General features: G+C 71.2%; 89 protein-coding genes and 4 pseudogenes. 44 read left to right on the forward strand and 49 right to left on the reverse strand.

The window, feature by feature from the left end:
• Window positions 1-128: 128 nt before the first annotated feature.
• Window positions 129-368 (forward strand): annotated as a pseudogene (locus tag ACTWPV_RS45870) (IS256 family transposase); the annotation flags it as partial.
• On the opposite strand, the gene ACTWPV_RS45875 reads toward ACTWPV_RS45870, so the two are convergent.
• From ACTWPV_RS45875 to ACTWPV_RS45935, 13 genes are all read right to left on the reverse strand, one after another.
• Complete coding sequence (locus tag ACTWPV_RS45875; RefSeq protein ID WP_443156647.1) at window positions 365-502, reverse strand: hypothetical protein; 138 nt, start codon at window positions 500-502, stop codon at window positions 365-367. The pseudogene ACTWPV_RS45870 and the gene ACTWPV_RS45875 sit on opposite strands and share 4 nt — an antisense overlap.
• Window positions 502-1,446, reverse strand: coding sequence for a hypothetical protein (locus ACTWPV_RS45880; RefSeq protein WP_443156648.1), 945 nt, complete (start codon window positions 1,444-1,446; stop codon window positions 502-504). Before ACTWPV_RS45880 ends, ACTWPV_RS45875 begins: the two co-directional genes overlap by 1 nt.
• A gap of 1 nt (window position 1,447) precedes the next feature.
• Window positions 1,448-2,464: a hypothetical protein gene (locus ACTWPV_RS45885; protein WP_443156649.1), complete on the reverse strand. Its 1,017-nt coding sequence runs from the start codon at window positions 2,462-2,464 to the stop codon at window positions 1,448-1,450.
• Window positions 2,461-3,510 carry a hypothetical protein gene (locus tag ACTWPV_RS45890; RefSeq protein ID WP_443156650.1) on the reverse strand — a complete coding sequence of 350 codons (1,050 nt, stop codon included), beginning with the start codon at window positions 3,508-3,510 and terminating at the stop codon, window positions 2,461-2,463. Before ACTWPV_RS45890 ends, ACTWPV_RS45885 begins: the two co-directional genes overlap by 4 nt.
• Complete coding sequence (locus ACTWPV_RS45895; RefSeq protein ID WP_347649652.1) at window positions 3,507-4,724, reverse strand: MFS transporter; 1,218 nt, start codon at window positions 4,722-4,724, stop codon at window positions 3,507-3,509. The genes ACTWPV_RS45890 and ACTWPV_RS45895 overlap by 4 nt, the downstream gene beginning before the upstream one ends.
• On the reverse strand, window positions 4,714-6,171 hold the full coding sequence (locus tag ACTWPV_RS45900) for a DUF885 family protein (protein ID WP_347649653.1): 1,458 nt from the start codon (window positions 6,169-6,171) through the stop codon (window positions 4,714-4,716). The genes ACTWPV_RS45895 and ACTWPV_RS45900 overlap by 11 nt, the downstream gene beginning before the upstream one ends.
• Entirely contained in the window at window positions 6,168-7,685 is a 1,518-nt protein-coding gene (locus ACTWPV_RS45905) for an amino acid--tRNA ligase-related protein (RefSeq protein ID WP_347649654.1), read from the reverse strand. The genes ACTWPV_RS45900 and ACTWPV_RS45905 overlap by 4 nt, the downstream gene beginning before the upstream one ends.
• Window positions 7,682-9,031 (reverse strand): radical SAM protein, encoded by a 1,350-nt coding sequence (locus ACTWPV_RS45910; RefSeq protein WP_443156651.1) that lies wholly within the window; start codon window positions 9,029-9,031, stop codon window positions 7,682-7,684. Before ACTWPV_RS45910 ends, ACTWPV_RS45905 begins: the two co-directional genes overlap by 4 nt.
• Window position 9,032: 1 nt before the next feature.
• The gene (locus ACTWPV_RS45915) at window positions 9,033-9,833 is read right to left on the reverse strand and encodes a class I SAM-dependent methyltransferase (RefSeq protein WP_443156652.1); all 801 of its coding nucleotides are present in this window, start codon (window positions 9,831-9,833) and stop codon (window positions 9,033-9,035) included.
• Window positions 9,826-11,142 (reverse strand): coproporphyrinogen-III oxidase family protein, encoded by a 1,317-nt coding sequence (locus ACTWPV_RS45920; protein ID WP_443156653.1) that lies wholly within the window; start codon window positions 11,140-11,142, stop codon window positions 9,826-9,828. The genes ACTWPV_RS45915 and ACTWPV_RS45920 overlap by 8 nt, the downstream gene beginning before the upstream one ends.
• A 100-nt stretch (window positions 11,143-11,242) precedes the next feature.
• Window positions 11,243-11,395: a hypothetical protein gene (locus tag ACTWPV_RS45925; protein ID WP_443156654.1), complete on the reverse strand. Its 153-nt coding sequence runs from the start codon at window positions 11,393-11,395 to the stop codon at window positions 11,243-11,245.
• A 96-nt stretch (window positions 11,396-11,491) separates the two neighbouring features.
• Window positions 11,492-12,484: a threonine ammonia-lyase gene (locus tag ACTWPV_RS45930; RefSeq protein ID WP_347649659.1), complete on the reverse strand. Its 993-nt coding sequence runs from the start codon at window positions 12,482-12,484 to the stop codon at window positions 11,492-11,494.
• On the reverse strand, window positions 12,481-13,827 hold the full coding sequence (locus tag ACTWPV_RS45935) for a helix-turn-helix domain-containing protein (RefSeq protein ID WP_443156710.1): 1,347 nt from the start codon (window positions 13,825-13,827) through the stop codon (window positions 12,481-12,483). The genes ACTWPV_RS45930 and ACTWPV_RS45935 overlap by 4 nt, the downstream gene beginning before the upstream one ends.
• A 161-nt stretch (window positions 13,828-13,988) precedes the next feature.
• Between ACTWPV_RS45935 and ACTWPV_RS45940 the strand changes: the two genes are divergently transcribed.
• Complete coding sequence (locus ACTWPV_RS45940; RefSeq protein WP_347649294.1) at window positions 13,989-14,990, forward strand: helix-turn-helix transcriptional regulator; 1,002 nt, start codon at window positions 13,989-13,991, stop codon at window positions 14,988-14,990.
• Window positions 14,991-14,998: 8 nt separating this feature from the next.
• On the opposite strand, the gene ACTWPV_RS45945 is transcribed toward ACTWPV_RS45940, so the two are convergent.
• Entirely contained in the window at window positions 14,999-15,307 is a 309-nt protein-coding gene (locus ACTWPV_RS45945; protein WP_347649295.1) for a hypothetical protein, read from the reverse strand.
• A gap of 267 nt (window positions 15,308-15,574) precedes the next feature.
• Here ACTWPV_RS45945 and ACTWPV_RS45950 point away from each other — a divergent pair, with 267 nt between their 5' ends.
• Window positions 15,575-16,753: a DUF455 family protein gene (locus ACTWPV_RS45950; protein ID WP_443156655.1), complete on the forward strand. Its 1,179-nt coding sequence runs from the start codon at window positions 15,575-15,577 to the stop codon at window positions 16,751-16,753.
• Window positions 16,754-17,057: 304 nt separating this feature from the next.
• Here the strand turns inward: ACTWPV_RS45950 and ACTWPV_RS45955 are convergent, their stop codons facing one another.
• From ACTWPV_RS45955 to ACTWPV_RS45965, 3 genes are read right to left on the reverse strand one after another with little or no spacing between them, the layout of a single operon-like run.
• On the reverse strand, window positions 17,058-17,684 hold the full coding sequence (locus ACTWPV_RS45955) for a TetR/AcrR family transcriptional regulator (RefSeq protein WP_347649297.1): 627 nt from the start codon (window positions 17,682-17,684) through the stop codon (window positions 17,058-17,060).
• Window positions 17,681-18,361: a DUF4166 domain-containing protein gene (locus ACTWPV_RS45960; protein WP_347649298.1), complete on the reverse strand. Its 681-nt coding sequence runs from the start codon at window positions 18,359-18,361 to the stop codon at window positions 17,681-17,683. The genes ACTWPV_RS45955 and ACTWPV_RS45960 overlap by 4 nt, the downstream gene beginning before the upstream one ends.
• Window positions 18,358-19,053, reverse strand: coding sequence for a hypothetical protein (locus ACTWPV_RS45965; RefSeq protein ID WP_443156656.1), 696 nt, complete (start codon window positions 19,051-19,053; stop codon window positions 18,358-18,360). The genes ACTWPV_RS45960 and ACTWPV_RS45965 overlap by 4 nt, the downstream gene beginning before the upstream one ends.
• Before the next feature lie 204 nt (window positions 19,054-19,257).
• Between ACTWPV_RS45965 and ACTWPV_RS45970 the strand changes: the two genes are divergently transcribed.
• Entirely contained in the window at window positions 19,258-19,761 is a 504-nt protein-coding gene (locus tag ACTWPV_RS45970; RefSeq protein ID WP_347649300.1) for a hypothetical protein, read from the forward strand.
• Window positions 19,762-19,787: 26 nt separating this feature from the next.
• Here the strand turns inward: ACTWPV_RS45970 and ACTWPV_RS45975 are convergent, their stop codons facing one another.
• From ACTWPV_RS45975 to ACTWPV_RS45985, 3 genes are all read right to left on the reverse strand, one after another.
• On the reverse strand, window positions 19,788-20,474 hold the full coding sequence (locus tag ACTWPV_RS45975; protein ID WP_347649301.1) for a response regulator transcription factor: 687 nt from the start codon (window positions 20,472-20,474) through the stop codon (window positions 19,788-19,790).
• Window positions 20,471-21,655, reverse strand: coding sequence for a sensor histidine kinase (locus tag ACTWPV_RS45980; RefSeq protein ID WP_443156657.1), 1,185 nt, complete (start codon window positions 21,653-21,655; stop codon window positions 20,471-20,473). Before ACTWPV_RS45980 ends, ACTWPV_RS45975 begins: the two co-directional genes overlap by 4 nt.
• A gap of 95 nt (window positions 21,656-21,750) precedes the next feature.
• Window positions 21,751-22,305 carry a TetR/AcrR family transcriptional regulator gene (locus ACTWPV_RS45985; protein WP_443156658.1) on the reverse strand — a complete coding sequence of 185 codons (555 nt, stop codon included), beginning with the start codon at window positions 22,303-22,305 and terminating at the stop codon, window positions 21,751-21,753.
• A gap of 74 nt (window positions 22,306-22,379) precedes the next feature.
• Between ACTWPV_RS45985 and ACTWPV_RS45990 the strand changes: the two genes are divergently transcribed.
• The 8 genes from ACTWPV_RS45990 (at window position 22,380) to ACTWPV_RS46025 (ending at window position 29,206) form a co-directional block, all read left to right on the forward strand.
• Window positions 22,380-23,006: an FMN-dependent NADH-azoreductase gene (locus ACTWPV_RS45990; RefSeq protein ID WP_443156659.1), complete on the forward strand. Its 627-nt coding sequence runs from the start codon at window positions 22,380-22,382 to the stop codon at window positions 23,004-23,006.
• A complete protein-coding gene (locus ACTWPV_RS45995; protein ID WP_347649305.1) occupies window positions 23,003-23,317 on the forward strand; it encodes a DMT family transporter in 315 nt (104 codons plus the stop codon). The genes ACTWPV_RS45990 and ACTWPV_RS45995 overlap by 4 nt, the downstream gene beginning before the upstream one ends.
• A 64-nt stretch (window positions 23,318-23,381) precedes the next feature.
• Window positions 23,382-24,164 carry an FAD-dependent thymidylate synthase gene (gene thyX, locus ACTWPV_RS46000; RefSeq protein WP_132331865.1) on the forward strand — a complete coding sequence of 261 codons (783 nt, stop codon included), beginning with the start codon at window positions 23,382-23,384 and terminating at the stop codon, window positions 24,162-24,164.
• A gap of 158 nt (window positions 24,165-24,322) precedes the next feature.
• Window positions 24,323-25,027 (forward strand): response regulator transcription factor, encoded by a 705-nt coding sequence (locus tag ACTWPV_RS46005; protein ID WP_347649306.1) that lies wholly within the window; start codon window positions 24,323-24,325, stop codon window positions 25,025-25,027.
• The gene (locus ACTWPV_RS46010; protein WP_443156660.1) at window positions 25,024-26,202 is read left to right on the forward strand and encodes a sensor histidine kinase; all 1,179 of its coding nucleotides are present in this window, start codon (window positions 25,024-25,026) and stop codon (window positions 26,200-26,202) included. The genes ACTWPV_RS46005 and ACTWPV_RS46010 overlap by 4 nt, the downstream gene beginning before the upstream one ends.
• A 114-nt stretch (window positions 26,203-26,316) precedes the next feature.
• Window positions 26,317-27,657 (forward strand): hypothetical protein, encoded by a 1,341-nt coding sequence (locus ACTWPV_RS46015; RefSeq protein WP_443156661.1) that lies wholly within the window; start codon window positions 26,317-26,319, stop codon window positions 27,655-27,657.
• The gene (locus ACTWPV_RS46020) at window positions 27,654-28,070 is read left to right on the forward strand and encodes a FixH family protein (protein WP_443156662.1); all 417 of its coding nucleotides are present in this window, start codon (window positions 27,654-27,656) and stop codon (window positions 28,068-28,070) included. The genes ACTWPV_RS46015 and ACTWPV_RS46020 overlap by 4 nt, the downstream gene beginning before the upstream one ends.
• A gap of 23 nt (window positions 28,071-28,093) precedes the next feature.
• Window positions 28,094-29,206 carry a hypothetical protein gene (locus tag ACTWPV_RS46025; RefSeq protein WP_443156663.1) on the forward strand — a complete coding sequence of 371 codons (1,113 nt, stop codon included), beginning with the start codon at window positions 28,094-28,096 and terminating at the stop codon, window positions 29,204-29,206.
• 522 nt (window positions 29,207-29,728) lie between these two features.
• On the opposite strand, the gene ACTWPV_RS46030 is transcribed toward ACTWPV_RS46025, so the two are convergent.
• Both ACTWPV_RS46030 and ACTWPV_RS46035 read right to left on the reverse strand, forming a co-directional pair.
• Window positions 29,729-30,574 (reverse strand): alpha/beta fold hydrolase, encoded by an 846-nt coding sequence (locus tag ACTWPV_RS46030; protein WP_443156664.1) that lies wholly within the window; start codon window positions 30,572-30,574, stop codon window positions 29,729-29,731.
• Between the two features lie 64 nt (window positions 30,575-30,638).
• A complete protein-coding gene (locus tag ACTWPV_RS46035; RefSeq protein WP_443156665.1) occupies window positions 30,639-31,862 on the reverse strand; it encodes a cytochrome P450 family protein in 1,224 nt (407 codons plus the stop codon).
• A gap of 380 nt (window positions 31,863-32,242) precedes the next feature.
• On the opposite strand from ACTWPV_RS46035, the gene ACTWPV_RS46040 reads away from it, so the two are divergent.
• Window positions 32,243-32,956: a DJ-1/PfpI family protein gene (locus tag ACTWPV_RS46040; protein ID WP_443156666.1), complete on the forward strand. Its 714-nt coding sequence runs from the start codon at window positions 32,243-32,245 to the stop codon at window positions 32,954-32,956.
• 53 nt (window positions 32,957-33,009) lie between these two features.
• On the opposite strand, the gene ACTWPV_RS46045 is transcribed toward ACTWPV_RS46040, so the two are convergent.
• The 3 genes and pseudogenes from ACTWPV_RS46045 to ACTWPV_RS46055 form a co-directional block, all read right to left on the reverse strand.
• On the reverse strand, window positions 33,010-34,308 hold the full coding sequence (locus ACTWPV_RS46045; RefSeq protein ID WP_443156667.1) for a hypothetical protein: 1,299 nt from the start codon (window positions 34,306-34,308) through the stop codon (window positions 33,010-33,012).
• 261 nt (window positions 34,309-34,569) lie between these two features.
• Window positions 34,570-35,762: pseudogene (locus ACTWPV_RS46050) on the reverse strand (RNA-guided endonuclease InsQ/TnpB family protein); the annotation flags it as partial.
• A gap of 156 nt (window positions 35,763-35,918) precedes the next feature.
• On the reverse strand, window positions 35,919-36,779 hold the full coding sequence (locus ACTWPV_RS46055) for an SDR family oxidoreductase (protein ID WP_443156668.1): 861 nt from the start codon (window positions 36,777-36,779) through the stop codon (window positions 35,919-35,921).
• A 132-nt stretch (window positions 36,780-36,911) separates the two neighbouring features.
• Here ACTWPV_RS46055 and ACTWPV_RS46060 point away from each other — a divergent pair, with 132 nt between their 5' ends.
• Both ACTWPV_RS46060 and ACTWPV_RS46065 read left to right on the forward strand, forming a co-directional pair.
• A complete protein-coding gene (locus ACTWPV_RS46060; RefSeq protein ID WP_443156669.1) occupies window positions 36,912-37,523 on the forward strand; it encodes a TetR/AcrR family transcriptional regulator in 612 nt (203 codons plus the stop codon).
• 129 nt (window positions 37,524-37,652) lie between these two features.
• On the forward strand, window positions 37,653-39,062 hold the full coding sequence (locus tag ACTWPV_RS46065; protein WP_443156670.1) for an MFS transporter: 1,410 nt from the start codon (window positions 37,653-37,655) through the stop codon (window positions 39,060-39,062).
• On the opposite strand, the gene ACTWPV_RS46070 is transcribed toward ACTWPV_RS46065, so the two are convergent.
• Window positions 39,030-39,413 carry an ArsR/SmtB family transcription factor gene (locus tag ACTWPV_RS46070; RefSeq protein WP_443156671.1) on the reverse strand — a complete coding sequence of 128 codons (384 nt, stop codon included), beginning with the start codon at window positions 39,411-39,413 and terminating at the stop codon, window positions 39,030-39,032. The two genes, ACTWPV_RS46065 and ACTWPV_RS46070, sit on opposite strands and share 33 nt — an antisense overlap.
• A gap of 90 nt (window positions 39,414-39,503) precedes the next feature.
• Here ACTWPV_RS46070 and ACTWPV_RS46075 point away from each other — a divergent pair, with 90 nt between their 5' ends.
• Together ACTWPV_RS46075 and ACTWPV_RS46080 are read left to right on the forward strand one after the other, a co-directional pair.
• Window positions 39,504-40,505 (forward strand): zinc-dependent alcohol dehydrogenase family protein, encoded by a 1,002-nt coding sequence (locus ACTWPV_RS46075; protein WP_443156672.1) that lies wholly within the window; start codon window positions 39,504-39,506, stop codon window positions 40,503-40,505.
• Entirely contained in the window at window positions 40,502-40,777 is a 276-nt protein-coding gene (locus ACTWPV_RS46080) for a Clp protease N-terminal domain-containing protein (RefSeq protein WP_443156711.1), read from the forward strand. Before ACTWPV_RS46075 ends, ACTWPV_RS46080 begins: the two co-directional genes overlap by 4 nt.
• 21 nt (window positions 40,778-40,798) lie before the next feature.
• Here ACTWPV_RS46080 and ACTWPV_RS46085 read toward each other — a convergent pair whose 3' ends face one another.
• Window positions 40,799-41,677: a helix-turn-helix domain-containing protein gene (locus tag ACTWPV_RS46085; RefSeq protein WP_443156673.1), complete on the reverse strand. Its 879-nt coding sequence runs from the start codon at window positions 41,675-41,677 to the stop codon at window positions 40,799-40,801.
• A 103-nt stretch (window positions 41,678-41,780) separates the two neighbouring features.
• On the opposite strand from ACTWPV_RS46085, the gene ACTWPV_RS46090 reads away from it, so the two are divergent.
• Complete coding sequence (locus tag ACTWPV_RS46090) at window positions 41,781-42,476, forward strand: SDR family NAD(P)-dependent oxidoreductase (RefSeq protein ID WP_443156674.1); 696 nt, start codon at window positions 41,781-41,783, stop codon at window positions 42,474-42,476.
• A gap of 51 nt (window positions 42,477-42,527) precedes the next feature.
• Here the strand turns inward: ACTWPV_RS46090 and ACTWPV_RS46095 are convergent, their stop codons facing one another.
• Window positions 42,528-43,241, reverse strand: coding sequence for a TetR/AcrR family transcriptional regulator (locus ACTWPV_RS46095; protein WP_443156675.1), 714 nt, complete (start codon window positions 43,239-43,241; stop codon window positions 42,528-42,530).
• A gap of 118 nt (window positions 43,242-43,359) precedes the next feature.
• Here ACTWPV_RS46095 and ACTWPV_RS46100 point away from each other — a divergent pair, with 118 nt between their 5' ends.
• From ACTWPV_RS46100 to ACTWPV_RS46120, 5 genes are all read left to right on the forward strand, one after another.
• On the forward strand, window positions 43,360-44,094 hold the full coding sequence (locus ACTWPV_RS46100; RefSeq protein WP_443156676.1) for an SDR family oxidoreductase: 735 nt from the start codon (window positions 43,360-43,362) through the stop codon (window positions 44,092-44,094).
• A 34-nt stretch (window positions 44,095-44,128) separates the two neighbouring features.
• Window positions 44,129-44,641: a DUF1097 domain-containing protein gene (locus ACTWPV_RS46105; RefSeq protein WP_347649326.1), complete on the forward strand. Its 513-nt coding sequence runs from the start codon at window positions 44,129-44,131 to the stop codon at window positions 44,639-44,641.
• 130 nt (window positions 44,642-44,771) lie between these two features.
• Window positions 44,772-45,902: a PQQ-dependent sugar dehydrogenase gene (locus tag ACTWPV_RS46110; RefSeq protein WP_443156677.1), complete on the forward strand. Its 1,131-nt coding sequence runs from the start codon at window positions 44,772-44,774 to the stop codon at window positions 45,900-45,902.
• 27 nt (window positions 45,903-45,929) lie between these two features.
• Window positions 45,930-46,844: an SDR family NAD(P)-dependent oxidoreductase gene (locus tag ACTWPV_RS46115; protein WP_443156678.1), complete on the forward strand. Its 915-nt coding sequence runs from the start codon at window positions 45,930-45,932 to the stop codon at window positions 46,842-46,844.
• Between the two features lie 139 nt (window positions 46,845-46,983).
• On the forward strand, window positions 46,984-48,438 hold the full coding sequence (locus tag ACTWPV_RS46120; protein WP_443156679.1) for a S41 family peptidase: 1,455 nt from the start codon (window positions 46,984-46,986) through the stop codon (window positions 48,436-48,438).
• A gap of 48 nt (window positions 48,439-48,486) precedes the next feature.
• Here ACTWPV_RS46120 and ACTWPV_RS46125 read toward each other — a convergent pair whose 3' ends face one another.
• Both ACTWPV_RS46125 and ACTWPV_RS46130 read right to left on the reverse strand, forming a co-directional pair.
• Window positions 48,487-49,092: a cysteine hydrolase gene (locus ACTWPV_RS46125; RefSeq protein ID WP_443156680.1), complete on the reverse strand. Its 606-nt coding sequence runs from the start codon at window positions 49,090-49,092 to the stop codon at window positions 48,487-48,489.
• A 57-nt stretch (window positions 49,093-49,149) separates the two neighbouring features.
• Complete coding sequence (locus ACTWPV_RS46130) at window positions 49,150-50,154, reverse strand: LacI family DNA-binding transcriptional regulator (RefSeq protein ID WP_443156681.1); 1,005 nt, start codon at window positions 50,152-50,154, stop codon at window positions 49,150-49,152.
• Between the two features lie 226 nt (window positions 50,155-50,380).
• Between ACTWPV_RS46130 and ACTWPV_RS46135 the strand changes: the two genes are divergently transcribed.
• Genes ACTWPV_RS46135 through ACTWPV_RS46150 form a run of 4 tightly spaced genes read left to right on the forward strand, consistent with a single transcriptional unit; the run spans window position 50,381 to window position 55,127 of the window.
• On the forward strand, window positions 50,381-51,868 hold the full coding sequence (locus ACTWPV_RS46135) for an ABC transporter substrate-binding protein (protein ID WP_443156682.1): 1,488 nt from the start codon (window positions 50,381-50,383) through the stop codon (window positions 51,866-51,868).
• Between the two features lie 5 nt (window positions 51,869-51,873).
• Window positions 51,874-52,809 (forward strand): carbohydrate ABC transporter permease, encoded by a 936-nt coding sequence (locus ACTWPV_RS46140; protein WP_347649333.1) that lies wholly within the window; start codon window positions 51,874-51,876, stop codon window positions 52,807-52,809.
• Window positions 52,806-53,660 (forward strand): carbohydrate ABC transporter permease, encoded by an 855-nt coding sequence (locus ACTWPV_RS46145; protein ID WP_443156683.1) that lies wholly within the window; start codon window positions 52,806-52,808, stop codon window positions 53,658-53,660. Before ACTWPV_RS46140 ends, ACTWPV_RS46145 begins: the two co-directional genes overlap by 4 nt.
• Window positions 53,661-53,684: 24 nt before the next feature.
• On the forward strand, window positions 53,685-55,127 hold the full coding sequence (locus ACTWPV_RS46150; protein ID WP_443156684.1) for a sulfatase family protein: 1,443 nt from the start codon (window positions 53,685-53,687) through the stop codon (window positions 55,125-55,127).
• A 28-nt stretch (window positions 55,128-55,155) separates the two neighbouring features.
• Here the strand turns inward: ACTWPV_RS46150 and ACTWPV_RS46155 are convergent, their stop codons facing one another.
• Window positions 55,156-56,049, reverse strand: a complete 894-nt coding sequence (locus tag ACTWPV_RS46155) for an alpha/beta fold hydrolase (protein ID WP_443156685.1) — start codon at window positions 56,047-56,049, stop codon at window positions 55,156-55,158.
• A 370-nt stretch (window positions 56,050-56,419) separates the two neighbouring features.
• Here ACTWPV_RS46155 and ACTWPV_RS46160 point away from each other — a divergent pair, with 370 nt between their 5' ends.
• Together ACTWPV_RS46160 and ACTWPV_RS46165 are read left to right on the forward strand one after the other, a co-directional pair.
• The gene (locus ACTWPV_RS46160) at window positions 56,420-57,574 is read left to right on the forward strand and encodes a sensor histidine kinase (protein ID WP_347649337.1); all 1,155 of its coding nucleotides are present in this window, start codon (window positions 56,420-56,422) and stop codon (window positions 57,572-57,574) included.
• Window positions 57,571-58,230, forward strand: a complete 660-nt coding sequence (locus ACTWPV_RS46165; RefSeq protein ID WP_443156686.1) for a response regulator — start codon at window positions 57,571-57,573, stop codon at window positions 58,228-58,230. Before ACTWPV_RS46160 ends, ACTWPV_RS46165 begins: the two co-directional genes overlap by 4 nt.
• Before the next feature lie 97 nt (window positions 58,231-58,327).
• Here the strand turns inward: ACTWPV_RS46165 and ACTWPV_RS46170 are convergent, their stop codons facing one another.
• On the reverse strand, window positions 58,328-59,146 hold the full coding sequence (locus ACTWPV_RS46170; protein WP_443156687.1) for an alpha/beta fold hydrolase: 819 nt from the start codon (window positions 59,144-59,146) through the stop codon (window positions 58,328-58,330).
• Window positions 59,147-59,236: 90 nt separating this feature from the next.
• Here ACTWPV_RS46170 and ACTWPV_RS46175 point away from each other — a divergent pair.
• A pseudogene (locus ACTWPV_RS46175) lies at window positions 59,237-59,506 on the forward strand (DUF2188 domain-containing protein); the annotation flags it as partial.
• On the opposite strand, the gene ACTWPV_RS46180 reads toward ACTWPV_RS46175, so the two are convergent.
• Together ACTWPV_RS46180 and ACTWPV_RS46185 are read right to left on the reverse strand one after the other, a co-directional pair.
• A complete protein-coding gene (locus ACTWPV_RS46180; RefSeq protein ID WP_443156688.1) occupies window positions 59,443-59,835 on the reverse strand; it encodes a type II toxin-antitoxin system VapC family toxin in 393 nt (130 codons plus the stop codon). The pseudogene ACTWPV_RS46175 and the gene ACTWPV_RS46180 overlap by 64 nt on opposite strands.
• A complete protein-coding gene (locus ACTWPV_RS46185) occupies window positions 59,835-60,068 on the reverse strand; it encodes a hypothetical protein (RefSeq protein WP_443156689.1) in 234 nt (77 codons plus the stop codon). Before ACTWPV_RS46185 ends, ACTWPV_RS46180 begins: the two co-directional genes overlap by 1 nt.
• A 235-nt stretch (window positions 60,069-60,303) precedes the next feature.
• On the opposite strand from ACTWPV_RS46185, the gene ACTWPV_RS46190 reads away from it, so the two are divergent.
• Together ACTWPV_RS46190 and ACTWPV_RS46195 are read left to right on the forward strand one after the other, a co-directional pair.
• Window positions 60,304-60,495: a hypothetical protein gene (locus ACTWPV_RS46190; RefSeq protein ID WP_443156690.1), complete on the forward strand. Its 192-nt coding sequence runs from the start codon at window positions 60,304-60,306 to the stop codon at window positions 60,493-60,495.
• A 51-nt stretch (window positions 60,496-60,546) separates the two neighbouring features.
• Window positions 60,547-61,368, forward strand: coding sequence for an NmrA family NAD(P)-binding protein (locus ACTWPV_RS46195; protein ID WP_443156691.1), 822 nt, complete (start codon window positions 60,547-60,549; stop codon window positions 61,366-61,368).
• A gap of 51 nt (window positions 61,369-61,419) precedes the next feature.
• Here ACTWPV_RS46195 and ACTWPV_RS46200 read toward each other — a convergent pair whose 3' ends face one another.
• Window positions 61,420-62,100, reverse strand: coding sequence for a TetR/AcrR family transcriptional regulator (locus ACTWPV_RS46200; protein ID WP_443156692.1), 681 nt, complete (start codon window positions 62,098-62,100; stop codon window positions 61,420-61,422).
• A gap of 88 nt (window positions 62,101-62,188) precedes the next feature.
• Between ACTWPV_RS46200 and ACTWPV_RS46205 the strand changes: the two genes are divergently transcribed.
• The 3 genes from ACTWPV_RS46205 (at window position 62,189) to ACTWPV_RS46215 (ending at window position 67,294) form a co-directional block, all read left to right on the forward strand.
• Window positions 62,189-63,583 (forward strand): MFS transporter, encoded by a 1,395-nt coding sequence (locus ACTWPV_RS46205; RefSeq protein ID WP_443156693.1) that lies wholly within the window; start codon window positions 62,189-62,191, stop codon window positions 63,581-63,583.
• A gap of 182 nt (window positions 63,584-63,765) precedes the next feature.
• Window positions 63,766-64,575 carry an SAM-dependent methyltransferase gene (locus ACTWPV_RS46210; protein WP_347649346.1) on the forward strand — a complete coding sequence of 270 codons (810 nt, stop codon included), beginning with the start codon at window positions 63,766-63,768 and terminating at the stop codon, window positions 64,573-64,575.
• A 469-nt stretch (window positions 64,576-65,044) separates the two neighbouring features.
• On the forward strand, window positions 65,045-67,294 hold the full coding sequence (locus tag ACTWPV_RS46215) for a heparinase II/III family protein (RefSeq protein ID WP_443156712.1): 2,250 nt from the start codon (window positions 65,045-65,047) through the stop codon (window positions 67,292-67,294).
• A gap of 88 nt (window positions 67,295-67,382) precedes the next feature.
• Here the strand turns inward: ACTWPV_RS46215 and ACTWPV_RS46220 are convergent, their stop codons facing one another.
• The gene (locus ACTWPV_RS46220) at window positions 67,383-68,309 is read right to left on the reverse strand and encodes an RNA polymerase sigma-70 factor (RefSeq protein ID WP_347649348.1); all 927 of its coding nucleotides are present in this window, start codon (window positions 68,307-68,309) and stop codon (window positions 67,383-67,385) included.
• A gap of 131 nt (window positions 68,310-68,440) precedes the next feature.
• Between ACTWPV_RS46220 and ACTWPV_RS46225 the strand changes: the two genes are divergently transcribed.
• The 4 genes from ACTWPV_RS46225 (at window position 68,441) to ACTWPV_RS46240 (ending at window position 71,490) form a co-directional block, all read left to right on the forward strand.
• Window positions 68,441-69,184 carry an SDR family oxidoreductase gene (locus ACTWPV_RS46225; protein ID WP_347649349.1) on the forward strand — a complete coding sequence of 248 codons (744 nt, stop codon included), beginning with the start codon at window positions 68,441-68,443 and terminating at the stop codon, window positions 69,182-69,184.
• A 111-nt stretch (window positions 69,185-69,295) separates the two neighbouring features.
• Entirely contained in the window at window positions 69,296-69,766 is a 471-nt protein-coding gene (locus tag ACTWPV_RS46230) for a MarR family winged helix-turn-helix transcriptional regulator (RefSeq protein WP_443156694.1), read from the forward strand.
• 85 nt (window positions 69,767-69,851) lie between these two features.
• Window positions 69,852-70,730, forward strand: a complete 879-nt coding sequence (locus tag ACTWPV_RS46235; RefSeq protein WP_443156695.1) for a nitroreductase — start codon at window positions 69,852-69,854, stop codon at window positions 70,728-70,730.
• The gene (locus ACTWPV_RS46240; RefSeq protein WP_443156696.1) at window positions 70,642-71,490 is read left to right on the forward strand and encodes an oxidoreductase; all 849 of its coding nucleotides are present in this window, start codon (window positions 70,642-70,644) and stop codon (window positions 71,488-71,490) included. Before ACTWPV_RS46235 ends, ACTWPV_RS46240 begins: the two co-directional genes overlap by 89 nt.
• On the opposite strand, the gene ACTWPV_RS46245 is transcribed toward ACTWPV_RS46240, so the two are convergent.
• Entirely contained in the window at window positions 71,483-72,424 is a 942-nt protein-coding gene (locus tag ACTWPV_RS46245; RefSeq protein WP_443156697.1) for an FAD-dependent monooxygenase, read from the reverse strand. The two genes, ACTWPV_RS46240 and ACTWPV_RS46245, sit on opposite strands and share 8 nt — an antisense overlap.
• Before the next feature lie 205 nt (window positions 72,425-72,629).
• Here ACTWPV_RS46245 and ACTWPV_RS46250 point away from each other — a divergent pair, with 205 nt between their 5' ends.
• Window positions 72,630-72,851: a hypothetical protein gene (locus tag ACTWPV_RS46250; protein WP_443156698.1), complete on the forward strand. Its 222-nt coding sequence runs from the start codon at window positions 72,630-72,632 to the stop codon at window positions 72,849-72,851.
• 67 nt (window positions 72,852-72,918) lie between these two features.
• Here the strand turns inward: ACTWPV_RS46250 and ACTWPV_RS46255 are convergent, their stop codons facing one another.
• The 11 genes from ACTWPV_RS46255 to ACTWPV_RS46305 all read right to left on the reverse strand — a co-directional run bounded on the left by ACTWPV_RS46255 (window position 72,919) and on the right by ACTWPV_RS46305 (window position 85,238).
• On the reverse strand, window positions 72,919-73,923 hold the full coding sequence (locus tag ACTWPV_RS46255) for an MBL fold metallo-hydrolase (protein ID WP_347649356.1): 1,005 nt from the start codon (window positions 73,921-73,923) through the stop codon (window positions 72,919-72,921).
• A 153-nt stretch (window positions 73,924-74,076) separates the two neighbouring features.
• Window positions 74,077-75,657 carry a dipeptide ABC transporter ATP-binding protein gene (locus tag ACTWPV_RS46260; RefSeq protein ID WP_443156699.1) on the reverse strand — a complete coding sequence of 527 codons (1,581 nt, stop codon included), beginning with the start codon at window positions 75,655-75,657 and terminating at the stop codon, window positions 74,077-74,079.
• On the reverse strand, window positions 75,654-76,526 hold the full coding sequence (locus ACTWPV_RS46265; protein WP_443156700.1) for an ABC transporter permease: 873 nt from the start codon (window positions 76,524-76,526) through the stop codon (window positions 75,654-75,656). The genes ACTWPV_RS46260 and ACTWPV_RS46265 overlap by 4 nt, the downstream gene beginning before the upstream one ends.
• 7 nt (window positions 76,527-76,533) lie before the next feature.
• On the reverse strand, window positions 76,534-77,439 hold the full coding sequence (locus ACTWPV_RS46270) for an ABC transporter permease (RefSeq protein WP_443156701.1): 906 nt from the start codon (window positions 77,437-77,439) through the stop codon (window positions 76,534-76,536).
• On the reverse strand, window positions 77,436-79,031 hold the full coding sequence (locus ACTWPV_RS46275; RefSeq protein ID WP_443156702.1) for an ABC transporter substrate-binding protein: 1,596 nt from the start codon (window positions 79,029-79,031) through the stop codon (window positions 77,436-77,438). Before ACTWPV_RS46275 ends, ACTWPV_RS46270 begins: the two co-directional genes overlap by 4 nt.
• Window positions 79,028-80,149 (reverse strand): LLM class flavin-dependent oxidoreductase, encoded by a 1,122-nt coding sequence (locus ACTWPV_RS46280; RefSeq protein ID WP_443156703.1) that lies wholly within the window; start codon window positions 80,147-80,149, stop codon window positions 79,028-79,030. The genes ACTWPV_RS46275 and ACTWPV_RS46280 overlap by 4 nt, the downstream gene beginning before the upstream one ends.
• Window positions 80,146-81,180, reverse strand: a complete 1,035-nt coding sequence (locus ACTWPV_RS46285; protein ID WP_443156704.1) for an LLM class flavin-dependent oxidoreductase — start codon at window positions 81,178-81,180, stop codon at window positions 80,146-80,148. The genes ACTWPV_RS46280 and ACTWPV_RS46285 overlap by 4 nt, the downstream gene beginning before the upstream one ends.
• Complete coding sequence (locus ACTWPV_RS46290; RefSeq protein ID WP_443156705.1) at window positions 81,177-82,343, reverse strand: LLM class flavin-dependent oxidoreductase; 1,167 nt, start codon at window positions 82,341-82,343, stop codon at window positions 81,177-81,179. The genes ACTWPV_RS46285 and ACTWPV_RS46290 overlap by 4 nt, the downstream gene beginning before the upstream one ends.
• The gene (locus ACTWPV_RS46295; protein ID WP_443156706.1) at window positions 82,340-83,659 is read right to left on the reverse strand and encodes an NtaA/DmoA family FMN-dependent monooxygenase; all 1,320 of its coding nucleotides are present in this window, start codon (window positions 83,657-83,659) and stop codon (window positions 82,340-82,342) included. Before ACTWPV_RS46295 ends, ACTWPV_RS46290 begins: the two co-directional genes overlap by 4 nt.
• Before the next feature lie 106 nt (window positions 83,660-83,765).
• Window positions 83,766-84,278, reverse strand: coding sequence for a flavin reductase family protein (locus ACTWPV_RS46300; RefSeq protein ID WP_443156707.1), 513 nt, complete (start codon window positions 84,276-84,278; stop codon window positions 83,766-83,768).
• Between the two features lie 372 nt (window positions 84,279-84,650).
• A complete protein-coding gene (locus ACTWPV_RS46305; protein WP_347649358.1) occupies window positions 84,651-85,238 on the reverse strand; it encodes a TetR/AcrR family transcriptional regulator in 588 nt (195 codons plus the stop codon).
• A 59-nt stretch (window positions 85,239-85,297) separates the two neighbouring features.
• On the opposite strand from ACTWPV_RS46305, the gene ACTWPV_RS46310 reads away from it, so the two are divergent.
• The 4 genes and pseudogenes from ACTWPV_RS46310 to ACTWPV_RS46325 all read left to right on the forward strand — a co-directional run bounded on the left by ACTWPV_RS46310 (window position 85,298) and on the right by ACTWPV_RS46325 (window position 87,688).
• Window positions 85,298-86,680 (forward strand): amidohydrolase family protein, encoded by a 1,383-nt coding sequence (locus tag ACTWPV_RS46310; protein WP_347649359.1) that lies wholly within the window; start codon window positions 85,298-85,300, stop codon window positions 86,678-86,680.
• Window positions 86,677-86,865: pseudogene (locus tag ACTWPV_RS46315) on the forward strand (FAD-dependent oxidoreductase); the annotation flags it as partial. The gene ACTWPV_RS46310 and the pseudogene ACTWPV_RS46315, both read left to right, overlap by 4 nt.
• A 17-nt stretch (window positions 86,866-86,882) precedes the next feature.
• Complete coding sequence (locus tag ACTWPV_RS46320; protein ID WP_443156713.1) at window positions 86,883-87,152, forward strand: hypothetical protein; 270 nt, start codon at window positions 86,883-86,885, stop codon at window positions 87,150-87,152.
• A complete protein-coding gene (locus tag ACTWPV_RS46325) occupies window positions 87,092-87,688 on the forward strand; it encodes an FAD-dependent oxidoreductase (RefSeq protein WP_443156708.1) in 597 nt (198 codons plus the stop codon). The genes ACTWPV_RS46320 and ACTWPV_RS46325 overlap by 61 nt, the downstream gene beginning before the upstream one ends.
• A gap of 6 nt (window positions 87,689-87,694) precedes the next feature.
• Here the strand turns inward: ACTWPV_RS46325 and ACTWPV_RS46330 are convergent, their stop codons facing one another.
• Window positions 87,695-88,477, reverse strand: coding sequence for an FAD-dependent oxidoreductase (locus ACTWPV_RS46330; protein WP_443156709.1), 783 nt, complete (start codon window positions 88,475-88,477; stop codon window positions 87,695-87,697).
• Window positions 88,478-88,629 lie beyond the last annotated feature (152 nt).

The following is an 88,629-nucleotide window of genomic DNA, read 5'->3' on the forward strand; positions in this document are numbered from 1 at the left end:
CAGCACCGCTCCTCCAGCCCCTCTGTGTTGTGGACGGCGGTAGATAACCACATCCACGACACCCGGAACCGGCTCTCACTCGACCATGCTGGACATGACAGACACATTGAGGAGCGCTCAAGATAACCATCGAGTCGACCTTCGCCACCGTCCGGCACCGGACCAAGGTCACCAAGGGGCCGGGCTCGCGAGCAGCCGGGTTGGCGATGGCCTTCAAGCTCATCGAGTCGGCGCAAAAGCGCTGGCGCGCGGTCAACGCACCTCATCTCGTCGCCCTGGTCCGTGCCGGGGCGACGTTCATCAACGGCAAGCTGGTCGAGCGGCCCGAGGAATCACCCGTCACCGAGGACCAGTCGAGAGCCGCCTAAAAAATCTTGATCCACAGGTCTTGACGATTGCTCAGCCGGCTGGGCGTGTAGCTGTACTCCCCTGTCTCGAAATAGCAGTAGGTGCAGGTCAGGTTGCACTGGTCGGCCACCATCCACATCTGATGGGTGAGCATCACCACTCCTTGTCGAGGGAGGAGTCACGGGAGAGCGGCAGGTCGAAGTGGAGCCGTTCGCGGCGGCGGCCGCCGATCAGCCCGCTGTCGCCGAAACCCACGTGCAACCGCCCATGGCTCTTTTCGAACAACGTGACGGGCGGGAGCCACCGGGCTGCCTTGTTGATGCCTATGCCGAGCTCCACCATCGGAGCGTCGAACGCGGGCAACGCCCCGGCGCCCTCCTCCGGGGAGAGCCGTCCGCGACGAACCCGGGCGCGTACGTGCCCGCCGCGGCCCACGGACAGTTCGACGGCTCCGTCGAACGACTCCGGCGGAGCCACGACCCACACCTCTCCGTACGGCAGTTGCAGCACGGGAACGTCGAGGAGCGCGGAGGTGAAATCGTCCCTCACCTCGAACGGCCGGCTGACCTCCAGAACCTCCGCGTTCCCCGATCGCACCCTGAGCCGTGTGCTGTCCTGGAGTACGGCACGCAACTCCGCGCCGGCCGCGACCACGGTCTCCACGTCGGCCGACAGCGCGCTCAGGTAGGCGTTCCGCAGCGGATCGGCGGCCACGGCAGAGGTCATTCCGTGCGGGAAGTCGACGAAGACCACTTTGATCCCGCAGTCCAGCAGGCGGTAGAGGGCTCGGAGGTCAGCGCCGGCACCCCCGGGGCCGAAGGGGTCGTGATAGATGAGCACGTCAGCGGCGTAGGCGCGGCCGCCCGCGATCAGGCGTCCGCGACCGTCCGGAGCGGGAGGCGCCCAGCAGCGGTCCCGCGCGGGCAGCCGGACATCGCCGACCTCCATGCCCAGCTCCCGTAGCGCTGCCGGCAGGCCGGTCCAGAGCGGATCGTCACCGCGCCGCACGAGCAGGACCGTCGCCGTGCGCCGGTCCAGTCGCGTGACCGCGTCCGCGATCGCGGCGATCGCCTGCCTCTCCGGCGGCAGCACGGACATCTCAGCCCTGCCGCGCCGGGAGGAGCCGGGCGTCGGCCGGGCTGCGCAGGCCGCACAGGACGGTGATGAGCCGTTCCCAGAACACGTGGAGGACGGCCCCGTCGCACTCGGCCACCCGGTATCCGCCGAGATGCAGCCAGTCCCGGCTCGTGCCGTCCCCGGGGGACACCCAGGTCGGACACCACTGGCGGGCCGGGCCGTGGTCCTCCCGCAGCGCGGTGCTGTCTGCGAGGTCGATGAGCCTGGCCACCGCCACAGGGTCACCGCCGCGCACCGCCAGCCGGGTCCCGCCGCTGCGCAGCGGGATCTCGACCGGCTGTGCCCCTACGGCGTGCAGCCGTCCGGTCAGCACGGCATGGGCTCGGGCGGGCCAGGCAGGAGGGGGATCGAAGAACGCCGGCGACCGTTCCGGCGTGGTGAAGCGGCCGAACGCCGCAACCGGCACACCATCACCCGCCGTCTCCGCCAGCCGGCAGATCAGCCCGGCGCCGAGGTCGGCCAGCTGGTCCTGCTCGGCGGTCGCATCCGCCACCACGAGCCGTTCCTCCCGTCCGCCGTCCTCTCCGGCCTCGTCGCCGGCGGAGCCGTCAGGGAAGGGCGGGAGGAAGGCGAAGAAACGCTCCAGACCGCCGCCGACGGCCTCCCCGACGGCCGCGTCGCCCGCCGCGACGGGCAGACTGACCTCGGGGAACTCCCGCCTTCTGAGCTCGACGTGGCAGGCCATCCTGAGGTCGCTGGCCGCCTCGAGATGCGGGACGGGGTCGGCGATGAAGCGGGGACGCACCGGGCGGCCGAGCCGGCGCCCGCCGCGCCCTTCGATCCTGGCCACCCGCAGGGTGTTCCGCGGGCCCGCACAGCCCCGGACCAGAACGGGTGACTCCGGCCGGAGCCCGAGGTCGCGCAGCAGGCCGGAGTCGACTCCGAGCAGGCGCAGCCAGCCGGTGGCCGTCGCGAGATAGAACGAACCCTTGTCCCTGACGAGCCAACCGGCATGGGTACGTGCCGCCCCCGCGTTCACGGCAGCACCACCGCCTCCCCGACCATCGCGGCCACCTGTGCCCCCGTGAACTCGGCCGGCTCGGCGGCGAGGGCACGAACGACGTCGTGCAGAGCGCGGGAGCCGGCCTGGAAGGCGGACAACCACCGCCTGGTGCCGACCGCGAGCAGGTCGTGATAGCGGTCCAGGGACAGGCGCGCGCGTTCGGCGGGCCCGACGCTGAACAGCTGCTGCAGCAGGCGTTCATCGTGCTGCCTGAGGTAGGACCGCGTGATCACGTCGTAGGCCGCGCCTCCCCAGCGTTCCCTGACGTACAACGCCTGCAGCGCCTCCGGCAGGCACTCCTGCGGCCAGAGGAACCCCGGGCCGGTGAAACGGACCCGGTTGCCGAACCATTGATGGGACAGCTCGTGCGGCAGGTACTGGCCGAACAGCGTGGCGGGGAAGTCGAGCAGGCCGGGGTGGACGGCGACGACGCCCGGGTAGCTGTAGGCGTACGCGCCGGGCACCGCCACGGCGACGACACTGACGTCGTCGATCGGCCCCAGCCAGCCGGTGAGCGTCCGAAGAATACGCGTGACCTCGCTGCCCGCGCGCCGGTCGGTCGCGACGACCTCTCCCTGCCGCACCTCGACACGGAGGCGGGGTTCGTCGCCTGGTGGCCAGGCCACAATGAACGGGGCTCCGTGGTGCGGATCCCTGCCGGAGATGAGTCCGCCCTCGCCGATCACCCGGGTCGTGACCCCGGCGACGTGGAAGTCACGCCCGGCCGGGCGGGCCAGCCACGGCTGCTCCGGCACCAGGCCGACTCGTGCGCCGAGGGGGATGGTGTAGGCGATGCGTACGCTGCTCGTGCCGTGCGAGCCGGCCAGGGTCAGCCGGTCCTCCTCGTGCCGCCAGGACATCGGCGAGCCGTCCCCTCCGCGGCATTCCAGCACCTGGCAGCCGGGGCTCAGCGACACCACGAGCACGTCACCGGGGTCGCGCTCGATCCGCGTCTCGACGTGGAGGACGTCGCGGCCGGCACGCAGGCTCGCCGACACGAGCGCGCGGTTCCTGGTTCTCACGACAGGCTCTCCTCAAGCTTCGCCGGCACGGCGACGCGCCGGCGAAGGGCGAGGAGCGGCAGCAGGGCGAGCGCCGTGATGGCCGTCGCCGCGAGCCAGACCTCGCGGAAACCGAACACCGAGATCAGCCCGCCGGCGCCGAGCGTGCCGACGACGCCGACCAGGGTCTGGATGCTCGACCTCGCGGACGTCCAGCTCGTCCGCTTCTCCGCGGGGACCAGGTCGTGCAGCCAGCTGCTGAAGGCCATCAGGTCAAGTCCCAGCCCGATCTCGTAGCAGACCAGGCCGACCGCCCACAGCGGCCAGTGGGGGGCGAGACTCATCATCAGGTATCCGGCGACGCACGCCAGCACGCCCGCCGCGGACAGTGCCGCCAGGCCCCACCGGCGGTCGAGCAACCCGGCGAGCCAGGTCCCCACCGCCATCGCCGCGATCGAACCGGCCAGCACCACGCCGATGCCGCTTTCCGGCAGTCCGAGCTCCTGGGTGGCGAACAGCTGGTAGCTGAGCAGGAAGCTGGTGAAGCCGATATGGACCAGTGCACTCTTGTACAGGACGAGCCTCATCGTGGGATCGCGGACGACCAGCCGGGCGTTGGTCCACACCGTGGCGGGGAGGTTCACGAGCCTGCCCTGCGGATCACGGTTGTCGGTGCCCCCCAGCAAAACCGCCGCCGTGACGAACGCCAGCGCGGCGGCGGTGAAGAGCACCAGGTGCGCGCCGTGGCTGAGCAGCGGAGTTCCCACGAGGAGCGCCGCCAGCGCGCCGGCGATCATGGAAATGGTGGCGGCCCGCGACAGGACCGTCGTGCGCCGTGCCCCCGCACCGGCGCTCTCCAGCCGGTCGACGAGCCAGGCGGTGGGAGCTCCGGTGATCAGTGCCATGCCCGCGGCCCACACCACCATGGCCACGACGAAGCCGGGCGTGTCGGTGGCGAAGCCGTACATCAGCAGGCCGCTGCCCACGAGCACCGCTCCGGCCGCCGCGGTGCGCTTGCGGCCCCATTGGTCGGCGAGGTTGCCGGCCGGGAAGTCCACCACGGCGAGCACCACGGACCCGAGGGTCAGGACGAAGGCTATTTCCGCCGGCCCGAGCCCCTGCTCGTTCATGCGCAGGATGTAGCCCGTTCCGAACAGCTTGTCCACGACGCTGATCAGTACGCTGAAAAGGCCGAATGACAGGGCCAGCCGGCGCACCGACGGGTCATTCCTCACTGAGACCCCTTCCGACCAGGTCGACGGCGCCGTGCTGGGCCACCGTGGCCTCCATCTCTCCTTCGCCGCGCTCGGCGGCGACCTTGCGCAGCGCCAGATATCCGACGATCGGCGCCGTTGCCCGCCAGGGATCGAAGTAGGCACTCAGCACGAGGGAGGGGGCGTCGGCCGAGCCGCACACCTCCATCGCGGTCAGGTGCTCCGCCACTTCTCGGAACGGCCTGTCGCGTGCGTGGACGAGCAGGGCGGCGAGCGCCTGGCCGCAGTACTTCGCCATCCTCGCGTGGAACCGGGCGGTCACCGAGGGGTCATGGGCGGCAGCGGCGTACAGCTCCTCGCACCAGCGTCCCCATCCCTCGACGAACGCCCGGTTGCCGTGCCGGAGGCAGAGCAGGTGATCGTGGTGACCACGGGCCTGCGCGGTGTGCTGCCAGTGATGGCCGGGGAAACACTCGTGGGCCAGATCCAGTTCGAGGTCGGCCCGATACGCGTAAACGGCCGGCCGGACGAAGACGACCGCCGATCCGCCGCCACGTGATCCGGCGTTCTGGTAGCTCGCCGAGGTGACTCCGGGCACGGCGTCGTCGGACACGTCCAGGCGCAACGTGTCGAGGCATTCGCCGCCGCCGAACCTCGGTGCGAAGATGTCCGGGAGCCGTGCGATCAGCTTGCCGATCTCGTCCGCGGACCCCGGGACCAAGCCGGAGACCGGCGCCCGTGTGAGAGCGATCTCCCGCCTAGACCGGTCGAGCCGGCGCCGCAGGGCATGTTCGAGTTCGTCGGGACCGCAGGCGATGCCGGTACGAGCCCGCAGGCCCGTCTCCCAGACCTGCGCTCCCATGGGACGCATTGCACGGCCTGGCCCGATGGCCCGGGACAACCATGCCGAGAACCCGTCGATGGCCGCATCCGCCCGGGCCGTCTCGTCCGCGCATCCCCCGCCGGCGGCATCGCCCACCTGCCGCACCAGGCGACGGCCGGCGGCCAGATGGTGTACGGCGCGCCGGACGTCGGCCTGGCCGCACTCCTCGCGGTCGAGGTTCCGCATCGCCGAGCCGAAGAGGCCGGGCAGATTCGCCAGGAAGGCACGGACCCACGACGGCGGCAGCGGCCGATCGCGGAGGTTGCCCGCGGCCATCTGGGCAAGGACCCCGTAACACTGGCGATCCACCCAGAACTGCGGATCGCGCCGCCAGCTCAGCGCGGTGTCCAGTTCGAAGCGGCGGCCGTCCAGGCACCAGCGCAGGAGGCGCACCTGGTGATCGTCCGCCGAGCCGGACATCTGATCCACCTGGTCGCTGATCGATCGGTACGCCTCGCTCAGCGTGGCGGGGGCGACGGGCGTGGGCTCGATGGCGAACTCGTCCCATGCGAGCGCGTATCCCGGATGGTGCGTGACCGCGACCGTGAAGTACCGCTGTACGAGGCCGGCCCAGGTCGTGGTCATCCCTGGACCGGCAGCCCGGTGACCGCGCACTGCCCCGATCCCGTCTTCGGCATGATCATCACGTCTCGCATGGGGACGCCGAGCAGCAGGGCCATGAGCCGTTCCCACCCGATCGAGGTGTTGTGCAGCGGCGGCGCGCCGAACCGTAGGGCATCGAGGTAGTACCCGTACGTCTCCTCCGGGTCCGCCACCCCCGCGTCGGAGAAGTTCTTCAGCGCCTGCTCGTGATCCACTTCGTTCTGGCTGCCGCTCAGCACCTCGACACCGTTGACGACCAGGTCGTACGAATCGGAGAGTTCTCCCTCGGGGCCCACTCGTCGGCCGAAGAGGCACCTGCTGTGGTGCGAGTGCTCCTCCTGCTTCTCGTCGGACAGGAACGGCTGGCGCCGGATCCACACCGGGCCGAACGCGGGCGGCTGCTCGTTCGTGACGAGCGGGTGGAGGGCCTGCGCGAGCATGCGGACGAAGGCCTCGGCTCGCGCTCCGTCCGCGCACCCCACCAGAGCCACCGGTCCGGACGGGACCAGGTCGGGGATCAGGGCGCCGAGCGTGCCCGACCCGTCGGAGTCGTGCTGGAAGACCGCTTCCGCGCCCAGGTGCCGTTCGGCCATGCTCCGCAGCGCACGAGCGACGTCCGCGCCGCACTCGGGGACGATGAGCGCCCGAATCCGCTGGCCGGGCCGGCCGAAAGCATCCCCGTCCAGCACGGGCGTGGGGAAGGCGGCGTAGCGGTAGTCGGGGGTGTCCGAGCCGAACCTGCGCATGCAGGCGTCGTAGTCGATGACGGGAAACGGCGCCTTCCTCCACGAGGGGAGGCCCAGGGCGCTGCTCACCCTCTCGAACAGACCCTCAAGGAGGCGGAACTGCTCCTCCACCGAGGTGAACGTGACCGCGAGGTTGAGCTGGGTGAACTCGTGCGCCTTCAGCGGTGACGCGCTCCGTTCCGTGCGGAAGCACCGGCTGAACTGGAAGGCGCGGTCTATGCCGCCGATCGCGCACAACATCGCCGGCACGGTGGGCGACTGCAGCAGCCAGCTGCCCGATTCCGGGTCGGCGGGGCCGGTCACCCGCAGTTCGGACTCGCCGTACTCCCTGGTGGCCCGCCATAGTTGCGGCGTGTTGGCTTCGACGAAGTAGTGCTCCGCCAGATGGCTCCTGGCGGCCGTGACCGCCCGATCGGCGGCTCTGAGCAGGTCGACCGCCTCGCCGCTCCTGAACCTGAGATAGGAGTAGGGGGAATCGCTCCCGCTCACGTCCTCCGGCAGGGCGGCCGTCGCGGGCCAGACACGTGCCGACGCTCCGACGTACCCCGTGGCCGACCTGGTCGCCCGCACCTCGACGGCGTCGCCGGTCCGGACGCCGGCGAGCTCGGCGCACGGCACGATGGCTATGGACCCGGTCGAGTCGGCCACCTGTACGGTGTCCGCGGTCCGGCCGGTCACCCAGCCGCACACGCGGATCCTGCTGCCCGGCGGCACCGCCGCCGCCTCGGCGGCCATGGTCCGGGGGGTCATCGTCGCGTACCGATCGAAGGCCGGGTGAGCACGAAGGGCACCATGGTCTTGAAGAACTTGCAGCGGTCGGGGTTGAGACCGCCGCCGTTGAAGAGGCGCTCGAGCGTGCAGGGTCCGCCGCACACCATGCCGGCGACGCAGCCGTCGCAGTCGTCCACGGTCGTGGCGTCGTAGTGCCAGTCGGCCACGCGCTTCTGCGAGATCTGGTGCACGCTCGGGGTGGTGACCCGTTCGTCCTGGTGCCACACGATGCAGAACGACAGCGACCCGTCCGCTGCGACGTATCCGCCCCAGTGCGCTTCCTTGCCCGTCGGGTTGCCGTCGAAACAGCGGTCGGGCTGCGGCATGCGCTTGTTGATGAGCTCCACCAGGAAGGCGCCCAGCGAGTGGAACTCCACCCCGCGGCTGTTGCAGAACAGCCATGACTCCTGTACGGACCGGGAGAGCAACAGTCCGTCCACCTCCCAGCCGTCCGCCGTCGGCTGTGGGGCGTTCACCGCCACGCTCTGCGCGCCGAGCTCCTCGACCACGAACCGGACGATCTTCGGCAGGATCTCCACGGTCTCGGGCAACAAGGTGATGAGGAAGCGCGGCTCACCGCCGGCGGCCCGTATCTCCTTCACCGCCTTGATCACCAGGTCGTAGCTGCCGCGGCCGTTGTGGAACACACGATGGCGGTCGTTGATCTCCTTCCAGCCGTCCAGGCTGATGGTGAGGCTGATGTCGTGTTCGGCCAGCCACCGGGCGCGTTCGCCGGTCATCAACGTGCCGTTCGTGGTCATCTCGTGGGTGAATCCCGCGATGCGCCCGGCCGCGACGGCCTCTTCGAGCGCTCGGGTGGTGTCCTGGATCAGATCCCACCTCAGCATCGGCTCCCCGCCGAAATACTGCACGGTCGGCCACCCGCCGAGGTTCTGCTGGATGAGCCATTCGACATGCTCGAGAAAGCGCTCGGCCGGGGCCGGCTGCTTGGGCAGATCCTTGTAGATGACCTCTTCGACGAAGCAGTAGTCACATTTCAGGTTGCACCGCTCCGTCAGTGACATGCGGAGAAAGCTGAACTTGCCGTCGCGGGTCTTGCGCTGCGCCAGGCGAATGTCGGTGAGCTTGTCGAGCAGGCGGCGCTCTTCGACCCGGTCCACGGGAACCAGCAGGCCAGAGTCCACGAGCACCTGCTCCGTCGCCGCTGACGCGGCTTCGATCGGGCGCGGCCGCTCGAACGAGCGCCACACGTCCGCGTCGTCCTGATCGCCCTCGAGCACCTCGAGCGTGAGGCTGTTGAAGAACGTGACACCCGCTTCCTGAGGCAGCACGTGCCCGTATTTCGACTGCTTGTAGATGGTCAAGTCACTCACCTCGCCTTGCCACGACCACTTGCGGGCCGTCATACGTCGACTTCCGTTGTCCGGTGGCGTAGTCGCCCACCAGTTCGCACAGGCGCAACCCGGCGGCCTTGAGCAGCAGCAACATTTCCGCCGGATACACGTAACGCATGGTCAGTTCCGTGAACAGCGCAGGGCCGAGCACCCCGTCGGGCCCTATCCGCCGGTGCGTCATGCGGAGTTTCTCCCGCTGGCTGAGCGGCTCCACCAGCACGGTCTGCTCCGCCAGGTATTCCGCGCCGTCGTGGGTCTGGAATCGGTGGGACTGCGCGGCGGCCGACCCGTCGGCCAGGAGGCGGAGATCCGGCGTGAAGATGTCGATGACCACGACCCCGTCGTCGGTGAGGTGGCGGCGCATGGTCGCCAGCGTCGCCAGCTGGTCGCGCTGCGTCAGGTTGTAGAGGAAGACGTTCCCCGGCATCGTGATGAGCGGGAAGCGTCGGCCGAGGTCGAGGTCGCGCATGTCGCCCGTGTGCAACGACAGCCGCTGCCGCACGTCGGCGGGCTCTGCCGCCATCCGGCGGCGTACGACGCCGAGCATGCTCTCCGAGAGGTCGATCCCGACGACTTCGTGACCGTCCCTGGCGAGCGGGAGGGCGAACCGGCCGGTCGCCACCCCGATCTGGAGCACCGGGCCGCCGTACTTGGCCGCGAGCGAACGCAGGTGGTCGATCGCCGGGTTGCCCTCCCCGTCGGCCAGCAGCGGGGAGTGGTCGTAGAGTGCGGCCAGCTCGTCCCCATACCAGTTTCCCGTGTCGTCAGCCACAACACGCCCCCGCTTCCGCCACGAAGGGGTCGGCGGGCGCCAGAACCTCTTCGATGTCGCCCAGCCGCAGAACTCCCTGCAAGGTGAGCTCCAGATGATCGGGAGTCGCCTCGACCAGTTCCTCGGCGGCCATCCACTCGATCTCGGGTCCGAAGACGTCGTGCGGCGATGCGCCGAACCGGGCCTCGAACGCGTGGAGTGAATACCGCCGTTCGCGAATGCCGTAGGAGAGGTGCCGGACCATCCGCGCCCGATGGTCCAGGTGATCGGCCGTCACGGCGGTCTCGGCGCGGGTGCCGGCCAGTGCCACATAACTGTTGATGTTGCGATCGTTCTCGTAGACCACGTCGTTCAGCTGGCTGGCGGCCGCCTGCCCCACGCCCAGCCAGTCCTGTCCCCTCATTTGCCACAACCCGTACTGGTGGTGGTGCTCGGGGCCGCGGCTGTAGTGGAAGCTCGTGTATCTCTCGTATCCGGCGGCCCGCAACATCGAGTCCGCGACCAGGAGTTGCTCCTGCCGCTCCATGAACTCCGTGCTGGACCGCCTGCCGGTCGCGATGAGCGAGTTGAGGCGCGTCTGCGGATAGACCCACAACGGGTACAGCGCGATGTGGTCGACCTCGAAGTCGAGGGCCGTCCGTACGTCGGCCGCGATCACCTCGGTTCCGCCACCGGGCAGGCCGTAGATCAGGTCGATGCCGACGGAGGGCAGGCCGGCCTGTTTCGACTGGGTGATGGCGCGCATCGCGTCGTCACGCTCGTGCCGGCGTCCGACGGCCTCCAGCACCTCGTCGTCGAAGGTCTGCACGCCCATGTTGAACTTGATGTTGCCGGCGGTCCTGAGGACCTCCAGCTTGTCCGGGGTCACGGACGTGGGGAATCCCTCGACCAGTATTTCCGCATCCGGGCTGCCCCTGAGGTAGTGCCGCATCCGAGCCAGCAGGTCGTCCAGCTGGCGGGGGCTCAACATGGTGGGTGTCCCGCCGCCGAGTTGGGCGGTCTCGAACGAGGCGTCGCGGAAGGCGCTGTCCTCGGCGTAGAAATCCAGCTCCGTGTTCAGCGCTCCGGCGTACCGGTCGATCAGTTCGGGAGTCACGCTCTTCCCGACGACGGTCACAAAATCGCAGAAATAGCATCGCGTTACACAGAACGGCACATGGACGTACAGTGCCAGCGGGTCGGATCCGAGGCGAATCTTGCGCACCTGGTCGACCTGCTGTTCAGTGCTCGGCATTTTCGGCTGGAATCTGACAGGAAAGGGCAGGGAAGTCTTACTCGCTCCCCTGCTCGTGCTCAGGTCGTCGGTCATGGGCGCAGATCCTCGAGAATCGTCACACGCGGGTCAGGCGGCGCCCACCGATCTGTTGGGCCGGGGAGCGCCGCCCCTTGCTGCATCGACGACTATGCGACTAGTCGTTTTCCTGCCGGCCGTCAGCGATGGCGCTGATCAGCTCCTGCTCGAAATCTCCGAAATCGGCGAAGTCGGAAGTGATGATGTGCCCGGACCGGGAACACGGGTTGCCCTCGGGGGCGGACATCTCGATAACCTTTGACTTCAGCATTTTGACACCTCCTCTGTTTTTCCTGCTGTTTCGAGCATAGGATTCACTGCAGCTGGCAACCGGCAATTACTTCGGCAAGATGCGGCATTTCCGGCACTATCGCGGATCCAGCAGGGACCGATGCCAGGCGGGGCTGACGTTGCCGCCCGACATCACGGCCGCGACCGGTCCGCGGTCCCTGCTACGCCCCCGGAGCATCGCCGCGCAGGCGACGGCCCCGCTGGGCTCCGCGACGATGCCCTCGGACTCGGCGAGCAGGCGCGCCGCCCGGGCGATCTCCGTCTCCGAGACGGTCTCCATGGCATCGGCGAGCCTGCGCACCAATGGCCACGCGTGGTGGCCCAGGCTGGGCACCCGCAACCCGTCCGCGACGGTTCTGTAGGTGTCGGCGACAGGCCAGGCGGTCAGCTCCCCCCGCCGGAAACTCTCGCAGGCGTCCGCCGCCAGTTCCGGCTCGACCCCGATGACCCTGGTCGTCCCCAGCCCTTTGAGGGCGACCGCCGTGCCCGCCAGCAGGCTTCCCGTGCCCGTGGGCAGGTAGACCGTGCCCAGTTCCCGGCACTGCGCCGCCAGTTCCAGGCCCACGGTGCCCTGCCCGGCGATGACCTCGGGCAGGTCGCAGCCGATCAGCGCGAGACCGCGTCGATCGCGGATGTCCGCCGCGACGGCGTCCAGGGAGTCGGGATCGGTGACGACGACGTCGGCACCGAGCGATCTGAGCGCGTCGACCTTCACCTGCGGCGCGCTGTGCGGGACCACGACGGTCGCCGCGACCTTCAGGAGCGCGGCGGAATGGGCGACCGCACGTCCGTGATTGCCCGACGACGTCGCGACCGCACCTGGCAGCGCCCTCGCGTCGTGGAGCTTCAACATCGCGAAGAGGGCTCCGCGGATCTTGAAGGAGCCCGTGGGCTGCCCGTGTTCCGTCTTGAGCCAGACCGGCCAGTTCCCGGCCGTCCCCAGCCGGCGCAACGGGGTACGGGGAAGGTGCGGCTCCAGCCGTTCAGCCGCCTCGATGACATCGTCGAGGACCACGGCGCCGGCGGCGGCCAGGGGCGGTTCCATGAGGCTCTCGCCATCTCCGGTCACGGTATGGAGGCCAGCAGGACGCGACGCACCAGGTTCAGCAGGACGATCTCCGGTGACGTACCTCGGTTCTCCACGCGTACGAGTCCGGCCGCGGCCATCGCGTCGACCAGGGCGATGGCCGCGGAGACGGAGAGCTCCAGCTCGGCCGCGACGTCCTCGATGGACCACCGCTCAGTGCTTCGCGCCAGCCGGCGCGCGTGCTCGCGCTGGTGGCCCGTCAGGACGTCGCAGCTGTTCGCGACCGCCTCCCAGACGGGACCGAACTCGCCGGGCAACGCCCGGTCCGGCGTACCATCCGCGGCCGTGATCAGGTCGTGGAGCAGCACCTCCACGCTGAGCTCCGCGCTGCGGGCGGCCGCGATCTCCAGGGCGAGCGGGATGCCGTCCAGGTTCCGGCACACCTCGGCAACGGTCGCCGGGTCGGCATCGGGAAGGCCCGAACCGGTCCGCCCCTGGTGCATGCGATCGAAGAACAGCCGGACGGAGTCCGTCTCCGCAAGCTGGGCGGGAGCGTTCCTCCTCGGCGGAACGGGGAGCGGCGCCAGCCGGAGCGACAGCGCTCCCCTGGCGCGCCACGGAGCGGCCGTGGTCGCCAGCACCCGCAGCCGCGGACAGGCGCGGAGGAGGGCGAAGGCGAAGCCCTCGACGGAGGAGCCGCCGGGCAGCCCGTCCAGAACGATCAACGCGTCGTTGCCGCCGATCAACCGGGCCAGCCTGGCGCTCGATCCGGCATCACCGCGGATCGCGTCCAGGGCGACGACCACGGCGGGTGCCTGGGGCAGCCCGCCGTCCGTACCCTCCCCCAAAGGGACCCAGAGGACGGGCCAGCCGTTCTGTTCACGCAGGCGCAGCGCCACCTCCATGGCCAGCCGGCTCTTCCCCACGCCGCCGAGGCCGCTGATCACCGCGAGCCGGCTGTCTCCGGCGGTCAGCGTACGGCTGAGGGCGTCCCGGTCACCGAGGCGGCCGACGAACGAACTGAAAGGGTGCGGCGGGCGGGGATCAAGGCCGCCGTCGGCGGGCTCGGCTCGTGCGGCGGCATCGTTCAGCAGGGCGCACGAGATCCTGTCCAGCTTGAGCGTGCCGGCGAGCAGGTCGAGGGTCTGCCGCCGCGGCTTTCTGATGCACCCGGATTCGATATTGCGAACGGTGCGAACGCTCACGGTGGACAGATCCGCCAGGTGCTGCTGGCTCAGTCCACGTTGCTCCCTGTGCTCTCTCAAGAGGTCGCCGAGCCCCAGAGGCCTCACCACAGGCTCGGCGAACATGTTGTCGAATGGTGCAGAAGAAGGCACGGAATCCCTCCCGTGGCAAACATCAGCGGTGTTGCCGGCGGCCTCCATCGTTGGACGCTCGCGTTCGCCCGCGTAAGTGGTCAAATGCTGCCTATGGCATGAAGCGGCCACCCGCGTTGCCGCCCGACGTATAGCGACTTCATAGCCGCCTCATATCGCCTCTCGCTAGACAGGGCGGAACGGAGGAGTCCAGAGCGCAGGGAGGGCTCATGTTCGAGGCGTTGGGCATCAACGATGTCGCCGAAACGGTGTACCTCGCGATGCTCGAACATCCCCAGGCCGGAGTCGAAGACCTGATGCGGAACCTCGGCATGGAGGAACACCAGGTCCGTCAGGCCCTGGACGACCTGGCACGCATGTCCTTGTTGCGCATCTCCGGATCCGCCGGCGAGGTTCTCGTGCCCGTCAACCCCAAGACCGGGCTCGCTGCCCTGCTCGCCCGGCAGCAGACTGAGATCGCCAAGCGGCAGCAGGAGCTCGAGGAGAGCAGGGCCTCGCTCACGGCGCTGCTGGACGTGTACGCGGAGAGCCGAGTGCACACGTCCGCAACCGGGATCGACCGGCTCGAGGGCGTCGACACCGTCAGGGCAAGGCTCCGCGAGCTGTCCGAGACCTGCACATGGGAGGTCGCTTCCTTCATGTACGGCGGCGCCCAGCCGGAAGCGAGCATGGCCGCCAGCAGACCCCTGGACAGGGACGCGATCGACCGTGGGGTCCGGCTTCGCACCATCTATCTGGACAGCGTCCGTAACGACCCGGCGACCTGCGCCTACGCCCAGTGGCTCTGCGACATGGGAAGCGAGGTCCGCACGACCTCCGTGCTCCCCATGCGCATGCTCATCGTGGACCGGCGGATCGCGGTGGTGCCCGTCGACATGGAGAGGCCCTGCGCCGCTGCCGTGGAGGTCGCCAATCCTGGCCTGCTCACGGGGCTGGTCGCGCTGTTCAACTTCGCGTGGAAGAACGCGGTGCCGTTCGGCACACGGCGGCGGCGGCACGACGACGGGCGGACCGCACAGGAGAAGCAGGTCCTGAGACTCCTCGGCCTGGGCCACACGGACGAGATGGTCTCCAGGCGGCTCGGCGTGTCGGTCCGCACGGTCAGGCGCACCGTGTCCGCGCTGCAGGAAAGGCTCGACGCGAAGAGCAGATTCCAGGTCGGCGCGCGAGCCGTCGCCCTGGGCTGGATCGACCAGGACGACCTGGAGTAGGTCACCTGTCAGAGGACGATCGCCGACCGGATCACCCAGAGGACGTCCGGCGGCATGGCGACGGCCATCGTACGACGGCACAGTTGCTCGGCCGTGAAGCGGGCCGCGTACGGGTCCGCGGCGCGGAGATACACGACCAGGACGAGCAGGCCGTCCCGCGCCTCCATGAAGATGTGCTCCGTGCAGTCGTTACCGGCGGCTGAATCGGTGAGGGCGGCACGCAGGCCGGTTTCCGATGCTCGCCGGCCGGGCGTGTCCACCACGATGAGAACGCGGTACATGGTCAGGCTCTCAGAGCCGGTGGGCAACCGCGTCACGCCCTCAAAGAGAACATTCCCCCACCGCCTTCGGCAGTGGTCAATTCCTGCCACAGGCGAATCCTGTCCATGGCCGACCGGCTTGACGAGAAATGGACGGTTGCTGCCAGGCAGACACCTGCCAGTCACAGCACGCTGATTCGGGGGCGAGCTCTGGTAATAGTCAGAATGCGCCAGGAAACGCACGCAACGCCGGGACGACCGGTGAACGTGGTCAGCACGAATGATGCGGCTCGTATGGTGACCGCCCGGCAAAGGAGGTTCTGAATGACGGAGAAAGCTCCCCCTGATGTGGCGGAGAGCCGCCGGTCACTGCAAATTCTCCGGTACGCGTGCGTCCGCCTGCTGGAAATCTCGGCCGGCGCGCTGGTGAGGGTCGCCGACTCCCGGACCAAGGTGGCCCTCTCGCGCGATGTGTGGAGCCTCGCGCAGGCGGCCGACCACCTCGGCCGGCGGTTGCCCGGCCTTCGTTCCTCCGCTGAGGCGATGACGCCTGTCGCCGGATACGCCGAGTTCACCAACGGCTTGATCCGGATCGGCGATCCGGCGGAGCAGTACGACCTCCTGGTGTCGCAGGCGTTTCCCGAGCTGCGCGACGTCGTCTGCCTCTGTCAGGCCCGGCACGACCAGTTGGCGGACGAGGCTTCGGTGTCGTGTCTGAAGAGCGTGGCGGAGCAGTTGGACAAGCTCACCCCGCCGACCGGCGGCGCCACGTCCGGTGGGAGGGGAGAACTGGCGCGCGGCATCGAGGGCCTGGACCGGGACGAGCAGATCCCTCCGCCGCTGTCCGCACTGGAGTCGATTCCCCGCCGGCCGGGCCGGGAGGCCGGACTCGCCGAAGGCGCTTCCTCTGCTTCCGGACTCGTCCGGCACCTGCACGACATGATCTTCGGCATCGAGATCTGCGCTGCCGAGATCTGCGCGGCCCTCATCGCCCATCACCCCGAGGCTCCATGGGGCCTGCGGTACGACCTGGCCAAACAAGTTCGGGACGAAGGGCGTCATTTCGAGCTGATAGCCAACCGCATTTCCGAGCTCGGCGGCCAGATCGGCGACCATCCCATCAAATTCGACGTGTGGGACAAGTTCACCCTCGGCCGTACGCTGCCCGAACGCATCAACATCGAACAGCGCATGGGCGAGGGCATCGGCCTGGACGGCGGCATGGTGATCTACCGCGCCCTCAAGAAGATGGGCGACGAACGCACCGCCCTGCTCTTCGACTACATCAACGCGGACGAGGTCACCCATGTCGGCAACGGCAACCGCTGGCTCCGCGAACTGCTCGGCAGCGACGAAGCCGTCGCCGCCCTCGACGCGGAGACCCGCCGGCTCCTGGCCGCCGCGAACTGGCCCACCGTCAGCCCGATGCCGCTCAACGTCGAGGATCGTATCCTGGCCGGCTTCACCGAAGCCGAACTGGCCGAGCTACGCCCCGGCACCTGAGTCGTGCGAAACTCCTTGCCCGTCGGTCGTCCGCCGTTCCGGCGGGGCGCCGGTCCGGTTCGCCGCCCGGTTCGAACGGCCAGGCCCACGTGACCTCGGCCAGCAGCCCGCCACGCGCGGCCACGATCGTCGCGCCGGCACCCGAGTCGCCGTGCTCCGTCCAGTAATCGGAGGTGACCAGGGCCTGCACGCCGTGCCACCCCCAGCGGTCGAAATCCGTCTCCCGGGCGACTTCCCCGGTCTTTGCCGGGTCGCTGTCGATGCCGGCTGTGCTCGTTCGTCGGGTGGTGACTCCTCCGTCCCGCTAGCCGGCGGTCGGTGGAGCGTCGCGGGCGGGCGGCCGCGTGAGCCGCCCGAGTTCTTCGAGCGCGGTGACCAGGTCGGCGATCTGGTCGAGTGCGGCGAAGGCATGGCCGGCGCCGGCCGGGTCGACGCCTTCGAACAGTTCCAGCCCGACGAACGCGGCGGAGACCGCCCTGGCCAGCCCGGCGACGTCGACGAGTTCCGCGAGCAGGCTCCCGGCCAGCACCCGTACGAGCACCTGCTCGATCTCCTCGGTCCACAGCGCGAGCCCGGCGGCGGTGGCGGGGGCCAGCCGTGGCTGCGTCTGCGCGCCGGCCAGCAGTTGGGCCAGGACGGCGACGTGGCCGCCGTCGCGCTCCGCGGCGTGCAGGTCCCGGCCCAGCGCCAGGAGCTCGCCGAGGGTGCGCACGTCGTTCAGGCGGTCGCGGTGGGCGGCGACCCGCTGCTCGGCGCCGTGGCGGCAGGCGGCGGCCAGCAACTCGTCGACGCTGCCGAAATGGTAGAAGACCAGCGCCTGGTTGACCCCCGCCGCGGCGGCGACGGCACGCGCGGAGGTCTTGGCGATGCCCTGCTCGGTGAGCGTCGCGAGCGCGCCTTCGAGCAGTTTCGTCCGCGTGTCGTTGCTCATGCTCGCGCTTCCTCGCGGACCGGCCGCAGATCGGTGCGTACGCCATGGGCGGCCACGTCGATGTGCTCGGCCGTGAAGGAGCCCTCGTAGCCGAAGAGCGGCCCGAAGTAGCGGTTGGAGACGGTGACCTGGATGCGGAAGCGCCCCGCCTCGTCGTCGTACGATTCCCTGACCACGGCGTCGCCCCTGATCAGGGCCGGCACGCGGGCGTCGACCGGGCCCTCGCGGAAACGCTGCTCGCCGGAGCGGATGACCAGGGCGCCGCTCGGGTCCGCCCGGACGTGCAGGTCGGTGGCGAGGTGCTGGTGCGTGCCGAGGTAGTCGACGACGCAGCCGCGCTCGGGGCTGAAGATCATCGTGGCGTCGAAGCGTTGCGGCCGGCCGGGGAAGGCGAAGGTTCTGACGAAGGTGACCGTCTCGCGACCGAAGGAGTCGCGGTAGGGGACGTTCTCGATGGTGAAGGGGATGTCGCGGCCGCTGCGCGGCACCAGGATGTGCCGTGTGCCGCCCAGCGCCAGGAAGGGCCGCAGCCAGGCGCCTCCGTGCCAGACGCGATCCATCACGCCGCGGCCGACGCAGGCCTCGCCACTGCCGAGGCCGGCGGAGAAGCGCCGCTGGATGCGCGGGTGCAGCCGGTCGAAGCCGGCGCCCAGGGCCTGCTGGAAGATCGAGATCATGACCACCTCAAGGAGTTCAGGAGGGCGGGCGGGGTGGCGGCTCCGCTTCCGGGCGGGCGGCGCAGGCAGCGCCGGGCCGCCGGAGCGTCACGCGACGGCGGCAGCCAGAGCGCGGCGATCGCCACCGGCACGGCGGCCGGCGGCGCCACCGCCGCGGCGACTCCGATGGCCAGCGCGCGTGCCGCCACGCCGGCGAGCGCGTGCCGCAGCGACCGTTCGGGCGTGATGCCGCGCTCGCACCACAACCGCAGCCGGTCGAACGACCAGGCCGTGGCCCACCCCATGAGCGGGCGCAGGACGAGGCGGTCGGCGATCCGGCCGGGGCGCCCCCAGCGCGGCTCGTAGTCGTAGCCGGTGACGAAGCAGATGCCGTCCCCGCCGGGGAGGTAGCGCCAGTAGCCGCGGCCTCGCGCGATCGGTGAGAGGGGGTGCGGGGAGGCGAAGCGGAGAGCCGAGGTGCGGGTGCCGTCGGGGCGTCGCTTCTCTCCCGACGCGATGCCCGTTCCCGAGACGAGCAGGCCCGGCAGGAGGCGGACTCCGTACCTGAACCGCTGCGGCTCCCCCTCCGCGCGGGCCAGGTGGTCGATGTGGGTGAAGCGCAGGTCCCAGCGCTGGTGGTGTGCCGGATCCTGGGTGCGGTGCCAGAGCAGGTCCAGGTCGGCGCGTATGCGTGCCTCGACGTACAGCTGCATGGCCGCCTCCCCCTGTTTGAGCGATCGCTCAAAACCGAAGTGTACGATTTGAGCGCCCGCTCGAACAGGGGCGCGTCGCAAGCGCATGACCTTATCCGCTCGGTATGTGTCCCGATATGACCGAGTATTTCCACTAGTTACCGATCTAACGTGGAGGCCGGTTCCAGGGGGGACCGAACGAATCGGCACATCGAGGAGCAGGTCATGTTCGCAATCTCACGCCGCCCACTGCGGCGGTTCGCCGGCACAGGGGCAGCCGCTTTCCTGCTCTCAGCGGCAGTGGTCGGCTTGGCGCCCGCACCGGCCTCGGCACATTCCCTGTCCGACATCGTGCGCTCGTCGGAGGGATGCGGCTGGTCATCCGGGTCCTACACCAACCAGGACTCCCGCTCCGCCGTCAACCGCAACGGCTCCAGGTACGGCACGGTGTACCTGCTGTGGAGCGGCACGTACGGGGAGAACTGCGTGGTGACCCGCAAGGAGAGCTGGCACGGCACCCTCACCTGGACCAACGCCGAGCTCCACTACCGCAGCTCGGGCAGCGGCGCCGAGGGCGTCGTGCAGGACGAGGGCCAGTACGGCCACTACGCCGCGATCACCCAGAAGACCTCAGGGCACTGCGTGCGGTTCCTCGGCTCGATCAGCAGCGGCGGCCACGGCGGCCCACTCGCCACGGGCAGCCGCGACGAGTGGGGCAACTGCGGCTGACGGCGCCGCGCGAACCGGGTCGTGGCTCAGCCGGCGGCGGGGACGAGCCCGACCCGGTAGGCGAGGACGACCGCCTGCACGCGGTCGCGCAGGTCGAGTTTCATCAGGATCCGTGACACGTAGGTTTTCACGGTCTCGACGGTGATGGACAGCTCCGCGGCGATCTCCGCGTTCGACAGGCCGCCGGCGATCTGTACGAGCACCTCGAGCTCGCGGGGGGTCAGCGCGCGTACGACCTCCTGCCTGGCCGGGTTGGCGGTGTCGGCGGGGCGCAGGCGGGCCGCGTAGTGGCCGATGAGGGTGCGGGTGACCGCGGGGGCCAGCAGGGACTCGCCGCGGACGATCATACGCACGCCGTTGACCAGCTCCGCCGGTCTGGCGTCCTTGAGCAGGAAGCCGGCGGCCCCGGCCCTGAGCGCTTCGTAGACGTACTCGTCGACGTTGAACGTGGTGACGACCAGCACCTTCACCGGAGCGGCGATGCCGGGCCCGGCCAGCTGCCTGGTGGCCTCGATGCCGTCGAGGACGGGCATCCGGATGTCCATCACGACGATGTCCGGGCGCAGCCGCCGCGCGGCCTCCACCGCGGCGCGGCCGTCGGCGGCCTCACCGACCACCTCCATGTCGGGCTGGGCGGAGAAGACGGTGACGTAGCCTGCCCGCACGAGCTCCTGGTCCTCGCAGATGAGCACCTTGATCGGGGTGTCGGTCATGCCTGGCTCCTGGTGGGGATGGAGGCGCGGACACGGAAAGCGCCGTCGGGGCCGCCTGCGGCGACCAGATCGCCATCGAGCGTGCGCAACCTCCGGCGCAGCCCGTCGAGACCGCGCCCGCCCGAGGGCAGCGCGGGGGCCGCGCCGGCGGGCCCGTCGCTGGTCACCTCGATCGCGATGCGGTCGGGATCGTGGTGCACCGTGACCCGGGTGGGCCGCCCTGTCGCGTGTTTCATCGCGTTGGTGAGCGCCTCCTGCACCACCCGGTAGGCGGCCAGCTCCACGTCCACGGCCCGGGGGCGCGGCTCGCCGTACTGGAACAGCTCGACGGGCTGGCCGGACGCGCGGGCCCGCTCGACGAGGTCGCCGATCCTGTCCAGCGCCGCCGCGCGGTCGTCCGCGGCGCCCGACTCGCCGGTCGCCTCCAGCACGCCGAGCAGGTGCCGCAGCTCCGTGAGAGCCCGCCGCCCGGTGTCGCCGATGGAGGCGAGCCCGGCCTCGGCCCGGTCGGGCGCCGCTCCGACCACCAGCTGTGCCGCGTCGGCCTGGACCACCATGGCGGTCACATGATGCGTGACCACGTCGTGCAGCTCACGGGCGATGCGTGCCCGCTCGGCGGCCTTGGCCACGTCCGCGGCGAGCCGCCGGCGTTCGGCCTCCTCCGCCTGCCGGCGGCGCATCCCCACGCCGGCCATCCAGATCACCACCAGCGTCAGGTAGAACGCGAGGAAATCCTGGACGCGAGTGGGCGACCCGAGGCTGCTCAGGACGACCGCCAGCGTGGCATAGCTGGCGCTCGCCGCCGCGGCGAGGCCGGGACGGAACCGCTCTTGGTGGGCTCCGGCCGCGTACACCGCCAGATAGAGCCCGATGCTGGCGAACGTCGGCGGGTAGGACAGCGCCTGGTGCGCGGCGAAGGCGGCGCCGATGACCGCCAGGCAGGCCGCGGGCCAGCGACGGCGCACGGCCAGCGGCGCGGACTGGGCCAGGACCAGCGCCACGGCCGGCGCGTCCGCCGGGCGTCGTGGCAGGTCGCCGAGCTGCGCCGCGATAGCGGACAGCGTGGGTACGAACGCCAGCAGCGTGAGCAGCACAGCCAGCGTGCCGTCCTTGGCGAACGTGGAGCGAGCACGCCAGAAGCCCGGCCAGGAGCGGACGGCGCTCGGGACGTTCGCGAACACCCGGCAAGACTAGCTGCGCCCACCGCCACCGGGCGCCAGAGTGCCGCGCCGGCCGTGGCGCCGGGCTCGCCCCGCGGCTCCGGCCCCGCACGCCTTCACGGCGGGTCGAGGGTCTTCGTGAGCCTGGTCAGCGCCTCGGTGATCCGCTCCGGCGTGAGACCGAGCACCGTGCGCTGGTAGCCGTACACCTCGGGGGCGAGGGGGGCGAGCAGGACGTCGGCCAGCGCGTCCATGCAGGGCGTGCCGGCGGCGGCCAGGAGGGCGCGCACGTGGGCGCGCCAGAAGCCGTATGCGCCCGTCTCGAAGCGGGAGCGGCCCACCTCTGAGCCGAGCACCAGGTGAGAGTGGTCCTCCAGCAGGTCCACCATGGCAGCGTAGAAGGCGGCCAGCCGCTCGGCGGGCGGCGCGCCCGGGCCCAGCGGCGGCTCGCCGCGCAGCAGGCGTTCCTGCAGGTCCCGCTCGTGCGCGTCGAGCAGGGCGACGGCGATCGAGGCCCTGTCGGGGTAGCGGCGATAGAGCGTGCCCCGGCCCACCCCGGCCTTCCTGGCGATGTCGTCCATCGTCACGTCCTCCGGGGACCGCTGCGAGAACAGCTGCGCGGCCGCCTCAAGGATCCGCGCCCGGTTTCGCGCGGCGTCGGCTCTCTCCATGCGTTCGATTGTATGTGGACACATCGTCCACTTATACTCAATCGGACACTGTGTCCAGTTCATGAGGAGAGATCATGCTGCTGCACCTGGACTCCAGCGCCCGCCGGGCGTCGTTCTCACGCGAGCTTTCCCGCCGGTACGCCGAGACCTGGCGCGCGGCGCACCCCCAGGCCGCGTACGTCCACCGCGACCTGGCCGCACACCCCGTGCCGCACATCGGCGAGGCGTGGACAGAGCTGTGCGACCACATCCTGAGGCACGAGATCACCGACATCACGCGCTATCGGGAGGCCGTCCGCACACCCGCCCAGCGCCAGGCGTGGGCCGTCGTGGAGCCGCTGCTCCACGAGGTGGTCGCGGCCGACGTCATCCTCATCGGCACGCCGATGTACAACTACTCGATCCCCTCGACGCTCAAAGCCTGGCTCGACCAGATCACCTTTCCCCGGATGTCACTCGAAGGCCGTTCCTTCGTGGTGACGAGCGCGCGCGGCGGCGCGTACGGCCCCGGCACGCCCCGCGAGCCGTACGACCATCAGGAGCGTTACCTGCGCGACTTCTTCAAAGGCCACTTCCAGGTGGAGAACGCGACCTTCATCCACGCCGAACTGGTCAACGCCCGCCTCGACCCGGCGCTGGCGCACCTGCGCGAGCAGCACGAGAAGTCACTGGCCGCGGCACTCGAGGAGGCTGCCCGATGAACTGGCTGATCCTGATGCTGGCCGGGCTGATCGAAGTGGCCTGGTCACAGAGCATCAAGCCGACGCACAACTTCACCCGGCCACTGCCCACACTCATCTGCCTGGTCCTCATGGCCGCCGCCGTCTGGCTGCTGTCCCAGGCCATGAACACGCTGCCGGTCGGCACCGCGTACGCCGTCTTCACCGGTATCGGCGCCGTGGGGGCGATCACCCTGGGCATCGTCGTCAACGACGACCCCGTGTCGGCGGGAAGGATGGTGGCGCTCGCCCTGATAGTCGGCGGGATAGTGTTGGCCAGGGTCACCACGTGAAGCCGAGCAGGGACCTGGTTGACTGGGGCCGTCACCACGCGGTCGCTCCATACGGGGGATTTCCATGCGCACTGTCGAACCCCAGGTCTTCGTCGTCGCCCGTCCGTCGCTCGACTACGACGAGCTGGCCCGCTATCTCGCGGAGGTCGGCGGGGAGAGCTGGCTGGAGCGGCTCGACCGCGGCGACCTCGACGCACAGAACCTCGCCGAGTTCGCCGGCCGGCTCTGCTACCGCTCCTTCGAGCCAGGGCTCAATCCCAACGTGGTCCGGATCAGGAAAGACCAGGACGACTACCTGCGTAACATCCTGGCCAGCGCGCACGGCTCGGTCCTCGAGCACATCAGCTTCAGCTTCGTGCTGCACAACGTGAGCCGCGTCCTCACCCATGAGCTGGTCAGGCACCGTCCCGGCGTGGCGATCTCCCAGGAGTCGCTGCGGTTCGTACGCCTGGACGAGCTGCCGTTCTGGTTCCCCGAATGGGCGCAGGAGGACGACGAGCTGATGAAGCGGGCCACAGCCGTCCTGGAGCAGCTGGAGCAGTTCCAGCGGTGGATGGCCGGCCACTTCGGGCTCGACGAGGAAGGCGTGCCGTTCTCGGAGAAGAAGCACCGCACGTCGTTCATGCGCAGGTTCGCCCCCGAGGGCCTGGCGACCGGGCTGGTGTGGACCGCCAACGTGCGCACGCTGCGGCACACGATCGAGGCTCGCACCGCCGTCGGCGCGGAGGAGGAGATCCGCCTGCTGTTCCAGCGGATCGGTGAGCTCATGCGCGAGGAGGCGCCCGCCCTCTTCGGCGACTACGTGGTGGAGGACGGAGCCTGGGTGCCGGGCTGGCGCAAGGTCTGACCCGGCGGACGCTCCCCGGCTTCACCGAAGCTTCACGGTCCGGCGGGTACGCGCCACATGATGCTCCGGTTGGCTGTCCGGGTATGGACAACACCGGTGTGGTGCCTGCGGCTCCCCCTAAGGCGCAGATCCGTCCGCTGACCGATGGCAGAGGCAGCATGAGTACACAGCGCATTCTGGTCGTCGACGACGAGCCCAAGATCCGGATGACGCTCCGCGGCTACCTGGAGGCGGACGGCTTCGAAGTCCTGGAGGCTCCGGACGGGCCGCTCGGCCTCGCCTCCGTCGCACGCGAACAGCCCGACCTGGTCGTGCTGGACGTGATGCTGCCCGGCCTCGACGGGTTCGAGGTCCTGCGCCGGATCCGGGCGACCAGCCAGGTGCCGGTGATCCTGCTCACCGCCCGGACGGAGGAGGTCGACCGGATCATCGGCTTCACCGCAGGCAGCGACGACTACGTCACCAAGCCGTTCAGCGCCCGCGAGCTCGCGCTGCGGGCGCGGGCCATCCTGCGCCGCGCCGAGATCCCCGATCAGGCCGCCGAGGACCGGGCCCTGCGCTTCGACGGCCTGGTCATCGACCCCGACGCCCGTACGGTCACCGTCGACGCCGGTCACACGCCGGAGCTGTCCGCGCTCGACTTCGACCTGCTGGTGGCGCTGGCCCGAGCCCCGGGCCGGGTGTTCACCCGCCGCGGGCTCATCGAGCACGTGTGGGGCCACGACTTCTTCGGCGACGAGCGCGTGGTGGACGTCCACATCCGCACGCTGCGGCGCGCGCTCGGCGACGACGCGAGCACCCCGCGGTTCGTGGGCACGGTGCGCGCCATCGGCTACCGCTTCCTGGCCCGCCCCGCCGGATGACTCCAGGAGAACCCGCGAGCGCGGGGGCGACACGCTGGGCGGCCCGCCTGGTGCGCCGGCTGCCGCTGACCGTCCGCCTGGTGCTGTCCCACCTGGCGGTCCTGGTCGTGGCGCTCACGGCGATGAACGTCGCCGCCAGCGTCGTCGACGGCACCGGTGGTCAGACCTCCCCCGCCGCCGGGCGTACGGACTTCGAAAGGCTGCTCGCCGCGCTGGCCGCGCGGCGCGAGGGCGAGGTGGACCTCGAACTGCTCTGGCCCGCGCTGGCCGTCGGCATGGCCGCGGCACTCCTGCTGTCCCTCGTCTTCTCCCGGTTCCTGCTCCGGCCGCTGCGCCAGGTCAGGGCCGCGACCCACCGCCTGGCCGGCGGCGACTACGACGGCGTCCTCGACGTCCCCCGCGAGCCGGGGCTCGCCGCGCTGGTCGAGGACGTCAACCGGCTGGCGGCGGCGCTGGCCGACGTCGAACGGCGCCGCGCCCGCCTGGTCTCGGAGATCGCCCACGAGATGCGTACGCCCATCACCATCCTCAGCGGCCAGATCGAGGGCATGGCGGACGGCATCTTCACCCGCGACGACGCCATGTTCGCCTCCCTCACCGACGACCTGGCCCGGTTGCGGCGTCTCGCGGACGACCTGTCCACCCTGTCCAGGGCCGAGGAGGGGGCGTTCGCCCTCCAGGTCGCGCCCACGGACGTGGTCGCCCTGACCGGGCGGACCGCCGAACGGCTGCGCCCGCAGTTCGACGACGGCGGGGTCACGCTCGCCGTCGTGCCCCGTCCGCCGGTCACGGCCGTGCTCGACCCTGGCCGCATCGCCCAGATCCTGGTCAACCTGATGGGCAACGCCCTGCGTGCCTGCGATGCCGGCGACCGGGTGTCGGTCAGCGTGCGCACCGGACAGGCGCCGGCGCCGTACGTCGAGATCGCCGTCGAGGACGGCGGCATCGGCATCGACGAGCACGACCTCACGCGCATCTTCAACCGTTTCGAGCGGGTGGAGCACCCCGACCGCCCGGCCCCCGCGGGCGGCAGCGGCATCGGCCTGACCATCGCCCGCGGGATCGCCCGCGCCCACGGCGGCGACCTCACCGCCGCCTCCGGGGGACCGGGCCACGGGGCGACCTTCACCGTCCGTCTTCCCCTGCGGCAGGACGGGCCGGCCGGCCGCGGTTGATCTTCACGGTGGCTTCACGGTCCGCGTCGTACGGGCCACACGGCCCTCCGGTTGCATGCCGGACATGGATGGTCATCACCTCACCAGAGAACACCGTGCAGAAGCGGGGCCGTCGTGAAGGCGGTGGCGGCGCTCCTGTGCTCCCTCGCCGTCGCCTGGGTCATGGCGGCCCCCGCGTTCGCCGACGGAGCGGCCGACGGCGGGGACATCCACGTCGCGCAGTCCCTCGGCGACCGCGAGCTGACGGTGGTGATCCGCCGGATGGAGCCGGTGCCGGGTCCGCTCCACGTCGACGTGGTCGCACACGCGGGCAGCCCGCCCGGCTCACTGGCGCTGCGGCTCGGTAAGGACGGCCGGCAGACGGGCGCGACCTCCGTACGGCTGGGCGCGCGGCCGGGCTTCTACCGCGCCGGCGCGCTCTCGGTGTCGGGCGCCGGCCTGTGGGAGCTGACGATCGACGACGGCACGCGGATCGCGACGATCCCGTTCGTCGTGCCCGCACAGGTGCTGTCGCCGCTGGAGCAGGCGACGAACGCGGGATTCGTCGGGGCGGGTCTGCTGATGATCGCGACGCTGGTGGTCGCGGTCCGCCGGCCGGGTATGACCGCGCTGGTGCCCGCCTCGGGCGCGGTGGCGGCGCTGGCCGTGGCGGTGACGGCTGTGATCCTGTCGTGGAGCGCACCGCCGCTCCCGCCGCCGGGCTCGCGGCTGGACCCGAACGCCGACAGCATCGCCGACCCGTACGGCGCCGCGCGCCTGGCCCCGGTGGACGGCTCGCGCCCGCCGGTGAACCTGGTCACGGACATGCGTGACGGGGCCCTGCGGCTGGCGCTGACCGACGGCTCGACCGGGCACCCCGTCGACGACCTGCTGCTGCACGACAGCGCGCTGATCCATTTGGTCGTCGTGCCCCCCGCGGGCGGGCTCTGGCATCTTCACCCGGTCCGTGTGGCGCCCGGTGACTACCGGGTGACGTTCGCCGCGCCGGAGAAGGGCCGCTACGCGGTCATAGCCGAGCTCGCCCGGCGCGGGGGCGGCAGGCAACAGCTCCGCACCACGATCACCCTCGATGCGGCGGGCGGCACGGCGCCGGCCACGGAGAACTTCCGCGTGGACCGCCGCATCGCCCCCGCGGGCTCGCCCAGCACCTTCAACGCGAGGTTCGGCACGCGCGACCTGCAGCCGTGGCTGGGGATGGCCGGCCACATGATCGTCGCCGGGCCCGTCGGCCACGGGATCGCGGACGCGCCCATCTGGGCTCACGTGCACGCGATGATTCCGAACCGGCCGGATCAGCCGGACGAGAGCGTCGCCGCGTTCGGGCCCGACGTGCCGTTCACCTACACCTTTCCGCTGCCCGGCCGCTACCTCGTGTGGGTGCAGGCCGAGCGCGGCTACGCGGTGCGGACCGCGCCCATGACCGTGGAGGTACCCGAGCCAGGAAGGCCGGCATGATGCGCACGAAGACCAAGTTCGCCCTGGTGGCGGCGGCCGTGGCGCTGATCGCGGCAGGCCTGCTGGTGGTCCCGCCCTGGCTGGCCGGCGCCGGTGGCACGACGATGACGGCCGCCACCGCCGCGTACACCGTGCGGTTGTCCACCGACGGGCCACGTGAGGGCCCCAACACGTTCGACCTCGATGTCACGACCAGGGACGGCGCATCCGCCGACCTGGACGACGTCACCCTCCAGCCCGTGATGCCCCAGATGGGCCACGCGTACCCGCCTGTCACGGCCGTACGGACCGGTCCTGGCCGCTACCGCGCGAAGGACACCGTGTTGGCGATGACCGGCTACTGGCGGCTCAACGTCACGCTGCGCAGCGCGAACGACGTTCAGCACGCCGCCTTCACCCTCCTGGTCCCATGAAAGGACGACATATGGACATCAGCATGACCAGCACTCCAACGACCCGCAGGCCGGAAGCCGGCTCGAAAGGGCTGCCCGCGGCGGCCTTCGTCCTCGGCGGTGCGATGTTGTCGCTGACCGGGATGGTCTGGGACATCCAATGGCACTACGACGTCGGGCCCGACACCTTCTTCACCGCGCCACATCTCGTGCTGTATTCCGGCAGCGCGATCGCCGGCATCGCCAGCCTGGTCGTGGTGCTGGCGACCACCATGGCCGAACGGCGTGGACGCCCGGTGGACCCCGCCGTCGGCGGCGCCGCGATCGGCGTGTTCGGCCGTACGTTCGCCGCTCCGATCGGCTACCTGGTCTCGGGCGTCGGCGCCGCGCTGTTCCTGGTCTACGGCCTTCTCGACGAGTGGTGGCATGGCCTGTACGGCTTCGACGCGGTGATCGAATCCCCTCCGCACATCGGGTTCCTGCTGGCCATCACGTTGACCATGGCCGGAGCGGTGATGGTGTCCGCCGCCGCCATCGGCCGGAGGTGGGGGGCGATCACCGCGGTCATCGGGCTGGCGCTGCTCCTCGGGTTCGGCTCGATCGTGGTCGAAGGGCTGAGCGCCTTCGGCGTGAGCGTGGTCGACCTCCGTACGGCCGGGATGGCCTTCATGTCCGTGCTGATTCTCGTGGTGGGCGCCCGCCTGGTCCGACGGGCGGCCGGCGCGATCGGCATCGCTTCGATCCTGGTCGCGATCCAGGCGGCCTTCTGGTGGTTCTGCCCGTGGGCCACCCGGGTGTACGCGGACGCGATCGCCCAGCCCTTCCGCGACGACCCGAGCGGCGTGCCGGTGGGGCCCGCCCTGATACCGGTGATCCTCCTGCCGGTCGCGGCCGTGGTGGGGCCGGTGCTGGCCCGTACCGACGACGGGCGTGCCGTGGGCTCCGCCATGGTTGCGGGTGGCGTGGGAGGGCTGGTCGTCACCGTCGCGGTGGCCGGGCAGTCCGCGCTGCTCCTGGGTGGCGGCACGCTCGACGAGCTCCCCGTGTTGCTGGCGACGGCTGCCGCCGGCACGGCGCTCGGCGTGGCCGCCGGTTTCCTCGGTGTCCGCTTCGCCGAGATCCTGCGGTTCCTCGCCCCGGCCAGGGAAGGGCGGTAGCGCCATGCGGAAGATCGTCATCGTGGTGCTCGGCGTCATCGGGCTCATGCTCACCTTGACAGCAACGGCACAGGCCGAAGAGCCGGTGAAGGCCGTACACACCGAACAGGTTCAGGCCGGGCCCTACCGGGTCACCGTCGGATTCAGCGTGTGGCCGCTGAAAGCCATGCAGTCGCTCGACTTCACGTTCATGCCCGACGGCGGCATCGACGGCAAGAGCGGCACGCTCACCGTGACCGGCCCCGACGGCGTCGGCCACGAGATGCCGCTCGTCCGCCATCCCGGCCGACGCGACGTGTGGGGCCTGGACGTCCAGTCGCTCGACGAGCAAGGCCAGTGGTCGTTCCGGTTCGCCGTCGACGGCCCGAAAGGACGGGGAGCCGGCGAGCTGACGCTCGACCTGCTGGAGCAGCCCGGCCCACCACTGGGCATCAGCTGGACCATCAGCACCGGACCGCTGCTCGGCCTGGTCGCCCTGATCGTCGTCGGATGGCGGCGCGTCCGCCCGCGCGCCTCCGGCTGTCAGCCGAGGGAGGTGACGATGCCGGCCAGCACCTCGGGCATGGAGAGGAACGGCGAATGGGAGGCGTCGAGCGTGACGACGGAGGTCGGGTTGCCGGGGAAGGCCGCGTCGGCCTCGGCGACGAACTTCGCCTGCAGGGCTGGAGTGATCGCCCTGTCCCTGGTGCACGTGACGTACGTGCGCCGCACCGAACCCCAGCCGTCGCGGGTCAGGGTGGTCGTGCCGAGCATGATGCCGGCCGGACCATCGGGCGTCAGCAGGCCGGTGGCGGCGTCGGCGAGGGCACGGTCCACGTCACCGTAGAACGCCTCGTAGAGCCGCTGGCGGTAGACCGGGTCGTCCGTGGCGAAGTCCAGCCGGATCGCCCCTGTCCGGGCGGGGTCGCCCTGCACCAACGGCACGGCCAAGCCGTCTGCGGCCTCCGGCATCTGCGAGTACGCCGCCGCCGGCACGCCGGACGCCGGCATGTACGCGGCCACGTACACCGCGTGCGCGACCAGCTCGGGCCGCTGCTCGGCCACGCGCGTCAGCACGGGGCCGGCCGCGCTGTGGGCCACCACCGTGACCGGCTCGCCGCCGCCGATCTGCGTGAGCTGCGACGTCAGCAACCCGGCCGCGTCGTCGAGGGTCACGTTTGCCACGGGCGAGACCTCCGTGCCGACGGCCTCTGGATCGTAGGGCTGCTCGGTGAACCAGCGGGGCCGGCGGGCGTACAGCCCGTGCCCCGCCATGTCCACTGCGACGGCCAGGCGGCCGGCGGCCACCACGTGGGGGACGACTTCGCTCCAGCACCAGGATCCGTGCCAGAAACCGTGAACGAACAGCAGCGTGGAGGTGGCGGGCATGGATGCTCCCTGGTGGTAGGGCGACGGATACCAGATGCCGGGTGGCCGAGACGCGTGCACCGGATCAGGGCGCGAGCCTGACGGGCAGGGCGCGGTACCCGTTCGAGACGAACGACTCCAGCGGCGGCAACGCGCCGGGCTCGGCGGCCAGGGCGAGATCGGGATAACGCTCGAACAGGGCGGGCAACGCGATCCCGGCCTCCAGCCTGGCCAGCGGCGAGCCGAGGCAGCGATGCACGCCGTAGCCGAAGGCCAGGTGGTCCTTGACCGGGCGGGTGACGTCGAACCGGCCGGCGTCCGGCCCGTGCACGAGCGGGTCACGCCCGGCGGCGCCGTAGCAGGCGAGGACGGCCTCGCCCGCCCGCAGCGTGACGCCGTCGCCGACGTCGATGTCCTCGACGGCGAAGCGCAGCGGCATGTTCGGCACGGGCGCCTGGTGGCGCAGCGTCTCCTCGATCACGTCGTCCCAGGTGGCCCCCCCGCCGCGGACGAGGGCGAGCTGGCCCGGGTCGGTGAGCAGCGCGACGACGGTGTTGCCGAGCAGGTTGGCGGTGGTCTCGTGGCCCGCGCTCACGAACAACGCCAGCGTGTCCACCAGCTCTTCCTCCGACAGCGGCGAGGTGTCGTCGCGGGCGGCGATCAGGGCCGAGGAGAGATCGTCACCGGGTCGTTCGCGCTTCTCCGCCACCAGGTCCCTGAGAATCTGCTGCAGGCGCGGAAAGGCCGCGGCGCTCTCCTGCGGGGCCTTCCCCACGTTGAACAGCAGGTCCACGCAGCGGGACACCTCCACGCGGGTGGCCTCGTCGGCGATGCCGAACAGCTCGCAGATCACCTTGATCGGCAGCTGGTGGGTGTAGCGGTCGCGTAAGTCAACGGGACCGTCCGCAGGCAGGCCGGCCAGGTCGTCCAGCAGGTCGCCGGTGATCGCCTCGATGCGTGGCCGCAGCGCGGTGACGCGGCGCGCGGTGAAGGCGCCGGCGATCAGCCCGCGCAACCGGCGATGGTCGGGCCCGTACGCCGTGAGCATGTTACGCACGGCCACCCATGGAAACAGCGGCCAGTCCGTGGGGATCTCGCCCTTGATCCAGGCCGGCCAGTGCTGGTAGGCGTCCTTGGACACGCGCGGATCGACGAGCAGGCGCCTGAGAAGCCCTTGGTCGCTCACCGCCCAGGCCCGCACACCGCCGGGCATCTCGACGCGGGTGACCGGGCCGAGCGCGCGAATGCGTTCGGCCTCGCCGAGGACGTCGCTACCGCTGGGATCGATGACGAAGGGATCGTTGTCCATGCTTTCCTCCGGAGATTTCGGAAGCGGGCCGCACGGCCACGCAGGAAGCCGGCCACGCCCAGCCGGCTAGAACGACATTCTGATAAGCGTGCCGTTTCATTTCGGCCAGACGCTGGTTCGAGTAAACCCTGCGAATGGCGGCTTCCTCCCGCGCGTGTGACGTAGAACACTCATGCCCTCGCCATGAAATGCGAGAATCATGTGGCGCATGCGACCGGGACCGTGAAGTTTTCGTGAAGCGGTCAGGCGCTGAGGCTGCATGTTCTTTCGCGAGAAGAGACGCTTCACGAAAGCTTCACGGCGCGCCCCGCATATGACGCACGACCCTTTAGTTCCATTTCGAAGCGTAGGCCGGGAATTCGACTTCGAAAGGCTGGCGAATGGAACGCAGGAGTTTTCTCAGGACATCGGCCGCCGCGACGGGCGCCGCCGCGCTCGGATCGCTGGCGACGCCCGCGGCGTGGGCCGCGTCCCGACCGAAGCGCGAAGGGCCGCTGCGGGTCCAGATCCTGATGTTCGAGGGGGTGGAGGTTCAGGACTTCGCGGGCCCGCTCGAAGTGCTGGGTCTCGTGCAGTCCGGCGGCGGGCCGATGCGGGTCACCCTGGTGAAGCCGGGCGCGCCCGGTCAGGTGACCGCGGCTCTCGGCCTCAAGGTCGACGTCGCGACGGCGTGGAACCCGACGGCCGCCGACGTGCTCGTCGTGCCCGGTGGCGGCGGCATTGGCAACCGTCCCGGCATCAACACTTTGATCAAGGACAGGCAGGTCCTCGCGAACGTCGTACGGGCGCACAAGGCAGGGGTGATCATGACCGGTGTCTGCAGCGGAGTCATGCTGCTCTCGGCCGCCGGCCTGACCCGGGGCCGCCCGTGCACGACCCACAGCGCCTCCAAGGCCGAACTCGCCGCCCAGGGCGGAAAGGTCATCAACGCCCGCGTGGTCGACGACGGCGACCTCATCACCTCCGGCGGGATCACCTCCGGTCTCGACCTGGGGCTCTGGCTGGTCACCCGCGAACTGGGAGCCGACATCAGCATCCAGGTCGAAGCCGCGATGGAGTACGAACAGCGCGGCGTGGTCTGGCGACGCTCCTGACGGTGCGGCGGGCCAGCGGCACGGCGCTCGCCGAGGGAGCGGTCCGAGCCGGCTCAGCCGCCGCCGGGCAGGCGGTCGAGCGTGTGGGTGAGGGCGACGCGGCCGGCGCGCAGAGCGGCGGCGGGGTCGGTCCCGGCCTGGCCTTGCCAGCGGAGGTGGACCATGGTGGTGCCATGGCGCACGCCCACGGCGACGTGCGCGACCCCGTCGAGCGGGGTGGGACGGCCCAGCAGGTCGGTGCGGCGCTGCAGGTGGGGGCCGCTGATGGCGAAGGTTCTCATTTCACCCTTCCACGGCCCCCGGTTGAACGGCTGCAGGGCGGGTTCGATGCTGAACAGCATCCCGCTGCCGCCATGGCAGGGTACGATCTCGCCGTCGTCGGACGGGAAGCCTCCTCCTTCCCAGCTGAGCGGCTGGGCGCGCGCCTGTTCGGCGGCCTGCTCGTCGGGCAGGAACAGCACGTCCTCGCGGACGGAGACCTCGCCGATCAGGCGGCGGGTGACGGCGGGCGCGCCATCGTAGGCGATCTGCTCGTGGGAGCTGTCCCCGCAGGCCAGTTCGTGCGAGTGGAGCGAGTTCTCCGGACTGGTCCACGTCGTCATGGTCCTGCCGTACGCCGACGGCGGGGGCAGGGCCGCAGCGATCTCGGCGGCAGCCGACCGCGTCGTGGCAGCGGCGGGTGCCGGCCCGGCGCGGTCGCCGCCCACGGCGGCCAGCACCGACGCCGCCGTCACGGTGCCCCGGAGCAGCGGGCGCCGGTCCGGTTCGCCGCCCGGTTCGAACGGCCAGGCCCACGTGACCTCGGCCAGCAGCCCGCCACGCGCGGCCACGATCGTCGCGCCGGCACCCGAGTCGCCGTGCTCCGTCCAGTAATCGGAGGTGACCAGGGCCTGCACGCCGTGCCACCCCCAGCGGTCGAAGTCCGTCACGTCCCTGAGCCTGTCGTCGTCGGAGTGGCCGCACTCCTCGGTGCCGCGGCGGGCCGCGGCCACCCCGCGGGCCGCCTCCTCCGGCGAGGTGATCCAGAATCTCGCCGCCAGCGGCTCGTCCATCTCCGGGAGGAGCAACCTGCCGCTGTAGGCGGGCACGCCTTCGGGCGGCAGCCGCGCCTCGATGCTCTCCGGCCAGCACCACGGCAGGAGAGGGATGCCCGGGGCCATGACATAGGGGGCGTAGGTGACGTCGCCGTCCACGTAGTGGCGCAGGCGCGCGGCGATCTCCTCGACCGAGGCCACCGCCCGCTGGGGCATCGGCAGGACGGGCGTCCTCAGCTGGTCGAAGGCGCCGAGGGCGAATAAAAGGGTGACGGCCGCGACCGCGATACGCAGCCCCCGGCGCCTGGCAAGATCCACACCTGGTACGACGCCGCGCACCCGGCAGTGGTTGGCCTGGGCGTCCTCCTTCGCGATCGCCGGGAAGGTTCGCGGTCGCGATGAGAGCCGTCACCGGCGCGGGGCTCACCCGGCGGCGGGCGCCACCGGTTGCCTGAGCATCGTCCTGGGCCGATGATCGGTGAAATCGCTCAGGTAGATCTCGTGGTGCAGCCCGTGGGGCGGCACCAGACCATGCTCAGCCTTGACATCCTCCCCCTCCTGAAGGAGAGGGATTCCCACGGTCGCCCGTGAGGGTTCCTGCTTCATCGCCGGTTGCCCGTCCGAGAGGACTCTCGTTGGGGTCTTACACCAGCTCCACAGGCGTTTCAGCTCTCCGCCAGCCCGGCGGCGAGCACGTTCTGGGCCGCGTTGACGTCCCGGTCATGGGCCGCGCCGCAGGCGCACTGCCATGCGCGGGTGTGCAACGGCATCGTGTCCTGCAAGGCTCCGCACGCCGAGCACAGCTTGCTGGAGGGGAACCAGCGGTCCACCGCCACGAGCGTGCGCCCGTACCAGGCGGCCTTGTACTCCAGCATGGAGCGCATCTGGCGCCAGGAGGCGTCGGAGATGGCGCGGGCCAGACGATGGTTTTTGACCATGTTGCGGACGGTCAGGTCTTCCACGGCGATCACTTGGTTATCGCGAACAAGCCGTGTCGTGACCTTGTGCAGGTGATCCCTTCTACGGTCGGTGATGCGGGCGTGGACGCGGGCCACCTTCAGGCGGGCCTTGGCCCGGTTGGCCGACCCCTTCTCCTTGCGGGCCAGCGCCCGCTGCGCCTTGGCCAGCTTGCGCCGGTCGCGGCGCTCGTGACGAGGGTTGACGATCTTCTCGCCGGTGGACAGCGTGGCCAGCGCCGTGATCCCCGCGTCGATCCCCACGTTTCCCGCAGCGGGCGGCAGCGGGCTGATCTCCTCCTCGACCAGCAGGGACACGAACCAGCGCCCCGCAGCGTCCTTCGAGACGGTCACCGTGGACGGCTCCGCACCCTCAGGAAGGGGACGCGACCATACGATCGCCAGCGGGGCGTCCATCTTCGCCAGCGTCAATCGGCCCTCGCGCCAACGGAACGCCGACCGGGTGTACTCGGCCGACGCCCGCGACTTCTTGCGGGACTTGAAGGCCGGGTACTTGGCGCGCTTGGCGAAGAAGTTCGCGAACGCGGCCTGGAGATGGCGAAGCGCCTGCTGAAGAGGGACCGACGACACCTCGGACAGGAAGTCATAGTCGCCGCTGCGCTTCCACGCCGTGAGGGCGGCCGAGGACTCCACATAGGAGACGCGACGGCCTTCCAGCGTGTAGGCGCGGGTCCGTTCTTCCAAAGCTTTGTTGTAGACCAGGCGGACGCAGCCGAACGTCCGGGCAAGCTCGGAGGCTTGCTCGGGGGTCGGGTAGAAGCGGTACTTGTAGGCCCGCTTCACGATCCGCGCCATGCCTCACATCCTACCGCACGATCAGCTAATAATCGTGTGTGTGTTCTATACAGCGGTCCGCCTGGCGGCGAATCGCCTTCCCCTGCCCTGCTCCGCAGGAAACCGATTCCTCTGCCGCCTGAAGGCGGGTCGGCGCAGGAGCGGCCGGACCGGTGGTCAGCCGGCGCTTCCTGGGGCGGGTACGGCGTGTTCGGCGGCGCGGCTGACCTGCTCCCAGCCGGCCCAGGTCTCCATCCGCCGGCGGGAGATGTCGAAGGCCAGGTCGTAGACCATGCTGCCGAGCAGCAGCCGCAGCGGCGGGTCCGCGCTGTCGACCAGCTTCATCAGCGCTTCGGCGGCCAGCCGCGGCTCGCTGTCGATCGACCCCTCGGCCCACTGTTTCTCCAGCTCGGCGCGCAACGGGCCGTACTCGGGCGCGGGCGACGTCATCGTCATGCTGGTGTAGAGGCCGGTCCAGTAGCCGCCGGGCTGGACGATGCTGAGCTTGACGCCGAACGGCGCGGCCTCCATCGCCAGCGCCTCGCTCATGCCCTCCAGCGCGAACTTGCTCGCGCTGTACATCCCCGTGCTGGGGAAGCCGCCCAGGGCGCCGATGCTGGAGATCTGCACGATGTGGCCCGAGGCCTGGGCACGCAGGTGGGGCAGGACGGCCTGGCAGACCCACATCGCCCCGAAGAGATTGACCTCCAGCTGGGCGCGCGCCTCGGCCTCGGTGAACTCCTCGATCATGCCCGAGGACATGGTCCCGGCGTTGTTCACCACGATGTCGAGCCGGCCGAAGTGCCCGACGGCGGTGTCGACGGCGGCGAACACCTCGTCGCGATCGGTCACGTCGAGGGGCAGGGTGAGGAGCCGGTCTCCGTAGCGTTCGTCGAAGTCGTGGCGCGCGATGGTCCGGGCGGCGGCGGCCACGCGGTCGCCGCGCTCCAGCGCCGCGAGGGTGAACGCCCGGCCCAGGCCGCGGCTGGCTCCCGTGATGAACCAGGTGCGGGTGGTGACGGTTTCCGGGGTGGGCATGGGCGGAACTCCGATCGGGTTGTGTGCTCCGTGCGATACGAGACGATCCGTCTCGTCTTGCGAGGACAGTACAGGCTCACCTCTCGCCGAGTCAATACGGACCGTCTCGTCTCTATTTGTTAGGTTGACGGCATGACGACGCAGCGCAAGTCGCCACCTCCTGCGCCCCGACGGAACGAGGCCTCCCGGCGGGCCATCCTCGCCGCCGCCTTCGAGCTGGTGCAGGAGGTGGGATACGCCAAGCTGAGCATCGAGGGCATCGCGGCGCGGGCCGGTGTCGGCAAGCAGACGATCTACCGCTGGTGGCCTTCCAAAGGGGCGGTCCTCTTCGACGCCTTCCTCATGCTCAGCGAGCAGCCGGACGGCGAAGCGAGCGCCCTGCCCGACACCGGCGATCTCGAGGCGGACCTGAAGGCGGTGCTCAGAGCCACGATCGAAGAGCTCAACGATCCGCGCTACGACGAGCCGATGCGCGCCCTCAACACGGAGATCACCCACGATCCCGCGCTCGCCGCCCTCTACGCCGAACGGCTGGACGGCCCGATGAGAGAGCTGAAGAAGGGGCGGCTGCGCAGCGCCCAGCGGGCCGGGCAACTGGCCGAGGACCTCGACCTCGACGTGGCCGTCGACATGATCTGGGGGCCGCTGCTCAACCGCTGGCTCCAGCGCGCCGGAGGGCTGACCCCCGGCTATGCCGACAGCGTCGTCGAGACCGCCCTCAACGGGCTGCGCCCGCGTCGCTGAGTCGTACGCCGTCCGGGACGGGCTCGGTGAGCGGATGGAAGCCGCCGACAGGGTAAGGTCGTCGGCGCGCCAACGTCCGGAGCGAGACGTGAGGTCGGCGGCGCGTCGACGACACGACCGAGGCGGCCGATGACCAGCACCGCACACGAGTCCCTGCCGGGGGCCGAGGGCCGGTTACTGGTGCCCTCATTGATGTTCATCGCCCTGGTCGTCGCAGTGGTGGGCAGCCTGGGGGCACCGCTGATCACCGAGGTGGCGGGTGAGTTCGATGTCCCGCTTGCCGCCGCGCAGTGGACGCTCACCGCCCCGCTCCTGGTGGGGGCGGTCGCCACCCCCGTGCTCGGGCGTCTTGGCGCCGGGCCGCGCAGGCGCCGGGTCGTCCTTTTCACTCTCGCCGTGGTGGTGGCCGGCAGCCTGCTGACCGTGGTGCCGCCCTCGTTCGGCTGGCTGCTGGCCGGGCGGGTCGCCCAGGGCGCCGGCCTGGGCCTGCCCGCGTTGATGATGGGCGTGGCCCGCGACCACCTGCCGGGGCAACGCTCCGGCGCGGCGATCGCGCTGCTGTCGGTGGCGTCCACCGCCGGCATCGGCATCGGCTACCCGCTGGCCGGGCTCCTCACCTCCGTCGCCGGGCTGCGGGTGGCGTACGGGCTCGGCCTGCTGATCACCGCGACCGCGCTGGCCACCGCCTGGTGGGCGGTGCCGCAGCCGCCTCCTGGCCGGTCGGCGGCCGTCGACGTGCCCGCGGCCGCGCTCCTCAGCGCCGGTCTCGTCGCCCTGTCCCTGGCGATCAGCCAGACCACCCTGTGGACCGGGTACCCGGCGCTCGCCGCCGCGCTGCCGGTCGCCGCGGCCGTGCTGCTCACCGCCTGGGTGCTGCGCGAACGCCGGTGCGCCGCCCCGCTGGTGGACCTGTCCCTCCTGCGGCACCCCGCCGTAGCCGGCGCCAACGTGATCATGCTTTTCGGCGGGGTCGGCATGTATCTACTGCTCTCCCTGGTCACCCGCTACGTGCAGACACCCGAGCCGGCCGGGTACGGCTTCGGCGTGGACGTCTTCGTCGCCGGCCTGGTGCTCGTGCCGTTCTCGGTGCTGGGCTTCGCGGGCGGCAAGCTGGTGCCCCGGCTGCGCGGGCGGGTCCAGGTCATGACGGTCCTGGCCGGCGGTGGCGGCGTGGTCCTGGCGGCGCTCGTGGTGTTCGCGCTGGCCCGCGGCCAGCTGTGGCTGGCGTTCGCCGTGATGGGCCTGCTCGGGGTGGGCGTCGGCGTCTTCTCCGCCGCGATGGCGGCCACGATCCTGGCCGCCGTCCCGCCGGAGGAGACCTCCAGCGCGATGAGCGTCAACCAGGTCGTGCGCAGCGTCGGCTTCTCCATCGGCAGCGCGCTCGCCGGGCTGGTGCTCGCCGCCCACACCGGCGCCGGCGCCACCTTCCCCGCCGAGACCGGCTACACCACCGCCGCCTGGGCGGGGACGGCCGCGATGGCGTCGGCGATCCTGATCAGCCTGGTGCTACGGCGTGCGGCCAGGACCCGCCCAACCTGACGACGGCCGGCCGGCGACCAGATGATCATCGGCGGCGACGAGGGCCAGCAGGCCGGGGAACGCCTTCTCGACCTCGTCGCGGCGTAGCGCGTTCATGCGGGAGGTGCCGACGTAGTACTGGCGGATGAGGCCCGCCTCGCGCAGCACGTTGAAGTGGTGGGTGGCGGTGGACTTGCTGACCGGCAGGTCGATCACGCCGCACCTGAGGGCCTCGTCGGCCGCGTGCAGCTCGCGCACGATCTGGCGGCGCACCGGGTCGACCAGGGCCTCGAGCACCTGCTGCAGGTTGATCCCGGCGATGTCGGGATGTGGCGGCACGCGGTCCTGCCCGCCGTGTCGTGCTGTGACCATGGCTCTATAGTACGATGCTCATCGAAGTTTGACAGATATCGAACTTCAGGCTCGTGTGTGAGCCTCCACGAGACGAGGGGATGGCGCGGGATGGCCAGGACGGTGCGGTTTCACGAGCTCGGCGGCCCAGAGGTGCTGCGGCTCGAAGACCTGGAGGTCGGCGCGCCCGGCCCTGACGAACTGCTGGTCCGGGTGGAGGCGATCGGCCTCAACCGGGCCGAGGCGCTGTTCCGCGACGGCACCTACATCGAGCCGGTACGGCAGTTCCCCGCGCGACTCGGCACCGAAGCCGCCGGGGTGGTCGAGGGCATCGGCGCCGAAGTGACCGGCTTCGCGGCCGGTGACGCGATCAGCGTGCTGCCGGCGTTCTCGATGAACGACTACGGCGTGTACGCCGAACGCGCGGTGGTCCCCGCGTCGGCGGTGCTGCACCGTCCCGAAGGGCTCGATCCGGTCAAGGGAGCGGCGGTCTGGATGCCGTACCTGACCGCCTACGGAGCGTTGGTGGACGTCAGCGGGCTGCGTGCCGGGGACACGGTGTTGATCACCGCCGCCTCCAGCAGCGTGGGGCTGGCCGCGATCCAGATCGCCAACCGCGTGGGGGCGACGCCGATCGCCGCCACCCGCACAGGCGCCAAGAAGGATGCGCTGCTCGAGGCCGGCGCGAGCGAGGTCATCGTGACCGGCGAGGAAGATGTGGTCGAGCGCGTGCGCGACCTGACGGCGGGCCAAGGCGTCGAGGTCGCCTTCGACGCCGTCGCCGGTCCGGGGGTTGCGGACCTGGCCAGGATCGTCGTGCCCGGCGGCACGCTGCTGTTGTACGGGCTCCTGAGCGGCGAGCCGACGCCCTACCCGGCGTTCGAGCTCGGCATGCCCGCCCTGAACATGCGCACCTACGTCGTGGTCCGGGAGACGACCGCCGACCCCGAGACCCTGCGCCGGGCCGCGGCGTTCATCACCTCGGGCCTGCGCACCGGCGCGTTCGAACCCGTCGTGGACCGGGTGTTCGGCTTGGAGGAGATCGTCGAGGCACACCGCTACATGGAGGCGGGAAACCAGATCGGCAAGATCGTCGTCACGGTCGGCCGCTGAAAGCGGGATCACGTCAGCGCCGCCATACTGAACCCCGGTGCCCGCTCGCACGGAGGCGACCTCGGCGGCACGCGTTCCTTGACCGCGAGCGCGGACATCGCCCGCATCAGGAGCAGGCCCGCCGCGAGGCGGCCGAACTCGGGCACCGGTACGTCGGCACCGAGCATCTCCTGCTCGGTCTCCTCCACGAGGACGGGGCTGAGGCTCCGGGCGTCGGCCTGCGCCAGACCCGCGACCGGGTCGTCAGGGTCCTCCACGGCGACGACCTCTGATCGCGCTCGGGGCCGGGGGCGTCAGGGTGTGGAGGACGGGCCGGGCACCGGAGGCGGGGAGCCGGCGGCGGGCACTCCGTTCGTGACCCGCAGGAACTCCAGTTTCTCCGCGTCGGCGGAGCCCGCGGCCACCGTGTAGACGACGAGCCGGACGTCGCAGCCCGGGACGGTGAGCACGTCGCAGTCGCACGTCACCTCCCCGACCTGCGGGTGGACGATGGTCTTGCGGGCCGAGACGTGCCGTCCGACCGCTCCCTCGTCCCACAGCCGGGCGAACTCCGCGCTGGTGGAACGAAGGTCCGCGACGAGGTCGATCAGTCCGCGGTCGCGGGGGTGGTCGACGAGCGCCGTACGCAGGTCGGCGACGAAGGCGCGGTTGAGGGCGTCGCCGTCGTGGAGCACGGGCCAGGCGGCGAGCCCGCTGTGGCCGGTAGTGAAGACCGCCCGCAGCAGGTTCCGCTCGGCCCGCGTCCGCGCGCTGGGGTCGCCGAGCAGCGCCGCCCACGCGGAGGTCCAGGACAGCAGGGTCCAGTCGGCGCTGAACACCGCCACGGGGAACTCCTCGAGACGGGCCAGCATCCGTTGCACGCCCGCCGGGACGTGCGTGGAGATCGTCCCCTCGCGTGGCGGGAGCAGCCCGGCCAGCCGGTACGCGTGATCGCGCTCCGCGGGATCCAGTTGCAGTGCCCTGGCCAGGCCGGCGACGACCTGCGCGGAAGGGCTCGTGGCTCGCCCTTGCTCCAGCCGTACGACGTAGTCGACCGACAGCCCCGCGAGCTCGGCCAGTTCCTCGCGGCGCAGCCCCGCAGCGCGTCGCCCGCGCACCGCCGTCCGCCCGACATCGACGGGAGAGAGCCGGTCGCGCCAGCGGCGCAGTGCCTTTCCGAGAGTCTCGTCCACTCGACCATCATGCCCGCCGATGTCCCGTTCTGCCTGGTACTGGCCGTCCCACCGTCGCGGCGGGCACTGGTTGCGCTGCGGGCACCGGGCAGAGAGTGAGGACATGACCACAACGTTCATCACAGGGGCCAACAGATCCCTCGGGTACGAGACCGCGCGCCGGTTGGTTGAGGCCGGCCACACCGTCCTCGTCGGCGCTCGCGATCCGGAGCTCGGCCAGGCGGCGGCCGACGCACTCGGTGCCCGTTTCGTCCAGATCGACGTGACCGACGACGCGTCGGTGGAAGCGGCCGCGGCCGAGGTCGAAGCTCGCGAGGGGAGCATCGACGTCCTCGTCAACAACGCGGGGATCCACGGGACGCACAATCCCGCCGACCTGATCACGGCCGCCGACGCCAGGGAGGTGTTCGAGGTCAACGTCGTGGGGATCGTCCGGGTGACGCACGCGTTCCTGCCCCTGCTGCGCAGGTCCGCGAACCCGGTCATCGTCAACGTGTCGAGCGGCATGGGGTCGTTCGCCGTGACGCATGACGCCGGGCGCGTCGAGTCGACGATCGTCACGCCGCTCTACACGTCGTCGAAGGCGGCCGTGACCATGCTGACCACGCAGTTCGCGAAGTCCTGGCCGGACGTGAGGGTGAACGCGGCCGATCCGGGCTATACGGCGACCGACTTCAACGGGCACAGCGGCCCGCAGACCGTGACCGAGGGGACCGACGCGATCGTCGAACTCGCCACCATCGGAGCGGACGGGCCGACCGGGGCCTTCCGCGACCGTCACGGTGCCGTGGCCTGGTGACGTGCCGCCGGCCTCAGGGCCGCGCTCGCCCTGCCCCGGAGCCGGCGGCGCCTAACCCTCGATGATCCGGTCGAGCCAGTCGCCCAGCAGCTGACTCTCGGAAGGGCTGAGGACCTTCAGGTCTCCGAGGGCGGCCTTCAGGGTGATGGCGCCGGCCACGACATCGCCCCCGGCCCGCGCGGAGCCGGCCCGCGCGGAACCGGGGGCCGGGGCGGGCTCGGTGATCGCGTGGATGATGGCTTCGCGGACGATGCGGGCGGCCTCCATGTCGCGGTCGGCCTCAGGCGTGGCGATCAGGGCCAGCGCGGTGCCACGGCCGGCCGCGTGGATCACGCGTGCCGCCCGCTCCTCCGGGACGCGGAGCCGGCCGGCCAGGGCGACGCGGTGCACCAGCCCGGCGAGGATCTCCGCGGCCTGCTTGGCCCCCTCCGGCTCGGCGCCCGGTCGCGAGCTGCCGTAGATCAGGGAGTAGAGGGCGGGCTCGGCGAGACCGAATCCGATGTGCGCGTCCCAACCGCGCCGCAGGTCGTCCACGGGATCTCCGCTGGGCGTGATGCGGCGCTTCTCCGCGATGTACGACGTGAGCCCTCGGCTGGCCACGGCGTCCAGCAGGCCCTGCTTGTCGCCGAACAGCCGGTAGAGGATGGGCGCCTGCACGCCGGCGGCCTTGCAGACAGCCCTGGTCGAGACGGCGTCCCTGCCTTCACGCGCCAGCAGGTCCGCTGCGGCGTCGAGGATCGTGTCCCGCTTGCTCGAGCTAGCCATGTAGCGATGCTAACAGGCGTTCACCCTTACCGATAAAACAAGTGCTAACAGCATCTTGTTATCGACTTCGAGACAGTGCTAACTTGATTCTGTTAGCAGTTGAGCAAGGGGAATGTTCATGGACACCGCATCACGTACCGCCATCGTCACCGGAGGCTCGCGGGGGATCGGCCGCGCCGTGGCCGCCAGGCTCGCCGCGGCGGGCCAGGACGTCGCCGTCCTCTACGCCTCCGACGCCAAAGAGGCGGACGCCGCCGTCGGCGAGATCGAGGCGGCCGGCGCCCGCGGGATCGCGCTCCAGGCCGACGTGGCCGACGAGGACGCGATCGCCGGCGCCTTCGACACCGTCGAGCAGCGCCTCGGCCCCATCGACGTCGTCGTCAACGCAGCGGGGATCATGGCGCTGCAACCGATCCGGGAGCTGGACCTGGCCCAGCTGGACCGGCAATTGCGCACCAACGTGCGGGGCACGTTCGTCACGGCCAAGGAGGCCGCCCGCCGGATCCGTCCCGGCGGCGCCTTCGTCGCCTTCTCCACCAGCGTCACCCGCCTGCACCTGCCGGCCTACGGCGCGTACGCCGCGACCAAGGGCGCGGTGGAGGCGCTCATCCCGATCCTCGCCAGGGAAATGGGCGACCGCGACGTCACGGTCAACGCGGTCGCGCCCGGCCCCACGGCCACGGAGCTGTTCTTCGAAGGCAAGTCCCAGCAGATCATCGACCGGATCGCCGGCCTGAGCCCGATGAACCGGCTCGGCACCCCGGACGACATCGCGGAGCTCGTCGCCTTCCTCGCCGGGCCCGGCCGCTGGATCAACGGCCAGATCGTGTTCGCCAACGGCGGCGCCGCCTGACGTCGCACGCAGCCATCGAGAAGGGACCACCACCGTGGAGACGCACATCAGGACCGCAGCGCAGCACGCCGTGGACCGGCAGGACACCGGCCGGTTCGTCACCTACACCGCCATCGCGGCCGTGGTGGCCGCGGTAGCCGCCTACACCAGCACCGCCCTGGGCCTGGAGGCCTGGGTCATGTTCGCGGGCTGGGTGGCGTGGTTCACCCGGCCGACCTCGGTCCGCCTCGGCATCCACGCCGTCATCTGCCTGTGGCTCGGCATGGCGCTCGCCGTGCTGGGGCACACGATCGTGGGGCTGGCCACGCCTTTCGCCGGCGCCCTGGCGCTGCCGCTCGGGGTCTTCGTCCTGGCCTCCGTCGCGGTCGGCCTGCGTACGACACCCGTCGTCAACAACATGCTCGCGTGGTTCGTGGGCCTGGTCACCTTCTTCGCCGCGGAGCCCGAGCACGTGCTCCCCGGGCTGCTCACCCTGGTCGCGGGCACCGCTCTGGGGGCCGTCGCCGGCTTCACCTGCCAGCGGCTGCAGCACCGGTTCGCCACGTAGCGGCCGCAGCCGGGGGCGGCGTACCGTCCCCGGCTCGCCGTGCCTGACCGACATGAAGGACGGATCAGCCATGCTCCTCATCCCACGTACCGGCGGGCGCCTCAGAGCCGCCACCGCTCTCCTCTGCGTCATGACCACGCTGCCCGGCTGCGCCCCACCGGAGCCCGGCACCGCGCAGCACAGCACCTCGCGGAACGGGGCCTCACAGAACAGCGCCTCGCGGAACGGGGCCACTCAGGACACCACGGCTCGGGTCACGCGCGGGCTCGTCCCCGGCGAGGTCACCGAGATCGCCCGCGGCCTGGCCATGCCCTGGGGCCTGGCGTTCCTGCCGGACGGCTCCGCCCTGGTGTCCGAACGGGCCTCGGCCCGGATCCTGCACCTCCGGCAGGGCCGCAACCCCACGCCAATCGGCACGGTGCCCGGCGTCGAGATGACCTCCGAGGGCGGCCTCCTCGGACTGGCCGTCTCGCCGTCGTTCGAGCGGGACCGCACCGTGTACGCGTACGCGTCCGCCTCGCCCACCAACCGCGTCGTCGCCCTGCGCCTGGCCCCTGACCTGCGCTCCCTGCGCCAGGAACGGGTGATCCTCGAAGGCATCGAGACCGCCGACCGCCATCACGGCGGGCGCCTGCGCTTCGGGCCCGACGGCAACCTCTGGATCGGCACCGGAGACGCCTTCTCCCCCGAGAACGCGGCCGACGACGAGTCGCTGAACGGCAAGATCCTGCGGATCCGCCCCGACGGGTCCATACCGCCGGACAACCCCTCGGGCACCGCTATCTACTCCAGCGGCCACCGCAACGTCCAGGGCATCGCGTTCGGCCCCGACGGCACCGCGTACGCGTCCGAACTCGGTCACCGGACCTGGGACGAGCTGAACGTGCTGCGCCCGGGACGCGACTACGGATGGCCCGAGTCGGAAGGGCGGGAGGGCTCTCACGGCGAACGCCCGATCTTCACCGTTCATCCCGACGACGCCTCGCCGTCCGGCATCGCCATCGCGGGCGGAGCGGTGTGGATGGGCGCGCTCGGCGGGCAGCGGCTCTGGCGCCTGCCCGTGGACGGACCCCGAGCGGCCGGCGACCCGGTCGCCTACTTCGCCCAGCGTTACGGCCGGATCCGCACGGTGGAGGCGGCACCCGACGGCTCCCTGTGGATCACGACCTCGAACACCGACGAAGCGACGTGGGGCGGCACCGATCCCCGGCCGGGCGACGATCGCATCCTGCGCGTCGAGCTCGTCCGCCCCGCCTCCTGACCCTTGACCAAGAACGGAGAACAAGCCATGTCCACCGTCCTCATCACCGGCGCCGCCACCGGCATCGGCAACCTCACCGCCCAGGCGCTCACCCGGGCCGGGCACACCGTGTGGGCCAGCATGCTCGATCCGTACGGGCGGAACGACGTCCACCGCCGTGAACTGCTCGACGTCACCGCCGAGTACGACGGCGCCCTGCGCGTCATCGAGCTGGACGTCACCTCGCAGGAGTCGGCCGACGCGGCGGTGGCCACCGTGCTGCGCGGCGGCGGCGACTTCGACGTCGTGATCCAGAACGCGGGCCACCTGTACGTCGGATACACCGAGGCGTTCACCGCCGACGACGTCACCCGGCTCCTCGACGTCAACGTCATCGGCGCCCACCGGGTGAACCGGGCGGCCCTGCCCCATCTGCGCGGCCGCGGCGGCGGCACCCTGCTGTACGTCGGCAGCACCATCATCGTCACCACGCCGCCCTTCCTCGGCCCGTACGCGGCGTCCAAGGCGGCGTTCGACACCCTGGCGGTGGCCACGTCGTACGAGGCGAACCCGTTCGGCATCGAGACCTGCATCGTCATGCCCGGCGCGATCACCAAGGGCACCCAGCACTTCCCCAACGCCACCCGAGCCGGCGACACGACGGTCGCGGCCGCCTACGCCGAGCTCGACCCGATGGTGGCGCGCAACGAGGAGGTGACCTCCGCGCTCTTCGTGCCCGGGGTCGACCCGAGCCCGGTCGGGGTCGCCGAGGAGATCACCCGGATCCTGGCCCTGCCGCACGGCGCCAAGCCGTTCCGCAGCGTCGTCGACTACACCGAGTCCGGCGTGGACGCGGTCAACGAGGTCGCTCGCGGCACGCGCGAGGGTTTCGTGCACCGCATGGGGTTCGGCGAGCTGCTGACCCCGCGGCCACAGCGGAGCGCCGACACCGCATCCGAGTGACAACCCGCATCGCTCGGCAGGGTCGATGAGTCCACCCATGCTGGGCGGCGGACGTCCTCTGGCGAGTGCTCACGCGGCAGGGGCCGCTGCCGAACAGCGGAAACGTCTGGGAAACACGCCCGCCGCGACGATACCGGCCATGAGAGAAACGCTAAGACACCGGGGAAGGTCCGCGACGCGGCGGGCCGCCGTGGCGTCGGCCGGCGTGGCGAGCGCTCTGCTGCTCTCGGGCTGGGCCTTGCCGATGCAGGGCCCCGCCGCGCCCCAGCCGGCCCAGGCGCCCGCCGTCCGAGCCGCCGCGTCCCTGGCGGACGCCTGCACCCCCGGGCAGCCGCCGGAGTCGCCGGACCTCAAGCCCACCACGCCCGAGACGCTGGAGCAGGTCTACCAGTGCATTCTCACCAACTCCTACGCGGGCCCGGCGATGGACCACCGGGACCTGCTGGCCGCCGCCTTCGCCGCCTTCACCCAGGAGCTTCACCGGCGCGGCATGGACCAGGCGGACGTCACCACTCTTCCCATGAGCGGCGACCGTGACCGCGACTGGCAGGCGTTCATCGACGTCTACAAGCGGGTGAAGGCGGACGGCGACGTGCAGCAGGCGCTCGCCGCGGCGGTGGTGAACGGCATGGTCGCCAGCCTCGACGACAACCACGCCAAGTGGTCGCGCCCAGAGCCGGGCGAGGAAGGGCCGCACGGGCTGGGCCTCTCGGTGTCGGGAGCGCGCCGGACGAATCTCGACCCAGCCGCCACCGAGCCGCTGTTCGTGACCGAGGTGATCGAGGACAGCCCGGCCGCCAAGAGCGGCGTGCGTCCGGGCGACGTGATCGTGTCGGTCGACGGCGCGCCGCCCTTCCTCGGCGGAACGCTGTCCGAGGGCGTCATCAACCGGCTGGCCGCAACCGACGGCGAGCCGGTGCGGCTCACGCTGCGGGACCCGGCCAGTGGGCGCAAGCGTACGGTGTCGGTCGAGTTCGGCCCTCTCGACCCGCCGCCGCTGAAGGCGTCGGGCAAGCTGGTGGACGGAGACGTCGCCTACGTCGAACTCCCCGGGTTCTACCGGGGCTCGGCCGACGACACGCTGGCGGAGGTGGAGCGGCTGCGTGCGGACAAGGAGCTCCGCGGGCTGGTCCTGGACCTGCGCGGGAACACCGGCGGAGAACCGGACGAGGTCACCCGGCTGCTCGGGGGCTTCGCCCACGGCAAGGTCACCAGCTACCAGTGCGACGTCCACGACAAGTGCACCGCCAGCCGCACCGACGACAGCGTGCCGCTGCTGGGCCTTCCCCTCGTCGTGCTGGTCGACCGCGCCTGCGTCTCCGCCTGCGACGACTTCAGCGCCGCGGTCAAGGGGCTGGACGTCGCCCCGCTGGTCGGCACCCGCACCGCAGGGTTCGTGGCCGGCGCGAAGGTGACGTACCCGCTGAACGACGGCAGTGTGCTGGCGATTCCGTCGCTTCACCATCGCGGACCGCACCGGGAACTGATCAACGCCATCGGCGTCCCCGCCGACCACCAGGCCCCGATGACTCCCCGCGATCTGTCCACAGGCCGCGATCCCGCGCTCGCCAAGGCGCTCGCTCTGCTGAAATGAGGCCGCTGCTCAGCAAGGGCAGGTGTCGAGTACTGGCTTCTTCCGGGGTCAGGTGAGCCGGGCGAGGGCCTCTTCTGCGGTCAGGCCGCCCGCGGTGGCCAGGGCCAGGTTGGCCAGGGAGGCACGGTGGGCGTCGTCGTCGGCCGCGGCGACGCAGTCGGAGATCACGTGCACGGTGAAGCCGAGGTCGGTGCCGTGCCGGGCGGTCTGCTCGACGGTGAGGTTGGTCGCCACCCCGGTGATCAGGAGCGTGGTGACGCCGCGTGCGGTCAGCCTCTCGGGCAGGCCGTTGCCCGCCAGCCCGGAGAGCCGCTGGTTGTCCACGACGGCGCCCTGACCGGCCTGCGCGGTCATTTCCTGGATGATCCGCGTTCCGGCGGCGTCGGGCCGGAACGCGGCCTGCGCGTCGCCGACCGACCGCATGAACGGGGTGTTGCGGACGAGGGCGCCTTCGTCGTCGGGCACCGTGAAGCGGGTGAAGACGATGGGCACGCCGCGCGCCATGGCCGCCTCGTGGAACGCCGCGGCCCGGCCGACGACGCCGCTGCGCTCGACGGGCTCGGCGAGCATCCCGCCGAAGAACCCGTCCGGTTTGATCACGTTGACCTGCCAGTGCAGGGCCAGGACCGCGGTGGCGCCGAGCGAGAGAGACATGATCAGATTCTGCCCCGTCACCGGCCGGACCGGGCGGTTTCCGTTGGAATCAGTGCTTCATGCTCCGGCGGGTGCGGTGGCGGTGGACGCGCGGTAGACCATGGACACGGGCAGGACGACGTCCTCCGGCGACGTGGACGCGATGCGTTCGAGGAGCAACCGGACGGCGGCCGCCCCGGCGTCGGAGAACGGCATGTGGACGGTCGTCAGCGGCGGGATTGTCCTGGCGGCCACCGGATGGTCGTCACAGCCGACGACCGAGCAGTCATCGGGGACGGAGAGCCCGCGCTCGTGCAGCGCGTTGAGCACGCCGACCGCCATGAGGTCGTTCTGGACGTAGATCGCGGTGATGCCGCGCGCCCGGTCGAGCAGCCGGTGGGTGGCGGCGTAACCGCCCTCGACCTCCCATGCGCCGTCCTCGACGAGGAGAGGGTCGTAGGGCAGGCCGTGCTCGGCCAGCACCTCGCGGTAGACGGCGGTGCGCTGCCGCGCGCTGTGCCGCTGCTGGAAGCCGGTCACCATGGCTATCCGGCGGTGGCCGAGCGAGAGCAGGTGGCGGATCGGCAGCGCCGCGGTGCCCGCGGACTCGGGGGTGACGGTCGGGACGCCGCCGCCGGCGATGTCGTGCAGGCTGACGGCGGGAGGCCCGGCACGCAGCAGCCGCCCGACCTCCTCGTCCTCCTCGGTGGCCGGCGCGTTCATGATGATGCCGTCGACCCGGCGCTCCATCAGCACGCGCAGGTAACGCACGCAGTCGGAGCCGTCCGGCTCGAGGCTGCTGAGGATCACGCTGAGGCCGTGCCTGCGTGCTTCGCGCTCGACGCCGACGAGGGACAGCGCCGGGGTCGCGTTGCTGAAGTCGACGGTGATCACGCCGAGGGTCAGGGAGCTGCGTGACTGCAGGCTGCGGGCCAGCGCGTTGGGGACGTAGCCGATCTCCTCGGCGGCCTCGATGATGCGTTGCCGGGTGGCGGGGGCGACGGCGCCCTTGCCGTTGAGCACCTTGCTCACCGTCTGGAAGCTCACGTTGGCACGCGCGGCGACGTCCCTGAGCGAGGCCACGAGGGGTCACCTCCCGAAGGCGAACGTTCGCATGTTGTGGCGAGGCACCACTGCCGGACAGCGACATTCTGCCACATCGCCAGGTCCGGGCGGCTGGTGTTGTGGGGGTTGACGGAGGCAGGTGGGGTGACACAGCATAGGCGAACGTTCGCCTAACGATGTGAACGCGCTTGCCCCGTTTGTTCATCGCTCCCGCATCGGTCCCGGCGGGAAGGAGAGGACCTCCATGACGACGTTCGGCCGTCGGCGATTCCTCGGGCTGTCCGGTGCCGCTCTCGCGGGCGCCTTCGGCGTCGTCGGGTGCACCCGCAGCTCGGAGCAGGAGGCCGCCACGGCGGCCGGAGGCGGCGTGCTGCGCTGGTGGGATCACTTCCAGCCGCTGAAACCGCTGCACGAACGCATCTTCGCCGAGTACGGCAAGGCCAACCCGGGCGTCCGGGTGGAGCACGAGGTCTACAACCCGAACGAGATGGGCCAGGCGCTGCAACTGGCGTTCAAGAGCGACCAGATCGCCGACGTGCACACGATCGCCGGCCTCGGATCGTCCGAGGCGTCCCTCGTCGCGAGCGGCTGGTTCGCACCGCTGGCGGGACAGGAGGCGATCCGCGCGAAGCTTCCCGCCGACACCCTGCTCGAAGGGCTGCACGTCTTCGACGGCAAGCTCTACACCTTCCCCTTCTTCACCGCCCGGCAGTACGCCACGCTCAACTGGTTCAACCGCGAGCTGGTCGAGAAGGCCGGCGGCGACCCCGACAACGGCCCGGCGACCTGGGACGAGTTCCGCTCCCTCGCCGCGCGGATCACCAAGGACGGCGGCGGGCAGGCGTACGGCTGGATCCAGGGCCTGCAGTTCCACGAACGGCTGCAGAGCCACGTGATCGAGCTGGCGATGTCCGCCGGCGCCCCGCTCGCCATGACCCCGGGGGCGAACGAGATGGGCCTGGTGGACCCGCGGACCGGCGACTACGCCTACGCGGGCGACCCGTTCGTCCAGACGCTGGAGTTCCTGCTGTCCCTGGTCCGCGACAAGGTCGTGTTCCCCGCGTCGACCTCGCTGGACGCCAGAACCGCCCGGGCCAGGTGGGCCACCGGGGTGGCGGGCATGTTCTTCGACGGGTCATGGAACATCGGCGTCGTCAACGGGCAGTTCAAGCAGTTCCTCGGCAAGGTCGGCGTCGGTCCCGTCCCGTCGCCGGACGGCAGGCCGGTCCTCTACGGCGCGCCAGCCCCCGGCCAGCTGTTCGTGTCCAGCCAGTCCGAGCACGTGGAGGCGGCCTCCGAACTGCTCGCGCGCTTCACCGGCCCCGAGTTCTACAAGGCGCTGGCCACGTACATGGACCAGGTGCCCCTCGACCTGGAGGCCGTGGCGACGGCGGACGTGCACCCCACCTACAAGCGGGCGGTCGAGCTGTTCGGCCAGGCCGTGCGGCTCGCGCCCAGCCCCATCGTCCGCAACCCCGCCGTCGCGCAGGTGCTGACCGAGATGAAGGAGCCGCGGCCCACGCTCGGCGAGATCACCCAGGGCATCCTCAGCGGCGAGCTCACCGACATCCGCAAGACCCTGCGCGAGCACACCGGCAAGCTCGCCGCCGAGCGGGAGCGCGCCACGCGGGCCGTCGCCAAGAAGGGCGTGAAGGTGAGCCTGGACGACTGGAAGTTCCCGAACTGGCGGGCGGGCCAGGACTACACGGCGGAGATGTACCGGACGTCATGAGCAGCGTGACACGACAGGCCCCGGCCCGCCGCCGGAGGCTCGCCGCCAGGATCTGGTCGGAGCGGTGGGCCTACGCCTTCCTGCTGCCCACCCTGCTGTTGTTCGGCGCGTACACGGTCTGGCCGATCATCTCCAGCCTGTACTACTCGATGCTCGACTGGAACGGGCTGGGCGCCGAGCGGCCGTTCGTCGGCCTGGACAACTACCGTGAGGCGTTCGGTGACCCGCTGTTCTGGAAGTCGCTCGGCATCACCCTGACGATCATCGGGGTGACCGTGCCGCTGCGGGTCGGGCTGAGCCTGCTGATCGCGCTCGTCCTCAACAACCCGAGGCTGCCGCTCGCCAAGCTGTTCAGGACGGCCCTGTTCGTGCCCGCGGTGACGACCACGGCGATCATCGGGGTCGTGATGGGGTTCATCTTCGACCCCGCCGGAGGCCCGGTGAACCAGCTGCTGCTCGACCTCGGGATCGTCGACCAGCCGGTCGACTTCCTCGGCGACCCCGCGTCCTCCCTGTGGACGGTGATGGGCGTCCACATGTGGAAGTGGTTCGGCATCACGCTCGTCTACTGGCTCGCCGCGCTCCAGACGATCCCCACCACGGTCCATGAGGCCGCCAGGACGGACGGCGCAGGGAGCTGGGCGGCGCTGCGCCACGTGACGCTGCCGCTGCTCAGGCCCTTCCTCATCATCATCCTGCTCCTCACCGCCATCGAGACCATGCAGATCTTCGACCTGGTGCTGACGATGACCAACGGCGGGCCGTTCTTCTCCACCCTCGCCACGGAGGTCTACATCTACCAGCAGGCCTTCGCCACCTCCACGCCCCGGCTCGGCTACGGGGCGGCGCTCGGCGTGCTGTTCGGGCTCGTCACGCTCGCCTTCGCCGCGCTCCAGGCCGCCGGCATCCGCTACGCCAACCGCGTCAGGAGCAGCCAGTGAGCGCCCCCCGTGGCCGCCGGGCCACCCGCCGCCGTCTCGGGATCTGGGCACAGGTGGTCGTGCTCGCCGTCATCTGCGCGGTGTGGATCTATCCGCTGCTCTGGATCGTCTCCGCCTCCCTGAAGGACTCGCTGGGCGTCTTCTCCGGAGGGCTCGGCCTGATCCCCGAGGCGTTCCACTTCGAGAACTACGCACGTGCCTGGCGGGACGCCGACTTCGGGCTCTACACCGTGAACAGCGTGGTCATCACCCTGGGCACGGTCGCGCTGGTCGTGCTGCGCTGCGCCCTGGCCGGCTACGTCATCGCCCGCAGGACCTTCATCGGCAGGCGCGCGGTCGTCGCCGTGCTGGTCGCGACCCTGTTCGCGCCGCACGGGCTGACCATCATCCCGGTGGTCGAGCTCAGCGACCTCATGGGGCTGCTGAACTCCCGCACCGGCATCGTCCTCGCCCTCGCGGGCACCGGCCACGTCGCCGCCGTCCTGCTGTACGCCGGCTATTTCAGCCGCGTCCCGCGCGAGCTCGAAGAGGCGGCGATCATGGACGGCGCCGGCTTCCTGCGGACGTTCTTCCGGGTCATGCTGCCGCTCGCCGGGCCGGTCACCGCGACGGTGGGCGTCATGACGTTCCTGGCCGCCTGGAACAACTTCTTCCTGCCGCTGGTGTTCACCTTCAGCCGCCCGGACCTTCGTACGCTCTCGGTGGGCATGCTCGCCTTCCGCGGCACCAACTCCACCGACTGGTCCGGCCTGGCCGCCGCGGGCACCATCTCGCTGATCCCGCTGCTCCTCGTCTTCCTCGCGCTCCAGCGTTACTTCGTCGAAGGCATCGCCGGGGCCGTGAAGTCCTGACGCGCCCACCCTCGAATGAGAGCCATGAACCGACCGAACATCCTGCTCATCTGCACCGACCAGCAGCGCTTCGACGCGATGGGCGCCTACGGCAACGACGAGATCGACACGCCCAACCTCGACCGGCTGGCGGAGCAGGGCGTGCTGTTCGACAACTGCTACGTGCAGTCGCCGGTCTGTGGCCCGTCCCGCGCCAGCCTGATGTCGGGCCGGTACGTCCACGCGCACGGCGCCTGGGCGAACGGCGTCGGGCTGCCCGCGCACGAGCGCCTGTTCTCGCGCGCCCTGGCCGACCACGGCTACGACTGCGGCCTGGCCGGGAAGTTCCACATCGGCGGCGCGTGCTTCGGCGGCCGTCTCGAACCGCGGCTGGACGACGGCTTCCGCGTGTTCCGGTGGGCGCACGACCCCTATCCCGGATCGTCCGAGAACGCCTACCACCGGTGGCTGCGGGCCGTACGGCCGGACCTGTACGAGACCGCCGCCCGGGCCGGATCAGGGACCGGCTTCGACACGCTCCCGACGGAGTTCCACTACAGCCGGTGGATCGGCGACGAGACCGTCGACTACCTGCGGCGCTCGCGCGACGCGGACAAGCCGTTCTTCTTCGTGGCCAACTTCTTCGACCCGCACCACGCGTTCGGCGCGCCGCAGGAGTACGTCGACCGTTACCGCGGCAAGACCCTGCGCGGCCCGGTCACCCGTGACGGCGAGCTGGCCGGCAAGCCGCCCGTGCTGACCGAGGCCTCGCACCGCTCCTACGCCGGCCACGCCCGCGGCTACACCGAATACACCGAGTCCGAGCTGCACGACGTCAGGGTCAGCTATTACGCGATGGTGAGCCTCGTCGACGACGAGGTCGGCAGGATCCTCGCCGTGCTCGAGGAGGAGGGCCTGGCCGAGGACACGCTGGTCGTCTTCACCAGCGACCACGGCGAGATGCTCGGCGACCACCAGCTCATGTTGAAGGGCCCGATGATGTACGAGTGCGCCGTCCGGGTCCCGCTCGTCATGCGCTGGCCGGCCGGGTTGCCCGCCGGTGCGCGCCGGGCCGAGCTGGTCCAGTGGATCGACCTGGCCACGACGTTCCTCGCGGCCGCGGGCGCGCCGCCGCTCCCCCGCGGGCAGGGGCTCAACCTCCTGCCGCTGGCCCGCGGCGAGCAGGACGCGCCGGTCAGGGACTGGGCGCTGTGCGAATACCGCAACAGCGGCCACCCGTACGACGAGCCCGTGCACACCACGATGCTCAGGCACGACCGCTGGAAGCTCGTCGTCTACCACGGCGCGCCGTCCACGACCCGGGCCCGCTCCGGCGAGCTGTACGACCTGGGAGCCGACCCGGCGGAGCTGGACAACCTGTGGGACGACCCGGCCCACGCGGTGACCCGGGCCGGGCTGCAGGAGCTGCTGCTCGACGTCCTGGTCGCGACCGAGGACCGCAGCCAGCCGCGGGAGGCGCACTGGTGACGGCCGGCCTGCGGTCGGCCCTGGGGGCTCATGCGGCGCGCTTGGCGACGCGCTCGATGGCCTTGACGGCGACGCCGGGCTGGTCGGTGTAGATGTAGTGGCCGCTCTTGGCGGCGGTGCTCAGCCTGCTCCTGCTGGAGATCGCGAGCCACTTGCGCTGGCCGGCGCTCCACGCCTTCTCCAGGCGCTTGCCGTAGGTGGGGATGGCCGCCAGGTACGGCTGCCCGTGCTTGATCACCTCGACCGGGATCTTGCCGGCGGAGCGGACCTTGCCGTCGGCGATGACGAGCTTCTCGGGGTTCTGGCCGGCGAAGATGGCGAGTTGCTGGGCGCGCACCTGGGCCGCCGGGCCCTTGGCCGACTTGGGGATCACCCGGGCGATGTCGGCGCGCATGGTGGAGGGGGTGGCGTCCATGAGCACCAGGCCCTTGACGCGGTCCTGGTGGTCGGGGGCGTAGCGGGCGGCGATGAGCCCGCCGAGCGAGTGGCCGGCCAGCACGACCGGGCGGTCACCGGCGACCTGGTCGAGCACGCCGGTGAGGATCTTACCGGTGCTCGCGAAGTCCTGCGGGCCCTGCGGCTTGTCGCTGGCGCCCGCGCCGAGCCGGTCGTAGGAGCAGACCCGGTTCTTCCCGCTCAGCGTCTTCTGCAGCGCGGCCATCTTGGTCAGGTCGTCACCGCCGCCGTGCATCAGCACGATCACCGGCGCACCGTCGGCCGCCTCACCCGAGCAGGACACGTTCACCGACCTGCCCGCGACCTCGATCTTCTTGGTCCCGGAGATCAGGTCGGCCTCGATCTGCCGCTCCACGGCGGCGAAGGGGTCCCAGTCCTGCGCCATCGCGCCTCCGCAGGTGACGACTCCCGCGCCGATCACGGTGGTGCACAGGGCGGCCACAACGGATGCCTTGATACCGAACATGACGTCCTCCAGGGAGAGAGCGAGTAGGGGGAGCGGCTTCGAGCGCCGCGGCTACGTCGGTAACGCTACGGATCGGGCAGGTGCCGAGGCGTCCCCGTACGGTGGACACTCGCCGGTAGCTCGCACGGGGGACAAGCCCGCGGCGGCGACGCCTGTCCCCCGTGCGAGCTACCCGGGAGTGTCCACCGGGCGGGGACGACTCCAGGGCGCCGGATCTCTAGCGTTGTGCGCACAGCCGCGGCGTTCCGGTCGCGCACGCTCGTGAAGGAGTCGCCATGCGACCGTTGAAGCGGCTCGTGGCCGCCTGCGACCGCTGCCCCATCCCGATCCGGCACAGCGCCAGGGTCGAGACGAGCGCTAGGCTTCCCCGATGATCCATCTCCGGCGGATCGCGGACCTGTGGCGGCGGTGCGACGTCACGCTCCGGGATCTTCCGTTGGCGCTGCTGCTGTTCGCCGGCTCCCTCCTGCCGGAGTTCCAGGGCCACGGAACCCAGATCGGCGTCCTGCCGACCCGCGACTATGACGCGCTGGCCGTCCTGGTGGTCGCGCTGGAGTGCCTCCCGCTCACCGTGCGCCGCCGGTGGCCGGGCGTCTGCATCGTCCTGGTGTCGCTCGGCTTCTCCCTCGACCAGCTCCTCGGCGTCCACGCGATGGCGGGCACCGCCCTGCCGATCGCGCTCGTCAGCGTGGGCGCCCATCTGGAGCGCCACCGCCGCGCCACCGCGATCCTCCTGTCCGTCGCGTTCGTGCCCCTCATCGTCGCGCTCGACCAGCTCGGCTCGGGCGAGCCGCTGGCGGACATCGTGCTGCTCTACGTGGTGCTGGTCCTCGCCTGGGCCATCGGGTCCTGGCTGCGTTCCGCCCGCGCCGCCGAGGCCGAACGGCGCCGCCACGTCGCCGCGGCCACCCGCGCCGCCGAACGCACCCGCATCGCCCGCGAGCTGCACGACGTCGTGACCCACCACGTGACGGCGATGGTCGTCCAGGCCGAGGCCGCACGCTACCTGACCGCCGCACCCGAACGCCTCGACGCGACCCTGAGCGCCGTCACCGACACCGGCCGGCGCGCCATCACCGACCTGCGACACCTGCTCGACCTGCTCAACCCCGACCACGACACCGACGGCCGGACTCCCTCCGCCGGCGACCTGCACGGCCTCATCGAGCAGACCCGCCAGGCCGGGCAGCCGGTCGAGTTCGACGAGGAGGGCGCGCCGCCGGAGTCGGCGGGCAGCGCCGAGTTCGTGGCCTACCGGGTCGTGCAGGAAGCTCTGACCAACGCTCTCAAGTACGCCCACGGCAGCCGCACCGAAGTGCGCGTACGCCATGCCCAGAAGGAGATCAGCGTGGAGATCAGCACCGACGGTTCCGGATCGCGCACGCGCTCCCCCGGCGGCAGCGGGCGGGGCCTGGCCGGGCTCCGCGACCGGGTCGACGCCCTGGGCGGCGAGTTCGACGCGGGCCCGCGCCCCGACGGCGGCTTCCTCGTACGGGCCCGCGTCCCCGCCGGGAGCCCGTCGTGACCGCGCCGGTCAGGGTCCTGGTCTGCGACGACCAGGCGCTGATCCGCACCGGGTTCTCGACCATCATCGACGCGCAGCCCGACCTCGAGGTGGTGGGCGAGTGCGGGGACGGCCGAGCCGCGGTCGAGCTCACCCGCCAGGTGAACCCCGACATCGTCGTGATGGACGTGCGCATGCCGGTGCTCGACGGCATCGAGGCGACCCGCGAGCTGGCCGGCGCCGGGGTCTCGCAGCCCGTCAAGGTGCTCGTGGTGACGACGTTCAACCTCGACGAGTACGTCTACGAGGCGCTGCGCGCCGGGGCCAGCGGGTTCCTGCTCAAGGACGCCCCGCCCCAGCAGTTGCTGCACGGCATCCGCACCGTCGCCTCGGGAGCCGCGCTGCTGGCCCCCGAGGTCACCCGGCAACTCGTCGGCAGGTACGCGGCGCGGATCCGCCCCGCCGAGAGCACGCCGGACGAACCCGCGCTGACCCCGCGCGAGCTGGAAGTCCTGCGCCTCATCGCCGACGGCCTGTCCAACAGCGAGATCGCCGCGTCGTTGGTGATCAGCCAGGAGACCGTCAAGACGTACGTGTCGCGCATCCTCACCAAGCTCGACCTGCGCGACCGCGTCCAGGCGGTGGTCTACGCCTACCGCAGGGGGCTCGTGACCTGAGTTCACCCGGCGTCGAGCACGGTGATGACGTCGAGGTGGAGCCCGCCGACCGAGACGAGCGCCGGATGGCCGGAGGGGGCCGCACCAGCCGGGCCGGTCAGGCGCCCGAGGGCAGCCAGGTGCGGATCTGGTCCATCAGCGGGACGGGCGCGTCGTACTGCATCAGGTGGCCGGCGCCGTCGATCAGCGCCAGGTCGGCGCCGGGGATCAGGGCCTGCAGCCGGTGGCCGATGTCGCTGGAGAGCCAGGTGTCCTGGGCGCCCCACAGGATGCGTACGGGGATGCCGATGCGGCCAAGCTCGCGCTCGTTCTCTTCGAGGAAACGTTCGTCGTAGCCGGCGATCTGCCGGTAGAAGGCCGGCTGGCCGTCGTCCCCCGTCCAGGGCTGCACCAGCTCGTCGAGGTCGGCGTCGCGCAGGCCTCGGTGGCTGGCGCCCTGGATGTAGGCGCGCAGGATCGCCTCGTGGATGTAGGCCGGCAGCCGGCCGAGCAGGTCGGGGTGCTCTCCGACGTACGTGAAGAACGCCGAACCGGAGGGCGGGATGGCGACGACGTCGACGAGCATGAGCGAACTGTAGGGAACGCCGCCGTGCAGATGGGCCCGGAGCGAGACGGCTCCGCCGAAGTCGTGCGCGATCACGTGTGGCCGGTCGAGGCCCCAGTGCCCGAGCAGGGCCGCGAAGGCCTCGGCCTGCACGCCGAAGTCGACCGGGTGCCCGGCTTGTTTCGACGACCGGCCGTAGCCCGGCATGTCCCACAGGTGAACGGTGAAGTCACGGCTCAACGCCTCGGCGAAGGGCCGCCACACCCGCGACGAGAACGGGGTGCCGTGACAGAACACCACGTCGGGGCCGGATCCCGCCCGTCCCCAGGCGATCTGCCGTCCCTGCCAGTCGAAACGCTCAGTCAGCTTCATGCCCACCCACCCTAGTAATCGCCTCGGCCTCGCAGCCAACCGGCGTCCTGGTCACGAATGCTCTGACCAGCCGGCCAGCGGCAGGCGGAGGCGGTGCGGCGGGCCAGCGAGCTCCTGCGGCGGGACGGCGGCGGCGAGCTGCGCGTCCACGGCGTCGACGGTCAGGTACGCGACCAGCGCACGATCGCCCCCGGCAACGACCCCGTCCCGCCCAAGGGCTGGCCCCTTCCCGCCCGGCCGGGCGGCGCGACGTCTCAGGTATCGACATCAGGAGATCCCGGTGGAGGAGAGATGCCTCAGGCAGGCATGTCGATGGTCAACCCGGCTGTCTGGGCGGCATCGGCCAGTCGTTTGTCGTAGGTGACGAATGACGTGAGCTGGGAGCGGATGCGGAGAGCAGTTGCCAGGTGGACAGCGTCCAGGCTCCGCACGGTCACCGGTTCCACAGTTTGGGCCAGGATGCGAATGTCGGCGTCCAGTTCCACCAACTCGATCAGATCGAGGACCATGTGAAGTCGGGCGACGGCTTCTGGGGCGTAGCGTGCCAGAGCCCGTGATGACTCGATCTCCACCAGCACCGAGCTTGTCCAGCCGGTCTCCACCCGTTCGTCGAGCCAGTCGCGCAGGGCCTGCGACTCGGCCTCGGCGTGGACCAGTTTCACGACGGCGGCCGAGTCGAGATAGATCATCAGCGTTCGTCCTCCCGGCTGTGGGTGATCTCCGCGGCGATGTCGATGCCGTCCGGTTCGCCGAGCGGCATACGCAGGACAGCACGACGCATAGCGGCGGCGCGCTCCTTACGGAGGGCGGCTTCCAGCACGGCTTGGCGGATAGCCGCCGAGCGCGAACTGCCGTCATGAGTGAGAACTTCCAGTGCGTGCTCGGTCTCCGAGTCGCTGCGGATAGTGATGGTGTCAGCCATACAACCACTGTAAGACGCTTTGTCTTACAGTGGCAAGCCCTAGCCTGCCTCCCTCCGCGGCGCACGCCCAGCGCGGAACAATGATGTTGCTCCCCGGTGAGGCATCAACGAGGTGCTGTCCGGCGGGCCCATGCCCACGGCCGGTCATCCTGGCCGGCCACGCCTCCGCCGGGGTCGTCCTCAACCTGGTCGCCAACCGCGTGCCGGACCTGCTGGCCCGGACACGTGGGGACGGGTGCCTCGCACCTTCATCCGCTTCGCCCGGAACCGGTTCCTTCCCCCCGAGCTGCAGGACCGGTGGATCGCCGAGGCGGACCGGCTCACCCCCGGCAACCCCTTCGACGTGCACACCGTGGACGTCCCGCACTTCGTGCCGCGCTCCCAGGAGGTCGTCGACATCCTGCACGGCCTCGCCACACGCTCTTGACCTCAAGTTTAGTTGAGCTTCTAGCATCCTCGACGAGGAGAGGAGCTCAACGTGACGACATTGGTGACGGGTGCCACCGGGAACACCGGCCGGCACGTAGTGGCGGAACTGCTCCGCCGGGGAGAGCGCGTACGAGCGCTGACACGCGACCCGGGCGCGGCAGCGGGAAGGTTACCGGCCGAGGCGGAGCTGGTGGAGGGCACGCACACGGCGCCGGAGAAGCTGGACGCCGCCCTCGACGGCGTCAGCCGGCTGCACATCACGGTGACCCCGGGCCTCGCCGACGCCGGCTCCGAGCTGGTACGTCGCGCGGTCGACGCCGGCGTCCGGCGCATCACCGTGGTCTGGGGCGGCGCCGTCGGCCCTGTCGAGCAGGCCGTGGCGGAATCGGGTGTGGAGTGGACGCGCCTCGAACCCCAGGAGTTCATGTCCAACACGCTGGACTGGATCGGGTCCGTACGGGCCGAAGGGGTCGTGCGCGAGCCGTACGACACGCCCAGCGCGCTCGTCCACGAGGCGGACATAGCGGCGGTGGCGGCGGTCGCGCTGCTCGACGACGGACATGCGGGACGTGCCTACAACCTCACCGGACCGGAGAGGCTGACCATGCGCGAGCGGATCGCGGCGTTGTCCCGGGCGGTCGGCCGCGACATCGTTCTCCTCCCGATCACGCATGAACAGGCCGTCGAGAGGCTGATGGCCACCGGAGCGTCCCGCGAGGACGCCGACTATGTCGTCGGCTGGTACGCCGCTCCCGACGAGGTCGCCACGACCGTCGACGACACCGTCGAGCGCGTGCTCGGCCGCCCGGCGCGCACGTTCGCCCAGTGGGTGGCCGAGCACGCGGACCGCTTCAAGGAACCGGCGCGCTGAACAGCGCACCGAGCATCCTTGGACAACGCGATGCTCGAGGCGCCGGCTCCGTCACTCGGTGGCCGGCCGCCCGCCCTCCGGCGGCGCCCATCTCATGGTGAACAGCTCGTATCCAGGGGCCTGGCCTGTCAGCGGCCCCGCCGGTGCGGCCCGCAGGCCGTCGAGCGCGATGGCGACGATGCGCTCGCGCGCGTTCAGCGCGGCGTCGTACAACTCCGTCCGGCCCTGGCGCTGCAGCTGCTCCTGAAGGGGGGACTTCGAGAGCTGTTCGATGAGTAGTTCGAGGTCGACCGCGGTCACCCCGGCGCGGAGCACCCCGGCCCTGCGCGCGCGTTCGACGAGCTCGGCCACCGCGCGATCGCCCCGCTCCGCCAGCTCGGTCATCTCGTCGGAGACGTCGAAGGTGCCGGCGACCGGCGCCAGCGATCCCGGGCCCGACCGGATGGACGCCATCGCGTAGTGGATCAGGCCCTCCCACGGGTCGCCCATGGCCAGGCCCTCGTTCGCCGCGTCGAGGTATTCCCGCAGGGCGATCAGGCACAACCGCTGGAACAGCTCCTGTTTCGTACGGTAGCGCCGGTAGAGCGAGCCCACTCCGACGCCCGCCCGATCCGCGATCGCCGCCACCGACGCGTGGGCGCCGTCCACCGCCAGGACCTCGCGGGCCGCTTTCAGCAGCGCCCGGTCGTTTCTGGCGACCTCCTCGCTGCGCCATGAACGCGTACGTGTCATGGCGGCAGTCTACCCATTTGCGGAGTGATTCGCTCCGCGTCTATGGTTCAGTGCGGAGCGAATCGCTCCGCATCTGAAGGAGGCACCCATGGCCACCGGCACATCGGACATCGAGGACAGCGAGCCGGCGCCCCGGCGCGGCCGGCTGCCCCGGCCCCTCCGGCCGTTCCGCACGGGTCACTACCGGCTCCTCGCGACGTCGCTCGCCCTGAGCCTGGCCGGCAGCGGCATGTGGGCGGTCACGGTGGCGTGGCAGGTGATCGCCTTGGGGGCCGGCCCGTCCGAGCTCTCCCTGATCGCCGCCGCGAGCGGCATCGGACTGGTCGGTACGGCCCTGCTGGGAGGCGTCGTCGCCGACCGAGCGTCCCGGCGGCGCATCATCCTGATCACCCAGATCGCCAAGGCGGTGGCCATCGGCTCGGCCACGGTCACCGGCTTCATGGGCCTGCTCACCCCGGCGCAGCTCATCGCGGTCGCCGCGGTCCTCGGGATCGCGGACGGGTTCTTCTATCCCGCCTACTCGGCGCTCGTTCCCGCCGCGGTCGCCGAGGACGATCTGCTCGCGGCCAACGGGATCGAGAGCATGTTGAGGCCGACGCTGATGCACGTGGCCGGGCCCGCCGCCGCCAGCGCTCTGATCAGCCTCTTCGCACCGAGCATGGCCCTGGCGGGAATCGCCGGCGCGCATCTCCTCGCCGCGGCGTGCGCGATCGGCATGCGCCGTTTCGAGCCGCGCACGACGACCGGGCGCGGACCGGAGGCGCGCGCGACCACCGAACCCGAGACACGCGCGGCCGCCGGACCCGGGCCAGGGAAGACCTCCCGCCTGGCGCGCGCAGGTGGTCACGTCCGGTCGGCGGCGGGCGACCTCCGCACAGGGTTCGCCTACCTTCTCTCGACGCCGTGGCTGATCGCGACGCTCGCGTTCGCCGTCACGTTCGTCCTGGTCACCAACGGGCCTGTCCAGGTCCTGCTGCCGTTCGTCGTCCGCGACCAGGGAATGGGCGGGCCGCAGGAGTTCGCTCTCGCCCTCGCCTTCCGAGGTCTCGGCGGGGTGGTCGGCTCGCTCGCGATGTCCGCGCTGCCCCTCCCCCGCCGCTACCTGTCGGTCATGCTGCTGGCCTGGGCCGCGGGCTGCCTTCCGCTCCTGGCTCTCGGGTCGACCGACCAGCTGTGGATCATGATGGCCGCACTCTTCGTCCACGGCACCCTGACCTCCGGCGCGATGGTCATCTGGGGGACGCTCCTGCAACGCCGGGTGCCGGCCGCCATGCTCGGCCGGGTCTCCAGCCTCGACTTCTTCGTCTCGCTCAGCACGGCTCCCCTGTCGATGGCCCTGGCCGGGCCGGCGGCGGCCGCCTGGGGAAACCAGTGGATCTTCCTGGTGGCGGGCGTCGTCCCCATGGGGGTCGCCGTACTGGCCGTCACGCTCGCCCGCCTCCCGCGCGACGAGATCGATCAGCCGCTCGGCCGTGCGAGGTGACCGTCCGCGGAGGCGCGGGGCGCTCAGCCAGGAGTGCCGCCCGTCAGGTCCGTGCCGTCGCGCAGCGCGCCGCCGCCCTCTGGGCGTCACGGGCGCTGCTGAGCGCGCTCCCGGACACGCGCGAAGATCCGAAATCCGCCTAGACTGGGCATCGGCATTTCTCGCCTGTAGAAGGATTGATCATGGCTGACGAGAGCCTGAGTGAACACAAACTCCAGCCGCACGTGCCCCACACGGCACGGATCTGGAACTACTGGTTGGGCGGCAAGGACCATTTCCCCGTGGATCGGGAGGTCGGTGACCGGGTCAAGAAGATCTTCCCGGTGGTGGTCGAGCTCGCGCAGGCCGACCGGCTGTTCCTGGGGCGGGCCGTACGCTTCCTGACCGCCGAGGCGGGCATCCGGCAGTTCCTCGACATCGGCACCGGGCTGCCCACCCAGGACAACACGCACGAGGTCGCGCAGGAGATCGCTCCCGAGACGCGGGTCGTGTACGTCGACAACGATCCGCTGGTGCTGGTGCACGCGCGAGCCCTGTTGACCAGTTCGGAGGAGGGCGCCACCTCCTACATCGACGCCGACGCGCGTGACCCGTCCTTCATCCTGCGCGAAGCGGCCAAGACGCTGGACTTCTCCCAGCCGGTGGCGATCATGCTGCTGGGCATCATGCACTTCATCAACGACGACGACGAGCTGCAGCGCATCATCGACGAGCTGATGGCCGCGGTGCCGTCCGGGAGCTACGTGGCGGTGGCCAACACCACCACGGCGGTCAACGGCGAGACCACGGCCGAGGCGGTGCGCGTGTGGAACATCGACGCCCAGCCGAAGCTGAAGCTGCGCACCCCTGAGCGGATCGCCGAGTTCTTCTCGGGCTACGACATGGTGGAGCCGGGCTGGGTCTCCTGCTCGCGGTGGCGTCCCGAGCCGGAGTGGGACGGCAGCCTGCCGGTCGAGGTCGACCAGTGGTGCGGGGTCGTCCGCAAGGCGTAGCCACCGCCCGTCCTTCATCGGGCGACGAGGAAGGGGCCAAGCTCAGCTCACCGGCATACCCGCGCCATACCGGGTGCTCCTACTTTTGGCGGCGTGTCTCTCAACAGATTATGGACCAGGACGTCAGCCGCGTTGGCTCTGGCCGCTCCGCTGCTCGTGCTGGGTCCGCCGGCCGCCGCGGACTCCCTTTCGGATGTGGAGTTCTTCGGCAGGTGGAGCGACGGCGCCTGGGAAGTGGGGCTGCGGTTCTCCTACGCCCACGCGGGCCTCGAGAACGTGCAGAGCGCCGTCAAGGCCGGCGACTACGCCCTGGCCAAGCGGAGGTTGCTCGACTACTACCGCGCGCGTCCGGCCGCGTCGGCGGGCCGCTTCTCGCACACCGCCTGGCCGGGCGTCCTGGAGTTGACACCCGACCACATCTGGACGCTGGACACCGGCGAAACCTACATCACGACGCTGACGGTCGGCCCTGAAGACCCTCCACCCGTCGCACGGCACCTACATCTGGGCGGGCAACCCCGACACCGCGTACGGCGACAAGTACCTGATGCAGGTCAGCGACCAGGGCACGGGCCCGTTCAGCGCGGCGACGCGCAAGGCGTACCTGCAGTTCGACCTCGCCGGCCTGCCCGAGGTGACGAAAGCGGAGCTGTCGCTGACCGGCTCGGCCGACGCGAAGAAGGATGTCATGCTGTACGGCAACGGCGACACCTTCACCGAGGCCTCCCGCACCTGGTCCAACACCGTGCAGTACACCTACTCCTGGCAGGGCGACCCGGGAGGTTTCGACTGGAAGCAGCCGGCGGGGGCCGACAAGGAATATCTGGTGCAGCTGCCCCGCTTCTTCTTCGCCGGGCCGCTGGCGGTGGCCTACCGGGAGACCGGTGACGAGAAGCACGCGAAGGCACTCATCGGCCTGATGACCGACTTCGTCAAGGACGCCGACGCCTACGATTCCGACGAGGGGGCGGGATCGTACCCGAACAGCCTGTCCGTGGCGCGCCGCGTGCAGAACTGGATCGCGGCGTACGAGATCCTGCGCACGAGCCCGTCGCTGACGCCCGAGGCCAACACCGAGATCCTCAGGGCACTGAACAGATCCGGTGTGCACCTCGAGGAGAGCGAGCAGGGCGCCCCCAACCGGAAGCAGACCCAGAAGGTCGCGCTGCTGCACACCGCCGTGTACTTCCCGGAGTTCTTCAGGGCGCCGAAGTGGCGCGCCAACGCGGTCGCCTCTCTGGAGGGACAGCTCCACGACTCCACCCATCCCGACGGGGGCTACTGGGAGGCGACGGACGGCTACGCCCGCGCCTACGCCTCCCAGTACGTGGACACCGCCCTGTTCATGCGGGAGCACGGGATGGAGTTCAGCAGCACGACCAGGGCCAGGCTCCGCAAGCTGGCCCGGTTCCTCATGGACCAGACCTTCCCGAACGGCTACGGCCCTGTGTACGGCGACAGCGAGCCCAAGGACCAGCGCTCGACCCTCAGAAGGCTGGGAGAGCTGCTCGGCGACGAGGAGCTGATCCATGTCGGCACCTCCGGAGCCTCGGGGCGGGAGCCCGCGCACACCTCGTCGCTGTATCCCGACACCCGCGTGGCGGTGTCCAGGTCCGGCTGGGCGGCCGAGGATTCCTACCTGCGGCTCAACGCGGATCGCGGCAACCACAGCCATGCTGACGAGCTGGCGATCACCGCCTACGCGTACGGCAGGCCGCTGCTGCCCGACATGGGGACGTTCAACTACAGCTCGGACCCGCGCGCGCAGTGGCTGCGGAAGAGCACGGAGGCACACAACACCATCGAGATCGACGACCAGGCGCAGGACTCGAAGGCCGCCGGGGCGATCACCCACTGGATCTCCAACCCTGCCTTCGACCTGATCGGCGCGCACACCGAGGCCTCCGAGGGGGCGCTGCACGAACGGTCGGTCCTGTCGCTGCCGTCGGGCCTGTGGGTGGTCTCCGACCGGTTGAAGCCCTCGGACGGCGCGGCGCACCGCTACGAGCAGAACTGGCACTTCGCCTCGGAGGCGAACCCCTCGCTCAGGTCCGGGCAGAAGGCGGCGGCCACGGCCTTCAGCGACGGCGCGAACATCAGCGTCGTGCCCGCCGACCCGGGCAAGCTCTCCGCCTCGTTGAGGGACGGCTCCTACGCCCCGGCCATGTACCGGGTGGAGGACGCGAGATACGCGTCCTATGTCAAGACGGCCGCGGGCAGGACGACCTTCGACACCCTCCTGCTGCCGTCCCGGGGAGCGGCGGACCCCTCCGTGGCGGTGGAGCGCATCCCGGTCGGCTCCACCCCGACGCACCAGGCGACCGCGCTGGGCCTGGGGCTCGGCGAGCGGGGCGACGCGGTCTACTACAAGTCATGGACGACGCCGGCATCGCGCTCGTTCGGGTCGTACACCTTCGACGGGAAGCTGCTCTACGCCCAGACCGGCACCGCGGGCCGGTCGATCGTGATGGTCGACGGCACGTCGATCGAACGTGACGGCGAGAGCCTCGTCACGTCGCCGGAGCCGGTGAAGGACCTGGCCGTGCGGGTCGGCGCGGACGGCACCGTACGCATCGACGGCAGCGGACTGACGGCGAGCGTCGATCCGGCGAGGGCCATCGCGATCGCCGCACCGGACGCCGCCGAGGTCGTGCTGAACGGCTCGCCGGTGCCCTTCCACCGGGACGGCCGGCTCATCTACGCGGCGGCGGCAACCTGATCAGCCACCGCACTTCCCTCGTGGCCGCCGTCATGGCGGCCACGAGCTCGGACTGGTGCTGCCCGCCAGGGTCGCCGGACGGGCGAGGTCATGTGGGGCGCCGGCGGGCCTGCTTCTGTTCGCGGACGATCGCGCCGGTGTCCGCGACGGGGCCCAGGTGCCCGAGCTTGTCTGGATTGACCAACGAGCGGATGGTCTGGATGCGTTCGTCGAGGATGTCGAGGGCCCAGGCGGTGATGATCCTGCCGTCACGGTCGCGGACGATCGCGCCCGGCTGGCCGTTGACCTCGCGCGGCTCCACCACGGCGCCGATCTGGGTGATGAACGACGGCACGGCGGCGGCCAGCACCCTGATGACCTTGTCCGTGCCGGTGACGCGGCGCGGCCCACCGACCTTGCCGCCGCCGTCGTTGACCAGCTGAACGTCGGCGGCGAGCAGCTCGCGCAACCGGTCGACGTCCCCTTCCTTGAGCGCGTCGAAGAAACGTCCGGCGAGTTCCTCGCGCTTCCTCCGGTCGGCCTCGAACCGGGGCTGCCCCTCCTGCATGTGGCGGCGTGCCCGCGACACGAGCTGCCGGCAGGCCGCCTCAGAACGGCCCACCGCCGAGGCGACCTCCGCGAACTCGAACCTGAACACGTCCCTGAGCACGAAGACGGCTCGTTCGAGCGGGCTGAGCCGCTCCAGCAGGAGCAGCGCCGCCATCGACACCGAGTCGGCCAGCTCCGCGGAGCGTTCCGGGTCGTCGTAGGGGTCGGCGAGCAGCGGTTCCGGGACCCACGGCCCGACGTACTCCTCCCGGCGGACGCGGGCGGAACGCAGGACGTCGATCGAGAGCCTGGTGACCGTCGCCGACAGGAACGCCTTGGTGGATCGCGGCTGCGACGAGGAGGTCGCGAAGCGCAGCCAGGTCTCCTGGACGGCGTCCTCGGCCTCGGTCACGCTGCCCAGGATCCGGTAAGAGATCGAGAACAGCAGCGGTCGCAGCTCCTCGAATTCCTGCTCTCGCGTCATCATGATCCACTTCGTGCTCGGCTTCGGCGTGGGGCCTCGTACATGAGACGAGAGGGCCGGCCCGATCTGTGACATCGCAGCGTGGGGCCGCTCACCAGTGTCACAGCCGCGCAGGCTACATCGTCCCAGAGGGCATGACGAACACGGAAGGGACCTCGGTGTTGATCACCGGAGGCAACAAGGGACTCGGTTTCGAAGCGGCCCGGCGGCTCGGCGAGCGGGGCTGGACGGTCTTTCTCGGCTCGCGTGACGAAGGGCGGGGACGGGAGGCCGCCGCCAGGCTCACCGCCGGTGGCGCGAACGTGGTCATGGTTCCGCTGGACGTGACCTCGGACACGTCGGTGGACGACGCCGTACGGCTCGTCAGGAAGCACACCGACCGGCTGGACGTGCTGATCAACAACGCCGGCGCGCCGGGAAGGATCATCGCGCCGGCGGACGCGACAGCCGAGGAGATTCATTCCGTCTACGACACCAACGTGTACGGACCGGTCAGGGTCACGCACGCGTTCCTCCCCTTGCTGAGGGCGGCGGACCATCCGCGGGTGGTGATGGTGTCCAGCGGCGGCGGTTCCTTCGGGGTCGTGACCGACCCGGAGCAGCCCGTGTCGAAGATGCACGAGCTCGCCTACAGCTCGTCGAAGGCGGCCCTGAACATGATCACCGTCCGGTACGCCCAGGCGCTCCCTCAGATCAAGTTCAACGTCGCCACTCCCGGAGAGGTGGCCAACCGCAAGTTCGCCGCGACCGACATGAACCGTCACACCGGCGAGCTGACGGTCACCGAGGGCACCGACTCGATCGTCAGGCTCGCGACGGTCGGGCCCGACGGGCCGACCGGGATCTTCGTCGATCGTCTCGGCCCCGTGGCCTGGTGAGGGCGGCGCGCCGGCGCGGGCGGGCGGAAGGCGCCGGTGGCTGAGCGTTCCCCGGATTCGTGATTCATCCGAGAAAGTTTCAGACGCAACGATATTCGGTAGCCTGTCGCCATGACCGCCGATGTTCCCGATACCCCGCGCGCGACCGACCGCCCCGGCGACACCTCACCCTTCGCCCTCGGCCTGCTCCTGCGCCAGGCGCACTGGCGGGCCGGCACGGTGATGGCGGAGGCGCTCCGGCCGCTCGGCATCGAGTTGCGGCACTTCGCCGTGCTGATCGTGCTGATGAACCGCGGGCCCACGGTTCAGCGCGACCTGGCGGCGGCGACAGGGTCGGACAAGGCCGGAATCATGCGAGTCGTGGACGACCTGGAGCGCAAGGGGCTGGCCGTGCGCAAGGCGGTTCCCGGCGACCGGCGGGTGCGGGCGGTGGAGATCACCCCACAGGGCGTCGAGCTGTTCGACGCCGCCCACGTGGCGGCGGAGCCGCAGGCCGAGCGGCTGGTCGCCGCTCTGGAGCCCGGCGAGGCCGAGCAGTTGAAGGAGTTGCTGACCCGGATCGCCTATCCCGGGGGCACGTGAGCACCGCCCGCAGATCGTATTGAATGAGACTATATCGTTTGATACCATCGTAGATGTAACCAAGAGAGCCGAGGGAGCGGCGATCATGGATGTCTACGAAACCGTCACGAGCCGGCGGGCGGTGCGCGGCTTCACCGACCAGCCCGTCCCGATGGAGGCGCTCAGGCGCGTGTTGTCAGCCGCCGCCTGGGCGCCGTCCGGGTCGAACCTCCAGCCCTGGCACGTCTACGTGGTGACCGGCGAGCCACTGGCCGAGATCAAGAGGCGCGCCGGCGAGCGCCTGGCCGCCGGCGACCCCTGGGACGAGCGGGAGTACGAGATGTACCCTCCCGCACTGAAGTCCCCCTACCGCGAGCGCCGATCCGCCTTCGGCCGCGAACGCTACGGCGCGCTCGGGATCGGACGCGACGACTGGGAGGCGCGCCAGCGGGCCGCGGCCGAGAACTGGGACTGCTTCGGCGCGCCCGCCGCCCTGTTCTGCTACATCGACCGCGACATGGGCCGGCCGCAATGGGCCGACGTCGGCATGTACCTGCAGACCGTCATGCTGCTGCTCCGGGCCGAAGGGCTGCACAGTTGCCCGCAGATGGCCTGGTCGGTCTATCGCGAGACCGTCGCGGAGGTCCTGCACCCCCCGGACGGGCTCATCCTCTTCTGCGGCGTCTCCATCGGCTTCGAGGACGTCACGGTCGATCACGTCCGCACGGGCCGCGCGCCGCTCGAGGAGACGGTCACGTTCGTCGGGGGCTCCAGCGCGCCGCCACGGCCGATCCGCGCGTACGAGCAGCTCAGGGCAGCGCACATCCGCTGCAGCGAGCCGCTCCGAGGCCGGCCCGGCCTGCCCGGGCAAATCCCATCACACCACTTGGAGAGAGATGACCGGCCACTTCCTGCTCGGCGGCGACCTGACGGTCGGGCGGCTCGGCCTCGGCGCCATGCGCCTGCCCCAGTCCCGTCCGGGTGAGCCGGCCCGCGATCCCGGGACCGGCCGCGCCGTCCTGCGCCGCGCCGTCGAACTCGGCGTCGACCACATCGACACGGCCGGCTTCTACCGCAGCCAGGACGGCTCCGTACACGCCAACACCCTGATCCGCGAAGCCCTCGCCCCCTACCCGGACGACCTCGTCATCGCCACCAAAGTGGGCCCCGTCCCCGGTCCCGGCGGTCTCGGCGAGGGCAGCTCCGCCGATCTGCGGCCTCAGGTGGAGGCCGACCTGCGGAGTCTCGGCCTCGACCGCCTCGATCTGGTCTACCTCCGCATCGGCACCACGACAACGCCCCACGGCGAATCGCTCGCCGAACGCTTCGAGACGCTCGCCGCCCTGCGCGAAGAAGGCCTGATCCGCCACCTGGGCGTCAGCAACGTCGACGCCCACCACCTCGCCGAGGCCCGCGCGATCGCTCCCGTCGCAGCCGTCCAGAACCACTTCAACATCGCCGGCCGCGACGACGCGGCCCTCCTGGACACCTGCGCCCAGGCCGGCATCGCCTTCGTCCCCTTCTCCCCTCTCGGGGGTGGAAAGACCGAGATCGACCACTCCGCCGTGGCCAAGGTCGCCGGACGCCACAACGCCACCGTCCACCAGATCGCCCTCGCCTGGCTCCTGGCCAGGTCCCCCGCGATTCTGGCCATCCCCGGCACCGGCTCGGTGGCCCACCTGGAAGCCAACCTCGCCGCCCGAGCCATCACCCTCACCGAGGAGGACCTCGCCGACCTCACCTGACGCCCAGGACGTTCTTCAGCGGCACGGCGCTCACCGTGAACGGCAGCTCGGGATCATCCTGCTCCCACTTGTCGAACTGGCTGTTGGGCACCAGCAGCCGGCCCCGGTGGACCACGGCGGCCGTGGGATACCTGAACGTCGCGTCCCGGTAGACCTTCGTGACACTCGCGCCCGAGGCACCGAGCCGCACAGTGACGATCTGGTTCTGGACGTTGCGGGTGATCAGCAACCGGTCCCCGCTCACGGGCGTGATGCTGTCTCCGGAGGAGAGCGGCCCGCCCTTCAGCGGGATCTCGGAGACGTCGCGGGTGGCGAGCCTGATCCGGTAGAGCTTCCCGGTGTTGGACTGGATGACGATCAGACTCCGGCCGCCGCGGGCCGGCACGACCCCGTTGACGTTGGGAAAGCGTCGCCTGCGGCGAACCCTGGCCAGGTCGTGGCTGGTCACACGCCCCTCCAACAGCGGCTCGGCGAGGTACGTGGCGGCGGCCACCGCGTCCTGGATCGCGAGATTGATCCCCATCCCGCCCGCCGGCGACATGGCGTGGGCGGCGTCGCCGATCATCAGGAGGCCGGCCATGTGCCAGTCGCCCGCCAGCCGGTTCAGCCGGACGTCGAGCAGGTGCAGGTCGTCCATGGACGTGATCTCGTCCACCCGGTCGGCGTACTGGGGACGCAGCCGCGCCACCCGCTCGCGGAACCGCTCCACGCCCTCGGCCCGCAACCGGGGGTCGGCGCCCTTCTCGGTGAAGTACGCGATCTGGTAGTACTCCGGGCGCACGAACGTCAGCAGCACCTCCTTGCCCTGGAAGTCGGGCAGCAGTTCGGCGGCCGAGCCGCGTTCGTGCTCGAACCTGGGCAGGCGGAACCACCAGGTGTCGAACGGCACGGGAAACTCTCGCACGGCGAGCCGCGGGGAGCCGCAGCAGCTCATCGACCGTGAGGTGTGGCGCCAGCTCCGGCAGCAGCCGCTCGGCGGCGGCACGCCGGTCCCCCGTGACGATCACGGTCCTGGCTCCCACGTTGAGCTCCACCGCGCGGGCCCGCGCGCCGAGCGCCGCCCGGATGAACGCCGCCCGCTCCGCGACTGTGCTCGGATCGGCGAGCGCGGGGCCGGCGGGCCCGGCCGCCATGCTGTTGTGGGCGATGATGTCCGCGTGCCGCGCGGCCAGCAGCAGCGCCGCGAACGGGGCAGGCAGATCGAGGTGGTCGCCCACCCCGATCACGTCGTAGCCGAGCCGTTCGGCGGCGCGGCACTTGACCGCCCATTCCACGCGGGTGCCCGCAGCGTTCAGGTTCACCCCGAACCGGAACGGGCGCGTGTGGGTTTCCACGTGCTCGGTCTCCTTGTCGAGTTCTGACGGCCGCGGGCGTCCTGATGTGCTCTGCCGGACGCTGGCGCGCGCGGAAGGCGGGAGCTCCCCGCCGTCAGGAGACCTTCTCGCAGATGCGGTAGGTCATCATCACGCAGATGCGGTGGAGCTGGCGGCACATGCCGAGGAAGTCCGCGTGCGGGGGCGCCGGAGGGCTGGGGTAGGCGTCGAGCCTGGCCGCGAACTCCGGGTCCAGCCCGCCGGCCCACGGGTCGGTGCAGCGGGCGTAGACCTCGTCGATCGGGACGCCTGCCTGGTGGGCGGTGCTCACCTCGTCCTGGAGGCGTTCGAGGTAGGCGAGCAGCGCGTCGATCGCCTGCGGCCCGTCGCCGATCGGGCCGTGGCCGGGGACGATGGTCTCCAGCTCGGGCAGGCCCGCCTTCAATGCGCGCAACCCCTGGATGTAGGGCACGGGACCGCCCTGCAACATCATGTGCGCCGATCCGGCCGCGCACAGGTAGTTGCCGGTCCAGGCGGTACGCGCCGAGGGGACGTAGACGATCGTGTCGCCGGGGCCGTTGCCGGGACCGAAACGGTGCAGCTCGACGGTGGTGCCGCCCAGGTCGATCTCGGCGTGGGTGTCGAAGACGACGTCCGGCAGCCGCCAGGTGGTGAAGGCGTCGAACTCGGCCTCGGCGCCGTACATGTTCTTGGAGCGCATCTCCTTCTCGTAGGCCAGGTCGTGCATGTTGTCGCGGTTCTCCCGCGAGGTGATCACGGTCACGTCGTCGGGAAAGGCGATGTTCCCGAACGTGTGGTCGCCGTGGTAGGTCGTGTTGGCGAGGTAGCGCAGCGGCCGGCCGGTCACCTCTTTCGCCGCGCGCTGGACCTGCGCGCCGACCGCCGGGGTCACGCCGGAGTCGATGATCAGCGACGCCTTCGTGCCGGCGACGACGCCGTTGTTGTCCTTGGGCGGGACGGTGGCCATGAGCGCGTGCACGCCCGCGCCCAGTTCCCGCGCCCGGAATTCCAGGCCGACCGGGCTGAGGTTGGGGCCGTAGTAGTCCGGCGGGCGTTCCTTGGTCTCGCGGTCGAGCAGGTGGTGGGAGAGCTCGGACATGAACGGGACTCCTGTCCTCGTGGCCACCGCGGGCCGGTGGCGTACCCCTCGATATTAAGCAAACGATCGATTGATTTACAACCGAAGATCGAGAGGTCTCCCGGCACCCGCTCCGGCGTACCGGGCGACGAGCACGCCGGACGGCCGTACGAGCTAGCTGGAGAACTCCATGCGGGGCACCGAGGCCACGAGTGCCCGCGTGTACGGGTGGCCGGGCCGCGTGAAGACCGCCTCGGTGTCGCCCTCCTCGACGATCCGGCCGTCCTTCATGACCAGCACGCGGTCGGCGACGTGGCGGACGACGCCCAGATCGTGGGAGATGAACACCATGGCGGTGCCGTACTCGGCCTGGAGGTCGGCGAGCAGGTCGAGGACCTGGGCCTGGACGGAGACGTCGAGCGCGGAGACCGGCTCGTCGCAGACCAGCACGTCGGGGCGGGGGCCGAGGGCACGCGCGATGGCGACGCGCTGGCGCTGCCCGCCGGACAACTCGCGCGGGTGCCGGGCGGCGGTCCCTGGCGGCAGGCCGACGCGGGACAGCAGGTCGAGGACCCGCGCGTGGCGTTCGTTCCTGGGCAGGCGCAGGGGCTCTGCGATCAGGCGGCCGACGGTGTGGCGAGGGTCGAAGGAGTCGAGCGGGTTCTGGGAGATGAGCTGGATGCGGGGGCGCAGGGGACGGCGGGCGCGTTCGCGCTGGCGGCTCCATGGCCGCCCGTGGAGGGTGACCTGGCCGTCGTCGGGTTCGAGCAGGCCGAGGGCGAGCCGGGCGAGCGTGGTCTTGCCCGATCCCGACTCCCCCACGACGCCGAGCGTCTCGCCGCCGTGCAGGGTGAAGGAGACGTCGTCCACGACGCGGCGCGGGCCGTACGAGCGGAACAGCCCGGCCCCGGCGAGGACGGGGGCGGACAGGTCGGGAGTGGTGCGCTCGCGCGGGACGCCGGTGGTGAGGCGGGTGCCGCGCGAGGCGGCGGACGGCACGGCGGCCAGCAGCGCGTGGGTGTAGTCGTGCGCGGGCGCGGCCAGCACCTCGCGTGCGGGCCCCGCCTCCACGATCTGGCCGTCCTTCATGACGAGGATGCGGTCGGCGATCGAGGCGACCACGGCCAGGTCGTGGCTGATCAGCAGCAGCGCGGTCCCCGCGGCCTTGCGCTCGGCGAGCAGCCGCAGGATCTGGGCCTGGACGGTGACGTCGAGCGCGGTGGTCGGCTCGTCGGCGATGATCAGCTCGGGGTCCGCGGCGATGGCGGAGGCGATCAGCGCCCGCTGGCGGAGCCCGCCGGAGAGCTGGTGCGGAGGTTGCCCGGCGCGGACCGCCGGTTCCGGCACGCCCACCTCGTCCAGCAACTCCAGCACCCGCTCCGGGCGGCGGGCGCGGGGCACCACGTCGTGGACGGCGAGCACCTCGGCGATCTCCGCGCCCACGGTGCGCAGCGGGTCGAGCGAGACCAGCGCGTCCTGCAGGACGAGGCCGGCGAACCCGCCGCGCATCCGCCGCCAGTCGGCGGGGGCGAAGGCGAGGGCGTCCCGGCCGCCGACGCGGAACGCCGCCGCCCGCACCTTCGAGCCCGGACCGGCCAGGCCCAGCAGCGTACGTGCGGTGACGCTCTTGCCCGAGCCGGACTCGCCGACGATCGCCACGCACTCGCCGGGGGCCACCGACAGCGAGACGCCGTGCACGACTTCGGTACCGGCGAAGCTCACGTGCAGGTCCTCCACGGTCACCAGCGAGGTCATGGGGTCCTCCCCTCGAAGCGGCGTTGCAGGCGGCGTCCTGCGACGGTCAGGCAGACGACGGTGAGCGTGATCGCCAGGCCGGGGAAGAACGCCTCCCACCAGGCCACCCGCAGGTAGTTGCGGGCCTCGCTGAGCATCGCCCCCCACTCCGCTGCGGGCGGCTGCGGCCCCATGCCGAGGAAGCTGAGGCCCGAGCTGGCGATGACGGCCTGGCCGAGGCCGATCGTGGCCAGCACGGGGATCGGGCCGAGCACGTTCGGCAGCACGTGCCCGGCGTTGATCGCCAGGCGGGAGCGGCCGAACGTGACGGCCTGCTCCACGTAGCCCGAGTGGCGGACGACAAAGGTCTGAGCGCGGATCACCCGGGCGTAGTTGGGGATCTGGGCGATGGCGATGGCGACGATGACGTTGCCCGTGCCGGGGCCGGTGATCGCCACGACGAGGAGGGCGAGCAGCAGCTCGGGCAGCGTGGACAGCACGTCGAATGAGCGGGCCAGGGCCTCGTCCAGCCATTTCGGCGACAGGCCGGCGGCCAGGCCGAGCAGCACGCCCGACGTGACGGCCGCGACGGTGGCGGCCACGCCGATGCTGAGGGAGTGGCGGGCGCCGGACACGACCCTGGACAGCACGTCACGGCCGAGGTGGTCGGTGCCGAACCAGTGGTCGCCGCCCGGCGGTGCGAGTGCGTTCACCGGGTCGGCGGCCAGCGGATCGGCGGCGGTCAGCAGGCCGGGCGCGGCGACGGCGACCGCCAGCAGGGCGAGGAAGGCGACGGGAACGATCGCGGCGGCCCCGGGAGCACGGGACGACGAGGGGCCGCGGGCGAGACGGCCCGCGGACCCGGACCGCCCGCGGGTGAGCACGCGCATCGCCGGATCAGCCCCTGATCCGCGGGTCGATGGCCCGGTAGGCCAGGTCGAGCAGCGTGCTGACGGTGACGTACACGACGGCCGACAGCAGCACGACGGCCATGACCACGGGCATGTCCCTGCCGGTCACGGCCTGCATGGCCACCTGGCCGAGCCCTGGCCGCCCGAACAGCACCTCGGTGATCACCGTGCCGCCCAGCAGCGCCCCGGTGAACCACCCGGCCAGCGTCACGGCCGGGATGAGCGCGTGGCGCAGCGCGTGCCGGGCGACCAGAGCGCGTTCGGTGAGCCCGCGCGCCCTGGCCGTCACCGCGAACGGCTGTTCCAGCGCCCGCTCCAGCCCGCCGCGCAGCACCTGGCCGAGCACGCCCGCGAGGGGCAGGCCGAGCGCGAGCGCCGGCAGCACCAGCGCGGAGGGCCCCTGCGCCCCCGAGACCGGGAACCAGCCGAGCGTGAACGAGAACACCGACAACAACACGATCCCGATGAGGAACGGCGGCACGGACACCGACACCAGTTCGGCCGCCGACGCCGCGCCGCGCAGCCACCGCCCGCGACCGGCAGTGACGATCGCGATGACGACCGCAAGGGTCACGCCGGTGGCCGCCGCCGCGAGCGTGAGCTGCGCGGTCGGCCCGATCTGGGTCGCCAGGATCTCGCCGACACCCCGCTGCAGCTGGTACGAGCGGCCGAGGTCGCCGTGGAGCAGCCGCCACAGGTAGGACAGGTACTGTACGACCTCCGGCCGGTCGAGCCCCCACTCCGCGACGATCCGGGCCCTGATCTCCGGCGTGTCCGGGCCGTCGCCGACCAGGATGTCCACCGTGTCGCCAGGCGCCAGCAGCAGCGCCACGTAGGCAGCGGTGGCGGCGGCCCAGAGCACCGCCAGCCCGGTGCCGAGTCGCTTGATCATGTGCCGATCCGCACGTCGTACGCGCCGGCCGGGGTGCCGGAGGCCGGGTCGAAGCCGAGGCCCTGGACGCTCTTCCGCGCGGCGATCTGGTCGGCCGGCACGTACAGCGGGAACACGATGGCGTGCTCCGCCACGGCCGCCCGCTGCACCTTGGCGTAGAGCTCCCGGCGTTCGGCCTGGTCGGAGGTGTCCGAGGCGGTGGCGAGCCAGGTGTCCACGTCGGGGGCGGCGAAGTGGGTGCGGTTGATGGCCGCCTTCTCCGGCAGGATGAGGTTGAGCGCGGCGCCTGCGTCGGAGTCGCCGCGCGAGTTGCCGAACAGCTCGTACGCGTTGTCGTCCAGAGCCTTCTGCGCGCTGCCCTGGTCCACGATCCTGACCTGGAAGTCGATGCCGGCGTTCTGCTTGACCTGGGCCTGGACGGCTTGGGAGAGGACGTCGCGGCGGTCGCGCACGTACGGCGCCGAGGCGACCTCGCGCACAGTGAGCCGCCTGCCGTCCTTGACCCGGAACCCCTCGGCGTCGCGCTCCTTCCAGCCGGCCGCGTCGAGCAGGGCGTTGGCCCTGGTGACGTCGCCGCCGAAGGTCTTCTCCAGCGTCGCATCGTAGAAGGGGCTGCGCTTGCCGACGACGCTCCACGCCCTGGTGGCGGTGTCCCGGTAGACGGATCGCAGCACCGCGTCGACGTCCACGGCCTCGCGGAACGCCTCGCGTACCCGCTGGTCGTCGAAGGGGGCGTGGGAGGTGTTGAAGTAGTAGGAGTAGGCGGTGCCGGAGTTGAGCGCCGTCCGCAGGGTGAGCGTCGGGTCCTTCTCGATGAGGGCGACCTCCGTGGCCGGGACGCCCTCGATGACGTGCACCTGGCCGGAGGTGAGCGCGCCGACCCTGACCGCGGCCTCGGGCAGGAACCGGTAGGTGATCTCGGACAGGTGGGCGGGGCCCTGGTGGGCGGCTCCGGCGGGCGGCCACGCGTAGGCGGGGTTGCGGCGGTAGTGGATCTCCTGGCCCTGGACGTACCGGTCGAGGATGAACGGCCCGGTGCCGACCAGGTCGGGCCCGCCGAATTTGAGGTCCCCGGCACTCTTCAGCGACTTCGGCGAGACCTGCCCGGCGTACGGCGAGGAGAGGAAGTCGAGGAACAGCGCGTCCGGCTCCTTCAGGGTGATCTTCACCTGGTAGGGGGACACGACCTCGGCCCTGTCGAAGGCCGCGAGCTGGATCGCGGCCACCGACGGGTTGTAGCCGGGCACCAGGAACTGCTCGAGGTTGGCCTTGACCGCTGCGGCGTCGAACTTCACGCCGTCGTGGAACGTGACGTCGTCGCGCAGGTCGAGCGTGTAGGTCAGGCCGTCGTCCGACACCTGCCACGCCGTGGCCAGCCACGGACCGAACGATCCGTCCTCGGCCTTCGACAGCAGCGCGTCGAACTGGTTGAACACCAGCAGCCGTACCTTGTTCTGCGACCACAACTGCGGGTTCAACGTCATCGGCTGGGTCTCGATGGCCCAGGTCAGCGTGGTGGTCCGGGCGGTCTGGGCGGGCTGGGCGCCGCACGCGGCGACGGCCAGCAGGAGGACGGGGGCGAGGCGCTTCACGGGCGGTCCCAGGCTTCGGCGAGCAGCTCGTACGAGCGCACGCGGTCGGCGTGATCGTGGGTGATGGTGGTGATGAGCAGCTCGTCGGCCCCTGTCACGCGGCGCAGCACGCGCAGCCGCTCCACGACCTGCTCGGGCGAGCCGACGAACCGGGTGTCGACGCGGTCCTTGACCAGCTCCCGGTCGGCGTCGGTCCAGACGTGGGCGTCGGCCTGCGCGGCCGTGGGGTACGCCATCGCGCCGGCCCCCGTCCTGATGCTGCGGACCCAGAGGTCGTAGCCCTTGGCAGCCGCGCGGGCCGCGGACTCGTCGTCGGCGACGACCACGTCCGCCGAGACGATCACGTACGGCTCGCCCGGCGGTTTGAAAGCGCTTCGGTAGGCGTCGACGGCCTCCAGCACGTTGGACGGGCTGACGTGGTAGTTGGCGGCGAACGGCAGCCCCCGCTCCCCCGCGACCTGGGCGCTCTGCCCGCCGCTGCTGCCGAGGATCCACACCTGCACGCCGGCGCCCTCGCCGGGGACGGCGTGCGCCTCGTGGGTGCCGTTGACGAAGGCGAGCACGTCGTCGATCTGGTCGGCGAAGTCGGGCGTCCGGGCGCCGGGCTGCTGGAGCAGCGTGGCGTAGTGAACCAGGTGGGGATGCCCGGCGAGGCGCGAGAAGTCGAAGGGCGGCGGGATCAGCAGCCCGTCCACGATCCTGGCGTCCGTCCGCGCCGGAGGCCCGGCCTTGGTGGCGGGCTCGGTGGCGGGCTCGGTGGCGGGCTCGGTGGCGGGCTCGGCGCGGCGCTGCCCGGACCGGCCGATGCCGAGATCGATCCGGCCCGGATGGAGCGCGTCGATCAGTCCGAACTGCTCGACCACCGAAAGGGGCGTCTGGTGCCCGAGTTGCACGGCTCCCGACCCCACCCGGATCGTGGAGGTCGCCGCCGCCACCAGCGCGGTCAGCACGGCCGGGGCGGAGCTCGCGACGCCGGGCGCGAAGTGGTGCTCGGCCAGCCAGTAGCGGCGGTAGCCGTACGCCTCGGCCCGCCGGGCGAGGTCGAGGGTGTTGCGCAGCGCGTCGGACGCCGTTCCTCCCGAAACGATCGGGGCGAGATCGAGAATGGACAACGTCACGCGGCACCTCCGGGGAACGGTCTGCTGGGAATCTCCGCGCGCAGCACGGGCGCGATCTCGGCCTGGAACAACTCCATCGCGTCCCGGTGCTGCTTCGCGGTGAGCCCGTCCGCGTCGGCGTGCAGGTGCATGACCTCGTGGCCGAAGCGCTTGTGATAGCGCAGCACCTTGTCGACGATCTGCTGCGGGCTGCCGACCAGGATGGAGCTGCGCTCGATGGCGTCCTCCAGGGTGGGGAAGACGATCGGCAGCCCGAGCCGGCGCTGGAACGCCACGCGGGCCTCGAAGATCGGCCGGTAGGTGGCGATGGCCTCCTGCGAGGTCCCGGCGGCGTAGTAGCCCGCGGTCCCGGCGCCGACCAGCGCGTCCGCCGGGTCGTGGCCGTGCTGCGCCCAGCGCTCGCGGTAGTGGTCGATCAGCTCGGCGTAGGGGTCGATGGGGTTGGTGACGTTGGCGGAGAACAGCGGGTCGCCGTGGCGCGCGGCCAGCTCCACCGACTGCTTGCTGGTGGCGCTGCCGTGCCAGACCCTGATCGGCCGCTGCAGCGGGCGCGGCCAGGTCTCGGCGTCGGTCAGCGGCGGCCGGAAGCGGCCCTCCCAGGTGACCCTGTCCTCCCGCCAGAGGCGGCGGAACAGCTCGTACGACTCCCGGTTGCGCTCCCACTGGTCCTCGGCCGTGACGTGGAACAGCTGGGCCTGCGCGGCCCCGTTGCCCTTTCCGACGATCAGCTCGAGGCGGCCTTCCGACAGGTGGTCGAGGGTGGCGTAGTCCTCGTACGCCCGGACCGGGTCGAGCAGGCTGAGCGTGGTGACCGCGGTGAACAGCCGGATCCTGGACGTCTTCGCCGCGATGTGGCCGAGCACGACCGGCGGCGAGGAGGAGATGAACGGCCGCTCGTGCCGTTCGCCCACGCCGAACCCGTCGAAGCCGAGTTCCTCGGCCATGACGGCGTTCTCGACGACCTCGCGGAAACGTTCGGTGGGCGATCGGTCGTCGGTGTGCGTGATCAACGTGATGGCCAGAAATTTCATGACACCTCCGCGTAGCGGCTGGCGGGGCGCGGCAGGCCGAGCAGCCCCCGGAGCGTGGCGGCCTCGTACGCGTGCCGGAAGGCGCCGCGCCCGCGCAGCTCGGCGGTCAGCCCGCGCGCGATCTGCTCCAGGTCGTACGGGATCGCGCCGGGCCGCAGCCGGAATCCCTGGATCCCGGCCCGCCGCCACTCCAGCAGCGTGTCGGCCAGCTCCGCCGCGGTGCCGGTGAAGACGGCGGCGTCGGAGGTGAGCTCGGCCCCGTCCAGCTCGTCGAGGCGCGCCTTGCGCCGGGCCGCGCGCTCGCCCAGGAAGACGACCAGGTCGGCGAAGATCTTCAGCTCGCCGGACAACGACCTGACCTCCTCGACGACGGCACGGGCCTGATCGGCCGAGTGCGGCGTGACGTACACGACGTCGGCGGAGCTCGCGGCGAACGCGTACGGCAGGCTCGCGTGCGCGAGCGCGGTCACCACCGGCCGGCCCTGCGGCGGGCGCGGCGTGATCGACGGGCCCTTCACCGAGAAGAACCGCCCGGCGAAGTCGATGGGATGGAGCTTGTCCCGGTCGATGAAGCGGCCGGTGGCCACGTCGCGGATCTCGGCGTCGTCCTCCCAGCTGTCCCAGAGCCGCCGCGCCACCTCCACGGCGTCGGCGGCCTCGGCGAACAGGTCGCGCACGTGCGGGTCGGCGGACAGGTCGACGCCGCCGGGCCGGTTCAGCACCAGGTCGAGAGCCGGGAAGTCCCGGCGGCCGAAGTGGCGCGCCTCAGAGGCTCGGGCGGAGATCTGCGGCCGCCACCCCGCGCGGCCACCGCTGACGTGGTCGAGCGTGGCGATGCCGATGGCCACGTGGAACGGCTCGGTGTGCGTGGTCGTGGCCGTCGGCACCAGCCCGATCCGGCTGGTCAGCGGCGCCAGCCGGGCCGCGAGCAGCACCGCGTCGAACCGCCCGCGCACCTGGTCGGTCCGCTCGTCCTGGCCGTCGGGCAGCGTGGACTGCAGGCCGAGCGCGTCCTCGATGGTCACGAAGTCGAGCAGCCCCCGTTCGGCCTCGGCCACGAGCCCCGCCCAGTGGCGCGCCGAGAAGACGTCCGCCGGCGTCTCGCGCCAGGCGGCGGGGTGCCAGCCTCCGGCGTCGAGCGCCGCGGCCAGGTGCAGCGTCATGTGAGCTCCAGGTGTTCTCGCAGGGTGGAACCGGTGTAGTCGGCGCGGAAAGCGCCCCGTTCCTGCAGCAGCGGCACCACCCGGTCCACGAACTCGTCCAGCCCGCCGGGCGTCAGGTGCGGGACGAGGATGAACCCGTCGGCGGCGTCCGCCTGCACGTGCTCGTCGATCTGCCGGGCCACGCTCTCGGGGGTGCCGACGAACGTCTGGCGGCCGGTCACCTCGATGACGAGTTCCCGGATCGTCAGGCCCTTCTCCCCGGCCAGGGCCCGCCACTTGGCGGCCACGGCGGCGCGGTCCTTGATCGGCACCCGTCCCCGCGAGACGCCCTCTGACAGGTCCGGCTCGACGTCCGGCAGCGGACCTTCCGGGTCGTAGGCCGACATGTCACGACCCCACACCTGCTCCAGGAACGCGATCGCCGTCTGCGGCCCGACCTGCTGACGGCGGATGCGAGCTGCGTTCTCCGCGGCCTCCTCCTCGGTGTCTCCCAGCGCGAACGTCACCCCAGGCATGATCTTGAGCTGCTGCGGCTCCCGGCCGTACCTGGCCAGACGGCTCTTGACGTCGGCGTAGAACCGCTTGCCGTCCTCCAGCCGCCCGTGCGGGGAGAAGATCACATCGGCGTGGGCCGCGGCGAACTCGCGCCCCTCGCCCGAGTCGCCGGCCTGGATGATGACCGGGCGGCCCTGCGGGCTGCGGGGCAGCGTGAACCGGCCCCCGACCGTGAAGAACGGCCCCCGGTGCTCGACCGTCCCGATGGCGCCGGGCCGGACGAACGTGCCCGTGTCCGGGTCGGCGGCGATCGCGTCCGGCCGCCACGAGTCCCACAACTCTCGTGCCAGGCTCACGAACTCCTCGGCCCGCCGGTACCGGTCGGCCCGGTCGAGATAGCCGCCGCGCCGGAAGTTCTCGCCGGTGAACGCGTCGGACGTGGTCACCACGTTCCACGCGGCCCGGCCCTCGCTCAGATGGTCGAGCGTGGACAGCCGCCGGGCCAGCTCGTACGGCTCGTTGAAGGTGGCGTTCACGGTGCCGGCCAGGCCGAGCCGGTCCGTCACCGCGGCCAGGGCGCTGAGCACGGTGAGCGACTCGGGCCTGCCCACCACGTCGAGGTCGTGGATGCGGCCCTTGAGCTCGCGCAGCCGCAGCCCTTCGGCGAGAAAGAAGAAGTCGAGCTTGCCGCGCTCGGCCGTCCGGGCCAGGTGGGCGAACGAGGCGAAGTCGATCTGGCTGCCGGAGCGCGGGTCGGCCCAGACGGTGGTGTTGTTCACGCCGGGGAAATGAGCCGCCAGGTGGATGCGCCTGCGGCTCATCGGCCGCTCCCGTGCTGGACGTCGCCGCGGCGGCCGGGCCCGGCGTCGGCAGGAGTCGCGTACGGTTCCGTGGCCGGTGTGGGTGTGGACACGAGCAGCTCCGGGTTCAGGAGTCGGGGTGGGCCAGGAAGCGGCCGAAGCGGCCCTGGTGGTAGAGGAGCGGGCGGCCCGCGTGCCGCACGCCGGCCTCCGCGACCAGGCCGACGACCAGGAGATGGTCGCCGACCTCGACCCGCTCGTAGGGCAGGCAGATGAGGTGTGCGGAGACGTCGTGCAGCAGCGGGGCGCCCAGCGGTCCCGGCCGCCAGCGGGTGGGGGCGGCGAAACGGTCGATGTTCTTGCGGGCGAAGCGGGCGGCCAGGCCGGCCTGGTCGCTGGCCAGGATGTTGACCGCGAAGTGGTCGGCGGCGCCGAGCTGCGGCCAGGTGGTGGAGGAGCGGTCCACGTAGAAGGAGACCAGGGGCGGGTCGAGGCTGACGGAGGAGAAGGAGGTGGCGGTGAGCCCGGCGGGGACACCGTCGTTCTGCGCGGTGATGATCACGACGCCGGCGGCGTGCACGGCGAGCGCCTGCCGGAACCGGTCGGCGGCCAGGGCGCGGTCGGGCAGGGTGTCGGTCATGCGAGTGGCTCCGTCCGGTACGCGCGGTCGCTGGGGTGGCCTGATGTCGGTGATGGATTGATCACGAGAGGGTTCCTCACGGGGAGAAGGCATGCTCACGCGGCGCCCCGGCGGTCGGTCCGGGGCGCGGGGTCGTCATGGTCGGCGAGGGCGTGGGCGTCGTCGGCCACGCCGGCGGCACGAAGAAGGCGGGCGGCGGGGCCCGCGGCTACATATCCGTGATCAACGACACTGGGCGCTGGCGACGTGGCCGAAGTCCACGTGGGGGCGCTTGGTCAGGAGGGGATCCTGCCTCATGTTGATGACGCTAAGCCGACATTCCGGATAAGTCAACATTTCCTACTAGCTTTGCCGGAAATCCCGGTGCGGCCCCTATGCGTCGAGGTAGCGCTGCACGTTGTCGCCGACCGCGGCGACGAGGTCCTCGAAGTCCATGGAGGCCAGCGGCTCCAGGCGGAGCAGGTAGCGGCCGACGATCACGCCGAGGCCCTGCCCGTGCACCAGGCCCGCCTTCACCTCGATGGCCGGGTCGTCGGGCCTGGCGGCCTTCAGTGCGGGTAGCACCTGGCGGTCGACCAGCCGCTGCACGGCCTCGGCGGCGTCGTCGCGGGTCATCGCGGCGCGGTGCAGCGCGGCCATGGCCTCGTTGCCGCCGCGCTCCCACGGCTCCAGCGCGGCGCGGGCGAAGCGGCGGCCGATCTCCCCGCGCGGCACGCCGGTCAGGTCGAGCGCGGCGAAGCCGGCCTGCGTGGTCAGCGCGAACAGGTCGGCCTTGCTGCCGTAGTAGCGCACCACCATCGCGGCGGTCACCCCGGCGTCGGCCGCGATGCCCCTGATCGTGGTCTTCTCGTAGCCGTCCTTGGCGAACCTGGCCCGCGCCGCCTCCAGGATCGCCCGCCGGGTCGGTGCCGAGCGTTCGCTGAAGCGCGCCACCGGCGTCCAGGTCCCGTCGTCGTCCATGGCGTTGACAATATCAGCGCTCGTATGCATACGATCGTTTGCAAACATACGTTTACAGCATGGGAGTGATCGTGAAGGTTCTCCTCAGGGGCCTCGCGTACGTGGCCACCTTCGACGCCGAAGACCGCGAACTGACCGGCGCCGACATCCTCATCGACGGGCCCAGGATCGCCGCCATCGGCCACGGCCTGCCCGCCGACGGCGTCGACCGGGTCATCGACGGCACCGGGCTGCTCGCGCTCCCCGGGCTCATCAACGCCCACCAGCACCTGTACCAGGCCTCGATGCGCACCCTTCCCGCGCTGGAGCGCTCCGGCATGCCGCGCTTCCTCGGCCTGCAGAACGAGCTGGTGCTCCGGCGCTGGAAAGAGGGCAGGTTCGACGCCGGCGCCGTTGGCGCGACCGCCCGCGCCGCGCTCACCGAGTCCGTGCTCGGCGGCGTGACCACCGTCGCCGACCAGCACACGATCTTCCCGGGCGACGACCCGGAACCGTACGTCGAGGCCACCATCGAAGCCGCCACCGAGGTCGGCGTGCGCCTGCACGCGGGACGCGGCAGCGTGACCTTCTCCAAGGCCCGCGGCGGCATGGTCGACGACGTCTTCGCCGAACCGGTCGACGCCATCGTGCGGCACGCCGAACACCTCATCGCCGCCCACCACGACCCCGAGCCGTACGCGATGACGCGGATCGTGCTCGCCCCCTCCGGCGTGGTGTCGGACGTACCGGAGATCTTCGAGGCGTTCGCCGCGCTCGCGGCGGCGCACCCGGGCGTCCGGCTCCACACCCACCTGCACCACCACGAGGACACCCGCTTCGCCCAGGCCAGGTTCGGCTCGTCACCCTGGCGGATCCTGGCCGAGCACGGCTTCGCCAACGACCGGCTGTGGGTCGCCCACGCGGTCACGCCGCCGCCGGAGGAGATCGCCGAGTACGCGGCGGCGGGCATCGGCGTGGCCCACATCCCGGCCGCCGACCTCAAACTCGGCTGGGGCCTGGCCCCCGTACGCCGCTACCTCGACGAGGGCGTCACCCTCGGATTCGGCACGACGGGATCGATGACGAACGACGGCTCCAACCTCCTGGGCGACCTGCGCGTCGCCGCCCTCGCCCACCGCGCTCCGCGTACCGGTCCCGAGGAATGGCCCACCGTGAGAGAGCTGCTGGCGATGGCCACGCGCGGCTCCGCCGCCTGCCTCGGCCGCCCCGACCTCGGCTCGCTCGCCGTGGGCCGGGCCGCCGACGTCTCCTGCTGGGACCTGACCTCCGTCGACCGCGCCGGCGTGCACGATCCGCTGGCCGCGCTGCTGTTCACCGGCCTGAGCGACGCCGCCTCGCTGGTCCTGGTCAACGGCGCCGTGGTGGTGGAGGACGGCCGCGCGACGCGGACCGACGCGGACGCGACCGCACGCGAGGTGAACGCGCTCGTGGACGCGCGATGAACACGTTCGTGTGCGTCGTGGGCGCCGGCCCCGCCGGGCTGGTCACCGCCATCGGACTGGCGCGCGCGGAAGTGCCCTTCGTGCTGCTGGACGCGGGCCACGGGCCGGTGACGGAGTCGCGCGGCCTGGTCGTGCACGCGGGCGCGCTGGAGGTGCTCGACGAGCTGGACGTGGCGGCGACCTGCTGCGGGAAGGCACGCTGGTGCGCGACTTCCGCATCGCGGTACGCGGGCGCGCGCTCATGCGCATCCCGCTGGGCGAGGTGCCCTCGCGATTCCCGTACGTGCTGCTCGTGCCGCAGGCCACCACGGAGGCCGAGCTGTACGCTCGCCTCGCCGAGCTGGGACATACCCCCTTGTCCGGCCACCGCGTGACCGGCGCCCGCCAGGACGGCCCGGCCTGGCCCACATCATGCCCAGCCGGCACGGCCTGCTGTTCCTGGCCCCGCTGCCCGGCGGCCGGTGGCGTCTGATCATCTCCGTACGCTCCCCCGGCGGCCGGCGCTCCGATCCGCCCTCGCGCGCCGAGGTGCAGGGCCACCTGCGGCAGCGGGGCCTGCCGCGGGCCACGATCACCACCGTGCACAAGAGCGCCGGGGTCCTGCTGCACCACGGCATCGCCGACGACTTCGGCCGCGGCCGGGCAGCCCTGGCCGGCGACGCGGCGCACGTGCACAGCCCGGCGGGCGGAATGGGCATGAACACCGGCATCCAGGACGCCCACGACCTGGCCGCCACCCTGGCCACGATCCACCGGGGCGAGGACGCGGCCACCGCGCTGGCCGGCTACCGGCGCCGCCGGATGGCCGCGGCCCGGCAGGTCGTCGCCTTCACCGACCGCATCATGCGGCTGGTCACCCTCGACACCGTGGCCGTTCACGTGCTGCGGACGTCGGCATTCGCGCTGGCCGGGCTCGTACCAGCGATCCGGCGGCGGGTGGCCCTGATGGTGTCCTGCACCACCCGCACCCCGGCTCGCACCGGCGCGCCCGGGCTGCCGTCCGCCTGATCGGGATCACGCCGCGCCGGACGCGAGCAGGGTGCGGCAGGCGCGCAGTTGCCGGGGCATGCCGATGCCGACGAGGCCCACGGGGCGGCCCTCGCGGGAATAGGCGGCCACCAGGCGGCGCTCGGCCGTGCCGCCGTGCACGACCTCCACCTCGCATCCGGCGCTGACCAGGCCGAACGCCTGGATCTTCGGGTCGTACTGGTCGGACCAGAAGTACGGGATGCCGGTCAGCGGGCGGCGGGCGTCCGGGGCGGCCAGCAGGTTGGCGGCGGCCAGGGCGCCCTGTTCGGCGGCGCTCGTACGGTGCTCGACGCGGATACGTCCGGCGTAGCGCGGATGGTGCCAGGCGCAGACGTCTCCGGCCGCGTACACGGCGGGGATCGCCTGACCGTACGCGTCGCACTCCACCACGCCGCTGCTCAGGGGGATGGTGCTGCCGGACAGCCACGCCGTCGCCGGAACGGTGCCGACGCCGACCAGGACGGCGTCCGCGGCGACGTGCGTGCCGTCGGTGAGCGCCGCGCCCGTCACCTCCCCCGCGGCGGAACCGGTCAGGGCCGCGATCGCGGTGCCGCAGCGGACGTGCACGCCGCGCTCCGCGTGCACCTCGGCCAGCATCCCGCCCAGCTCGGCCCCGAGCACGCCGGCCATCGGCGCGGGGCCGGGCTCGACCATGGTCACGTGCACGCCGAGACCGGCGGCCACGGCGGCGGCCTCCGCGCCGACTGTGTAATAACCCCGGAGTTCGTTGAGTAGTTCAGCATGGTCATAGCCGCAGGACCTGGGCATACCTTCTGGGATCCCTGATTCTTTTGAGAATGATGAGACTTCAGGGATTCTGAAGGTCTATCGTCCTCGTTGTTCGTCTTGCATAGATGGCGAAGACGAGGAGGCCGGAGTTGGCGCTGGCTGTGGTGAAGGATCTTCGCGTGGCCCGGGCC

Origin of the sequence: Nonomuraea sp. KM88, assembly GCF_052245635.1 — a bacterium.
Lineage (GTDB): Bacteria > Actinomycetota > Actinomycetes > Streptosporangiales > Streptosporangiaceae > Nonomuraea.

Excerpts from the sequence above, each read along its gene's own strand:
- ACTWPV_RS45920 (WP_443156653.1), bottom strand. The coding sequence starts at position 11,142 with ATGACCGACGACCTGAGCACGAGCAGGGGAGCGAGTAAGACTTCCCTG.
- ACTWPV_RS45925 (WP_443156654.1), bottom strand. The coding sequence starts at position 11,395 with ATGCTGAAGTCAAAGGTTATCGAGATGTCCGCCCCCGAGGGCAACCCG.
- ACTWPV_RS46170 (WP_443156687.1), bottom strand. The coding sequence starts at position 59,146 with ATGAAGCTGACTGAGCGTTTCGACTGGCAGGGACGGCAGATCGCCTGG.
- ACTWPV_RS46205 (WP_443156693.1), top strand. The coding sequence starts at position 62,189 with ATGGCCACCGGCACATCGGACATCGAGGACAGCGAGCCGGCGCCCCGG.
- ACTWPV_RS46330 (WP_443156709.1), bottom strand. The coding sequence starts at position 88,477 with ATGCCCAGGTCCTGCGGCTATGACCATGCTGAACTACTCAACGAACTC.
- ACTWPV_RS45940 (WP_347649294.1), top strand. The coding sequence starts at position 13,989 with ATGTTCGAGGCGTTGGGCATCAACGATGTCGCCGAAACGGTGTACCTC.
- ACTWPV_RS46070 (WP_443156671.1), bottom strand. The coding sequence starts at position 39,413 with ATGGTCACAGCACGACACGGCGGGCAGGACCGCGTGCCGCCACATCCC.
- ACTWPV_RS46025 (WP_443156663.1), top strand. The coding sequence starts at position 28,094 with ATGACCAGCACTCCAACGACCCGCAGGCCGGAAGCCGGCTCGAAAGGG.
- ACTWPV_RS46220 (WP_347649348.1), bottom strand. The coding sequence starts at position 68,309 with ATGATGACGCGAGAGCAGGAATTCGAGGAGCTGCGACCGCTGCTGTTC.
- ACTWPV_RS46300 (WP_443156707.1), bottom strand. The coding sequence starts at position 84,278 with ATGACCGACACCCTGCCCGACCGCGCCCTGGCCGCCGACCGGTTCCGG.
- thyX (WP_132331865.1), top strand. The coding sequence starts at position 23,382 with ATGCGCACTGTCGAACCCCAGGTCTTCGTCGTCGCCCGTCCGTCGCTC.
- ACTWPV_RS46065 (WP_443156670.1), top strand. The coding sequence starts at position 37,653 with ATGACCAGCACCGCACACGAGTCCCTGCCGGGGGCCGAGGGCCGGTTA.
- ACTWPV_RS45900 (WP_347649653.1), bottom strand. The coding sequence starts at position 6,171 with ATGACCACGACCTGGGCCGGCCTCGTACAGCGGTACTTCACGGTCGCG.
- ACTWPV_RS46210 (WP_347649346.1), top strand. The coding sequence starts at position 63,766 with ATGGCTGACGAGAGCCTGAGTGAACACAAACTCCAGCCGCACGTGCCC.
- ACTWPV_RS46245 (WP_443156697.1), bottom strand. The coding sequence starts at position 72,424 with ATGAGCTGCTGCGGCTCCCCGCGGCTCGCCGTGCGAGAGTTTCCCGTG.
- ACTWPV_RS46150 (WP_443156684.1), top strand. The coding sequence starts at position 53,685 with ATGAACCGACCGAACATCCTGCTCATCTGCACCGACCAGCAGCGCTTC.
- ACTWPV_RS46185 (WP_443156689.1), bottom strand. The coding sequence starts at position 60,068 with ATGGCTGACACCATCACTATCCGCAGCGACTCGGAGACCGAGCACGCA.
- ACTWPV_RS45970 (WP_347649300.1), top strand. The coding sequence starts at position 19,258 with ATGTTCGCAATCTCACGCCGCCCACTGCGGCGGTTCGCCGGCACAGGG.
- ACTWPV_RS46035 (WP_443156665.1), bottom strand. The coding sequence starts at position 31,862 with ATGGACAACGATCCCTTCGTCATCGATCCCAGCGGTAGCGACGTCCTC.
- ACTWPV_RS46090 (WP_443156674.1), top strand. The coding sequence starts at position 41,781 with ATGACCACAACGTTCATCACAGGGGCCAACAGATCCCTCGGGTACGAG.
- ACTWPV_RS46005 (WP_347649306.1), top strand. The coding sequence starts at position 24,323 with ATGAGTACACAGCGCATTCTGGTCGTCGACGACGAGCCCAAGATCCGG.
- ACTWPV_RS46030 (WP_443156664.1), bottom strand. The coding sequence starts at position 30,574 with ATGCCCGCCACCTCCACGCTGCTGTTCGTTCACGGTTTCTGGCACGGA.
- ACTWPV_RS46285 (WP_443156704.1), bottom strand. The coding sequence starts at position 81,180 with ATGAAATTTCTGGCCATCACGTTGATCACGCACACCGACGACCGATCG.
- ACTWPV_RS45905 (WP_347649654.1), bottom strand. The coding sequence starts at position 7,685 with ATGACCCCCCGGACCATGGCCGCCGAGGCGGCGGCGGTGCCGCCGGGC.
- ACTWPV_RS46135 (WP_443156682.1), top strand. The coding sequence starts at position 50,381 with ATGACGACGTTCGGCCGTCGGCGATTCCTCGGGCTGTCCGGTGCCGCT.
- ACTWPV_RS46295 (WP_443156706.1), bottom strand. The coding sequence starts at position 83,659 with ATGAGCCGCAGGCGCATCCACCTGGCGGCTCATTTCCCCGGCGTGAAC.
- ACTWPV_RS46305 (WP_347649358.1), bottom strand. The coding sequence starts at position 85,238 with ATGGACGACGACGGGACCTGGACGCCGGTGGCGCGCTTCAGCGAACGC.
- ACTWPV_RS46240 (WP_443156696.1), top strand. The coding sequence starts at position 70,642 with ATGACCGGCCACTTCCTGCTCGGCGGCGACCTGACGGTCGGGCGGCTC.
- ACTWPV_RS46060 (WP_443156669.1), top strand. The coding sequence starts at position 36,912 with ATGACGACGCAGCGCAAGTCGCCACCTCCTGCGCCCCGACGGAACGAG.
- ACTWPV_RS46100 (WP_443156676.1), top strand. The coding sequence starts at position 43,360 with ATGGACACCGCATCACGTACCGCCATCGTCACCGGAGGCTCGCGGGGG.
- ACTWPV_RS46255 (WP_347649356.1), bottom strand. The coding sequence starts at position 73,923 with ATGTCCGAGCTCTCCCACCACCTGCTCGACCGCGAGACCAAGGAACGC.
- ACTWPV_RS46225 (WP_347649349.1), top strand. The coding sequence starts at position 68,441 with ATGACGAACACGGAAGGGACCTCGGTGTTGATCACCGGAGGCAACAAG.
- ACTWPV_RS46270 (WP_443156701.1), bottom strand. The coding sequence starts at position 77,439 with ATGATCAAGCGACTCGGCACCGGGCTGGCGGTGCTCTGGGCCGCCGCC.
- ACTWPV_RS46095 (WP_443156675.1), bottom strand. The coding sequence starts at position 43,241 with ATGGCTAGCTCGAGCAAGCGGGACACGATCCTCGACGCCGCAGCGGAC.
- ACTWPV_RS45995 (WP_347649305.1), top strand. The coding sequence starts at position 23,003 with ATGAACTGGCTGATCCTGATGCTGGCCGGGCTGATCGAAGTGGCCTGG.
- ACTWPV_RS46230 (WP_443156694.1), top strand. The coding sequence starts at position 69,296 with ATGACCGCCGATGTTCCCGATACCCCGCGCGCGACCGACCGCCCCGGC.
- ACTWPV_RS45950 (WP_443156655.1), top strand. The coding sequence starts at position 15,575 with ATGACGGAGAAAGCTCCCCCTGATGTGGCGGAGAGCCGCCGGTCACTG.
- ACTWPV_RS45975 (WP_347649301.1), bottom strand. The coding sequence starts at position 20,474 with ATGACCGACACCCCGATCAAGGTGCTCATCTGCGAGGACCAGGAGCTC.
- ACTWPV_RS46155 (WP_443156685.1), bottom strand. The coding sequence starts at position 56,049 with ATGTTCGGTATCAAGGCATCCGTTGTGGCCGCCCTGTGCACCACCGTG.
- ACTWPV_RS46020 (WP_443156662.1), top strand. The coding sequence starts at position 27,654 with ATGATGCGCACGAAGACCAAGTTCGCCCTGGTGGCGGCGGCCGTGGCG.
- ACTWPV_RS45935 (WP_443156710.1), bottom strand. The coding sequence starts at position 13,827 with ATGGAGGCCGCCGGCAACACCGCTGATGTTTGCCACGGGAGGGATTCC.
- ACTWPV_RS46040 (WP_443156666.1), top strand. The coding sequence starts at position 32,243 with ATGGAACGCAGGAGTTTTCTCAGGACATCGGCCGCCGCGACGGGCGCC.
- ACTWPV_RS45965 (WP_443156656.1), bottom strand. The coding sequence starts at position 19,053 with ATGCAGCTGTACGTCGAGGCACGCATACGCGCCGACCTGGACCTGCTC.
- ACTWPV_RS46055 (WP_443156668.1), bottom strand. The coding sequence starts at position 36,779 with ATGCCCACCCCGGAAACCGTCACCACCCGCACCTGGTTCATCACGGGA.
- ACTWPV_RS46180 (WP_443156688.1), bottom strand. The coding sequence starts at position 59,835 with ATGATCTATCTCGACTCGGCCGCCGTCGTGAAACTGGTCCACGCCGAG.
- ACTWPV_RS45960 (WP_347649298.1), bottom strand. The coding sequence starts at position 18,361 with ATGATCTCGATCTTCCAGCAGGCCCTGGGCGCCGGCTTCGACCGGCTG.
- ACTWPV_RS46290 (WP_443156705.1), bottom strand. The coding sequence starts at position 82,343 with ATGACGCTGCACCTGGCCGCGGCGCTCGACGCCGGAGGCTGGCACCCC.
- ACTWPV_RS45990 (WP_443156659.1), top strand. The coding sequence starts at position 22,380 with ATGCTGCTGCACCTGGACTCCAGCGCCCGCCGGGCGTCGTTCTCACGC.
- ACTWPV_RS46010 (WP_443156660.1), top strand. The coding sequence starts at position 25,024 with ATGACTCCAGGAGAACCCGCGAGCGCGGGGGCGACACGCTGGGCGGCC.
- ACTWPV_RS46235 (WP_443156695.1), top strand. The coding sequence starts at position 69,852 with ATGGATGTCTACGAAACCGTCACGAGCCGGCGGGCGGTGCGCGGCTTC.
- ACTWPV_RS46125 (WP_443156680.1), bottom strand. The coding sequence starts at position 49,092 with ATGTCTCTCTCGCTCGGCGCCACCGCGGTCCTGGCCCTGCACTGGCAG.
- ACTWPV_RS46075 (WP_443156672.1), top strand. The coding sequence starts at position 39,504 with ATGGCCAGGACGGTGCGGTTTCACGAGCTCGGCGGCCCAGAGGTGCTG.
- ACTWPV_RS45880 (WP_443156648.1), bottom strand. The coding sequence starts at position 1,446 with ATGTCCGTGCTGCCGCCGGAGAGGCAGGCGATCGCCGCGATCGCGGAC.
- ACTWPV_RS46310 (WP_347649359.1), top strand. The coding sequence starts at position 85,298 with ATGGGAGTGATCGTGAAGGTTCTCCTCAGGGGCCTCGCGTACGTGGCC.
- ACTWPV_RS46115 (WP_443156678.1), top strand. The coding sequence starts at position 45,930 with ATGTCCACCGTCCTCATCACCGGCGCCGCCACCGGCATCGGCAACCTC.
- ACTWPV_RS45875 (WP_443156647.1), bottom strand. The coding sequence starts at position 502 with ATGCTCACCCATCAGATGTGGATGGTGGCCGACCAGTGCAACCTGACC.
- ACTWPV_RS46120 (WP_443156679.1), top strand. The coding sequence starts at position 46,984 with ATGAGAGAAACGCTAAGACACCGGGGAAGGTCCGCGACGCGGCGGGCC.
- ACTWPV_RS45985 (WP_443156658.1), bottom strand. The coding sequence starts at position 22,305 with ATGGAGAGAGCCGACGCCGCGCGAAACCGGGCGCGGATCCTTGAGGCG.
- ACTWPV_RS46265 (WP_443156700.1), bottom strand. The coding sequence starts at position 76,526 with ATGCGCGTGCTCACCCGCGGGCGGTCCGGGTCCGCGGGCCGTCTCGCC.
- ACTWPV_RS46325 (WP_443156708.1), top strand. The coding sequence starts at position 87,092 with ATGCCCAGCCGGCACGGCCTGCTGTTCCTGGCCCCGCTGCCCGGCGGC.
- ACTWPV_RS46160 (WP_347649337.1), top strand. The coding sequence starts at position 56,420 with ATGATCCATCTCCGGCGGATCGCGGACCTGTGGCGGCGGTGCGACGTC.
- ACTWPV_RS46260 (WP_443156699.1), bottom strand. The coding sequence starts at position 75,657 with ATGACCTCGCTGGTGACCGTGGAGGACCTGCACGTGAGCTTCGCCGGT.
- ACTWPV_RS45955 (WP_347649297.1), bottom strand. The coding sequence starts at position 17,684 with ATGAGCAACGACACGCGGACGAAACTGCTCGAAGGCGCGCTCGCGACG.
- ACTWPV_RS46200 (WP_443156692.1), bottom strand. The coding sequence starts at position 62,100 with ATGACACGTACGCGTTCATGGCGCAGCGAGGAGGTCGCCAGAAACGAC.
- ACTWPV_RS46110 (WP_443156677.1), top strand. The coding sequence starts at position 44,772 with ATGACCACGCTGCCCGGCTGCGCCCCACCGGAGCCCGGCACCGCGCAG.